Genomic DNA, 110,211 nt, shown 5'->3' with positions numbered 1-110,211 from the left:
GTATATGTGCCCGCACGCCCGCCGGCGGCGTTTTGGCGGCGGGGCGGGGCCGCGCGCCGGTGCCGTGCGCCCCCTCCGACCTCCCTCTTCTCCCTATTCTCGGCAGAAGGGGCGCACGGGGCGCACCCCCGCGAGAGGATTGTCAGTGGCTCCCGGTAGCGTTTTGGTGAAAACGAGGAGCGGGCGGGCATCGGCGGAAAAAGACCATGTGGGGTCAGCTGCTGCGGCACGCCCCGGAAAATGCCGTATCCGCTGGAGGCCGAGGCGAGGCGGCATGGAGCGTCGGAGACAAGGAAGGACGGCGAACTGCCGTGTATCGCTGGGAAATCACCCGGGCCGCACTGGCGCAGCGTGTTTTCGCCATCGTCCGTAGCCGGACCTATGACGAGGCCAGCGCCACTGCCGACACCCTGCTGTCCGCGGGCATCACCAGCCTGGAGATATCCCTCACCACCCCTTTCGCCCTGGAAGCGGTCACCACGCTCACCCGCGAGCTGGGGGACGACGCGGTCATCGGCGCCGGCACGGTCCTTGACGCGGTATCGGCCCGGATGGCGGTCGACGCGGGTGCCCGGTTCCTGGTCTCGCCGAGCCTGGACGCCGAGGTCATCCGTACCGGCCACCGCTATGGCGTCCCGGTCTTCCCCGGGGTCTCGACGCCGACCGAGATGGTCCGCGGGCTGGAGCTCGGGGCGGACGCGCTCAAGCTGTTCCCCGCCTCGGGACACGACCCGGCCTGGCTGACGGAGGTCCGTGCCGCGCTGCCGCAGGTGCCGCTGCTGCCGACGGGCGGGGTGACGGTCGACAGTGCGCCGGAGTGGATCGCCGCGGGCGCCGTCGCCGTCGGCATGGGTGCCGCGCTCTCCGACGGCGATCGTGACACCGTTGCCAAGCGCGCCGCCGATCTCCTCACCCGCCTGGAGGAGGCCGCCCCGGACCGTCCGGCGTTCCACGGCGCCGCGGACTTCTGAGCGGACCGACGGCGGGCGCGGGGGCGGTAGGAGGGCGGACGGCTCGTCGGCGCGCGGCAGCCCTGGCCCCCTGAGCGGACCGAGGGCGCGCATGCCGTACGAGGACTGACGGCGCGTGGGTGCGCCGCCGCCCCGGCCCCTTGAGCGGACCGAGGGCGCGCATGCCGTACGAGGACTGACGGCGCGTCGGTGCGCCGCCGCCCCGGCCCCTCCGGCCGTCCCGCGGGCCGGTCGGGGGGTTCACCCGGGCCCCGGGCTCTGCCACTCTGAGCGCTTCGATCATGCGACCGAGTCGCCGCGTACCGGAGTCACAGGAGCCCCCATGAAGCGCGCCGCCACGCTCTCCGCCCTCGCCTGTCTGCTCGCCGTCACCGCCGCCGCCCCGGCGGCCTCGGACACCCCCGCCGCCGTACGAGGAGCCACCGCCGCCGCCGGGAAGGCGTCGGCCCTCGATGCCGTCCCCCGGCGCGGGGTGCTGCGCGTCTGCACCACGGGCGACTACCGCCCCTTCACGCACCGCGACCCCGCGACCGGCAAATACAGCGGGGTGGACATCAAGATGGCCGGGGATCTCGCCAAGAGCCTCGATGCCACCCCGCGTTACGTGGCCACGACCTGGGCCCGGCTCGTCGGCGATCTGGCGGCCGGCCGCTGTGACATCGCCATGGGCGGTGTCTCGGTCACCCTTCCGCGGGCCCGCGCGGTGTACTTCAGCGAACCCACCCGCACCGACGGCAAGACGCCGCTCGTGCGCTGCACGGACAAGGACAAGTACCGGACCCTGGCGCAGATCGACCGGCCCGGCACGCGCGTCATCGTCAACCCGGGCGGCACCAACGAGGAGTTCGCCCGTGCCCATATCCACCGCGCGACCCTCACGGTCCATCCGGACAACACCACGATCTTCGACGAGATCATCGCGGGCCGCGCCGATGTGATGATGACCGACGCCGCAGAGACCCGCTATCAGGCCAAGATCCACCCCGAACTCTGCTCGCTCCACCCGGACAAGCCCTTCACCTTCTCCGAGAAGGCATACGCCCTGCCCCGCGGCGACGACGAGTTCAAGGCGTATGTGGACCAGTGGGTTCACTTGGCCACGCACGACGGGACGTACCGGAAGTACGAGGACGCCTGGATGAAGTGAGGAAGTAGCGAGGCGGAGGCGGCCGCGTGCCGTTGTGGAGGGTCGGCTCTCCTGTCGGGTCGGGTCTACGGATGCCGGGCGAGAGGCACAGGCGAGAGGCCCCAGCACGGGTTCGTGCACGGCGGGGTGTTGTCGTACGCCGCCGACAACACCCTCACCTTCGCCGCGGCCACGGCCCTGGGCCCGGCCATCGTCACCGGCGGCTTCTCCATCCAGTACGTGCGCCCGGCGCGCGGCCGGACGCTGCGGGCCCGCGCCCAGGTCGTCCAGGCCGGGCGCCGGCAGGCCGTGTGCCGCTGCGAGCTGACCGTGCTCGACGGGGAGGGGGCGGAGACCGTGTGCGCGGTGGCGCAGGGGGCCGCCATGCCGCTCAACGGGCCCACGGGCGGCGGCGCCGAGGCGTAGGGAGGGCCGGCCGTTGGAGGCCGGCAGCTCAGTCGCTGCCGGTGCCGCCCGCCGACGGCCGGTGGCCGAGGACATTGACGACCCGGCCGTTCGGGTCCCGGACGAAGAACCGGCGGACGCCCCACTCCTCGTCCTGGAGCGGCCGTACGATCGGCGCGCCGGCGGCCAGAACGGCGGCGTAGGCCGCGTCCACGTCGTCGACCTCGATGCTCATGTCGGGGGTGACGGGGGCGGTCTCGTCGTGGGTCATGAAGATGAGCTGGGCGGTGGGGTTGGCGGGGGAGGCGAGGGTCATGACCCAGCCCAGGTTCATGACCTCCTCGAACCCCAGCAGGCCGTAGAACGTGCGGCTTCCGTCCAGGTCGTCGGAGTGGATGTCGGGGACGACGCGGCGAATGGGCATGAGGGCTCCTCCGGGACGTGCGGGTGGTCGGGGCGCGGGCGGGGCCGCCCGGCCCGGTGTGCGGTCACGGCTGTCCTCGGCCCAGTATTCCGGCGTACGGACGGCCTGTACGGGCGACCGCACGCGCCGCGCCCCGTTTCCCGGCCGGGCGGGCGGCGGAAGGCCCACGTGGTCCGTCTTGTCCGGACAATGTGACCTCCGGACTTCCCGTCATCTGCCGGGGCGGATACGCTCGCGAGCGTGGGGAAACGCGAGACAGAACAAGCCCTGGGCGCCGACGGCCCCGTCCAGTTCAGCGTGGACCGGAGCAGTCCGGTCCCGTTGTATTTCCAGCTGTCCCAGCAGCTGGAGGCCGCGATCGAGCACGGGAAGCTGGCACCCGGCAGCCTGCTCGGCAATGAGATCGAACTGGCCGGCCGGCTCGGCCTGTCCCGGCCGACGGTGCGGCAGGCGATCCAGTCGCTGGTCGACAAGGGCCTGCTGGTGCGCCGCCGCGGTATCGGCACCCAGGTCGTCCACAGTCAGGTCAAACGCCCGCTGGAGCTGAGCAGCCTCTACGACGACCTGGAGGCGGCCGGGCAGAAGCCGGCCACCCGGGTGCTGCTCAACACCACCACCGAGGCCGACGCCGAGGTCGCCGCCGCGCTGGGGATCGCCGAGGGGGCGGAGGTCGCGCTGGTCGAGCGGCTGCGGCTGGCCCACGGCGAGCCCGTGGCGCATCTGCGGAACCACCTCCCCGCCGGGCTGATCGAGCTGAAGACCGCCGAGTTGGAGGAGACCGGCCTGTACCGCCTGATGCGGTCGGCCGGGATCACCCTGCACAGCGCCCGGCAGGCCGTCGGGGCCCGCGCCGCGACCGTGGAGGAGGGTGAGCGGCTCGACGAGCCCGAGGGCGCCCCGCTGCTCACGATGCAGCGGACGACCTTCGACGACACCGGGCGCGCGGTCGAATTCGGCTCGCACGTCTACCGCGCTTCTCGTTACGCCTTCGAGTTCCAGCTGCTGGTACGGCCCTGAGCGGAGCGGGCTCTGCCCCCGCCGGCCCCCGGACCGGTCACCCGGGTCCGCCTATCGTTCCCCTGTCCGTCCCCTCCCCCGAGCACGGTCAGGCACGCCGTATTGCCCGAAATGTCCCGCTCTATACGCCCCGCGCGACCCGCATTCGTCAGAATGTTCTGACAAACCATTGACGTGGCTCCGCGCGCGCCGTTACAAACTCCTCCAGCCGCATTCCGGCGGCCGGGAGAAAAGGCGGTCCCACGATGATCGGCGTGCGTACGACTGGCCCCCTCACTGTCCGCAGTGTCGCGCTGCGCAGCGCAGCCGCTTTACTGGCGACCGCTGCGCTCGCCACCGGGTGCGGCGCCGCCGGCGACCCCGATGCCGCCGGCAAGGACGCCGGTACCCCGCGCATGACCATCGGCATGGTCAGCCACTCCGGCGACGGCGACACCTTCTGGGACATCGTGCAGAACGGCGCCCAGCAGGCCGCCGCCAAGGACAAGGTGAAGTTCCTGTACGCGCACGACAAGGAAGGCGCCCAGCAGGCCGCGCTGATCCAGTCGTACATCGATCAGAAGGTGGACGGGCTGATCGTCACCCTCGCCAAGCCGCACGCCGTCAAGGCGGCCGTCCGCAAGGCCGTGGCGCGGGGCATCCCCGTCATCACCGTCAATTCCGGTGGCGAGTTCTCCGCGGCGTACGGGGCACTCACCCACATCGGGCAGGACGAGTCGGTGGCCGGCCGCGCGGTCGGCGCCGAGCTGAACGAGCGGAAGGCGAAGAAGGTGCTCTGCGTCATCCACGAGCAGGGCAATGTGTCGCTGGAGGACCGCTGCGCCGGCGTCCGCAAGGGCTTCCGCGGAACGGTCGAGAACCTCGATGTGGACGGCACCAACGCGCCGAACTCACAGTCCTCGATCGAGGCCAAGCTCCAGTCCGACCCGTCCATCGACGCCATCGTCACGCTCGGTGCGCCGATGGCGGCGATCTCGCTCAAGGCCAAGGAGGAGGCCGGCAGCCGGGCGCAGATCGCGACCTTCGACCTGAACTCCGCCGTCGTCAAGCTGCTCAAGGCCAAGGACCTCACCTTCGCCGTCGACCAGCAGCCCTACCTCCAGGGCTACGAGGCGGTGGATCTGCTCTGGCTCCACAAGGCCAACGCCGATGTGCTCGGCGGCGGCAAGCCGGTGCTCACCGGGCCCGCCCTGGTCACCGAGAAGGACGTACCCCAGCTCACCGAATACACCGGGCGAGGCACCCGGTGACGCCCCACGGAAGACGGGACCCCATGAACCGGGACAGATCACCGGTCACGGATACTTGGCCGGTCGGTCCCGGCCGGCAGGTACCGGTGGACCACACCACACAGCGGCCGGCCGGACCGGCCGGACAGCGAATACGACCAACGCAGCCGACACGGCAAGATCAGCGGGAAGGGCGAGTCCTCGTGGCACGGGTTCGGAGAAGGGGACGCGTCATCGGCGCCGTGCTGGCGGCGGCGCTGGGCGCCTCCCTGGCGGGATGCAGCAGCACCGGAGGTCTGCGCGCCGAGCAGGAGCGGGCCGCCAAGGCCGCCGGCGGCAAGGCCGCGGTGAACACCCCCAGGTGGACGTTCGCGATGGTCACCCACTCGGGAGACGGCGACACCTTCTGGGACATCGTGCAGAACGGCGCCCAGCAGGCCGCCGTCAAGGACAACATCAAGTTCGTCTACGGGCACGACAAGGAGGCCCAGCGGCAGAGCCAGCTGGTGCAGTCCTACATCGACCAGAAGGTCGACGGGCTGATCGTCTCGCTGGCCAAGCCCAACGCCATGAAGGACGTCGTCGCCAAGGCCGAGAAGGCCGGCATCCCGGTGATCACGGTGAACTCCGGCGCCGAGGAGTCCAAGGCGTTCGGGGCGCTCAGCCACATCGGGCAGGACGAGACGGTGGCCGGCGAGGCGGTCGGCGAGGAGCTGAACAAGCGCGGCCGCAAGAAGGCCCTGTGCATCCTGCACGAGCAGGGCAATGTCGGCCATGAGCAGCGCTGTGACGGTGCCAAGAAGACCTTCAAGGGCGATCTCCAGAAGCTGTACGTCGAGGGCACCAACATGCCCGATGTGCAGTCCTCGATCGAGTCCAAGCTCCAGTCGGACAGCGCCCTCGACGCCGTCGTCACGCTCGGCGCGCCCTTCGCCGCCACGGCCGTCAAGGCCAAGGAGCAGGCCGGCAGCAAGGCCGAGATCGACACCTTCGACCTCAACGCCCAGGTCGCGACCGGTCTGAAGGACGGCACCCTCGGCTTCGCCGTCGACCAGCAGCCCTACCTCCAGGGCTACGAGGCCGTCGACCTGCTGTGGCTCTACAAGTACAACTCCGACGTCCTCGGCGGCGGCAAGCCGGTGCTCACCGGGCCCCAGGTGATCACCAAGAAGGACGCCGCCGCACTGGAGGACTACACGAAGCGGGGGACCCGATGAGCCACGCGGACGCACCACCACTTCAGCCGGCCGGTCCGGCCAAGAGCGGCGACGAACGGCTGCTGCACCGCTCCCTCGCCCGGCGGCTGATGGGCCGCCCCGAACTGGGCTCCGTCGTCGGTGCCGCCGCGGTCTTCGTCTTCTTCTCGATCGTGGCCGAGCCGTTCCTGCGGGCCGCCAGCCTCTCCACCGTGCTCTACGCGTCATCGACGATCGGCATCATGGCCGTGCCGGTGGCGCTGCTGATGATCGGCGGGGAATTCGATCTGTCGGCCGGTGTCATGGTCGTCAGCTCGGCGCTGATCTCGTCGATGTTCAGCTACCAGATGACCGCCAACACCTGGGTGGGCGTGGGGGTGTCGCTGCTGGTCACCCTCGCCATCGGGGCCTTCAACGGCCTGCTGCTGACCCGTACGAAACTGCCCAGCTTCATCATCACGCTCGGCACCTTCTTCATGCTGACCGGCCTCAACCTCGGCTTCACCAAGCTGATCAGCGGCACCGTCTCGACGAAGACCATCGCCGACATGGAGGGCTTCGGCTCGGCCCGTACGCTCTTCGCCTCGCATCTGACCCTGGGCAGCGTGGACATCCAGGTCACCATCCTGTGGTGGCTGGCGCTGGTCGCGGTCGCCACCTGGATCCTGCTGCGCACCCGCGTCGGCAACTGGATCTTCGCGGTGGGCGGTAACGCCGACGCCGCACGGGCCGTGGGTGTCCCGGTCACCAAGACCAAGATCGGCCTCTACATGGGCGTCGCCTTCGCCGCCTGGGTCTCCGGCCAGCATCTGCTGTTCTCGTACGACGCGATCCAGTCCGGCGACGGCGTCGGCAACGAGTTCCTCTACATCATCGCCGCGGCGGTCGGCGGCTGTCTGATGACCGGCGGCTTCGGCTCGGCGATCGGCGCGGCCGTCGGCGCCTTCATCTTCGGCATGGCCAGCAAGGGCATCGTCTACGCGCAGTGGAATCCGGACTGGTACAAGTTCTTCCTCGGCGCGATGCTGCTGCTCGCCACGCTCCTGAACGCATGGGTCCGCAAGCGGGCGGAGGAAAAGGCATGACAGCGCTGGTCGAGCTGACCGACGTCAGCAAGTACTACGGGAACGTCCGGGCCCTGGAAGGCGTCTCGCTGGAGGTGCACGCGGGAGAGATCTCCTGTGTGCTCGGCGACAACGGCGCCGGAAAGTCCACCCTCATCAAGATCATCGCAGGGCTGCACCGGCACGACGCCGGCTCCTTCACCATCGACGGGGAGGAGGCCACCCTCGCCTCCCCGCGCGAGGCCCTGGACCGCGGCATCGCCACCGTCTACCAGGACCTCGCGGTGGTCCCCCTCATGCCGGTGTGGCGGAACTTCTTCCTCGGTTCGGAGCCGACCACCGGCGCCGGACCGTTCAAGCGGCTCGATGTCCGCACGATGCGCGAGACCACCCGCAGTGAGCTGCTGCGGATGGGCATCGACCTGCGCGATGTCGACCAGCCCATCGGCACCCTCTCGGGCGGCGAGCGGCAGTGCGTCGCCATCGCCCGCGCCGTCTACTTCGGCGCCAAGGTCCTCGTCCTGGACGAGCCGACCGCGGCGCTCGGCGTCAAGCAGTCCGGCGTCGTCCTCAAGTACGTCGCGGCCGCCCGGGACGCCGGGCTCGGCGTGGTGTTGATCACCCATAATCCGCATCACGCCTATCTCGTCGGCGACCGCTTCGTGCTGCTCAAGCGGGGCACGATGGCCGGCAGCCACGCCAAATCGGAGATCGCCCTGGAGGAGCTGACCCGCCAAATGGCGGGCGGCAGCGAGCTGGAACAGCTCAGTCATGAGCTGGCCCGCACCGCGACACCGGAATTCCCCGGCGGTCACCGGCCCGAGTGATCTTCACCGCGCCCCGCGCAGGCCCCCGGGCCGCGCGGGGCGCGTCACTCTCCGTCGCGGTGCGCGGAACGGTGCGGGTGATGCACAATCGCAGCGAACCAGCACATCGAGGCCCCGGCCTCCCGAGACCCGCAGGGACGACGACTCTTGCGAGCACGCAGCAGCCGCATGGGGGCACCACCCACGCCGTTCAGGCAGTGGGGGAGTACCGGCGAAGAGGTGGGTCGATGAGCATGTACCGGGACCGGGTGCACCGAGGATCCGCCAGAGCCACCGTGCTGCGCACGGTCGGCACCCGCGAGCGGCGCACGCTGCTGACCGCCCCCCGGGTGCCCACCGTCGGCATCGACATCGGCGGCACCAAGGTCATGGCGGGGGTGGTCGACGCCGACGGCGCCATTCTGGAGAAGGTCCGCACCGAGACGCCGGACAAGTCCAAGAGCCCGCAGGTCGTCGAGGACACCATCACCGAGCTGGTGCTCGACCTCTCCGACCGGCACGACGTCCACGCGGTCGGCATCGGCGCGGCCGGCTGGGTCGACGCGGACCGCAGCAAGGTGCTCTTCGCCCCGCATCTGAACTGGCGCAACGAGCCCCTGCGCGACCGCCTCGCCGGCCGCCTGGCCGTCCCCGTCATGGTCGACAACGACGCCAACACCGCCGCCTGGGCGGAGTGGCGCTTCGGCGCCGGCCGCGACCAGGACCACCTCGTCATGATCACGCTCGGTACGGGTATCGGCGGCGCGATCCTGGAGGACGGCGCGGTCAAGCGCGGCAAGTACGGCGTGGCCGGTGAATTCGGTCATATGCAGGTCGTTCCCGGCGGCCACCGCTGCCCGTGCGGCAACCGCGGCTGCTGGGAGCAGTACAGCTCCGGGAACGCCCTGGTGCGCGAGGCCCGTGAGCTGGCCGCCGCCGACTCCCCGGTCGCGTACAACATCATCGAGCGGGTCGGCGGCCGGGTCGGCGACATCACCGGGCCGCTGATCACCGAGCTGGCCCGGGAGGGCGACGCGATGTGCGTCGAGCTCCTCCAGGAGATCGGCCAGTGGCTCGGCGTCGGCATCGCCAACCTCGCCGCCGCCCTCGACCCGTCCTGCTTCGTCATCGGCGGAGGCGTCAGCGCCGCCGACGACCTGCTGATCGCCCCGGCCAGGGACGCCTTCCGGCGCCAGCTCACCGGACGCGGCTACCGTCCCGAAGCCACCATCGCCAAGGCCCAGTTGGGTCCCGAGGCCGGCATGGTCGGCGCCGCCGACCTGGCCCGCCTGGTGGCCCGCCGCTTCCGGCGTGCCAACCGGCGCCGCGTCGAGCGCCACGAACGCTATGAACGGGCCGGCCGCCGATGACCGACACCGACCTGCACTCCGTGCACGACGACCACCAGCCGCCCGCGCCGCCGCGCGCCAAGCGCCGCCGTCCGCTGCTGATGGCGCTGATCGTCTTCCTGCTGATCGCGATCCCGGCCGGCTATATCGTCATCTCCGCCGAGCAGAGCCGCGACAGCGGCGAGGGCAAGGAGCTGGAGGCCGCCGCCACCGGCCTGACCAACGCCTTCCCCTCCAAGGTCCAGCAGCGGATCTACAACGTCCCGGTCCCGGTCGGCTCCACCCCGGTCTACTACTACGAGACCAACTCCTGGCAGACCAGCGCGCTGTTCGTGCAGTTCCGGACCAACGAGTGGGGCCTGGAGCACTACCTCGCGGCCGTCGGCACCAGCACCGCCGCCCTCAAGAAGGACCGGATGACCATCCCGCCCGGCCAGGCGTCCAAGGTCGGCTGGGACCTGGGCACCGACGGCCCGTGGGCCGGCACGACGACCACGGACCGGGCCCCGCACCCCTCCCAGCGGATCATGGTCAGCTACGACGAACCGGGGCACCCGGTGGTCTACACGGTCTCCACCGTGAAGTTCTGACCCGCTCCGGAGGCGTCCCGCAGATCCGGGGCAGGCGCTTCATGCCAGGCCCTCAAGGTCGTCGAGGACTTCCGCGGTGATGCCGAGAGCGGTCATCACGGCCCGGGGGCCGCCGGCGACGACGAACGGTTCATCGCCGGCCAGCCGCGGGCGTGGAACATGGTGCCGTCCGGGAGCCATACGAGGTCCTCGGTGTGCTCGGCGCCGCAGTGGACTTCCGCCCGGCCCACGAGGCGAACGCGGCAGCCCGGGCGGGGTCGTTGGGCGGAGTTCCGCCGCCGTTCACGGTGAACGGCGGCTGGAGGACGGTCAGTTCGTAACGGATTCCGCTGCCGGTCGTCATGCGGTCCGCGGGGAGCGTCCAGAACGTGGGCTCGGGCATGGGGCACAAGGTATCGGTGTGACGGAGCGGCAGTGTGGCCTGATTGCCGGTGCGGACGGCCCGGTGGACTGCATAGGCTCGGACTTCGGCCCAAGGCGGGACCACGCCCCGGCTCCGCTCACGTCGCTGACAGGGCGGAAAGCTACCGGCGGAATCCCGTCTCCCCGGCTCCGTGACTGACCACCACGGGGCGCCGGACGGCGGCCACCCGCCGCGTGGGCTCACGTACGCAGCCTGACACAGGGGGAAGAACGATGGCGATGGAGACGATCTTCCGCAGTAGTGATGTGCCGACGCCTGACCGGTTCGATGTCTGGCGGCAACACCTGGCCAAGACGATCTGCCCCATGGAGACCAGCAGCGAGCACTCCGGTGACTTCGACGGTGAGCTGCGCAGTCTCCAGCTGGGGCCGGTATCGCTTGTGCCGACGAAGGTTCAGCCGGTCACGGGGCTGCGGACAGCCAAGTTGATCCGGCAGTCCGACCCGGAGTGCTACACCCTCGCGCTCCTCCTGCGCGGAACCGTGGGAATTCGCCACGGCGGCCACGAAGCGGCGCACGGTGCACAGCAGATGTATGTCGTCGACACCTCACGCCCCTGGGAGACCGTGGCCGGCGCAGTGACATCGGTCGGAATGGGCATCCCCAAAACGCTGCTGCCCTTTCCTCCCAACAGCGTTGACCGCCTTCTCGCCCGCTCCTTGCCCGGCCGGGAAGGAATCGGGGGCCTGCTCGCGCAGTTCCTCAGGCAGCTGGCCACGGACACCACGCCCTACCGGCCCGCGGACACCACCCGTCTGGGCACGGTGGCCCTGGACCTGCTCACCGCGACCCTCGCCCACCACCTGGAAGCCGACAACCAGGTACCCCCCGAATCCCACCGACGCGCGCTGACCCTGCGCATCCAAGCCTTCATTCAGCGAAATCTGGCCGACCCGGACCTGCGGCCCCCGACGATCGCGGCCGCCCACCACATCTCCACCAGCTACCTCCACCGCCTCTTCCAGCACGAAGAGACCACCGTCGCCGCCTGGATCCGCCGGCAACGCCTCGAACGCGCCCGCCGCGAACTCGCCGACCCCACCTGGCGGACCACCCCCATCCACACCATTGCCGCCCGCTGCGGTTTCTCCCACGCAGCCGACTTCACCCGTACCTTCCGAACCGCCTATGGCATGCCACCAAAGGACTACCGGATGGCGACCTGCCCCTCCACGCGGTAGCCAGGGGTTCGAGGCGCCGGCGTTCGGACGTGCGTGACCTGGGGTCTAGTGGTGGTGGTCCATGGTGGGGACCACCATGACGGGGCAGGCAGCCGTATGGAGAGCCTCGGCGCTCACGGAGCCGAGCATCAGCCTGCGCAGTCCTGTACGGCCATGGGAGCCCACCACGAGAAGCGAGGCGCCTCGTGAGGTCTCGGCCAGAATGGTCGACGGACGTACCCGCTCCACACGGGTGCGTACGTCGACTCCGGGGTAGCGTCCGGCGCGTTGGGCGGCCTCGGCGTCCAGGATCCGCAGAGCTGCCTCGTCGAGAGCCTTGAAGTCCGGCGCGACCATGCCTGGCCCGACCGGCATCTCGCTGAAGTGGAGGTTCGCGTGCACCATCTCCAGGCGTGCCCCGCGGAGTGCGGCCTCGGCGAAGGCCGCGTCCACGGCTTCCCCCGAGACGTCGTTGATGTCCACCCCGACGACGACCCTGGCCGTCGGGTTCTCGGCCGCTTCGCCCGGCCGGACGATGATGACCGGGCATTCGGCGTGGGTGGCCACCTGCCAACTGACCGAGCCCAGGGGAAGCCGGGCGAATCCGCCGGTCCCGCGGTGGCCCAGGACCAGAGCGGCCGCCTTGGCGGAGCGCGCAAGGAGTTCTTCGGCCGCCCGGCCCGGTGCCGTCCGCGCTGTCACCACCACATTCGGGAACTCCGAGTGCACCCACGCCGCGAGCGGTTCCACGACCGCTGCGCCCCGCGTCTTCTCACTCGCTGACCCGCTGTTCCCGTCCGAGGCTCCACCAGCCCCGCCGAGAACATGAAGGAGGTGCAGCGGGCTGCCGTGCAGCTCTGCTTGCCGTGCGGCGTGCCGCACCACGGCGCGCGCGGCGTCGCTCTCCTCCTCGACCCCCACCAAAACGGGGCGGCTTGCTGCTTCGACGTCATACATCACGGAGCTCCTCTCCTCCCGGTCGTGGGTCAGATCTCCCTCCGGGGCATCTGGCTCAGCCGAGTACCCGTGCCTCCCGTCTCTAAGCACGCCTGCGGTCCTTGCCCCCGCTTGGGTTCGGCGGCCTGCTGAAAGCCCCAGGCCCAGGCTCAGGCCGTTCTCGCGGCGCCGCCGTACACAGTGTCCGGCGCCGGGGCGCCTCCCTCGCATCCGAGGCGCCCCGACAGGCCGGACTGCTGAGGAGGGCCGCTAGCTCTGCGGGACGTCCTTGACGAACAGCAGGCCGTCGATGTCCGCCAGATGGGCCGGGGCGAGCGGGGCGTAGCCGAACCAGGGGGACACCCGGGGCGCGGGCCGGGTGTCGCCGAGGGCGGCGGTCAGCCGCGGGGCGTCGATGACGCAGCGGTCCTCCGGGAGCGCGTACAGGAGTCCTTCGACGGTGTCCGGCGGCGGGGTGTCCACTCCCTGGTGCCGGATGGTGCCGAGGGCCGTGGCCACGAAGGCGTACTCCTCGCCGAGCTGGGCACTCACCAGCGCACCGGCGCTCCACCACTCCACCGGCCCCTGCCACATCTGCATCGCGCTCTTCGGCCGCTGAAGATGGGAGTTGTGGGCGTGGACGAGTGCCGGGCACCGTGCGGCGATGGCGAGGAGATTGTGAGCCATCATCAGATCCCGCAGCGCGCACAGCCGGGTCATACGGGCCGGTGAGGTGTCGGCCATCCAGTAGTGGTAGCGCAGCAGGCCGGTCGCGGTGCGCCCGTACAGACGCGCCCGGTCCCCGTCCTCCCGCGAGGCCGTCGTGATCAGGTGCGGTATCCGGGTGTCGAGCAGCGCCACCAAGTCGTCGGCGAGCAGCCGCAGTTGGGCGGCCTCGGCCGACTGCCCCACGGACTGGGCCGGGTCCATCATCGCGTCGGGATTGGTCCACCGGTCGTCGGCGCCGAGCAGTCGGTCGAGCGTTTCCCCGGTGCAGGGGAGCAGGTCCGCGTCCACCCGGGCCGAGAGGTAGCCGTGGAGCGCGGTGAGGGCCTGCCGGGGGCTCGCGGCGCCGGTGATCTCCAGCGGGCCGTCGAACCCGGCGAAGCGGAGCTGCTCGGACGCGGGCCGGCCGTCGTTGTAGGCGCGCATCCAGCGCACGAGCTCACGGTTGGCGGCGGAGGCGCCGAACCCGTGGCTGAATCCGTGCTCCATCACTTCGTCGAGAGTGTCCGTGCCTGACGAGGTGACGTAGTCGTCCACGACCAGGCCCCGCAGGCAGTCGCTCTCGATCGCGATCGTCCGGTAGCCCTCGTGCTCGACGAGCTGCCGGAAGAGCTCGTTGCGCAGGTCGAGCAGAGTGTCCTCACCGTGGGTGGGCTCGCCCAGGGCGAGCAGTCGCGGCCGGGCCGGGAGCAGCCCCATGACGGCAGCGGCCTCGACGGCATGGACGGAGTCCTTGATGTCAGTAGCCATGCCTTCAACGGTATCGTTGAACCTTCGGTTGAAACTTTTCCACGATCGCGGCGGGACCATGGCACGAAACCTTCAAAACGGCGAACGCCTCAGGCCGGTTGACCTGGCACGTAAGCACGGTCTGTCCACGCAGGCGGTCAGGAACTACGAGGAGGCCGGCATCCTCCCGGCCGCCGGCCGCACACCCCACGGCTACCGCACCTACACCTCACTGCACGCGGCGGCGCTGCGCGCGTTCCTGGCCCTGGTGCCCGGCCACGGCCACCAGACGGCGACGTCGATCATGCGGGCGGTGAACGAGGGCGCGGCCGAGGAGGCGTTCCGCCTCATCGACGAGAGCCACGCCCAGCTCCTCGACGACCGCCGCACCCTCCAGGCCGTGGAGAGCGCCCTGCGCGACCTGGAGCCCGCGACGGCATCCGGGCCTGATGCGGGGCCCGAGCCGGCCGCGGCGCCCGGGGCCGGCGGCACGTTCATCGGGCCGCTGGCGGGGAAGCTCGGCATCCGGCCCGCGACGCTGCGCAAATGGGAGCGCGCCGGGCTGGTGCGTCCGCGCCGCGACCCGGTGACCGGGTACCGCGTCTACGACGAGGCCGACGTACGGGACGCCCGGCTGGCCCACCAGCTCAGGCGGGGCGGCTACCTGCTGGAGCAGATCGCCCCGCTGCTCGCCCAAGTACGGGCGGCCGGCGGGCTGGAGCCCCTGGAAGGCGCCCTGCGCGACTGGCACGGCCGGCTGTCCGCCCGCGGGCGCTCGATGCTGACCGGGGCCGCCGAGCTGGACGCATACCTCCGCGCACGCGGCTGAGGCTTCGGTCCTGAGGCTTCGGCCGCGGAGTGAAGACCACTGTCGTACGTCGCCATGGCGGGCCGCCTATCTGACTTACCATCAGCCACCCGCCAACGACGTCGCGATCAGCGATCAGCGATCAACGATTCAAGGATCAGGTAGCGGCAGTAACCGTGGCGATGAGCCCATAGTCCAGCTCCGAACCATCGACGAGCAGCGCCTCGACCGTGCGCGTGCTGGGGTCGATGTCGGCCACGATCCCGTGTCCGGCGTAGCGGGGGTAGCCCGAGGCACCCGTCTCGCCCGTCGCCTCGACGACCGCCGATCGCACGGCTGAGTCCTCCACTGAGGCACCGCCCCTGTCCTCAACATGTTCGGGAATCAACAAGATCGTGAAGCGCCGCGGCTTTGTAGTCACGCTCCGATATTTAAGTCTCTGCACCACCAGCCGTGGGACAGGCGCGCGGCATCGGAGCTGCGATATGAGAGTGTTCGTCGGACCCGGATACGGCCTTGAGGCCAGGAGGGCGACCGCGTCGGCGATGGTCACGGCGGTCTCCCCGCCGCTGCCTCGTTCTCGGGCTGTCGGCATAGCCGAGCACGGAGCGGATCACCTGGCGCGACAGACGGGTGAGTCCCGCGCCGAATGCGGCGATCTCGCGAGGGCTGGGCCAGCCCTTCCGAGCGCAGCCCCTCCCGGCGCAAGCAATCCCCCACCCCCTGCAACCAGAGACGTTCATGAGATGACGTCGCCGCCTGGCCGGGCGGCGGGAAGGGAAGTTCTGTGACTGTGTGGGAAGCCGAGGGGCGAAGCGGAGCCCGCTGGGCGCTGGTCTCGGTCGCGTTGGGTGTCTTCTGCATCCAGCTCGACTCCTTCGCCCTCAACCTGGCCCTGCCGCACATCAAGGAGGAACTGGGCGTATCCGCCGGGCAGCTCCAGTGGGCGGTCAGCGCTTACCTCCTGTCGTGCGGCACGCTCATGTTGGGCGCGGGCCGGATGAGCGACCTGTTCGGCCGGCGCCGACTACTGATCGCGGGCTTGGCGCTGTTCGGACTGGCGTCGCTGGGATGCGCGCTGGCGCCCTCGCTGCCGGTGCTGGTGGCGGCCCGCGTGGTACAGGGCGCGGGCGGCGCGTTGATCATGCCGGCCGGACTGGCGCTGCTGACGAACGTTTTCCCGCCCGCCGTGCGCGGCCGGGCCACGGGGTGGGCGCTGGGCATTGGCGGCCTGGCCACCGCCTGCGGCCCGTTCGTCGGCGGCGCCCTGACCCAAATGGTTTCGTGGCGGGCGGTGTTCTGGCTCAACGTGCCGCTGGGCGTGGTGGCTGCCACCTGCGCCCGCCGGGCCCAGGAGTCGCGGGACACCACGGTCTCCGGGCGCGTCGACCGGCTGGGGCTGGCCACCGGGACCGCTGCCATCGCGGCTCTGGCCCTCTTCATCGACCGCGGCCCGGTGTGGGGCTGGGCGTCCCCCGCCGGGGCCGGTGTGCTGTGCCTGGTGGTGCTGGCGCTGGCGGCCTTCGTACGGATCGAACTCCGCACGGCCGATCCGCTGATCGAACCCGCGCTCTTCCGCAATGGCGCCTTCGTGGTGCTGACCGCGGCGGGCGCGGTGGCCAACGCCGCGACCGTGGTGTTCCTCTTCGTCGTACCGCTCTCCCTCCAAGAGGGCCGACAGATGACGCCGTTGGTGGCCGGGGTGGCGTTCCTCGCCCCCGCGGCGGCGATGGCCGCCGCGGGGCCCTTCGCGGGCCGGGTGACCAGCGTGCGCGCCGTACCGGTGATGGCGACGAGCCTGGGAGCGGGCGCGGTGGTCCTGCTGGGCGCGGCGTTCGTCTCCGGGCTGCCGCCGTACCTCGCTGCGGTCACCGCCAGTGGGGCGGCGCTGGGCGTCGGCAACGCCCTGACGCTGACCGCCACCCAGGGCGTGATCCGGCCCGAACGCGCCGGTGAGGCATCCGGGTTGACCAAGACGGTCATCACCGTCACGGCCGGGCTGGGCGTGGTCGCCGCAGGCCCCGCGGCCGACCCCGACGGCACCGCGGTGACCGGAGGCAACGGGCCCCTGGCCGTGGCGGGAGTCGGCTGCCTTGCGGCGTGCCTCCTGCTGGCCCTGTGGATGTGGGCCCGGCGCCGCCCGAGCGCTCGGAGGAGGCCGCAAGAGTCGGTGCCTTCGGCGACAGACAGCGTGGTGCGCTGAACCGCCGGCGTGCCCTTGTGCTCCTGCCGCATGACTCCTCAGCGGTCCGGTATCGCGCCGGTAGCCGCCATGCAAACAATAGTTGACGCTGCGTCAGATAGTCCGGATAGGAACGACACCGGCACTACCGCCCGGCGCGATTGACCGTACGATGGCGTATGGAGAGGGTGTGCGGGACCGGACGACACGCATGCACATGCATCGCCGTGTCGGCGTTTCGCCAGGTCATGCGCACGTGACGGTGACTTATGGAGGGGGCCATGACAGTCGACGATGTGCGCATCGGTAATCCCGCGCAGCTGCGCAAGGCAGGCACCGGAGCGACCGAGGTCGCGGGGGAGACCAATACGGCGGGCAAGCATCCGGTTGATGAGACCAGGGATGCGTCCAACGCCTTCAGCTCCCACAACTGGGATGGCGGGCTGGGCGGGGCGCTGGCCGATCTGGTGGAGATCTGGTCGAGTCAGACGGCCGCCCTGGTCGGGAAGTGCCGTTCTCTGGGCGCTCAGTGCACGGACACCGCCGACAACTACACCTCCGTGGAGACGCAGAACAAGGCGGCCATCGCCAACGCGGGTGCCAAGGGATCGAATTCCCCGTCGCCCTTCGGATGACCCCCTGCTGTCTTCTCTGAGCCGCGCTTGTCAGTCCGCAACTTCACACGGGGGCAACGGAAATGCCGACGTACGAACAGCTCTACCACCTTGACCTCGGCGCTCTCAAGACCGCTGTCGACCGCTGGGCCGAGGTACCAGGGAAATTCAAGAGACTGCACACCTCCTTCAAGGACCGTGTGAAGCAGCCCTTCGATGCGGCCGCTTGGGTAGGGCCCATGCAGGTCGCCGATCAGGCGCGCAACAAGGTGGACGTGTGCGCCGGGGAGTACGAGGACGCCGGCCTGGAGGCCAAGGGCATTCATGGGATCCTCGCCGACGCGCACAGCGAGCTGAAGCAGGCCAAGGCCGATCTGCGCCATCTCGCCGATGTCGAGGCCAAGGAACTGGGGCTGCACGTCACCAGCAACGGCGAGGTCCTCTCCCGAAAGCTCCTGGACCAGGATGCGTCCGGAGCCGACGCCCCGGACCAGGCGGATTCGCTGAAGGAGCAGCAGAAGGCCGATGCCTTCGCCGAGCGCCTCAGGGCCGTACTGGAGCGCGCCGCCGGCATCGACGAGACCACCTGCTGGGCGCTGCGCAACGACCTCGGGCGTCACAAGAACGACTTCAATGACAAGGGAATCGCCAAGACCCTCGAGGACGCCGCCGCCAAACGTGCGGCGGAACGAGCGGCGGAGCGTGCGGCGGATCGGCGGGCCAGGGCCGACGCCAAGCGGGCCGCGGAGCTGTCCGAGAAGGGCGACCTTTCCGATGAGGAGCTCAAGGAGTTGCAGCGGCTTGTGCACCGCAATCGCGACTCGCCGGAATTCAGTACCCACTTCTACAAGGCCCGGGGTGCGGAAGGGGCCATGGACGATTTCCAGGGCCTCTCCTGGCGCCTGAAGCAGGACTTTCCTGCCATCTCCTGGGAGCAGAAGAAGCTCTACGAGGACCTGCAGAAGGACCTCGGCCACTCCCTGGCGACGGCCACCAACCCGGTCAATGAGCCGCACCTGTCGGAGGAATGGAACAGCGAGCTGCGCAAGGAAGGCGCCGAGGATCCCGCAAGGTACAACGCCCTCGGTGCCGTGATGCGGCACGGCGAATACGACCCGAGCTTCCTTCTTCCGGTGGCCGAGCATGTCGCGCAGCTCCAGGCCGCGAATCCCAAGTCCTTCGACAGCACCGGCTTCATGGACGCACTGTCGAACAGCCCGGCGGCCGCCGAGGCGTTCTTCACCGAGCCGCCCCATGCGTACAACGAAGACGGTACGCCGAAGGACGGAGCTCCCGATCTCGGCACCGATGAAGACGGGAAGCCGATCACCAACTACTTCGATATGTACACGTCCGACGACTTCGAGTGGGTGACGTGGGAGGACTCGTCGTACAGCGATGAGGTGTTCGACACCGGGAAGGGGGGTGAGGGGCGCGACGCCTTCGGCAAGGCCCTCGAAGCGGCGCTCACGGGGCGTACTCCTGGCGATGACACCGAGAGTGCCGGCCCGCCGCACTCCGCTGGTCAGGCCGCGCTGATGCACGACGTGGTCGAGAAATTCGGGAACGACCCCGACGTCCTGAGCAAGGAGGAGCGAGGACGCTTTGCCTGCATCAACGACAGCCTCGGAAACATCACGGCCGAGTACATGCTGGATGTTCAGCGGGCCATGGCCGGCGGCGGTGACAGCGCATACTTCCCGACCCATGGCCAGGATGCCGATCTCTCCGATCTGAACAACGGCCCGTTGGCGGACTTCGTCGGAGCGGTGGGCAAGGACCCGGATGCGTATGGCGCGATCTCGCATGCGCAGCAGGCAGCCACCACACAGGTGATCACGAAGGCCGTTGAATCCTGTGACAACGAAGCGGACAGAGCTGCATTGGTCAAGGATGTGGTCCGGCCCGGAGTCACCGTCCAGGGCATTCTCGCCGAATCCCGTGGGGTCGCGACCTATGACGAGAAGATCGCCGAGGACGAGGCGTACAACAAGGGGCTGGATGAGGGGAGCATGTGGGCGGGCCGCATCGTCGACGCGAGCGTCGGGTGGGTTCCCATCGCCGGCCCAATGATCGGCTGGGGAGTCGAGGAATCGCAGGACGCCGTCAAGGAGAACTACCAACGGGACTCCAGTGACGATGCCGAGCAGGACGCCGATTCGTATGTCGAATCGAATCGGGAGGGCACCGCACAGGCGGCCCGTAGGGCGGCGGAGACTGCCGCGAAGCAGGCTGGATTGTCCTCCAGCGAGGTGCAGCGACTCGGCCTCGCCGCCTACAACGAGGCCAACGACGGGTACGACGACGGGCGCGGGCGCGAGCAGGGAATCGGCCGGCACCAGCAGTAGAGCGGCCAGGTTTCCCGCGTTCCGCAGGAGGCCGGGATCACCTTCGGGCCGCGGTGTCGGAGGGGAGTTCGGCGAAGCGGTCGCGATATGCGCTCGCGAAGCGGCCGAGGTGGAAGACGCCCCACCGGTAGGCGATCGTGCCGATGGGGTCGGTGGAGGCGAGGATGTCCGCACGGATCCGGTCGAGCCGCAGGTTGCGTACGTAGGACAGGGGCGAGAGGCCGAGCCGGTTGCGGAACGCCGAGCTGATGGTGCGCGGGCTGCACTGGGCGGCCCGAGCGATGTCACCGAGGCTGATGTGCTCGGTGAGGTTCGCCTCGATGAACGCGAGGGCTGCCCGCACAGCACGCGGGTGGCCCGGTGGCGGACCGTCGCGCAGCTCGGCCGTGTGCGAGTGCGGCTGGGCCAGGAGCAGGGCGGTGACGAGGGACCGCAGCTGGCTGCGCTGCACGTCCGGGCGCTGGAAGACGGGGTCTCCCGAGTCCAGCTGTTCGAGGAGGGAGCGGACCAGTAGCCGCACCGCCCGGCCCTTGGGCGTGGCCAGGTCCAGGGCGAAGTCAAAGCGTATGGGGGAGAGCGGCGGGTGCCCGGTCAGCGCACTGAACTCCTGGTCGACCAGGGCGGCGTCGATGCGCAGCCCCAGGAACCGCGTCCCGTGGGTACGCACGGGACGCAGTTCCTGGGAGTCCCCGGGGTTGACGACTCCCGCCGTCGACGTGTCCAGCGTCGCCCGCAGGCTGCCGCGCGCTGCCGAGATCGCGCCGGAGACGCCGAGGTTGACGAAGTAGGACCTGCGGCCCTCGGCCGAGGCGACGCGTACATCGAGCGGTGAGGCGAAGTAGCCCACCGCGAAATCGTGGGCGGCCACGCCGCGCAGTTCGTGATCGCCGCCGCACAGGCCGTCCAGCGGCGATGTGGTGACAGAGCCGCCGAAGAGCAGGGTGGCGGCGTTCAACAGGTCGACGGGGTTCCGGGACTTGCTGATGAGGTAGGTGCGCAGCGGCTCGGGCACGGCGTTCGCCTCCCTTGGCTGTTCGGCGGGCGTGCTCACATCGGTGGGGCGACGAACAGCCCCGGGTCCACGTCGTTGTGGGACTTGGCGGCGATGAACTCGTCCATCTCGTTGGCCGTGCCCCACTGATCCGCGTTGGCGGGGTCGCGCAGGTCGTAGAGGTGGGGGTGCCAGGTGTCCTCGTCCAGGATTTCCAGCTCGGTGGTGTACTCGACGGTGTTGCCGGCCCGGTCGAGGAAGTAGCTGAAGGAGTTGTCACCGGCACGGTGCCGCCCCGGCCCCCACAGCCGCTCGATGCCCATCCGCCGCATCCGGCCGGTGCCGCGCAGGAACTCGTCGATTCCGCGCATCTCGAAGGAGGCGTGGTGGAAGGCCGCGTGCGGCCCGCGCGCGATGCCGAAGCTGTGGTGATAGGTGTTGCACCGCAGAAACCAGATGATCTCGCCGCGGCCGCCGAGGCACATGGTGTCCGAGAGGCGGAACCCCAGGTGCCTGATGTACCAGGCAACCGTGGCCTCGGGGGTGGGGGAGTTCATCAGGACGTGGGAGAGGCGCACGGGGATCGGCTCGCGGGCCTCGATCCTGCGGTGCCGGCGCGGGGTGACGCCGGCGGAGACCTCCACCACGCGGCCCTCGTTGTCGAAGAAGCGGACCGCGTAGCCGCCGCCGGGGGTGTCCAACGGCTTCGGTTCGTGGACCAGCCGCACGCCCTGCGCGAGCAGCCGCGCGGCCAGGGCGTCGACATCGCCGGGGCCGGCGGCGCCGAAGGCGATCAGGTCGGTGCGCTTGTGGGCGTCCTCGCGCAGCCGTACCACGTACTGCTCCGGGGAGCCCTCGGCTGCCAGGAACGAGACACCGGTGTCAGCGGCGGTCTCCGTCAGCCCCCACAGCTCGGTGTAGAACTGACGCTGCTCGGCGAAGTTCGGCATGGCGACATCGATGTGCCGTAAGTGGGTGATCGGACTGCTGCCGTTGCTCATGGTCAACTCCCTGGTCCCGTGGGTCACTTCGCGCCGGACGGTCACGCCGGCTCGGCCATGAGCCGGTGGCCGGCATCCATCAGCGGATACGCTTCGCGATGGCGCTGCACCCGTTCCAGGCCGGCGATCGTCACCGAGGTCTCCACGAGCGTTCGGCACCGCTGCCTGCGCCGTCTCACGAACGCCTCGATCCCTGCCCCGACCGACCGGTGCCGCCCGAGCTCTTCGGCCAGCACCAGCCCGTCCTCGATGGCGAGAGCCGCGCCGCTGGCCATGTGCGGTGCGGGCGCGTGCGCGGCGTCGCCGATGACGACGGCGTTGCCCCGGTTCCAGGCGCCTTCCAGGAACGCGGTCAGCACCGGGCGGCGCACCACCGACTCCGACCCGGACACCAGAGGGCGGATCTCCGCCACCCGGCCCGGGAAGGCTTCCAGTAACTGCTTCAGGCGCGGGGCGAGTTCGGCCTCGGGCAGAACGCTCTGCTCCACCCCGTTCTCCGTCAGGAACACATACGCCTGGCTGACCGAGATGGGCACCAGGCCGGCCGTGTCGGTCCTCCCGGCGAACTGGTGGATCCCGGTGGCCCACTGCGGGCGGGGCACCAGAGCCCGCCAGACCATCTGCCCGTGATAGTCGGGCGAGGTCTCAAGGCCCAGCAGGCTCCGCGTCGTTGAGCGGATCCCGTCCGCGCCCACCAGCAGCGCGACCTGCCGGACCGTCCCGTCCGACAGCTGCACGTGGACCAGCCCCCCGTCCTGGTCCACCGCAGTGACGGTCATTCCCTGATGGACGACCACGCCGCGCTGCTCGGCTTCCGCGTGCAGGATGCGGTGCAGCACGGGGCGCGCTATCCCGGCCATCGCCGGTCGCCGCGCACCGAGCAGGCGCGGTGGCCGGGCCTGGCCAACGGGTTCGCCGTCCACGTCCAGGTGCGTGATCACGCCCATGCCGTAGCCCTCGGTCAGACAGGCGTCCGCGAGACCCAGCCCGGCCAGCGCGCGCAGCGCGGGACCGGTCAGGCATAACCCCCAGCCGGAAGTCGCCCTCGACGGGTTGAGCTCAGCGATCTCCACCTGCCATCCCGCGCCTGCCAGGGCAGCGGCCGCTGTCAGACCGGCGACGCCCGCGCCCACGATCATGGCCGTACGCGCACCGCGATAGCTGTCCATGTACGCCTCCAGAGCGGCTGCTTTTTCGAAACCGTACGCTCCGTCGGCGCTCCGCCTTGTCCGAATCAGGCGCCGAGCATCCGCTGTCCGCAATCGGCTGCCTGATGGGCGACTGCGTCTGGTGTGGAGGAGTTGATGTCCGGCCTGTCCCGGGATGTGTACGCATGCGGCGCGGCGCGACCAGCGTGGAGGAGGCACTGCGGAAGATCCTTGTGTGCCACAGATGTGCAGGAATGGTAGCCAAGAGTTTTGAAGATGTTACGGACCAGACATGCACAGCGTGCCTACCATGGCCAACTTGTTCAGACGAGTTATTCGCACGCGTCGCACCCCCCACGCGAATTCCCGTGTGACCCTTGTGCCCCGTTGTGTACCCCTCTGGAGAGACCGTGATCGAGACCCTGCCGAGATCCGCCGTCCTTGCCGGTGGCCTCGTCGCCGCCACATTCGTCCTCAGCGCCTGTGGCGCGGGCCCCGACGCGTCGACCAACGCCGACGGCGAGAGCGCGGCCACCGCGATCACGGCCAAGGACTTCGGGGGCATGGACGCGCTCGTCAAGGCAGCCAAAGCGGAAGGCACGCTGAACGCCATCGCGCTTCCCCGCGACTGGGCCAATTACGGCGCGCTGCTCGACGGCTTCGAGAAGAAGTACGGCATCAAGGTCAAGGTGGAGAACCCGGACGGCGCCAGCCAGGACGAGATCGACGCCGTCACCTCCCGCAAGGGCCAGGACGGGGCGCCCGACGTCCTCGACCTCGGCAGCTCCTTCGCGTACAGCGCCGCCCAGAAGGATCTGCTCGCGCAGTACATGGTCGCCGATTTCATTGACATCCCCGACGGCCAGAAGGACACGATGAGCCGCTGGTACAACGGCTACGGCGGCTATATCTCCATCGGCTGCGATGCCGATCGCGTGAAGACCTGCCCGACCACCTTCAAGGATCTGCTCAAGCCGGAGTACAAGGGGAAGGTCGCGCTCAACGGCAACCCCAACAAGTCGGGTTCGGCCTTCGGCAGTGTGTACGCGGCCGCCCTCGCCAACGGCGGCTCCTTCGACTACATCCAGCCCGGCCTGGACTTCTTCGCCAAGCTCAAGAGGAACGGCAACTACACGCCCGTCCAGTCCACCGCGGCCACCATCATCAACGGCCGGACGCCGATCGTCCTCGACTGGGACTACCTCAACGCCAGGTACACCGACGAGTTCAAGAGCAAGGGGCTCGACTGGGAGGTCACGGTCCCGGAGGACGGCAAGTTCTCGCAGTACTACTCCCAGGCCATCAACAAGGAAGCCCCGCACCCGGCGGCCGCCCGGCTGTGGCAGGAGTACCTCTACAGCGCCGAGGGCCAGAACCTCTGGCTCAAGGGCTACGCCCGCCCGGCCCTGATGGCCGCCATGGAGAAGAACGGCACGCTCGACAAGACCGCGGCCGCCAAGCTGCCGAAGGTCTCCGGCACGCCGAGTATCCCGAGCGAGTCGCAGCTGGACTACGCCAAGGCTGACATCGCCCAGGGCTGGGGCAAGGCCGTCTCCAGATAGCCGCGACCCTCACCAGGCCCGACGCGGTGCCCGCCGTTTCTCCGGAGCGGCGGCACCGCGCGGCCGGCTGCGCCGTGTGAGGCGGCGTGGGCGATCACCCGGGCTCGCTCCCGGATGCGGCAATCGGCGATGTCAGTGCCGGTCCACGACGCGCAGCGTCCTCACGGCCGGGTCCGCGGCGCCGCGTACGTGACCGTTGGGCGCTGCCGCGGTGCGGTGGAAGAACTCGACGAGCTCGGCGGTGATGACCTCTCCGGGCAGGACGTTGGGAATGCCGGGCGGGTACGCGGCGAGCGTGTCAGCGGACACCCGCCCGACGGCCTCGTTGGCCGGCACCGTGCGGCTGGGCGCGAGGAACGCCGCACGGGTGGTCATCTCGACGGCGCCGGGCGAGGGCAGCCGCAGCCGGCTCGCCGGAGCCTGTGGGCCGAGCGGGCTCGGGAGGGCATGCAGGGCCTCCATGAAGCGGTCGACGTCGGGCGCCGCGCCTGCGCCGACCACGGCGACGATGGCCGAGTCGGTGGCGACCTCGACCATGATCCGGTGATCACGCATCAGGCGCCGGCGGGCCTCGTGCCCGGAGATGCCGCCGGCCCGGGTGTCGAGGGGTACCCGCAGCGGGTCGGCGGAGACGATGTCGGGGAAACGCCCGAAGTCGTCGCTGACCACGCGGAACCGGCCGGCGGAGCGGACCTGGGAGCGCATCTTGTCCGCTGCGTCCAGGGAGGCGCTGATCCGGTCCTGGCCGGTCACGAGAGTCTGGCGGGCCACGTCGAGGGAAGCCAGGAGCAGTGCGCTGGCGCTGGTCGACTGGGTCAGGTGGAAGGTCCGCTGGATCAGGGGCTCCAGGGTGTCGGCGAAGGGTCCCTCGGCGAGGTGCAGCATCGCGGACTGGGTGAGGCTGCCGGCCAGTTTGTGGGTGCTGGAGATGACGATGTCGGCACCCTGTGCCAGGGCGTTCGCCGGGAGTTCGGGGTGGAAGCCGAAGTGCGATCCCCAGGCTTCGTCGACGATGAGCGGGATGCCCGCGGCGTGGGCCACCTCGGCGCAGGCGCGTACGTCGGCGACGGCGCCGAAGTAGCTGGGCGTCACCAGGTAGGCGGCGGCCGCTTCCGGGTGGGCGGCGATGGCCCGGGCCAGGTCTGCCGGGGTCACCCCGTGTGCGATGCCCAGGCCGGCGTCGACCGACGGATGGACGAAGGCGGCCTTCTGGCCGGAGAGGACCAAGCCGTCGATGACGCTGGAGTGGACGCTGCGCTGCAATCAGTGTCTCGCCGAGTGCCCGGGTGATCAGGGTCGCTATCCGATTCCCTTGGGAGGCGCCGTTGGTGAGGAACCAGGTCCTGCGTGCGCCCCAGGCGTCTGCCGCCAGAGCGAGCGCCTTGTCCATGGGGTTGCCGGTGCCCAGGTCGATGCCCTCCAGCAGCGGCGGCAGGTCCAGCCGTAGGGGGGCGTCGCCGACGAGCTGTGCGAGCGGGCCGAAGTGCGGTGCATCGGCGGAGTGTCCGGGGACGTTCAGCCGCAGCCAGTCCTCGCGGGCGTAGGCGTGAACGGCCTGGGCGTAGGGGGCCGTGTGCTGGGCGGTGCGCGTGGTTCGGTGAGTCACACGTCGCAGCATCACAGGGAGCAATACTGAGAGGAATACTCTGCTTTTATGGAGGGCTCCAGAGAAAATCTATAGCTCACCCTCCTCTCAGGACTGGTCCGCCATGCTCGAACTGCGCCATTTCCAGGTTCTGCGCGCCATCGCCCACGAGGGTTCCCTCGCCGGCGCCGCCCGAGCACTCCGCTACACCCAGCCGACGGTGACGTACCACCTCGCGACCCTCGAATCGCACTTCGGTGCACCGCTGTTCCACCGAGGACCCCGCGGGGCAGTCCTCACCGAGGTCGGAGAGGCGCTCCTGCCGCACGCGGAGGCGGTCCTGGAGCGCACCAGGCTCGCCGAGCAGGAGATCCGTGGCCTGGTCGAACGCGGCACCATGACCCTGCGCGTGGGGACCTTCCCCACGGCCGGTGCCTTGCTGCTGCCCCCGGCCGTCCGCACCCTCCACCAGCGGGGAGTCCATGTCACGTTGCGCGAGGGGGAGCTGCCGGCCCTGCTTGCCGCGCTGCGCTCCCGGGAACTGGACCTGGCCCTGGTCTTCTCCCAGCCGGGGGACCCGCTCGACCTGGGGGCGGAGTTCGTCGTCCATCCGCTTGTCGAGGACCCCCTGCTGCTGGTGCTGCCTGCCGACCATCCACAGGCGGAGCTGGCCCGCGTCCCGCTGACGGCACTGCGCGAGGACGGCTGGATCATGGGCACCACCGACTGGGACCCGTGCGACCGCCTGCTGTCCTGGGCCTGCGCCCGGGAGGGCTTCGAACCCGTGCGGGTCATGCGGACCGACGACTACGGGGTGCTGCAAGGATTCGTCGCCGCGGGTATCGGCGTCGCACTCGTCCCGCGTCTGGGACTGGGCAGCCCCCGAAAGGACCTCGCGATCCGGCCGGTCGACGGACCGGTGCTGGCCCGGCAGATCGGAGTCGCGGCGCTGCGCACCACCACGGCCGGCAGCGCCGGCCGGCTGCTGGCCGAACTGCGGACCGTGGCCGAGCGGATCCAGGCCGGGCACGGTGGCACGGACCCCTTCCCGGCGACCACCTCGGCCGGTGACTCCGCTGACTCCGCCGGGCAGCCCACCGTCGACCGCGAACCGCCGGGAGCGCCGTCCAGCAGGTGAAGAGCCGTGCCGGCGGCCTCGTCCGGCACGGGCAAGTCGCTTACACCCGCGGCCGGTTGAGCAGGCGGGAGAGGACGATCACGCTCTCGGTGCGGTCGATGACGGGGGCCTCACGGACCCGCTGAATGGCCTGCTCCAGGTGCGCGATGTCGGCGGCGAGCATGTGCAGCATCGCATCCGCCGCGCCGGAGACGGTGCACGCCTCGACCACTTCCGGGATCTCGTCCAGATTCCGTCGCAGTTCGGCGGGAGAGGGATTTCCCTTGCAGTACACCTCGACGAACGCCTCGGTCCGCCACCCCAGTGCCTGGGGGTCGATGAGCGCGGTGAACCCGCGAATCGCACCCGTGGCGACGAGCCGGTCGAGCCGGCGCTTGGCGGCGGGCGCGGACAGCCCGGCCGCTTCACCGATCTCGGCATAGGTACTCCGGGCGTTCCGCAGAACGCAACGGATGATCTCTTCGTCGACAGCGTCCACGCTGCCACCTCCCCAAGAGAGACGACTTCTGCGGTGGGAAAGAAATCGCCATAGCAGCCGTAAATAAGCAAGAAATCGAAGCTGTAAGGCAAGGTATGGCGATTGTTTGCACCGATGGCGCGAACATAGCATCCGTGGTCATTCGCTGAGTGCAAGGACAGGAGTGACCACATGACAGCAGTGCTCAGTGCCGAGGAGCGCGCTGCGCTGGAGGCGATCGACGAGACCGCCATCGCCGGGTTGCTGAGGGAGCTGATCGCGATCCCGAGCGTGACCGGGAGCGCTGCCGAGAGCGAGATGCAGCACCGGCTGGCCGGGCAACTGGACCGGCTCGGCCTCGACGTCGACCTGTGGCCCGTGGACCTGCCCGCCCTGCGCGCACACTCCGGCTTCCCCGGGACCGAGGCACCGCGCGAGGAGGCTTGGGGGCTCGCGGCGAGCACACCGGGCGGCGATGACGGGCCGACCATGATCCTTCAGGGGCACGTCGATGTCGTCCCGCCCGGCGACCTCCAAAAATGGGACGGCGACCCCTTCGTCCCGAGAGTGGTCGGCGACGTCGTCCATGGCCGCGGTGCCTGCGACATGAAGGCCGGACTCGTCGCCAACCTCGCCGCCCTGACGGCGATCCGCGCCAGCGGCGCCAGGCTGCGCGGCCGGGTGGCGGCCCACTTCGTCGTCGGTGAGGAGGACGGCGGGCTCGGAGCCTTCGCCACCCTCCAGCGCGGACACACCGGCGATGCGTGCATCATCACCGAGCCCACCGGCGGCACGCTGGTGACCGCGAACGCCGGCGCGCTGACCTTCCGCATCGAGGTCCCCGGCCAGGCCACACACGCGAGCACCCGCGACGCGGGAGTCAGCGCCATCGACGCCTACCTGCCCCTCCACCAGGCGCTCGACCGCCTGGAAGCCCGGCGCAACACGGCGACCGACCCGCTGATGACGGAGTACACCACCCCGTACGCACTCTCCATCGGCACGCTCCGCGCAGGTGACTGGGCAAGCAGTGTGCCGGACCGCCTCGTCGCCGAGGGCCGGCTGGGCGTTGCCCTGGGCGAGGACCCGGCCGAAGCCGTCGCCGACTTCGAGACCTGTGTGACCGAGGCATGCGCACAAGATCCCTGGCTGCGCGATCACCCGGCGATCGTGACCTGGCCCGGCGGCCGGTTCGCGAGCGGCCGACTGCCCGCGGGCCATCCGCTCGGGGCTCTGGTCCGGGACGCGCACGCCGACGCGGTCGGCGGGCCGCGGGTGCGCGAACGCGGCGCGCCGTACGGAAGCGACCTGCGGCTCTACGCCGCGGCCGACATCCCGACCCTCCAGTTCGGGCCCGGTGACGTGCGGCTGGCCCACAGCGCACAGGAGCAGGTCTCCGTCCCCGAGGTCGCCGCGGTGGCCCGCACCCTCGCACTCGCGGTGCTGCGCACCGTCGGCACCGAATAGCCACCACACGACAGCAGGCCACACACGGGCACGGTCCTCGATCTCGGGCCGGAGATCGGCCACTTGGCCGGGCGAGCCGCTCCTCCACACCAAGCCCCAGAACCCGTGCCCGATGCACCGACCACGGGGACCAGCCACCCGATCCGCGCCCAAGGCCCGGACAGACACACAGCGAAAGGGACGTCGCCATGACCTCAACGGAGGTTGAGCAAGGCCGGTTCAGTGACGAGGCCGCCGAATCCGCGCCGGAAGAAGGCTATCGGCGCGGGCTGAGTGCTCGTCAGATTCAGATGATGGCCATCGGAGGCGCGATCGGCACCGGGCTCTTCTACGGCTCCAGCACGGGCATCGCCATGGTCGGGCCGAGCCTGATCGCGTGTTACGCCGCCGCAGGCATCGTCATCTTCTTCATCATGCGGGCGTTGGGTGAGCTCCTCACCTACCGCCCCACCTCGGGAAGCTTCGCCGACTACGCGCGGGAGTTCTGCGGCCCGTTCGCCGGCTTCGTCACCGGCTGGTCGTACTGGGCCGCCTGGGTCGCCTCCTGCATGGCCGAGGTGACCGCCGCCGGCCACTACATCGCCTACTGGTGGCCCGCCATCCCCGTCTGGGTCACGGCCGCGGTGGCCCTGGCCGTGCTGCTCGCCGCGAACCTGGTGTCCGTCAAGGTCTTCGGCGAGCTGGAGTTCTGGTTCGCCACCATCAAAGTCGTCGCCATCACCGCGATGATCGTCATCGGCATCGGCGTACTGACCTTCGGCCTCTCCTCCCTCGGGCACACCGCCTCGGTCCAGCACCTATGGGCCGACGGGGGATTCGCACCGCACGGCGCCTGGCAGTCCATGCTCGCCATGCAGGGGGTCGTCTTCGCCTATCTGGGCGTCGAACTCGTCGGCCTCACCGCCGGCGAGGCCAAGAATCCCCAGCAGACCCTCCGCAAGGCGATCAACACGCTGCCCATCCGGATCGCCGTCTTCTACATCGGCGCACTGATCATCCTGCTGTCCGTGCTCAGCTGGACCAAGTACACCCCCGGCGTCAGTCCCTTCGTCCAGGTCTTCGCCGGGGTAGGCATCCCGGGAGCCGCCGGCATCATGAACTTCGTCGTGCTCACCGCCGCCCTGTCCGCCTGCAATTCCGGAATCTACTCCGCGGGCCGGATGATCCGCGGCCTGGCAGTCAACGGCGAGGCCCCGAAAGCCATGACGAAACTCAGCGACCGCCAACTCCCCGTACCCGCGGTGATGTTGTCCATCCTGGTCATGGCCGCCGGCATCGTCATCAACGTCATCTCCCCGGACAAGGCATTCGTCTACATCACCTCGGTCAGCGCCTGCGCCGGACTGTGGACCTGGGGCATGATCCTCACCGCGCACCTGCGCTACCGGTCCAAGGTGCGTGCCGGGCTCCTGCCCACCGTCGACTTCCGGCTGCCCGGCGCCCCGGTCACCAACTGGATCGCCCTCGCCTCACTCGCCCTCGTCGTCGTACTGATGGCCACCTCCAGCGACACCCGGCTCGGCCTGTACGTATGGGCCGCGTGGTTCGCCGCACTCACGATCGGCTACCAGGCCGTCAAACGGCGCACCTCACGGTCGGCTTCCGCCCTCCGATAGGACAGGCCCCAGCACAACGGCGGAGTTCCGTGGGCTTCGTCGGCGTGCTTCCCGCTCATGGGCGAGGTCCGCAGACGGAACTCGACAAGCCGGCCGAGGCCGCCGACCGCTACGTTCAAGTGCTTCTCGGACCGCCGCGCTGAGCCGGTGACCGCAACAGGAAGGGCTCGTGCAGCAGCCAAGCCGGTCAGCGAGGTCCCGAGAAAAGCGCGCCGTCATCCGCACATCAGGATGACCTTGCCGAACTTGCCTGGACCAGCGAGCCGGGCATAACCATCGGCGTACTGGTCGAGGGAGAAGGCCGTGTCTACCGGGACCCGCAAGCGGCCGTGTGCGAGCAGGGGAACGGCCGAGGTACGAACGAGGTTGGCGAGCAGTGCCTTTTCCGCGTGCGTGCGGCCGCGAATGGTCGTTCCGATCAGCTGGCCGCGTGCCAGCATGAGGTCGAACATCCGCAGCGGGACCGTGGCACCGGCCTGAACGCCGACGATGAGGACCTTTCCGCGGCTGCGCAGCAGGGTGACCCGTCGCAGGCAGTCCGGTCCGCCGACGAGTTCCACGATCACGTCGTACGGCCCATGCTGCGCCTCATCGTCGGGAGTGACGACATCGACGCATGCGCCGTCCGGGGCGAGCGACTTCACCTGGTCGTGAAGCTCGGGACGGCGCACGCTTGCCACGGTGTGCGCGCCGGAAACCGCGGCAACCTGCACCATGGCCGTTCCCACGCCGCCTGCCGCGCCGGTGATCAGCACACGGTCGCCCGCGCGGACCTGGGCCTGGGTGATCAGGGCGTCCCAGGCGGTGCTGAAGGCTTCCGGGAAGCCGCCGGCCTCCTGCCAGGACAGCGCATCGGGCACCGGAAGCAGGAGCTCGGCAGGGACGGTGATCCGCTCGGCGTGACCGCCGCCACCGACCAGTGCCATGACGCGTTCGCCGGTGGAGATCCCGGTAACAGCGCTCCCGACGCACTCGACCTCACCGGCGATTTCCAGGCCGGGCACGTCGGTTGGCCATCCCGGCGGCGCCGGATAGTCCCCCCGTGCCTGTTGCAGGTCGGCGGCGTTGAGACCCGCGGCGCGCACGCGGACCACCACCTCTCCTGGCCCCGCCACCGCGTCCGGCCGTTGCTCCAGATGGAATTGCCCGTCGGAGTCGATCACTACAGCCCGCATGATCGGCACTCTACGCGCACGTGAACGCCGCGGGCGGGCGCCAGGGCGCGGGGAAGCTCAGGAGGCGTTGTCGCTGAGGTAGCGCATGGCCAGACCGGGCAGGTCCTGGCTGAGCGTGTCCCAGTCGTTGTCCGGCGCCACCGCCAGGGGGGTGGTCACTCGCCACTCCAGGGTTGCCTGTACCGCGCGCATGGCCAGGGCGACCCGGCGCCGGTCGATCTCGTCCGGCCGGCCGGGGTGGGCCAGGATGACGTCGCACAGCTGGGTGAACACTTCCTGGAGCTTGTGGAGGGCCGTGTCCTGGACGGGCTGTCCGGCGTTGCGCAGGGCGAATTCGCGGATGAGGTCCGCATGGTCGTGGAACGTGCTGATCATGCCGGAGACGCATCGGGCGACCGTGTCCGGGAAGTCCGCTGACGTTTCGGTGACCGCGGTGCGGTTGGCCTGCTGGCGGGCGATGAGCTGGTCCAGCCACCGGTCCTGCACTGCGGCCAGAAGCGCGTCCTTGCCGGCGAAGCGGCTGTAGATGGTGCCGACGGCCACCTTGGCGCGGACGGCGACGCCGGCGATGGTCAGCGCGGCGGCGCCGCGTTCGGCCACGAGTTCCTGGGCGGCGCCGAGGATGCGTTCCATGGCGGCGCGACTGCGCTTCTGCTGCGGGGGCCGAGGGGTGCTGTCGGTGGTCACATCGCCGATTGTCGCATCTCGGCCGCGCTTACATGAACCTGAACTTTCATTCACGTATAAGTGCGCCGCTCCACGTCGGCGCCGCTCCCCGGAGCCCGGTGCGGGCCATGGCATCGGTCTGCCGAGCCCGCCCGGCCTCAAGACCGGGCGGACTCGGCGCGCTTGCCGCCGGCGGCCGCCACCTCGGGCGGTTGTGCTAGCCCCAGAAACCGAGGTGCACCGCAGCGGCGTCTTCGTAGAGGTACGGCCCCGACACCTCGACCGTGTTCCCGCCGGCCTCGAAGACCTGACGGCACGGGAGATCGAGCAGCGGCTCATCGGGCTTCGCTCCGGCGAGGACGTTCAGCTCCGTCGCCGCGAGCGCATAGACGACCCGGCGGATGCCGCTCCAGAAGATCGCGCCCGAGCACATCGCGCACGGCTCGGTGCTGGTGTACAGCGTGGCCTCGGTGAGCTGCTCCGGCGTCAGCGTGCGCGACGCCTGCCGGACCAGGTTCGTCTCCGCGTGACCGGTGACATCGTGCTCCGTGATCACGGTGTTCTCGGCCATGAGCAGGACCTCCCCGGCCGCGTCGGTCAGCAGCGCACCGAACGGATGGTTTCCGTGCCGGCGCGCGCCGGCCGCGAGGTCGATGGCTGCGAGGAGGTGAGCCCGGTCCCTGTCGGCCGGCGGGTTCGAAGCTGAGTGCATGGCGTGCTCCTCATAAGGGGGTGTGAGGCTGGGCGGCGAGCTGCCGCGGGCTGGGCCGTGGGTGTCGCTCGCGGTCAGCCCGGCGGTGGTGCTGGTGGTCAGGTTGTGGGTTCATCCGGTGCGGTCCTGGATCGGCGCGCCGCTCGGCCCGGCGGTGCCGAATCAGTCCGGCGGTGTCGAATCACCGTGGGCCGACGGACCGTTCGAGGCATGGTGGGTGCCGTCGTCCGGGCGACCGCGCCCCCGGGCCGCCCGCTGACGGTGACCCGGTCCCTCCGGTCGTGGTGGGCAGCTCCGCGGTCACATTTCCGTGAGCAGTCGGGTCAGGAGTTCGCCCATGCGGGAGGCCGAGTCGCGGCCGGCCTCCAGGACCTCTGAGTGGTCCAGGGGTTCGGCGCCCATGCCGGCTGCCGGATTGGTGACCAGGGACAGTCCGAGTACCTCGGCGCCGGCCGCGTGGGCGGCGATCGCCTCCAGGACGGTGGACATGCCGACCAGGTCCGCGCCGAGGGTACGCAGCATCCGGATCTCCGCCGGGGTCTCGTACTGCGGGCCGCGCCACTGTGCGTACACGCCCTCGGTCAGTGTCGGGTCGATGCTGCGGCACAGCTCGCGCAGCCGGCGCGAGTACAGGTTGGTCAGGTCGACGAAGTCGGCGCCGTGCAGCGGGGAGGCGGCGGTCATGTTGAGGTGGTCGCTGATCAGCACCGGCTGGCCGGGGCGCATGTCCGCGCGCAGTCCCCCGCAGCTGTTGGTCAGGATCACGGTGCGGCAGCCGGTGGCCACCGCGGTGCGCACGCCGTGTGCGACCGCTTCGGTGCCCCGTCCCTCGTACAGGTGGGTGCGGCCGAGGAAGACCAGGGCGCGGCGGTCGCCGACCGGGACGGAGAGGATGCGGCCGGAATGTCCGGCGACTGCGGACGGCGCGAAGCCGGGGACGTCGGTGAAGGCGAGGTCGTGCGTCGGGGTGCCGAGCGCGGCCGCGGCCAGGCCCCACCCGGAGCCCATGACCAGAGCGACATCGTGCTGGGCGACGCCGGTCAGCTCGGCGATGCGCCCGGCTGCCTGCTCGGCCGTGGCGGAGGGGTTGCCGGCGGAGGCAGCGGTCTCGGTGGCCGCTTCGGTGGTGGTGGTCATCGGGGTCGGGCTCCTATCGGTGCTGGGCGGTGCGTGGCCGTGTGCCTCGCAGGCCCGCCCGGGTTGTGTGCTTTTGTCGGGTAGCGATGCGTGGTGTGGTTCAGTGCCCGGCGGTGGGTACCGCCACAGCGGCCGGACGGGCGGACTCGCGCTCCAGCCGCTCGGGCGGCCTGGCCAGCGCGAGGGCGGCGATCAGCGCCAGGGCCAGCAGGCCGCAGCCGGCCCACATGGCCTCGGCGTACGCGGCGTGCCCGGTCTGCCCGTGGTGAGTTCCCGCGGTGATCAGTGCGGATGACAGCGCGATGCCGAACGAGGCACCGAGGCCGATACAGGCGCCGTTCAGCCCGGCCAGCGCGCCCTCGGCCTCCGGCATGGCCACCACGGAGTAGCCGTTCAGCGCCGTCATGCTCAGCCCGTTGTAGGTGATGCCGAGCAGAGCGAGCATGGCAACGACGGTCCACCGCGAGTCCAGGAAGGCGCAGGCGACGGCGAAGGCCACCAGGGTGCCGGTGGCGCCGATCCGCGCCGCGCGGTTCCAGCCGAGCCGCGGGCCGATCCAGCCGGCGATCGGGGCGCCGATCACACCGATGATCTGGGCCGGGGTGGAGAACAGCAGCGCCGAGGTGAAGGAGGACATCCCGAATCCGGCGTGCTTGTCCTGGGTGAACAGCGGAATGGTCAGCGCGAGCGCGGCGAACGCGCCGCCCAGCGTCAGCGCCGAGGTGACCAGCAGCGGCCAGGCGCGGCGCGAGCCGAGCAGGCTGATGTCGATGAGCGGCTTGGTGGTGCCGGTGCGCCGTGCGCCGCGCTGGGTGAAGCCGAAGGCCGCCAGGGCCGCAAGCCCGCCGAGCAGGCAGGCCATCGTGGGTGTGGAGGTCCAGCCCCAACTCTGGCCCTGGGCCAGGCCGATGAGCATGCCGGACAGGCCGATGCAGAGCAGCGTGGCGCCGCCCCAGTCCATCCGCCCGGCGGACGGGGCCGGGAGCTTCGGCACCGCGAAGATCACCGCGAGGATGCCGATGACGCTGACCACCAGGCCGGCGCCGAAGACGCCGCGGAAGCCGATGGTGTCCGCGATCTGCCCGCCGGCGATGGCGTCCACTCCGGCGAAGCCCCCGTTGACGGCGGTGATGACTCCGGCGGCCCAGCCGAACCGCTCGCGGGTCATCACCTGGTTCAGCGTGAGGAAGGCCAAGGGGAAGTTGGCGGCAGCGACACCTTGCAGAACTCGGCCGACGAGGAAGACCCCGACGTTGGGCGCGAGCATGCAGGCAAGGTTGCCGACCAGCAGAATCGCGCAGGCGAGCAGCATCGTCTGCTTGCGGCCGCGGTAGTCGCTGAGTCGGCTGAGGGTGACCTGGCTGAGTGATCCGAGCAGGAAGAACAGCGTCTGCGAGAGACCGGCGATGCCCGGGGTGGTGTGCAATTCCGTGATCACATGCGGCAGGGCCGGACTGATCATGGTGGCGTTGATCTGGTATCCGAGGACGGCCAGCACAAGGGCGGTCAAAAGCCCGAACTGGCGCCCAGCGGAACGGTCAACGACGGGGCTCGTCAGCGACATGACGACGCCTCCACCTTCGATAAGGGAACTGGGGATGGCGAGCGGCGCCTTCGCTCTCTTGCTTCACTTGTCAGACAAGGCGGCTCGCGAGACACTTCTAACCTGAGCGCGAGGGATGCGTCAAGGTGTGGAGGAGGTGCCGGTGGCTGCCAAACAGCCCCGACGACGGCCGGTGGTCGTGCTGTACGAGCGGATCGTGGAAGCCATTCACGAGGGCGTCTATCCGCCGGGTTCACCGATGCCCAGCGAGCCCAAACTCGCCGCTGACCTGGGAGTGAGCCGGCCGGCACTGCGCGAGGCGCTGATCCTGCTCCAGGAGGACGGCGTGCTCGACGCGCGGCGCGGCGTCGGCCGCACGGTCAACCAGCCGCCGCAGCGCGGGTTCGAGCAGCTGCGTCCTATGGAGCAGCTGCTCGGCGGCGGACGGCCGGTGCAGGCCACCGTGCTGCGGCACGACCTCGCGGAGCCGACGGACTTCTCCACCCAGCACCTGCTGCTCTCCGTCAGGGACCGGGTCCCCTTCTGGGAGGTCGTCCTGGAGCTCGACGGCCTGGCCTGCTGCCTGGCCCAGGAGTGGGCAGCCCCCCAAGAGAGGCTGCGCGAGCTGCTGCCCGAGCTCGCCGATGCGCTGAGCGGGCCCCCGGCGCCGCCGAGCTCCATGCTCAAAGTGCTCCTGGAGGTGGGGCGGGAGCTGCCGCTGCGCGGCTCGGCCACGATCGTGGCCTCCATGCTCGGGCAGCGCCGCGGTCAGCAGCTCGCACGCCCCGCGGACACCCCCGCCATGCTGGCCACGCAGGTCGTACAGGTAGGGCGGGTCCCGGTGCTGGCGGCCAAGTACATGCTGCCCTCCGGAGCACCTGCCCTGCCGGTACTGCAAGCCCGGTGAAACGGGGTGGCAACTCGCCGGTCGTCACCATCCCGCGCGAACTTGTCTGACAAGAGCGACCGCATTTTCCCCGAGCGCGCCCCGGCCGTCGGCGCCGCATGACGCTCTCCCGCACCCTGACCGGGCCGTGCGCCACCAGGACCGCCGACACCCGCACCTTGTCGTCGCCCATCACCGGAAGGCATCCCCCGGCGATGACGCCGGGGAAGCCCTTGAGGAAGGAATACCCGCCAACTCCCGCGGATTCCTGGGAACTTGACGCACCCGCCAGTAGCATCCGGCCGGCCAGTAGCACGCCGCCCAAGCAGCCATCCTCGAAAGGGGCTCCTGCATGCGCTTGACCTCGCGCGTCGCGCCCGTCGCCCTCGCCGTGGCCGCCCTCCTGCTCGGCGTCCTCCCCGCGCAGGCCCAGGCACACCCCGACCGCGCCCCCGGCCGTGCCCCGGACCGGGTCACGGTCGGTGACCGCACCTTCATCGCCGACGGCCGAGGCCGCGCGCTCCAGTGGCGCGGCTTCAACCTCGCCGACAAGAACAGCCGAGGCAGCAACGCGTTCGCCGACATCCACGAGAGCGACCTCAAGGACATGGCCGCCCGGGGCTTCAACCTCGCGCGCCTCGCCTTCTTCTGGGACGACCTCGAACCCACCCCCGGGCACTACGAGCGCGGCTACCTCACCAAGATGCGCCGCATCCTCGACTGGGCCAACCGCTACCACATCAAGGTCATCCTCGACGCCCACCAGGACGTATACGGCCCCCGCTTCGGCTCCCGCGGCATCCCCGACTGGGCCACCCGCGACGAGGGGCTGCCGTTCGAGCCGATACCCGACGACTGGTTCTCCGAGTACTTCGAGCCGTCCGTACAGACCGCCTTCGACCACCTGTACAAGGACGCCGACTTCCGGGCCGCGCACGCCCGCATGTGGATGACGGTCGCCGCCGCCCTGGGCAGGCACCCGGCGCTGCTCGGCTACGACCTGATGAATGAGCCGTTCGCGAAGTTCCTCGAAGGCGAAGACCTCCCCACCGCCGCGGCCCGCTTCGAGGCCACCGAACTCACCGAGCTGTGGAACCGCCTCGCCCGGGCGATCCGCCTGGTCGACCGCAGGTCGTGGGTGTTTGTCGAACCCACCGTCATCGTCGGCGTCGGCGTCCCGACCCGGATGGGTCACATCGACGACCCGCACGCCGGCTACGCGCCGCACTTCTACGAGACCGCGATGGAAACCGGCGCCGACTACGACCCCAACGGCACCTTCATCCCCGCCTACGAGGCCGCGATCAGCGACTATCCGACCCGTCACCGCATGCCGGTGATCGTGGGGGAGTGGGGCGGCAACCCCTACGTTCCGCACGCGAGCCAGTTCGTCACCGACATGACGGCCTCCATGGACCGCTTCGCCAGTGGCTGGACGTGGTGGCAGTGGTGCCGGGGCGGCGGCTACTGCTTCCTCGACCAGACGGGCGCCGCGAAGCCCAACGCCCGGCTGCTCGTCCAGCCGTACGCGCGGGCCGTCGCGGGCGACCCCGTCAAGTTCGCGTACGACCCGGCTACCCGCACCTACACCCTCACCTTCCGCACCCGCGACAACGCAGAGGGACCCACCCGGATCACCGTGCCCAGGGACACGTACCCCGGCGGCTACCGCGTCGAAATCCAAGGCGGCAAGGCCAGTTGGGACGGCCACGGCCATACCGTCACCGTGAACACCCGCGGCAGGGCCGGAGCCACCTACAGGGTCACGATCAGCCCGAGGTAGCCCACCCCGACCCGCTCGTTGGCAGTGCGACAACCCTCATACCTTCGGCTCGAACAAGGCTGAAGCTTGTCCGAAAATGGATCGTGTCGGTGATTGATCCTTTGTACGGTCGGAGAAATTTCGAACGGGGGGATCTTCATGATTCGTCGTGTTTCACTGGCCGCCGCCGCGTGTGCGGCCGTTGGTTTCTCGCTTGTCACCGTTCCGGCTCATGCGGCCGGAGCGGAGGCGACGCCCACCCAGGCGTCGCAGAAGGTGATGTCGGGGTCGGACCATGTCAAGTGCACCACCTTGAGCAAGGGTCAACTCTGCATCGTCATGGACAGCCGGCCCCAGTCCATCGATGTCATCTACACCAAAAAGGGTGGCGCGAACATCAAGGCGCAACTCGGGTACCGCATGAACGGTTCGTCGTCGTACGCCGGGCTGGAGACCATCAGCGACGGCGACCGGGCCACCAACACCTGGAAGATGAGCTGGCCCTGCAAGAGCGCCGTCGGCCTGCTCAAGGTCCAGGGGCAAGGGACCTTCGAAACCCCGTCGGCGACGTTCCCGGGCTGCTGATGAGGTAGCACAGGACAACAAGCGGAAGTGAGCTGAGGGGCAAGGCGGAGACCGTCCTCGTACTGGGCGTACTAGGGTGGCTCCGCCGCGCCTGCTCGTGTCCGAGAGCCGCCATGGGGCTTTCCCGTTCGGCAACGCCTGGTCGTACGTACTCCACAACACATGACGCAGATCAGCCGGAGAGGCGGGCGACAAGGCGCCTCAGCCCCTCCTGGCAGTTGACCCCCGTCTGAAGCGCCTTCCATGCCTGGGCGACCTGCGACTCGGACAGGTCGGGCAGGGTCTCGTCGATCCGTGTGCGCAGGTCCGGCATGGGCCTGGTGCCGATCAGGTCCTCGGGACGCATCGTGGCCATCAGCCCTTCGATCGCCGGCCGGTCGGCCTCGGCCGGAAGGTCGGGCAGGACCAGCGCGACCACGTCCACGGACGCGAACTCCCGGGCCGCCGTCTCGTCCTTGAGCAGCTCGTCGACGACCCCGCCGATGTGCACGAAGGGGGCGAGCACGTGCACGAGCCCGTTCAGGTCGAGCCCTGCGCGCAGGCGTTCGCGTTGGCGGTTCAGCCATGCGCACAGCACCTCACGGCCCAGGGGCGTACGGCAGATGCCCGGGGTGCTGCGCCAGCTGTTGAGTTCCGCTTCTCGGTGCGGGCGATAGTGACGGTGGTATGACACCCCCGCCTCCGGCAACCCTTCCAGCTCCAGTTCGGCGGTGAGCGCGAGGCGTAGTTCGCGGGCGCAGCGGGGGTCGGCGAGCAGCCGGGTCAGCTGCGGGCGCCGGTGGACGAGCAGGTGGGCGGCGCCCGGGCCGCCCAGTTTCGGCGGCGGGTCGGCCAACGGCACTCCTAGTTCGAGGAGTTCGTCCGCCAGGTCGAGCGGGATGAGGGCCCGCCTGCGGCCGGGCACGGGACAGGGCAGGCGCACCGGAACGGCGTCGGCCGCCAGACGTGGGGCGAGCCGCACCGCCAGGTCGTACAGCTCGTCACTACGCACCCGCCAGCCAGTCGTGCAGCAGGCGGGCCGCCTCACCGACGGGGAGCCCCGGGCGCTCGCCCGTCAACAGGGCCAGGGCGCCGCTTCGTCGGAGCAGCGACAGCCAGTCCTCCGTGCTGCTCGCGTCGTCGGGGATCAGCCGCAGTACGTCGTACACCGTTTCCGGGCGACGCTCGACCAGCAGATCCAGGGCCTTCCCCTTCAGGGCGTCGCCCCAGAACTTGTCCGCGTCGCCCGCGCACAGCCCGACCCTCGGCACGATGTCCGCGAGCATTGCGGCCACTTCGGACTCGGGATTCGCTCCCGCCGCCCGGGCCACCTTGCGCAGATCCGCGGCCATGCCCGGATACAGGTCGCGGGGCGTGTGGACGCGTCGCACCAGTACGTCGCGGAAGCGCCGGAGTTGGTCCGGCGAGACCACCGTGCCCCGGGGAGCCAGTTCCTTGGCACGCGCGCGTACTGCCCCGATGGCCAGCGCTCCATGGTCCGCGAAGGTGGCGTACCGGGCGTCAAGCCATCGCTCGTCGGGCTTGGTGTGGTGCTCGCGTTCGGCGTTCCTTGCGCGCGTGAAGTATCCGGTGGCGTGCTCCTTGTGCTTTCCGCCCGCCTTCAGGCACATGCCGGCGAGTTCGTCGAGGAAGGCGGGGAGGAACCCGGGTGCCGTCGCGGCCAGGTGCTCCAAGTCGTTGTCCAAGATGGACTTGTAGAGAAGCGGGCTGCCCCAAAGGCTCCAGCCGAAGGCGTAGGCCGCCTCCAGGGCCTCCTGCTCCCGGCCGGGGTGCGCCGCCATCAGCCGCTCGGGAAACGTGAGTTCGGTGTCCTCGGGAACCCGGATGCCGGTCGCGAACGTGTCCGTGAGCGCCCAGTCCTCCTGCGACGCCACAAGCGCGTCCCAGTGGCGTGCGAAGGAGGCCCTCAGGAGGAGCGTCATGGTGTGGTCATCGGGGTGGGCGTATGTCCGCGCGATCAGCGCCGCCTCGTCGACATCCGGTGCGGGAGGGCCTGCCACCGGCTCGACGCCGGCGTCGTCGAGTGCCTCGCGCCACACGGGGTCGGACTCGGCGAGGGCCAGGGGCACGCGCGTGCCTGCGGCGGCCCAGGCTTCGGCCTGTAGACGAGCGAGCCTGCGGTGCCCGGTCAGCGCCCGCCGCAGCCGGTACAGCCGGCGTACGCCTTCACTGTCCGCGAGCCAGTCGGGTACCTGCTGAAGCTTCTTGCCGCGTGGATTGCGGTGGACGACCTGGAAGCCGTCGTCCAACTCGACGGTGTAGCCGCCCACTTCGTAGCGCCGACCCATGTTCCGGTACTTCCTCCCCGTCTTTGCTGACGCGGCCGTCGCCGCGCGCGTGCCGACGCCTCGAAGACGTTAACGGAGACGCGGCAGGCCGGGCCGGACGGGGTCTTCTTCGCGTACGTGCTCTCAGGCCGGGGCAGCCGCGACGCGGTGCAGCACCACGAGCCAGTCGTCCTCGCTCGGCCAACCCGTCAAGTCGGCGAGCTGCCATGTCTCGTCGCCCACGCGGAAGGTCTCGCCAATGCGGAGGGTGTGGCTCCGCTCCTCGGCGGCGACGGTCACGAGCCGAACCCTGACCGAGGCGTCGGACTCCCGGTAGATATCGTTCACGGAGAAGCGGGCATGCTCGTGATGTCGCTGAATCCCGTGCCAGAGACCCATCGTGTCGGCACTCCTCACTCCTCATCCTCCAAAGACGCGCACTCGTATGCCGGCGGCGTGCCCCTCGGTGAAGAGATCGAGGCCGGGAAGCTCCGGTGCGGACGCAGCTCCCGCGACCTCCCCACAGGGCACCCAGAGGACAGCAGCGCCGTCCCCTTTCACAGGGGGAAAGGGGGCCGGTCCAGATGCGCCACGAAGACCCCGTCTTCCCCACGCACTTGACCCCGCACCGGCCGGGTGTTCCACAACATCGGAACCTACGGCGTGTCCAAGCTCCCGCTCGCCCACGCGGTGCGCAGCGCCTTCTTGTCCACCTTGCCGACCTTGGTCGTCGGCAGCTGGTCCAGCAGGACCGTCCTTCGGGGCGTGTACAACTCGCCCAACTCGCCGGTCACAGCCGCGCCGACCGCCTCCGGGTCGACGGCAGGGCCGCCCTCGGCCGTGGCCAGGAAGATCTGTACGGCTTCCCCGTACTCCTCGTCCGGCACACCCAGGGCCGCCGCGTTGCGTACACCGGGCAGCGTGAGCAGGAAGTCCTCCAGGACCCGGGAGTAGACGTTGTCGCTGGTACGGCCGGTGACGATGATGTCCTTGGCCCGGTCGACGAGGTAGAGGTACCCCTCGGCGTCGAGATAGCCCATGTCCCCGGTGCGCAGCCAGCCGTCCTGTAGCGCCGCCGCGGTGCGCTCCGGGTCCTCGTAGTAGCCGAGCATCACCGTCTCGCCACGGACGCAGACCTCGCCGACCTGCCTGACGGGCAGCGCCGCCGTGCTGTCTTCACCGCGGATCTCGATCTCGACATCGGATATCGCACGGCCGCAGCTGCGCCAGAGCTCGGGGCGCCCGGCTCCCTCCGAGGCGAGATCCTCCGCACCGAACGCGGTGATACCGAGCGCCTCCGACTGCCCGTAGCCCTGGCTGACCACGGGCCCGAACACCTCGACCGCCTGCTGTAGCCGACTGGGCGACGTGGCCGCACCGCCGACGACGATCCGCCGCAGCTCGGGCAGCGCGCCCGGCTCGCACTCCGGGTGGTCGAGAACCGCGTACAGCATGGGCGGTACGAACATGGTGGCGGTGATCCGCTCCTCCCGGAGTACCGTCAGCGCCGCGCCCGCTTCGAACTCGGGCAGCACGACGAGGGTGGACCCCGTCACCAGAGCCTGGAGCGAGGTGAGGTGGCCGCTGCCGTGCGTGAGCAGTGTGGCGGCGAGCACCCTGTCCGTGCCTTGGTCCATGTTCGGGAAGAACGTGGAGCCGGAGCCCTGCTGGGTGTCATCCACCAGGTCCACCAGCATGTTGTAGAGCCGGTGGCTGTGCGAGGCGAGTTTGGGGCGGCCCAGGGTTCCGCCGGTGTAGAGGACGGTGACGGCTTCGTCCGCTCCCGGGGCGGGCACGCCCTCGGGGCGCGTGTCCGGGCACTCGGCTGCCAGGGCCAGCAGGTCCGTGCACTGCTGCTCACACGGCCCGAGGCTGAGCAGTGCGGGGGTGTGGATGCTGCGGCCGGCCGCGTCGGCGGCCCGTTGCGCGAAGAGCGGGTCGGTGACCACGGCGCGCGCCCGGGACTGCTCGACCAGCGCGGCGAGTTCGCCGGGTCCTGGCTCGGGCGGCAGGAACACGACACGGCAGCCGATGAGATGGACGGCGAGCTGCACCAGGACGGAGTCCACGCGGTTGGCCAGGAAAAGGCCCACTCCGTCGCCGGGCGCGAGACCCTGCCCGCGCAGCGCATGCCCCAATGCGAACAGCCGCCGACGAGCCTCTCCCCTGGTCAGCCGCTGCGCCCCTTGGACGAGCGCCTCGGCGTCCTCGTCCTTGTACCAGTGCTCCAGAATGCGGTCTAAGTACGTCCGCGGCTCGGATGTTTCCTGTGCGTTAACAATCACCAACACATCCAAACATGCTGCTCAGAAGCCGTGGCCTCACGGGGGCCACCTTCGGCCATCAGCTGGCGAAGTACCATGCCCATGCCTTGATGGAAATTCGGTATTCGCAGCTCAGTTGAGCGCTTGAGAGCGCGCACAGTACGCCCGTCATCGTGGCCGGGGAACCGCTCCCCGTGGTGCACGGGTTGTGGCGGTGGCAGGTCGTCCAGGTCGTCGCCCTCGTACGGGTTGGCGGAGTGGGGCATTAGACCCTCTTCCCGACCCGGGTGTCAGGATCTTGTCAGAGGGTCGGTAGCTTGGCCCGGTGAGTGAGATGACCCTGCAACACCGGATCGACGGCCCCGACGACGCCCCCGTACTCATCCTGGGCGCCGCGCTGGGGACCACCTGGCACAGGTGATAGATCGCGGGCGCTCTGCACGGTCTTGGCCGGAACTGTAACTGGGTCGCCCTCGATGCCTGGAGAGGAGTCGTCTCTCTCGGCCTGGTGGCGAGCCCCGTCCGGTTGGTCTCCGCAACGGAAGAGCGCCGCGGCCGCTTCAGGGAGATGCACTCCGGATGCGGTTCTTCTCTGGGGGATGAGGTTGTGGCTGTGCCGCTCGCTTCTTGATCGTGCAGCTCAGCGGCTTGAGGCTCGACCTCAGCGATTGCGACAGGTGTGGTGCCATCGATGAGTCGGCTGACGTGTCGCGGCCTCGCGACTGGCATCGGATGCCACTCGCGTGCCCGCGCGGCGGTGTCCGGCGGGGTGTGGGTGGTCAGGGTCGCTGGGTGTCGCCGAGGGTGGTGAGGGTCTGCTCGACCTGGCGGGGGGGCAGGGGCGGTTCGGGCAGCGGGTGGGCGCGTTCGGCGCGGAAGGCGTCGAGCATGAGGTGGAGGTGGCGGCACCAGGCGTTGGGGGCGACGTCGCGGGTGGCCTGGATGATGCCTGCCTGGGACCAGATGAGGAAGGCCAGGTCCTCGGGGGTGATGTCGGCGCGGACGGAGCCGTGGCGCTGGGCGCGGCGGAAGATCTCCCGGGCGAGGCGGAGGCGCGTAGGCGTTCTTGGCCGGTGAGAGCTTCGGTGGGCAGGCGGGTGGCGAAGGCGCGGTCGCCGGCCTGGAGCTCGCAGAAGCGTTCCAGGTAGAAGCAGAAGCCCTCCCAGGGGTCGTCCATCGCTGCGGCCTGCTCGCCGGCCTGAACCCACTGGCGGAACTTCTCGGCGAACAACTCCTCGACCAGGTCCAGGCGGGTGGGGAAGTGCCGGTAAATGGTGCCGATGGCCAGGTGAGCCTGGCGGGCGACACCTTCGAGGGAGGTGTTGATCCCCTCCCGCTCGAAGGCGGCGCGAGCGGCTGCCACGATGGCGTCGCGGTTGCGCGCTCCCGCCCGCATTGCAGGAGCGGATGTCCACCCGCGCCACACAGGTCGAGCGTCTGAACACCGGCCACTCCCCATTCCTGTCCGCGCCCACCGAACTGGCTGCCCTCCTGGGCCGGATCGGCTCCAAAGCAGTCACGTCCGTGTCGTCCCGCAGGAGCTGACCGGCTGTTCTCTCTCCGTGTGCGTGGTCGGCCGGGCCTCGAACAGGGTGCTGGATCAGGTGAGTTGTCGGGTGCACGGGCATGGAGGAAGGGCCTCTTGGCAGCTCGCGGATGTCGAGTCCAGCGAGGAGCAAGAGGCCCTGTTGCCGAAGTGTCGCGTGGTCACGGTCGCCGGGTCCAGTCCGTCCACTCCTGGGTGTGGCTGTCTCGCCCACAGGTTCGGGAACGCGGCCGACCGGCCGGTGCGCCGGCCCCGGTACGGCTCGGACATGAGCGATGCCGAGTGGGCAGCAGTGCGGGACCTGACGCCGGTTCCGAGATGGCTGGCGACGCCAGCGGCTTCCAGGTCCTGTCCCGTCGCTGGGTGGTCGAGAGAACTTTTGCCTGGTGCATGCGCGGCCGGCGTCTGGTCCGTGACTACGAGCGGTGCACCGACACCAGCGAAGCCGTCGTCTTGTGGTCGATGACCATGCTTATGAGCCGGCGCCTGGCCGTACGGCACCGGCAGCGTCTTGATCCGGCAGAGGCAGCGTGAACCCGCCCGGCTTCTCTTCGACCAGCCAGCCCCGTTCCACCAGCCGCTTCAGTCGTCCGACCGGCCTCTTCTGCAACACCTCGCCGGCCACCACGGCGGGCGCACCCGTCTGCATGATCTCGGTCCTGACCGTCGTCAACAACCGCCGTCTTGGCGAGATCGATGCAGCCCGGCGGGGCGCCCTGGCCTGGTGACGCCGCCTCCGCGTGCGGATGGGGAATCTGGCGCTGCCATTGGCGAGTTCATGGACCGGATACTCCTGCTCTGCCACCCTTTCTGGCGACACCGGGATGGAGGCTGGATGTCGGATCAGGAGGGGCAGCGGCGGCAAAGGGTCTTGATGGCGCAGCGGCGGCCAAGGCCGCGCCGAGTGCGGGACCGCCAGCAGGCTCGGCGTTGGTGGAATCGGATCGACTGGGGTAGGGCGGGAACCATCTTCACGATCATCGCGGGGATTGGGAGCCTGCTGTTCACCGGAATCGCAACGTACTACGGAGCGGCGGTATCGAAAGAACAACTTGACCAGTCGCGAGAGGACGCCGACCGCAAGGAGCGCGAACAGGCCATGCGCGTCGCGACTTGGATGGATCAGGATGGCGACGGCGCGCAGCGCCTCCACCTCATGAACAGGTCACCAGACCCGATTGCTGGGGCGGTCTGGGACATCAAGGTGGACCTAGGGACGTCCAGTTTCGGGAACAGGGTGTTTATCCGAGAGGCGCTGTCTGGGCTTGGGCCCTGCTCGGAAATGGTGATCAACTGGACCGCGTTGGAGTATCAGGAGAAGTGGGGTGGCAAGTACCGAAAGGTGCCCGGCACCTACGCCATGCAGATGGCCGTTGCGTTCACCGACCGCAACGGCACGGTGTGGGAGCGATACGGAGGACGCCTGACCGAGATAACGGATTTCCCTCACGTTGGCCCACTGGACCGCCAACCTCACGAGAAGGTCCGGATTGGAAGGATCGTAGGTAAGCCGTCGCTGAAGCAGGCGGCATCCTGCGGTTACGAGGACGCTCCGGGCGCAGGTGGTACTCAATGAGGAACCATCTGATCCGTAGCGGCAATCTGGATCGGTCGGCAGCAGTCACACCGGCTGGGTGATGTCCCCATCGTCAGGCCGATGTGCCAACCGTCGCAAGTAACCTGTGCGTCGACGCCGGATGAGCAGGAGACCTGCCACCGGCCCTACCGCGGCGGTGACGAAGCACATGCTCAACAGCGGCCCGCCGTCGTAGTCGACCCCAGCGGCGATCAGGCATACGGCGAGGAAGCCGAGGCCGAAGCCGTACATCCCCGGTCCGTGCACGGCCGGCTGCCACAGTGCGTACGGTCCGACCGCGCGCAACGGACGGGAATTCGGGAGGGGTGGGTCCACCGTCTCGCCCTGAGGACGGCCCGAGCTTCCTTGGGGCGTCAGTCCGTAGACGTATCGGTCGTCATCAAGGACCAGCAGAGCCCCGACGCACCTGTCCGCTGGGTGCTCCGCCTTTGGCGCCCAGTAGAGCCACCCGCCCCGGCCTTCAAGGGCCCTTGCGAGGGCCTGAGGGTCCAGGCACCGGTCGATGAACAGGTCGCGGCAGCCTTCGGGTGACGAAAGGCGCAACACGGGGGAGAGCTGGGTCTCGCGGTCGCTGGAGTCCTTCTTGGGATCAGGCGATCTGAGGCGTTGCCCGGCGGTCGCTCCCGCGATGTGCACGCGCAGCCTGTGCCCCGGTCTGTCGCCGAGCACTGACTCGGGTGTCATCGGTTTTGCCCTGGGCTTGGCGCACATAAGGAACAGGGCGACCGGGATGGCGCTGTAGATGGCCAGGAGAGTCATCTCGCCCGGCGAGGCCGGGCCTTCCAGGAGCGAGGCGAGGTGCCGGCGGGGGGTCAGGATGATTCCCAGGGACGGGGCATCCGGGACGTAGAGCCCGCCCAGGCGGTCGCCGGTTGTCAACCGTTCGGATGTGGTTGCCTTTCCTTTCAAGCGCAGTGCCTTGCTGTGCCTGCCGTTTCCCGGTGCCTCGACGGTGACCACGGAGGTGTACGTCGTGCCGGTCTTGGACGAATTCTGATGTGTGTGATGGATTTTCTTGATCGTGACGGGTGTGTAGCGGTGGTCGCGCTGGGTGATGCGGGCCAGTTGGGGGGAGTTTTCCTCCGTCGAAAAACTCAGCAGAAAGAAGGGGACGAGCAAGGCGCAGGCCGCGATGGTCGTATGGACGAGGCGCAGCGGTGGCCACCACTGTCGGCCCATCGCCAGGCCGAGCGCCGGGGGTACGACCCTTCCCAGCCGGGAACGCCACCGTCCGGTTGCTCGCAGCCACCACGCCAGGAACGCCACTGCGGAGAACGCCAGACAGGCCAGCAGATCCCAGCGCGGATACGGCGCGATCTTCCGCACCAGCAGACAGATCAGGAACGCCGCGGCACCGGCCCATGCCAGCACCGACGCCGCAGCGGTTCCAAGGTCCCGCTCTCTCACCCGAAAACGTCCTTCACTGACCCCTGCTTCCGGCCCCGTGGCGTGTCGGCGGCTTCGCTCTTCGCCTCGTCCGGCTTCTCATCAGGCGGCCAGATGGCGTCGTGCACCGGCTTGGCGATGGCTCCACCGACGCCGTAGCTGATTCCTTGGGCAACACCCTCAATCGGAAAGTGCGGGCCCCGACCGGATGGCACCTGCGTGTTCACGCCGTGGACGGCAGCCCCGCCCGCGCCGCCTGTAATGCCGTTGACGGCGGCATCCCAGCCCATCTCGACGTCCTCGCCGTTCGCTTTTTTGACGCCGTCCACGGCCAGACCGCCGACGACGCTGCCGGCACTGCCTCCCACCACATCTTGGGTCCACCCAGACCCAGCGAATCGACTGAACGCTTTGGCGGCTGTGCCCTCCGCTTCCCCGGCCATTCTGCCCAGAGCAGCCATACCGCGGGCCGCACCCAGCCCCGGCCCCGTCCCCGCGAGCGAGGCCAGGCCGCCTTGCCAGACCGCGTCGCCCACGTTGGTCTCCTGCCCGGTAAGGGCGTTGGTGATGACGGTACCGCCGGTGTTGCTGGTCCAGTTGACCAACACGTTTTTCAGGAAACGGTGTTCCTTCGCCATCCGGGAGATCCACTGGAAGGCTCTGCCGACCTTCTGGAGGATGGTGCCGAGAGTTTTCGCGAGTTTAGCGGCCTTGGTCGCGAGCTGGGCGGCTCGGGCGGCCCCCGCGGCCGCCGAGAAACCCATCGTCAGGAACGACATACCGACCGAGATGCCAATGGAGATACCGATCTCCAGGTAAATCTTGTGGATCTCGTCGTTAATCTCCTCGATGGCGTCCGCTGCCTCGTCGAGACCTTTTGCCGCCTGCGGCAATTGCGGCAGGCTCTTCTTCATTCCCGCGTTGAGGTTTTTCCAGTGTTCCGCGAAGGAATCGGCTGCCGCGCCTCGCCACCGGGAATCCAGGGTCCGTTGCACCTCACGGTCCAGCGTCTGGAACATGGACTGGAGGTTGTCATGGAGGTCCCGCCAGCCCTTGGCGGCCGAGCGGAGGGTGTCCGGATCGCCGCCGGGGTTGATGATCTCCAGGCCGGCCTCGAAGACCTGCTCCGCTATGGACTCGTCCCCGCTCATGCGTGACGTCCTTGGTCAAAACCGGTCGACAGGGTCTCGTCCGTCGTGGTGGCGTTCTGCTGGACCTGGCGCAGCCCCTGGCTGATCTGGTCGATGTGCTTTCGCAGTTGGTGCAGCGTCTCCACCATGTCGGTGGACATCTCGATGTACGCGGAGGTGACCTCCTCGGATTCGGTGAGGACGCCGAATCCGTCATGAATGACCTCGGAGTCCGTTTTTCCCTGGAATTCCTTGATGTAGCTCTCCAGGTCCGACCCGTGGCTCTCGAAGCTCTTCGACAGCCTGGCGAGAGCCGCCGCATCCACTAACGACTCGCTTTTGGACATGAGTCCCCCTTACTGCTCCCGAAACGGCCGACGGCATGGCGCCGCCCTGACGCCCTCACACTGGTGAGGAACCGTCGTGCTGATCGAGCGTAAGGAAAGATGATCACCGGGACAGTGGCCGAGAGTTTTCTTGTCGCCTCCTTGTTGGATTCTTTATACCTGCGGGGGAGTTGAGGGGCGCGGAAAGGTGCGTGCCATCGCCGTCCCGTTCGTCGCGTCTTGCGCGCTCAGGCGTCCACCGGTCGGACTCCCCTGCGTCCACGGACGGCCTCTGGCGGTGCTCAGCCGAGGCCGGGGATCTGGGAGATGAGCAGGTCGATGAGTTTGATGCCGATGAACGGGGCGATCAGGCCGCCGAGTCCGTAGCGGGTGAGGTTGCGGCGGAGCAGGTCGTGGGCGGAGGCGGGGGTGTAGCGGACGCCGCGCAGGGCGAGGGGGATCAGGGCGATGATGATGAGCGCGTTGAAGATGATGGCGGAGGTGATGGCGGAGGTCGGGCTGTGCAGGCCCATGATGTTGAGGTCGGCGAGGCCCGGGTAGGCGCCGGCGAACATGGCCGGGATGATCGCGAAGTACTTGGCGACGTCATTGGTGATCGAGAAGGTGGTCAAGGCGCCCCGGGTGATGAGGAGTTGTTTGCCGATCTCGACGATCTCGATGAGCTTGGTGGGGTTGGAGTCCAGGTCGACCATGTTCCCGGCTTCCTTGGCGGCCGAGGTGCCGGTGTTCATGACGACGCCGACGTCCGCCTGAGCGAGGGCCGGGGCGTCGTTGGTGCCGTCGCCGGTCATCGCGGCCAGCTTCCCGCCCTGTTGTTCCCGGGTGATCAGGGCGAGTTTGTGTTCCGGCGTGGCTTCGGCGAGGTAGTCGTCGACGCCTGCTTCCCGGGCGATGGCCTTGGCGGTGAGCGGGTTGTCGCCGGTGACCATCACCGTACGGATGCCCATCCGGCGCAGCTCGGCGAAGCGTTCGCGGATGCCGTCCTTGACGACGTCCTTGAGGTGGATCACGCCGAGCACCCGCGCCCCGTACGGGTCGTGCATCGCGACCAGCAGTGGGGTGCCGCCGGACGCGGCTATCGCGTCGGTGAACATGCGGGCCTCGGCGGGCACCTGGCCGCCGCGCCCCGCCACCCACTCGATGACCTGGGCTGCCGCGCCTTTGCGGATCGCGCACCCGGCTCCGTCCGCCCAGCGCAGATCGACGCCGCTCATCCTGGTCTGCGCGCTGAAGTCGACGTACTCGGCGTGCTGGAGCTCTCCTTCGGCGGGGGCGCGCAGTCCGTACGTGTTCTTGGCGAGGACGACGACGGAGCGGCCTTCGGGTGTCTCGTCGGCGAGTGAGGAGAGCTGGGCTGCGTCCGCGAGCTGGAGTTCGTCGGCGTCCGGGAGGGGGACGAAGGCGACGGCCTCGCGATTGCCGAGGGTGATGGTGCCGGTCTTGTCGAGCAGCAGGGTGTTGATATCGCCGGCCGCCTCCACCGCGCGGCCCGACATGGCCAGGACGTTGCGCTGGACGAGGCGATCCATACCCGCGATGCCGATCGCGGAGAGCAGCGCGCCGATCGTCGTCGGGATCAGCGTGACGAGGAGGGCGACGAGCACCGCCGTCGACTGCGCCGCGCCCGCGTAGGAGGCCATCGGCTGCAAGGTGACCACGACGAGGACGAAGACGATGGTGAGCGCGGCGAGCAGGATGTGCAGTGCGATCTCGTTGGGGGTCCGCTGCCGGGTCGCGCCCTCGACCAGCGCGATCATCCGGTCCAGGAAGGACTGTCCCGGGCGGGAGGTGACGCGTACGACGAGGCGGTCGGACAGCACGGTGGTGCCGCCGGTGACCCCGGAGCGGTCGCCGCCGGACTCCCGGATGACGGGTGCGGATTCACCGGTGACCGCCGATTCATCGACCGCGGCGACACCGTCGACCACATCGCCGTCCGCCGGGATCACCTCGCCCGCCTCGACCAGTACGAAGTCGAAGGGCTGTAGATCGGCAGCGGCTACGGTCTCGGTCTCGGCGGTCCGGAGGTCGATGCCGACCCGCCAGTTGTTGCGCAGCCGTCGGGCGGTGATGTCCGTACGGGCCTTGCGCAGCGATGCGGCCTGGGCTCTGCCGCGGCCCTCTGCGACCGCCTCGGCGAGATTGGCGAAGATGACCGTCAGCCAGAGCCAGCCGCTGATCACCCAGGTGAAGACGGACGGGTTGAGCAGCGCGGAGAGCGTGGTGAGGACCGAGCCGCAGGCCACGACGAACAGTACGGGGTTGGTGGCCAGCGCCCGGGGGTGCAGTTTGCGCAGCGCCTCGGGGAGGGACGTCAGCAGCGCTCTCGGGTCGAAGAGCCCGCCCGGATTCCGTCGGCGTCGGCGCCGTCCTCCGGGCGGCGGTGTGCCGTGGGGAGGGAAGGGGACGCTCCCGGTCGCGGACGTGGTCGGCGCCGTCGGGGCGTGGGGGGCGGGATCCATACGGAGACTTTCTGGGAGTGCAGCCTTCTGCGTGGGCGGTCGGCCCGGCAGGACAGCGGACGGGGCGCAGCCGGTTGGCGCGGACGCTGTCGTCCCGGGCATCCGTCGTCCGCGAGGGAATCTACGGCGTTGCGGAGCGGTACAAGCCCCGTTACGTACCGTATTTGCGGCTCCCTTACGTGCCGACATATGCCGGGTACTCCAGCGGGGGATCCGGGGCGCTCCGAACCCGTCGCCCATACGCAGCCTTGACGCCGAACTGTTGTGCGCGCCGGAACCGCGCGCCCCACCCCGGCAATCTTGATGACGTGACGTCAACTCCACCTCTGTGTATGCCTTTCGTGCAGCGCTCCCAGCACATGGTCATCTGCGGCGACGACGGGCTCGCACGTCGCCTGGCGGTGACGCTCGATGCGGTGTGCGGCGAGGCGGTCACGGTCGTCCTGCCCTCGCGGCGCGAAGAGCACGCGCCGGAGATCGCCGCCCTGCACCACGACCCGCAGTCGCCGGTCGAGCTGCGGGTGGCCGCCCGTCCGGACATGTCCACCACCGTGCTCTCCGACACCGACACCGCGGTGCCCGAGCTGGTGGCCACCGCCGCGGTCGGCCACGGGCACACGCTCCAGGTCGAGGGCCAGGTCTTCCGCGGCGTGGTCCGCCCCGCCCGCACTCCGCCGCACCCCGCCGACCTGGCCACACTCGCCGTGCTGTCCGGCGCCCACCAGGACGACCCGGCCAGCGAGGACAGCCCCGAGACCCCCGGCGAAGAGGGCACCCAACTCCTGCCCGACACGGTCACCTCCTACCACCGCCAGTTCACCCACGGCCGGCTGATGCTGGAAGAGGTCACACACCACCACCCGCCCGAGTCTCCGCCGCGCGCCCGGCGCAGCTACGGCGCCTGGCTCCGGGACCGGCTGGCGCATCTGCCGTGGACGGTGTTTCTCTCCCGTGAGGTCATCGCCGTCTTCGGTGCGCTGGCCGCGATCGTGCTGGTGCTGGCCGGCGCTACCGCACTGGCCGAGCCCGGCCCGCTGTGGAAGTCGCTTTACCTGCCGCTGCTGGACATCTTCACCATGGGCGACCCGGCGACCGACGAGTCCCCGGCCCGCCGGGTGCTCCAACTCATCGCCGGCTTCGTGGGCCTGGCCGTACTGCCGCTCGTGGTCGCCGCGACGATGAATGCGACCGACGCCTTCCGCAGGGCCTCCGTCGGGCACCCGCCGGCCGAGGGCCTGACCGACCACATCGTGCTGGTCGACCTCGGCAAAAAATCGGCACCCGCGTACTGGCTCAACTGCGCACCACCGAACATCACGTGGTGGTGATAGAACGCGATCCCCGCGCCCGTGGCGTCACCCTCGCCCGGGAACTCGGTGTGCCGCTGCTGTTGGAGGACGCCGGCGCGCCCGGGGTGCTCGACCGGGCGCGCATCCGCCAGAGCACCTCACTGCTGGTGCTGACCCGTGACGACGGCGAGAACCTCGACATCGCCATGGCCGCCCGCGAGAGCAATCCCCGGGTGAGAGTGGTGATGCGGCTCTATGACGACGATTTCGCGGCCACCGTCTCCCATACGATGCGCGCCTCCTATCCCGACGCCACCACCCGCAGCCGTTCCGTCTCGGCACTCGCCGCGCCTTCCTTCGCCGCCGCCATGATGGGCCGCCATGCTGTGGGCGTCATGCCGGTCGAGCGCGGCTCCCTGCTCTTCACCACCGTCGATGTCGGGGGCCACCCGGAGCTGGAGGGCCGCTCCATCCACCAGGCATTCCGGGAGAACGAATGGCGTGTCCTGGCCGTCGGCACCGCCGTCGAGCCCTCGTCGCCACGCGCGACGGACACCCTCGGCAGCCTCCGTCTCGACCGCCCCGGCTTCAACTGGCGCCCGCCGCACGGCCGGATCCTGCGCGCGGGTGACCGCGCGGTGGTGGCATCGACCCGGCGCGGCCTGGACTTCCTGATGACGGGAGTGCAGCGGCATCCTGCGGACCCGCGCAGGTGATTCGCTTCTGCGATTCAGGCTCCTGGCCCCTTCAGGAGCCCTGTGCCCACGGCGGCAGAGTCAGTCCGCCAACTTCCTTGTGTCGAGCGGGAGTTTCCAGGCATTGCGGCGGTGTACGGCATCGAGTGCGTGGTGCAGGGGAGAGGGCGGCACGGCCAGCACCGGGCAGCAGGCGCGTGCGACGCAGTACCGGGCGACGCAGGGCCACACCGCCCGGCGCAGCCTGCCGCGGGCTCCGGCCCCGACTACCAGGAGATCGTCGGGCTGGTCGGCGGCCGCCAGCAGGGCATCGCCCGGTTTACCGCGTATGACCAGGTACTTCAGCGGCACCTCGGGTCCGGCGCTGCCGAAGGCGTCTTCGAGCGCGGTCAGCAGGCGCTCATTCGCCATCCGGCGCCATGTGGCCAGCGGCGCCGGGCACGTCCCGCCGCGGTGGGCAATGTCGCCGCCGGGAGGCTCCCAAGCCAGTACGGCCCACAACTCGGCTCCGGTGACGCGGGCCTCGGCGGTGGCCCGGTGCAGAGCCGTCAGGCTCCCCAGCGAGCCGCTCACACCGGCCACGATGCGCCGGCCACCGGGTCCGCCCATGGGACCACGCTCCTCGTCCTTCATCACGTCCATGTCGTCTTTCATCGAAATCCCACTGGCAAAGCGATGGCGACGTGTTGGCACTTCCCTGACGAGCGGCGCCGAGTCCCTGACGGCTCCATGACGACAACGCGCGCCAGAGGACAGCGAGCAGCAGGGATGGTGACCAGCCCCCGCATCGGCGGGGCACATCGAAGAGCTGCTGGCCGCCGGAATCGACGTGGTGGCCACGCTCAACATCCAGCACCTGGACTCGCTCAGTGATGTCGTCGCACTTCCGGGTCGGCAACCTCAACGCGCTGCGGGAACTGGCACTGCTGTGGCGGGCCGGATGGATGAAGCGCTGCAACTGGTCATCGGTGCCAGCCGTCGGGGGAGCCTGCGGCGGGTGCTGGCGCCCCGAGGTGTGGGCGAGACGGTCGACCGGCTCTCCGGCGACATCGATGTCCACACCGTCACTCATGAACATGCCGGTCAGGGGAGAAGATGGCCCGTCCCTGGTGGTGGCCTGCCGCGCTCGCGTCGGCCGGCCGGACCGGTTGCGGGCCTCGTACCGCCCCTTCTGCTCACCCTGGCGCTGCGGGTGACGTCCGGCCCGCCCGCACTCAACCTCACGAGCGAGGCTCTGCTCTTCCTGCTCACGGTGCCGGGCGTGGCCTGCATCGGCGGTGTGGTCTCCGCGCTGTTCGCCTCGGTGACGACCTCGCTGCTGCTGAACTACTACTTCATCCCGCCCCGCAGCCACTTCACCTTCGCCGAGGCCAATCTCGTCGTCGCCCAGGCTGCCTTCACCCTCGTGGCCGTCACCGTCGCCGCCATCGTCGACCGGTCGCTGCGCCTGAGCCGGCGTGCCGCGCGGAAGCCACCCGCCTCCTCGCCGGGCCGGGCGTGCACCAGCGGCCGGGACTGACGGCTCCTACGGTGCCTGCGCGGCGACGACCCTGCGGAACAGCGACTGGACTGCCGGGGTGACATCGTCGGAGGAGTCGTGGTGGCAGGGCCCGGCGTAGGCATGGGTGAGGAAGTCCGCGGTCAACTCCACTTCGCTCACGTCGAATTCACCGGCCTTGGTGCCCTCGGTGAGGAGGGTCACCAGGACGTCGCGCGCGGCACCCATGGGCTCCTCGCCGCCCGTGCCCAGCTCATGGAAGAGCAGGTGATACAGCTCGTGATGGTCGCGCTCGGCGGCGACCCAGGCGGCGACCAGGCCGTCCAGACGCTCGGCCCAGCTCAGGCCCGGCTGCTCCAGCAGCCGGGCGGGCCGCTCGGCCATCCGCTCCCACATCTCCGCCTGCAACGCGGTCAGCAACTCCTGCTTGGCGGCGAAGTACAGGTAGACGGTGCCCTTGGCGACCCCGGCCCGCGCGGCGACCTTGCTGATCGTCAGCGCCTCGTAGCCGTCCTCCAGCAGCAGCGCGGCCACCGCATCGAGGATCTGGCGGCGGCGGACGTCGGGCGGCTGGAAACGGCCGGTGGGCGCGGTCTTGGCGGGCACGGGGTTCTCCTGGCAGGGCGGTGACCGGCGTCCGGTCAGCTGTCCTCACCGAGGATGCCATGCGGCCTGCGGGCCCATATGAGCACCGCGGCGTCCGTGCTGTGTGCTTCGTCGCGGGAGCCCTCCGCGTGCTCGTATCCAGGATGCTGATGCAGCGGAACCCGCAGTCGCTCGGCGCGCAGCAGTTCCAGATCCGCCAGGTGGCCGCGGAGCTCGTCCAGGGTGACCAGCTCGCCGGGGGCACCCCACGTGCAGCCTTCCTCGTCCCATTCGCCGATGACCAGGATGCCGCCGGGCGCCACAGCGGCGACTGCGGTGGCCAGGGTGGCGGTGCGAGCCGGGCCGCGTGACGGCAGGGCGTAGGAGCTGAGCACCAGGTCGTAGGTGCCGTCGGGCTGCCAGGTGGCGCTGTCGCCTACGAGGAGTTCGAGATCCAGGCCGCGCCGGCAGGCGCTGGCGCGGGCACCGGCGATCGCGCGGGGTGCGATGTCGACGCCGGTCACCCGCCAGCCGCGCTCGGCGAGCGCCAGGGCGTTGCCGCCCGCCCCGCAGCCCAGATCCAGGGCTCTGCCGGGGGCCAGGTCCTCAGCCGGCGCCAGCAGCAGTGGGTCGGGCGCCATGGTGTCGCTGCCGTCGCCCTTGTAGACGGCGTCCCAGTCGGTGTGGCCGTCGTGGGCGAGAGTGCTGAGGGGTGTGTCGCTGTTCACAGGGGGCCTCCGTGGGAAGAGAACTGCGCGAATGACCGTTGGTCAGTAGTATGACCGACGGTCATTCATTCCGTAAAGCGCTCCAGGAGACAGTGATGAGCACGAGCACCCCCGAGTACGACACCGTGATCATCGGCGGCGGCCCCGCCGGACTCACCGCGGCCCAGGCCCTCACCCGCTACCGCCACCGGTCCCTGGTCGTGGAATCCCCGCACCCGCCCCGGAACCAGGCGTCCCGCGGCGTCCACGGCATGATCGGCCTGGACGGCGCGACCCCCGCCGAGGTGCGGGACCGGGCGTGGCGGGAGCTGAACCACTACGGCCTCGCCGAGCTGCGCCGCACCACCGCCGACGACGTCGTTCCGCTCCCCGAGGGCGGCTTCCGGGTGCACCTGGCGGACGGCACCGCCGCCTGGGCGCGCACCGTGCTGCTGGCCGCCGGAGTCCGCGACCTGCACCCCGAGGGCGTCGAGGGCTTCGAGGAGTGCTGGGGCCGAACCGTCATCCACTGCCCGTTCTGCATCGGCTGGGAGAACGCCGACCGCAGCTGGGCCGTGATCGCCGATGACCCCGACTACGCCGTCATGGCGGGCACCGCGTTCCGCGCCTGGTCCGGCGACGTGATCGCCATCGCGCCGCTCGGCATGGACCGCGCCGACCAGGTGCGCCGCACCCTCCAGGAGGCGGGCAGCGATCTGGTCCAGGGGGACATCGCCCGGCTGCACCACCACAACGGCGACCTGCACACCGTGGAACTCGCCGACGGCACCCGCATCGCACGGGGGACCCTGCTGTGGCCCCCGTCCCAGGAACAGGTCCCGCTCGTCCGCCGCCTGGCCAGGACACTCGGACTCGTACGGGACGACGACGGCTTCGTCACCGTCGACGCGACGCGCCGGACCAGCGTTCCCGGGCTTTACGCCGCCGGAGACCTGACCACCCAGTGGGAACAGGGCGCCGTCGAGGCCGCGGCGGACGGCGCCGCGGCCGCCGGCGCCATCCACTTCGCCGGACTGCACTGACCAACCGAGAGCCGGAGCCCCCCATGCCCCGCCCCACCCTCCCCATCACCGCGGCCTTCACCGACTACATCGACCACATCGGCGACCGCACCACGATGTACGAGGCCGTCGCCGCCCACACCGGCGCCCAACGCGTCCTCTACCCCGGCAGCTACCTGGACCTCGCTCCCTCCTTCGTCTGGCCCGACGTCACCTACCTCGACTCCGACCCGCACGCCCGCCGAGCCTTCGCCGACCCGGACCACGCCCGCCAACTGGCCGTGCACCGCAAGCGATTCCCCCAGGACCCACGTATCACCTTCCTCCCCGGCGACTACACCCACACCCTCGCCCCCCTGCCCGCCGACGGCTGGGACCTGGTCATCTCCCTCTACGCGGGCCCTGTCTCCGAACACGCCACCCGGTGCCTGCGCCCCGGGGGGTGGCTCCTGGCCAACAACAGCCACGCCGACGCCGGTCTGGCCGCACTCGACCCCGCCTACCGCCTCGCCGCCGCCCTCCACAGCGACCACGGGCGCCACCGCCTGGTCGCCCACCACCTCGACCGTTACCTCCAGCCCCGGCGGCCACCCCACCCCACGCGCGAGGAACTGCACAAACGTGGCCGCGGCATCGCCTACACCCGACCCGCCGGCGCCTACCTCTTCCAATACCGACCCACCACGTAACCCTGGGCCGGGGGAGCGGACCGAGCGCCCCACGGATCTCGACGGTGCGCGTCTCGGCACGACTTCTCAGCATCGCCCCCGAGGATCGGCTGCCTCGGGGGCGGTGTCCGGGACTGGAGAGGTGCAGTCCATCAGGGCGCGGGCAATCGTCACGCTTGCTCAGCAGCGACGAGTTCGACTTCGAAGCCGTCCTCGTTCTCCAAATAGGCTGCGTAACTCCGTTCGCCTGCGGCGTGCTGATGGAGATCAGGGAACAGTAGCTTCCCCCCTCGGCTCGTAGCCTGCTCGACCAGGGAGTCGACCATGTCCCGGGTCTCGACGCGGAAGGCGATGTGGTGGAGTCCCGGGCGGCACCGGCCGTGCTGATCAGATGTGAGAGCACGTGAGAGCGTGCGGGGCGTGAGCGAGATACCGACGCACACTCTCCGGCACCGCCTTGATGGGCCAGAAGGCGCCCCAGCCCTGATCGCGAGCAAGGCACCCCATCCGTACAGCGCATCATGGCGAGCCACGACGAGCCGGGCCACCCGGTCGTCCACACCGTCTCGACCGTGCGGCTCTGACCTGCGCGTATCCCGCTTCGGGAGCGGCCGGCAGCCTCTCTCCGGCGGCTCTTCCTGACCCGGGTGTAAGGATCGCGTCAAAGAGTCGGTAGCGTGGCCGGGTGAGTGAGAAGACCCTGCAACACCGGATCGACGGCCCGGACGACGCCCCCGTACTCGTACTGGGTGCCGCTCTGGGTACCACATGGCACATGTGGGACCGGCAGATCCCCGAGCTGACCCGTCACTGGCGGGTCATCCGCTTCGACCTGCCCGGCCATGGCGGTTCGCCCGCGCATGCGGCGCCGTCCGTCGCGGAGCTGGCCGACCGGCTGATGGCCACTCTGGACGCGCTGGGGGTGGACCGCTTCGGTTACGCCGGCTGCAACATCGGCGGAGCCATCGGTACCCAGCTGGCGCTCACCCGTCCGCACCAGGTCACCTCGCTGGCGCTGGTGTCCACCTCGCCGCGCTACGGCACCGCCGACGCCTGGCGCCAGCGAGGGGTGGTCATCCGTACGAACGGGCTCGACCCGATCGCGCGGACCGCGCCCGAGCACTGGTTCACCCAGGGCTTCGCCGGTGCCCAGCCCGCGATCGTCGAATGGGCCGTCCAGATGGTGCGGACCACCGACCCCGGCTGCTACATCGCCGCCTGCGAGGCGCTGGCCTCCTACGACGTACGGAGCTCGCTCGGCCGGGTCGGGGTGCCCACGCTCGTCGTCGTCGGCTCCGAGGACCAGGTCACGCCGACCACCGACGCCCGCAGCCTGGTCGCCGGGATTCCGGACGCGAGCCTGGCGCTGGTGCCCGGCACCTCTCACCTGGTGCCCGTGGAGCAGCCGGCGGCCGTCACCGAGCTCCTCATCCGGCACTTCAGCACCGCCTGGCACGACAAGCCGGGCCCCGGCGGCCAGTCCGCCCTCGGTGCCGCCGCCCCCAAGCCGCAGCTCGCGCCCCCGCCGCCCCCGCAGGCGCCGCCCGCCGCCATAGAGTCCGGCCTCGCACAGCCGGAGCAGGTCCGCGGGGCCACCTACGAGGCGGGCGTCAAGGTCCGCCGTGAGGTGCTCGGCGACGCCCATGTCGACCGGGTCGAGGCCGCCACCGACGACTTCACCGGCGACTTCCATGACTTCATCACCCGCTACGCCTGGGGCGAGACCTGGACCCGGCCGGGTCTGGACCGCCGCACCCGCAGCATCATCACGCTCACCGCGCTGGTCGCCCGCGGCCACCACGACGAACTGGTCCTGCACGTCCGGGCGGCGCTGCGGAACGGCCTGACTCCCACGGAGATCAAGGAAGTGCTGCTGCACACCGCCATCTACTGCGGTGTCCCGGCGGCCAACTCGGCGTTCGCCGTCGCCCAGCGGGTGATCCGCGAGGAGACCACGCCGGAGGCGTGAGGGGCGGGGCAAGATGGCCCCATGGAACTCACGAAGAAGACGCACGCCTGTGTCCGGCTGGAGAAGGACGGGCGGGCCCTCGTCATCGACCCCGGTGTCTTCACCGAGGCGGACGCGGCCGTCGGCGCGGACGCGATCCTGGTCACCCATGAGCACATGGACCACTTCAACGAGGAGCGGCTGCGGGCGGGCATGGAGGCCAACCCGGCGGCCGAGATCTGGACGCTGGCCAGCGTCGCCGAGCAGCTGTCGGCCGCGTTCCCCGGCCGGGTGCACACGGTCGGCGAGGGGGACACCTTCACCGCCGCCGGGTTCGAGGTGGAGGTGCACGGCCAGCTGCACGCCGTCATCCACCCCGACATCCCGCGCGTCACCAACGTCGGTTACCTCATCGACGGCGGCGCGGTCTTCCACCCGGGCGACGCCCTCACCGTCCCGGAGGACCGTACGGTCGACACCCTCCTGCTGCCCGTCCACGCCCCCTGGAACAAGATCGCCGAGGTCATCGACTACGTCCGTGCGGTCGCGCCCCGGCGGGCCATCGACATTCACGACAGCCTGCTCCAGGACCACGCCCGGCCGGTCTACGACTCCATGATCGACAAGCTGGGCGGCGCCGATCACGGCCGGCTCGCGCCCGGCACCGGCACCGCGCTCGGCTGACGCGCCGGGCTGTCAGACCCTCGCTGTAGGTTTACGGACATGCGCATCGCGACCTGGAACGTCAATTCGATCACCGCCCGCCTCCCGAGGCTGCTGGCCTGGCTGGAGAGCTCCGGCACGGACGTGCTGTGCCTCCAGGAGACCAAGTGCACCGCCGAGCAGTTCCCGCACGACGAGCTGCGCGAGCTCGGCTATGAAGCGGCGGTCAACGCCAACGGCCGGTGGAACGGTGTCGCTGTGGTGTCCAAGGTGGGCCTCGACGACGTCGTCATGGGCCTGCCCGGCGGCCCGGACTATGACGGGGTGCAGGAGCCGCGGGCCGTCTCGGCGACCTGTGGTCCGGCCCGGGTGTGGTCGGTGTACGTCCCCAATGGCCGCGAGGTCGGCCATGCGCATTACGCCTACAAGCTCGGCTGGTTCGAGGCGCTGAAGACCGCGGTCGCCGAGGACGCGGCGGGCCCCCGCCCGTTCGCCGTCCTCGGCGACTACAACGTCGCACCGACGGATGAGGACGTCTGGGACCCGGCCGTGTTCGTGGACTCCACCCATGTCACGCCCGCCGAGCGCGCCGCCCTGTCGGCCCTGCGTGAGGCGGGTCTGTCGGACGTCGTCCCGCGGCCCCTCAAGTACGACCGTCCGTACACCTACTGGGACTACCGCCAGCTCTGCTTCCCCAAGAACCGCGGGATGCGGATCGACCTGGTCTACGGCAACGCGCCGTTCGCCAAGGCCGTCTCGGACGCCTATGTGGACCGCGAGGAGCGCAAGGGCAAGGGCGCCTCGGACCATGCCCCGGTCGTGGTGGATCTCGACGTCCAGGGCTGAGTGAGGGGGAGGGCAGGCCCCCGGGGAGCGCCCCCGGGGGCCTGCCGCCCGCCGTCCGTGCGACGGGCACCGCCGCGTCAGCGCCGTCCCGGCAGCAGCTTCCGGAGGTCCACGGATTCCCCCAGCGCCTTCAGTCCCGCGTCGCCGGGGTGGAGGTGGTCGCCGCTGTCGTAGGCGGGCAGCATCCGCTGGGGGCGCTGCGGATCGCGGACCACGGCGTCGAAGTCCAGGGTCGCGTCGAAGACGGTGCCGGCGTCGGCGCGGAGGAAGGCGTTGACGGCCTGGCGGCGGGCCTCCACGGCCGGGGTGCAGTCGGGGTAGCCCTCACAGGGCGCGATGGTCGCCGCCACGACCCGCAGTCCCCGTTCGTGCGCCCGCCGGGCGAGGGCCCGCAGACCGGCGATGACCTCGTCGGACGAGGTCCCCCAGCGCACATCGTTGATGCCCTCGAAGATCACCACGGTCCGCGTCGAGGGCTGCGCCAGCACATCCCGCTCCAGCCGGTGCTGGGCGCTGACCCCGCCGGTGTCGGTGCTGACCCCGTCGCCCGGATAGCGGTCGGTCACGATGCGGTTCGCCGAGATGCCGTGGTTGAGCACGCCGTAGCGGGGCAGCGTGTGCTGGGTCCGGAAGCGGCGGGCGAGCACGTCGGGCCAGCGCCGGTTGGTGCCGCTCGTCGACTTCACCCCGTCGGTGATCGAATCGCCCAGCGCCACGATCGAGCCGGGGCCGCCCTCGACATCGACCCCGGTCAGGAACGGCCAGACGGTCATCGTCTCGGGGAAGGCCGTGCCCCCGGCGTCCGCGGTGCGGTCCCCGCTGCCCGCGGCGCTCAGATACGACAGCTGGGCCGCCTCCTGGTGCACCGGCGCCGCGGTCACCGTTCCCGGCAGATGGATGCTCACCAGCAGATCGGCGCCGGCCGGCACGGTGAAGTCCACGGCATCGCTGAACACCTCGGCCCCGGCCGCGATGCGGGTCCCGGCCTGCCCCCGCCCGAAGGTCAGCGGTGTCGGTCCGCGGTCCGCCGCCGACCCCGCGCCGCGCACCGCGATGCTGGCCGCACCGATGTCCACCGGGGTGCCCGCGAAGGTGTTGGCGAGGCGTATGCGGGCCCGTGGCCCGCCCGCGCCGCTGTGCACGACCAGCCGCAGCGTACGGTCCGTCCAGGGCCCGACCGCTCGGTAGCCCGCGGTGCTCGCCGCCCAACTCCCGGTTCTGCGGCCGGTGTCACGGACCGCCACCGCGAACACATGGAGCGCGCCCGCCGACTCGCCCGCCGTGGGCAGCACCACCGAGGCCACCTCCCGCCCGGCGCGCAGCGGTACGGTCACCGCGTACAGCCGGGCCGGGCCGGCCGACTGCCCGTCCGGAGCGTTGAGGTGCGGCAGCGCCACCGCCTTGGTGCTCAGCGGCCCCGACCGCCAGTCGGGCGCGGTGAGTTCATAGCCGCTGCGCGAGCCGTCCCGGTAGTGCACGGTCCCGGTTCCGGCGGCCGCGCCGCCCGTCCCGGCGACCAGGAAGGTGAGTGCCTCGCCCCGGCCGCTGACCGCCACCGCCTGGCCGTCGGCCACCACGTTGTCCCGGGTGCCCGGTGCGGTCCGCGGCAGGCGGAGCCGCGTCCCGTCGAGGGTCAGTGCGCTCCCCGGTGACCAGCCCGCCGCCGCCAGGTCCTGGGCGGACAGGGAACGGCCCGCACCGTCGAAGTCGGCCGCGCCTGGGGCGGAGTTGTCACTGACCGCCCGGTTGTCGAAGTGCCTGGCCAAGGGCAGCGGGCGGGGCGCGGGCCGGGCCGGGCCGGCCGGTGCGGCGGTGGCCGTGCCGAGGCCGGTGGCCGGCAGTGCGGTGGCGGTGAGCAGCAGTGTCAGGGCGGTGCCCCATCGTCGTACACGCATCGGTCCGTATCCCTCCGGGTGGCGTCAACGGGCGGGTGGTGCGCTGCGATCCAGGCCGGTCCTGCTACGGGCTCCTGCGGATCCAGCAGATCCGATCCGAGCGCCATGAAGTTAGGGAGACGGAGGGGGAGCGTCAAGGTGACGAACGGGGCACGATGGCGCCGCGCGCCTGTGGCCCCGGCCGCGGGTCGGGTGGGACCCTGCACACCATGAACATGTCTTTTCTGGACAAGTGGCGCAAGCGTCAGCAGACGCACCGGTCCGTGCCGCTGGCGGAGTCGGTGCGGGCCGATCCCGAGAGCGTCGTCGAGCTGCTGTCCGAGTGCGAGCTGCTGCGGGCCCAGGCCGCCACGGCGGGCGTGGAACTGGACGACTCCGTACGCTCGTTGGAGCTGCTGGACCAGCTCCAGCCCGTATGGCGGGACGATCCCGAGGTGCTGCCCTGGCTCGGCAACGACGCCGGCCTCTACCTCGGCACGGTGCTGGTCCGCACGGTGCGCGGCGCGGTGTGGCACGTCTGGCCGGACGGGCAGCCGGTGGTCCGGCTGGCGTCCGGTCGGGAGATCGACGTGGTGACGGCGGGCCATGACTGGGCCGACACCGGCGCACCCGAACTGTCCCAGGTCTACGCCGAGGTCGCCGAGAGCTGAGGGCGGCGTCAGGAGGCCGGCGGGCGCCCGTTCCGCGTCCGCGGGACGTTCATCGGTAACCCTGATTTATCCGTCCATCTCCGCGCATACGTGCGTGTCAGTGGAGAAGTGCCCCATTCGCCCCGGTAGGTTGCGGGCTCTCCGCTGTACGGATGAGAGTGGGCAGGTCTGCATATGGCCGGTGAGGCGCTGATTGAACTGCGCGGGGTCAACAAGCACTACGGAAAACTCCATGTCCTGCGGGACATCGACCTCACCGTCGGCCGCGGGGAGGTGGTCGTGGTCATCGGGCCCTCCGGGTCCGGGAAGTCCACTCTGTGCCGGGCCATCAACCGCCTGGAGACCGTCGAGTCGGGCAGCATCGAGCTGGACGGCAGACCACTGCCCGAAGAAGGCCGGGCGCTCGCCCAGTTGCGTGCCGAAGTCGGCATGGTCTTCCAGTCCTTCAACCTCTTCGCCCACAAGACCGTGCTGGCCAATGTGATGCTGGCGCCGGTCAAGGTCCGGAAGAAAAAGAAGGACGAGGCCGCCCGGCACGCCCGCGAACTCCTGGACCGGGTCGGGCTCGCCTCCCAGGCCGACAAATATCCCGCTCAGCTCTCCGGCGGCCAGCAGCAGCGCGTCGCCATCGCCCGCGCCCTCGCCATGGACCCCAAGGCACTGCTCTTCGACGAGCCGACCTCCGCCCTGGACCCGGAGATGATCAACGAGGTGCTGGAAGTCATGCGCCGGCTCGCCCGGGACGGAATGACGATGGTCGTGGTCACCCATGAGATGGGCTTCGCCCGCTCCGCCGCCAACCGTGTGGTGTTCATGGACGACGGCCGCATCGTCGAGGACCGCACCCCCGAGGAATTCTTCACCGCGCCGCGCAGCGAACGGGCGAAGGACTTCCTCTCCAAGATCCTCAAGCACTGAACGGGGGCGTCGCGATGCCGCACAGTCACTCCTCGCCCCTGCGCCGCGCCCTCGTGGCGCTCGTGCTCGCCGTGCTCACGCTGGCCCTCGCGGGCTGCGGCCGGGCCGGCAGCCCGCCGGTCAAGGGCCCCACGGGCAGCGAACTGCCCCAGTACCCGGTCGCCAGGAACTTCTCCCTGCCCGAGTCCCCGACCTGGATGAAGGCCAAGCGCCGCGGCCATCTCGTCATCGGCGTCAAGGAAGACCAGCCCTACCTCGGTGAGCGGGACCCGGCCTCCGGCGTCTACGCCGGCTTCGACATCGAGATCGCCAGGATGATGTCCGCGGCCCTCGGCTTCCCGCCCGACACCATCGAGTTCAAGACGATCGCCTCCGCCAACCGCGAGACCGCCCTCCAGAACGGCCAGATCGACCTCTACGTCGGCACGTACACCATCAACGACAAGCGCAAGAAGCTGGTGGGCTTCGCCGGCCCCTACTACATGGCCGGCCAGTCGCTGCTGGTGCGCGCCGACGAGAAGGACATCAGGGGACCGCAGGACCTGGCCGGCAAACGGGTCTGCTCGGCGGCCGGCTCGACCCCGTACCAGCGCATCCAGGCCGAGTACCCCAAGGCGATCCTGGTCGCCTACGACACCTACTCGGTGTGCGTCGACAACCTGCTCACCTACCAGGTCGACGCGGTCACCACCGACGACGCGATCCTGCTGGGCTACGCCGCCAAGGTGCCCGACGAGCTGAAGGTGGTCGGCAAGCCGTTCTCCGAGGAGCCGTACGGCATCGGCGTCCCCCGTGGCGACAACGCGCTGCGGTTCGCGCTGGACGACGCCCTCGCCGCGGCCGAGAAGAACGGCCTCTGGCGCAAGGCGTACGACGCGACCCTCGGCCTGTCCGGAGTGCCCGCGCCCAAGCCGCCCCCGATCGACCGCTACCCGGCGACCTGAGCCGGCAAGGAACGGACCGATGAACGTTCTCCTGGACAACCTCTCCCTCTATGGGGAGGGCCTGCTGGGCACCGTCGAACTCACCGTCTACGCCTCCCTGCTCGCCCTCGCCCTCGGCTTCCTGATGGCCGCGTTCCGGGTCGCACCGGTCGGTTCGCTGCGGGCCTTCGGCACGGCATGGGTGACCGTGCTGCGCAATACGCCGCTGACGCTGCTGTTCTTCGCTGTGGTGCTGGGGCTGCCGCGGTTCGGCCTGGTGCTGCCCTTCAAGCTGTTCGCCATTCTCGCGCTGGGCTGTTACACCTCCGCCTTCATCTGCGAGGCGGTGCGCTCCGGCATCAACACCGTGCCGGTCGGGCAGGGCGAGGCGGCCCGCAGCCTGGGCATGACCTTCCCGCAGACCCTCGGTGGCATCGTCCTGCCGCAGGCATTCCGGTCCGTCATCCCGCCCATCGGCTCGACGCTGATCGCGCTCGCCAAGAACTCCGCGATCGCCGGCGCCTTCAGCGTCGTCGAACTGCTCGGGGTCTACAAGCCGCTCAACGAGATGGGCTACAGCATCATCTGGACCTTCGTCTGGATCGCCGTCGGCTATCTGCTCGTGACCCTGACCATCAGCGCGATCTTCAACGTGCTGGAGAAGCGCTTCGGAGTCGCCCGATGACCACCGCTCTCTACGACGTCCCCGGCCCGCGGACCCGGCAGCGGCACCGGCTCTACGGCCTCGGCGGGACGCTGGTGATCCTCGCGCTGATCGCCTGGATCATCTACCTTCTCTTCGCCACCGGCCAGTTCATCGCGGCGAAGTGGACTCCCTTCACCTACACGGGAATTCAGGATCTGCTGCTCCGGGGCCTGGGCAACACCCTCAAGGCATTCGGTTTCGCGGCGGTGCTGTCGCTGGCGCTCGGCGCGGTGCTCGCGACCGGCCGGCTCTCCGAGCACCGGCTCGCCCGCTGGGTGTGCACCCTGCTGGTGGAGTTCTTCCGCGCGATGCCGGTGCTGGTCATGATCTTCTTCATCTATGTGGCCCTGAAGGTGGAGCCGCTGCCCGCCCTGGTCGCCGGGCTGACCCTCTACAACGGCTCGGTGCTCGCCGAGGTCTTCCGTAGCGGCGTGCACTCCGTCGACCGCGGCCAGCGGGAGGCCGCCTACGCGCTGGGCATGCGCAAGACCCAGGTCATGACGCACGTCCTGGTGCCGCAGGCGGTCCGGGCGATGCTCCCGGCGATCATCAGCCAGCTGGTGGTCGCCCTGAAGGACACCTCCCTCGGCTTCCTCATCACCTACGAGGAGTTCCTGCACGCCGGCAAGCTCATCGCGTCCAACCTCGACTACGACCTGCCGTTCATCCCCGTCGTCATGATCATCTCGCCGATCTACATCGGGATGTGCATGCTGCTCTCCTGGCTGGCCAACTGGGTCTCCAAGCGGCAAAAGCGCAATCCCAAGGTCGAGGCGGCCGAGGTGGCCCCGCCGGAGCCGGGCACCTTGCTGCCGGGAGGCCATCGGCCGCCGGCCTGAGGGTCCAGGGGCGGCTCCGGTCCGGCCGCCCCTGCGCCGGCCCGGCCGTCCTTCCCGCCCGGCCGCACACCGCCGGGCCCTCACACCCGCCGGATCCCGTCCCGCATCAACTCCCGCCCCGCCAGCTCGTTCTCCTCGCGTCAGACCAGCATCCGGCGCGGCCGGAACGCGAGAAACACCCAGGCATCGCGTCGTTCGTCATGCCAGACGAAGGACAGCGGCACGAGGCGGGGCGGAGCGCCGCTGTCGGCGCCCCGCCGGCGCCGGGTTCCTAGTCGCGTACCGGCACCGACACATAGGACGGGTCGTCCGCCGGGGAGGAGAACGTCAGGCGGGCGCCGGACGGGTTGTGCTCGGTATAGAGCGGGTCGACGGTGTCGACGACCACGGCGAGACGGTGGCCGGCCGGTACGTCGTAGGCCGTGGAGAACAGCTCCAGGTCCACGCCGAAGGGCTGGTTGGGGGTCTTGCCGTGGAAGGTGTACGGCGCGTGGGTGACCAGCTTGCCGAGGCCGAGCGGGCCCACGTCGTAGAGGTAGGCGATCGCGGTGCCGCTCTCGGCGGTGCTGGTCAGGGTGGTGTGCAGCCGGGTGGTGCCCCGGACCCGCTGTCCGGACTCGTAGCGCTCGGACTGCCAGACGGCGGCGAGCGGGCGGGGCAGCAGCGGGATCGAGGCCATCGGCGGCAGCCGGAAGAACTGGTCCATCATGCTGGAGAGGAAGACCAGGCCGCCGTCGGCGCCGGAGTTCCAGTTGGTGTTGATCTGCTTGCTGTCGCCGAGCTCGATCCGGCGCTGTGCGGACGGGACGTCCTTCCAGCTCTTGTAGCCTTCGTACGCGCCGGTGGAACGGGACTTGAGCAGCACCGGCGACTCCCGGTCGATGCCGTTGTCCGCGCCCTTGAGGTAGTGGTCGAACCACCGTTGGGTGTCGGTCCAGGTGTCGTTGGGCAGTCCGAACAGCCCGAGTCCTTCGGCCGTGGCGTGATCACCGGGGCGGAATTCCAGTCGCTTGGGGCCGGTCAGCTTCTCGTAGAAGTCGGCGGTCTGGTTGGGCGGGAAGATGGAATCGCCCCAGGCGTTGCCCAGCATGATGGCGGCACCATTGGCGTTGATCCGGTCGAGATAGGTGGCGGGGGAGCGCTTGCGCCCCCACGCGATCAAATCCTTTTCCTTGTCCAGGTTCGAGGCCAGGAAGTCCTTCATGATGGTGCGGAATTCGGGGCTGGGGCGTCCGGTCAGCGCGCCCGTGCCGCCCAGGAACGCCGCGGCCTGCCGGTGCTGGGTGCGGCCGCTGTAGATCGAACCGACGAGGTCGCCCCAGCCGCTGAGCGCCGCGACTGCCTTGATCCGCTTGTCGAACGCGGAGGCCAGCAGGCTGATCCCGGCACCGTAGGAGACCCCGCCCATCCCGACCTTCCGCGGATCGGCCGGGGTGTGGGCCAGCGCCCAGTCGATGACCTTCGACGCATCGGCGACGTCCTTCGGGCCGGCCGTGTCGATCTCCCCGCCGGACTGCCAGAATCCGCGGGAGTTGTAGCCGACGACCACATAGCCCGCTTCGGCCAGCTTCCTGGCCTGTGCCAGATACTCGACCTGCGGCATCGACCAGCTCGTCGGCAGCACGATGAGGGGGTGGCGCCGGGTGCCGTCGCCGCCGGCCGGGGTGAAGACGTTCGCCTTGAGGGTGATACCGCCGTCGCCCTCGATGTCGACGAACCGGAGGGAGGCCGAGCCGCCCGAAGCCGCCGTCGTGGGGGCGGATTCCGGGGTCGCCGCCTCGGCGGTGGCCGGGGCGCCGGTAAGGACCGTGGCGGCGAGGACGGCCGCGGAGACGGTGCCGATCGCGACGCGCGGCGTCATACGGGAGGGCGTCATCTTCTGCTCCAGATCTCGATGCGGGCGGCCGCACGCTGTCCGGGGACAGGTGGGGCGTACGGCGCGCCCGAATGTGACTGGAGAGTAAGGTCCGCTCCTTACCTCTGGTAACCCGTCGGTAGGTTACGGGTGAGTAACGCCCGTGTGGACAGGGGGAGTCGGGGTGCGCGGTAGGGGGTGCGCCCTGGGGGCGCCGCCCGGCGGATCGCGGCCCGGTGGCAAGAACTCCGTTACGCGGCAGCCGGTTTCGGCAGGGAGTCGAGGAATTCCGCCAGTACGGCGTTGAACGCGTCCGGCCGCTCCAGATTCGGCAGATGGGCCGTCTGCTCGATGACGGCCAGGGTGGCGTCCGGGATCCGTGCGTGGAGGTCGCGGGCGTCGCTCACGGGCGTATAGGTGTCCTCGGTGCCGACCACCACCAGGGCCGGTACCGATACCCGTGTCAGGAGTTCCCGGTAGTCGGGGCGTTCGGCGCGGCCGAGCAGGGCGGCGGCCGCGCCCTCCGGTGCCGTGGCCGTCATCATCGACAGGACATGGGCGGCGGCGTCCGGCCGGTGGGTGAGGGTGTGCGGGGACACCATCTTGGCCAGCACCTCGTGTGCGTAGCCGGCCATGCCCTCGCGGAGCAGCCGTGCCGCCATGGCGTGGCGGGCGGCCCGGCCCTCCTCGGTCTCCGCCGCGGCGAAGGTGTCGGCGAGCACCAGGCCCCGTATCCGCTCCGGGAAGAGCCGGTAGCACTCCATGACGATCTGGCCGCCCATGGACAGGCCGCCGAGGACGAAGCGCTCGATCCCCAGCCGGTCGAGCAGGGCCAGGAGATCGCGGGCGAAGGTCTCCAGTGGGGTCTTGCCGGGGACGATCGTGCTCTCCCCGTAGCCGCGGAGATCCGGCGCGATCACCCGCCGGCCGGACCGGCTGAAGTGCTCGGTCTGCGGGCGCCACATCGAGCGGTCGAAGGGGTGACCGTGCACGAGCACCAGCGGTGCACCGCTGCCCTCGTCCTCGTATCCCACGGTGATCTCTTCGCACATGACCGAACCCATTGGACCGTCCATCCCTCTGCTGCGGCTTGACGTCTCGATGCTAGAGAGGGCAATCTCTCGGTGCAATACAAAAAATGTACTCGGTGCAATGTTTTCCAAGCGCCTCGTGGGAGTGACCGATGGACGACTATCGCGCGATCGCCGATGACCTCGCCGCCGAGATCGCCGCCGGCCGGCTCCGCCCGGGAGACCGGCTGCCGCCGCTGCGCCGGTTCGCCCGGGACCGGCGTATCGCGAGCTCGACCGCGGCCCGGGTCTACGGGGAATTGAGCCGACGCGGGCTGACGGTCGGCGAGGTCGGCCGCGGGACCTTCGTCCGCAGCGCCGCGCCCGCGGCCGAGCCCGCACTGGCCGAGCCGGCGGAGGCCCGGGTGGACCTGGAGCTGAACTTTCCGGTGCTGCCCGGCCATCCCGCGCTGCTCGCCAAGAGCCTGGGCCCGCTGCTGCGTCCCGAGGCGATGGCCGCCGCGCTCCGTCCGGTGGGAGCCGTCGGCACGGCCGCGGCCCGGCAGGCCGCGGCCGCCCACCTCGCCCGTGGTGACTGGGCCCCCGGTCCCCGGCAGCTGCTCTTCGCGGGCAACGGCCGGCAGGCGATCGCCGCGGCGATCGCCGCGCTGGTCCCGGCCGGTGAGCGGCTCGGCGTCGAATCGCTCACCTACCCCGTGGTGAAGGGCATCGCGGCCCGCCTCGGCGTCACCCTCGTCCCCCTCGCCATGGACGAGCACGGCCTGACCCCAGAGGCGCTGCGCGGTGCCCCTCCGCTGCGCGCCGTCTACCTCCAGCCCGCCCTCCACAACCCGCTGGGCCACACCATGCCCGCCCACCGGCGCGCGGAACTCGCCGCGGTCCTACGGGAGTTGGACCTGCCCGCCATCGAGGACGCGATCTACGGGTTCCTCCGCAACGATCTGTCCCCGCTCGCCGCGCTCGCGCCGGAGCGCACCGTGGTCATCGACAGCCTGTCCAAACGCCTCGCGCCCGGACTCTCGCTGGGCTTCCTCACCGTGCCCGAAGGCACCGCACCGGACTTCGCGACCGCCCTCCGCACGGGTACCTGGACCGCCTCCCGCTTCGCGCTCGACGCGGCCACCCGCTGGATGGCCGACGGCACCGCGGCGGCCGCCGAGGAGGAGAAGCGCGGCGATGCCGCGGCGCGTCAGCGGATCGCCGCCGAACGGCTCGCCGGCTTCCGGGTCCGGGCCGATCCCCAGGCGTATCACTGCTGGTGGGAACTGCCGGACCCGTGGCGGGCCGATACCTTCGTCGCCGCCGCCGCGCGCCGCGGGATCGCCGTCACCCCGTCCGGAGCCTTCGCCATCGGCTCGGGCCACGCACCCAACGCCGTACGTCTGGCGCTCGCCTCGCCGCCCGTCGACGTCCTGGCCGAGGCGCTCGGCGTCCTGGCCGGGCTGGCGCAGGGGGCACCGGAGGACACCGGGGCGGAGTGAGCGGCGCCGGGCGGGCGGCCAGGGCCTGATCCCACACGACAGGCCCTAGGCGCGGTTCATCAGGTGCCGCTCATCAGGTGTCCGAGACCGGTGCGCAGTTCCGCCGTGTTCATCACCGGCTGGAGCGAGACCTTCGCGTGCAGGTCCATGAAGAAGGATTCCAGGAGCGTCGGCATCTGCGACGACTCCTTCATGTCGAAGTAGAAGTAGGCGGTGCGCTCACCGTCGTCGAGGGTGAAGTAGGCCGCCTCCGGCTGGAGGGCGGCGATGGCGGTCTCCATGATCTTCGGCAGACTGCCGTTCTGGATGACTTCGTTGCCGGTCTCGGTCGGTATCCGGGCCGTCAGGACCATCCTCATCGGGCTCACTCCTCGCATGGAGGGTGTGGGGCGGGTGGCGCGCGGCGGCGAACCGGGAGCCCGGGTGCTCGGTGCGTCCGCGGGAGCTCCGGTGCACCGCTGGTGTGCCGTCCCTGTGTTCTCAGGATCTCACGGCAGGGGCGCCGGGGCCGGTCTCCGGCGGCCGGGGTGCGGGTGCGGGTCCGGAGCCGGTCAGCAGATGCTCCGGGCGTCCGCTGGGCGGCACCTCCTCGGCCGGCGGCACCGGACCCGGCGGGGTGCCGTCGCCGAACGGCCGGCCGCCCAACTCCTCGCGGTGGTGCGGGGTCAGCCAGCCGGAGAGGTCCGGACCGGCCGGGACGATGCCGGTCGGATTGATGCCGGTGTGTACCCGGTAGTAGTGGTGCTTGATGTGATGGAAGTCGACGGTGTCGCCAAAGCCGGGCGTCTGGAAGAGGTCCTTGGCGTAGGCCCACAGCACCGGGTCCTCGGCCAGCTTGAAGCGGTTGCACTTGAAGTGTCCGTGGTAGACGGCGTCGAAGCGGACCAGCGTGGTGAACAGCCGGATGTCGGCCTCGGTGAGGGTGTCGCCGACGAGGTAGCGGCGGTCGCGGAGGCGCTCGGACAGCAGGTCCAGGCGCCGGAACAGATCGCGGAACGCGGCGTCGTACTCGCTCTGCCCGGTGGCGAAACCCGCCCGGTACACACCGTTGTTGACATCCCGGTAGACGCCCGCCATGACGATGTCGATCTCCTCGCGCAGCGGCTCCGGATACAGATCGGGGGCGCCGGGCCGGTGCAGCGCCGTCCACTCCGTCGCGAAATCCAGGGTGAGCTGCTGGAAGTCGTTGGTGACGAGCTGCCCGCTGGGCACGTCGACGACGGCGGGGACGCTGACCCCGCCGGGGTAGTCCTTCTCGCGGGCGTCATACGCCTCGCTGAGGAAGCGGATGCCGAGGACGGGGTCACGGCCGCCGGGGTCCAGGGTGAAGCGCCAGCTGCGGTCGTCCTGGATCGGATCGGTGATGGCGAGGGACAGGGCGTCCTCCAGGCCGAGCAGCCGCCGGGAGATAACGGCGCGGCTCGCCCAGGGACAGGCGCGGCTGACCACCAGCCGGTAGCGGCCGGCCTCGACCGGCCAGCCGTCGCGGCCGTCCGCCGTGATGCGGTCCGCGAAGTGGCTCTTGGAGCGCTTGAAGGGCTTCCTGCCGTACGCGACGTTGCCTTCGGTGGGGTCCGAGGTGCCGTCCGTGGTGCCGCCGTTGTTGCCGGTGCCGGGGTGGGGCATCACCGACTCCTTCCGTCTGCGGTTTGCTCCGGGTGCTCAGGGCGAGCCTTCCCGGACGGCGGCGGGTATTCCCCCGCGTCAGCCGCCCGGCGCACCCCGCTTCGTGCCGCGGCCGGGCGGCCTGTCTCAGCCGAGGTGGGTGAGGTCGGGCCGCAGCCGGTGCCAGATCGGATGCCGCAGCCGGCCGGCCGAGGTCCAGCCGGTGTGCGTGATCTCGGCGACGAGCCGGGGCTCGGCCCAGTGCGCCCCCGCCACGTCCACCGCGTTGAGGAACGGGGACCGGTCCAGCGGGATCACCCCCAGATACCGCGCCAGCTCATGGCGCTCCCGGTCGGACAGCCCCGAGCCCACCGAGCCGACGTAGCGCAGCCCCGCGGGTTCCGCCACGCCCGCCAGCACGGAACCGGGCAGTCCGGACAGCCCGCCATGGCCTTCCGTCCAGCCCCCGATGATCACGTCGAGGGTCAGCAGATGTTTCGTCTTGCGCCACTCGGGTGACCGCACCCCCGGCAGATACGCCGAGCTCAGCCGCTTGGCCACCACCCCTTCCAGACCGGCCTGCAACGAGGCATCCCACGCCTGCCTCCCATGGCCCTCCACATAGCCGGGCGCCGACCAGTTCGGGCCCCGGAGCCGCAGCCCGTCCAGCAGGGACCGGCGCTCGTAATACGGCGAGCCGAGCAGTGAGCCGCCCAGATACATCAGATCGAAGAGGACGAGGTGTACGGGGTGCTCCATGGCCAGCCGGGCAGTGCGGCGCGGGTTCACCACGCCCATCCGGCGCTGAAGCAGCCCGAAGTCCGGCCGGCCGCGCGCGTCCAGCACCACCACCTCACCGTCGAGCACCGCGGGCCGCCCCCGCAGCTGCTCACCCAGCGGCGCCAGCTCCGGGTAGGTGTCGGTGGCCTCGTTGCCGGCCCGGGTGACCAGCCGGACGGTGCCGTCGCCGGAGGTGTTGACGATGCAGCGCGCACCGTCCCATTTGGCCTCGAACGCCCAGGCCGCCTCCTCGTGCTCGGCAGGCAGCGGGCCGACCGTGGCCAGCATCGGCCGGATCACGGGGTACGGGGCCGAGCCACGCTCGGCGGACGGGGCCATGGTTCGATCATCGGGCGAGACGGGGACGCCCGCAGATCGGCGGGCCGCCGGGCCGGGCGGTCACGCCCCGGGTGCTCAGGTGCCGCCGCCCGGCCGGGTCCCGCTCCGCGGGGCGCCCCCGCGCGGCGGCCGCTGCGCGGGAAGCTCCTCCTCGCCCTCCGTACGGACATGCGGCAGGATCCGGTCCAGCCACCGGGGCGTCCACCAGGCCGCCGGGCCCAGCAGCGTCAGCACCGCGGGGACCAGCAGCAGCCGGACCACGGTGGCGTCGATCAGCACGCTCACGGCCAGCCCGAGACCCAGCATCTTCACCACGATGTTGTCGCTGATGATGAACGCGGCGAACACGCTCACCATGATCAGCGCGGCGCAGGTGATCACCCGGGCGGTGATCTCCAGCGCGTGCGCCACGCTCGCCTTCGCGTCTCCGGTGCGCAGCCATGCCTCGTGCACCCGCGACAGCAGGAAGATCTCGTAGTCCATGCTCAGCCCGAAGACGATCGCGAACATCATCATCGGGACGTAGCTCTCGATCGGCACCGTGCCCGAGACCCCGAGCGCCGGCCCGCCCCAGCCCCACTGGAAGACCGCCACCACCACCCCGTACGAGGCGGCGATCGACAGCACGTTGAGCACCGCCGCCTTCACCGCGACCAGCACGCCGCGGAAGACGGCCAGGATGATGAGGAAGGCGAGCGCGACGACCACGGCGATGATCAGCGGCAGCCGGCCGGCGACGATGTCCAGGAAGTCCACCTGGCCGGCGGTCGTGCCCGTCACATAGCCGTGCGCGTCGGTCCCCTTCACGGCCGCCGGCAGCAGGTCGTGCTCGAGGCGGTTGACCAGATCCGTGGTGTCCGCGTTCTGCGGGGCCTGGTCGGAGTACGCGGTCCCGGTCAGCACCGCGCCGTCCGGGGTGGCCTTCAGCGGCGTGATGAAGGCCGCGCCCGGGACATCCGTGAGCACCTTCTGGGCCTGCTTCGCCAGCATCGGGCGGTCCGCCTGCGGGACCCCGGACTCGTCGATGACGAGGGTCAGCGGACCGTTGGAGCCGGGGCCGAACGCCGAGGACATCAGATCGAAGGCGCGCCGGTCGGTGAACGACTTCGGGTCCGCGCCGTCGCCGATGTGCCCGAGCCGCATCGAGAAGACCGGAAGGGCCAGCACGACCACGATGAGCACCCCGCCCGCCAGATACCACCACGGGCGGCGCTCCACCCGCCGCGCGTACCGGTGCCAGCTGCCCTGGGCCGGCTCGCCCGGTCCGGCGTCCGTCTCGGCGATCGGGCGGCGCACCCGCAGCCGGTCGATCCGGCGGCCGATCAGCCCGAGCAGCGCCGGGAGGAGGGTGAGCGCGCCGAGCACCGCCGAGACCACGGTGCTGGCGGCCGCCACGCCCAGTTTGCCGATGAAGGAGAGGCCCGAGACCCACAGCCCCACCAGCGCGATGATGACCGTGCAGCCGGACACCAGCACCGCCCGGCCGCTGGTCGCCACGGCCCGGCCCGCGCCGGTGACCGGGTCCGCACCGTCCATCAGGTTCTGCCGGTGCCGGGTGATCAGAAAGAGCGCGTAGTCGATGCCGACGCCGAGGCCGATCATCGTGGCCAGGGTGGGGGAGACGGTGGCGAAGACGAAGGCGGCGGCGATCAGCCCCAGACAGGCGAGCCCGCAGACGGCGCCGATCAGCGCGGTCAGCAGCGGCACCCCGGCCGCCAGGACGCTCCCGAAGCCGACCAGCAGAACCAGGATCGCCACCCCGAAGCCGATCACCTCGCTGGTCCGGTCGTCGGGCTCCGGCCGGGCCAGCTCACCCAGCGGCCCGCCGTACTCCACCTCCACGCCCGCGGACCGCAGCGGCCGCACCGCCGCGTCGACCCCGTCCAGATAGTCCGGCTCCAGGGTGGACGGCTGCACGCTGAACCGCATCGTGATGTACGCGGTCCGGCCGTCGGTGGAGAGCGGGCCGACGTTCGGCGTTCCGGGCGGGGGCTTGGCGGGCGGTGGGCCGGGCGGCGGCAGCGGATTCTGCGCGGACAGCACGTCCGGCAGCCTGCCGAGCGCGGTGACGGCGCCGTCGATGTCGCCGCGGAAGGCCGTCAGCGGCTTGGCCGCGTCGTGCAGCACCACCTGGCTGCTGTAGCCCCCGGCCTTCGGCTCGTGCTTCTGGAGCACCTCGCGGCCCTGCGTCGACTGGACGCCGGGCAGCGCGAAGTCGTCGGAGTACTCCCCGCCGTACGCACGCTGGAGAAATTGCAGCCCGACCAGGGCGACCAGCCACAGCACGAGGACGACGACGCAGTGCCGGGCACACCACTCGCCGACCCTGCGCAGCGCCCCGTTGTCGCCGGACGCGCCGGGCGCGGCCGCCCCGCTCGGTTTCCTCGGCAACGACATGGCTGCTCCCGATGCGGGCCGGCGCTCCTGGCACATACGGACATGCAGCAGTCAACGCCGGTTCCGCCGCCGCGGCATACCCACCGGGGAATACGGGTGTCGGCCGAACGGGTGCGCCCCGCCGTCAAGCGCCCGCGGGCGAGGCGTCGTTGCGGAACACCAGCAGATAGCGCCAGAAGAGCAGCCGTCGGATCCGGCACCCGGGAAGCAGCACGGCGGCCTCCCGGCGGATGCGGGGCAGCGGCATGTCCGGCGGTGCGACGGGCGGCTTCAGCGGAGCGGTGGCGGCCGGCCGGAGCCGTTCCGAGGCGGCGACGGCGAGCCGGACCACCGCGTTCACCGGCGACGCGGCCAGGCCCCAGCACCAGTCGGCCGGCGACCTCTCGGCATAGCAGCCCAGGATGACCAGCACGCCGCCCGGCGCGAGGGCCCGGCGCAGTGCGGTGACCGTGTCGAACGGCAGGTGATGCAGGCTCGCCAGGCAGGAGATGAACCCGTAGTGCCCGTCGGGCAGTTCCAGCTGGGTGATGTCCGCATGGTCATAACGGGGCGGCGCGCCACCGTCCGCGGCGTTCCCGGCTGCGGCCCGGGCCTGTGCGAGGACGTCGGCCGAGGGATCGACCGCATGGACATCGAGCCCCAGCCCGGCCAGCCGCCGCGCGAACCGGCCGGTCCCGCACCCGACGTCGAGCCCGGTGCGGCAGTCCCGCGGCAGCTGCCGTAACAGCAGACGGTGGTAGTGGTCGTTGTGGTCGAAAGGCATCCACCGACCCTAGGACCGCGCCGGCCGCCCCCGCCGGGATCAGCCGCCCCGCCGGGACCATCCGCTCACGTGGTGCCGTGCTCGCCGCCGTCACCTGGTCAGCGTCACGACTTTCGAGCTACCGAGCACCCGCCCGTGTGCGTCAAGCGCCCTGACCTGGAAGTACGGGCCCCGGTTCGCTGTCGCGAGGGCGGTCTCGAAGCCGGTGCGGGGGACGCGGCCGCGGACGACCCGCAGGGACTGGGGGCGGGGGCCGGCGAGCAGTTGCCACGCTCTGGTCTCCGTGGAACCGTTCCACGAGGCGTAGACGACGCGGTGTCCGTCCACGACGCGTGCCGCCGCGCTCGGCGGGTAGTACGGGCGGCCGACCCATCGGTTGCGGAAGGCGCGGTACGAGATGTCGGATCCCGGCATCTTCGCGTCGTAGAGCAGGTTCTGGAAGCCGTTGTTCTGGGAGTTTCCCGGATATGCGTACTCCGAGTAGTAGGAATTCTGGCCCCACCCGATGAACTGGTTCCCGTTGGGAAGGGCCTGGGTGTTCCCCTGGGAGGCGGAGTACAAGGACGGTGCGTGGTAGTAGGTCTTGTGGACGGTCGCCCGGCGGCGCGCGAAGTTGAGGTTGAGGATCAGGCCGTGTGACTGCTGCTCGGGTGTGCCGTCCGGCTGGTTGCAGCACCCGTCGTCGAACATGCTGATCCGGCCTTCCGGACGGAATCTGACGTCGTGTTGCCAGAAGAAGTCCGCGTTCGGGCCGAAGGTGAAGTCGCTCTTCTTTCCGCCGAGTTGCCAGCGGATCCGGCCGGTCCTTCTGGAGATGTCGTAGGCCGCCCACATGTTGCGTGCCGAGATCAGCAGTTCACCATTGGGGCCCTCGTCGATCGAGTTCATGTGGTAGGCGTCCCACACTCCTCCGGATGACGACGCATCGGAGGCGGGCACCTCGGATTCGGTCGGATCGACGTGATCGAGAATGTCCCACGAGAAGACGAGTTCCCCCGTGGCGAGGTCGACCTCCTGAACTTCGCTGTCCAGGATGGCGCCGTCCTCCGGACCGCCGTAACGGCTGAGGTCCATGGGGATCGGCTTGGTCGCGATGAACAGCGCGGTTCCTCTGCGGGTCAGGATGAATTCGTGCTCGTCCGGATGGAAGCCGTGACGGGCGAAAACCGTGCCGACCAGGCGGTAGTGGCTGTCGTAGACGTAGTAGCACCCGCCCGGTTCTGGGGCGCCGCCCGGCAGGTTGGTGTATGCGGGCGGGATCGCGATGGACCCCTGCCACCAGGTCAGCACGGGCTCTGCCGTGCCCTTCCGGGGGTTGTGATAGGTCTGAACCTTGAAGTCGGCGTTCTGAAGGCTCGTCGAGGGCAGCGGCCGGAACCAGACCGGCGCACCGGAGTTGTCGGAAATCAGCGCTCCGGTCTGGCCGATCATCGGGCTGCTGATGGTGTACGGGCCGGTGAAGATTTTCCCGGGTGCCGTTCCCGGGCGCTGTGCGGTCACGCTGACCCGCATGGGATGAAGCCTTGGCGCGGAGACGAAGCTCCACACGCCGCTGCCCGAAGTGATCAGCTCCGGCGCAGGGGGACTCCCCGACGGAGGCGCCGGCTCGGTCGCACACAAGCGGGGCCCCGTCGGCGAACTCGCCTCGGCGGGAACCACACAGCTCGCGAAGGCGAGCCCCGCGGCCAGTGCGCAGGTCCCCGCGGTGCGGCTCATCCGCCTGGCCCTGCGAGCCCACGGCTTTCCCTCTGCCATCATCTCTCCATCGCGATATGTCACATTCCTGAGCCGCCCGGGAACGTCCGTCATCAAGATCAAATCCGGGAGACCCGCGTGTGCCGGCGACGCTAAGCGCTACGGTCGGCGGCCGCCTGCTGGAGACGCCGTCCGGTGGACCGTTCACCCGGCCCCCCGTAGCACCGGGCCGTGGGCGGAGCAGCGACTGACGCGATGTCATCACCCGCCCCGGCCGACGGTTTTCGGACATCGCCTTGATGGCGGCGGCATACGTGGTCATGCCGCCCCAACGGACCGTCAGACCGGCGCTGAGCAGGCGCGAACGAGCCGCAGCGCCTAACGTCACAGAGCACGGCTCCCGGCATTGGGCATTCCTGGATATCTGACCGGGGAAGGGCGACAGAAAGAAGGCACAGGTGCGGTCATCAGCGATGAGGGAAGCCGCCGTGGGACGCATCAAGCGGTCGGGCAAACCGGCGGCTGCTCTGCTGCTGGCGATGGTCCTCACCGGGTGCGGGTTCGGCGCGCCCCCGGGAGACACCGACGATTCCGGGGAAAGAAGCACGGGCAACGGCGACGTGGTGGGCACTCCCACACCGCTGCGCAACGTGCCCCGCGAACTGTCCACCCTGGCCGACGGGAAACTGGTCGTCTACCGCATGCCGGGAATTCAAGGAAAACGGATCAATGCCACCGCCATGCTGTTCACTCCCAGGAAAACTCCGCCACCCGGCGGCTGGCCACTTTTCGTATGGGGCCATGGCACCGTCGGATGGGCCCCGGAGTGCGCACCGAGCGTCCAGCTCCAGGAACACAAGAAATGGGCCGACGGGCCCAACGCCGCGTTGCTGGCGGCCGTCCTGAAGATGGGCATCGCGGTCGTGGCCCCGGACTACGAGGGGCTGGGCCCGGCGGCGGCCGGCGTCCCGACCGGGCACGGCTATTACGATCTTTCGAGCGAGGGCAAGTCCATGATCTTCGCCGCCGTTGCGGCGAAACGGTATCTCGGCGGAAAGGCGTCCGGGAAATGGGTGCCGGCCGGCTGGTCCGAAGGGGGATTCGCTGCGCTCGCCGCCGCGTACTACTCCCGGTTGTCCAAGAAGGCCGAGCCCGCTCTGGACTATCGGGGCACGATTTCCCTCGCTCCCGTCCCGGACGTCCCCGCCATGAACAAGCTCCTGTGGCGGGACATCGCCAACGGCTCCAAACCCGGGACCACACCAACCGAGCGTCAGATCGACCAGCTGGTCTTCGCCAACGCGGAAACCATCTATTTCACGAAAACCCAGCGCTATGCGGGCTATCACGTCGACCCCGAAAGGATCTACGGCCAGAACATGCTGAAGTTCTATCGGCAGAACTGGCGGGCGTGCCTGGACGATCTGAATGCCATGGTCAAGGGTGACATCAAACGCTACCTGAATTCCTCGCCCTCCCACCACTTGTCCTCATACCCGGGGATCCGCGGAAACGGCCCGAACTTGCTGCCGGAGAACCGGCGGTTCTTCGAACGGAACCAAGGAAGGCTGGAGAACTCGACCCTGCCGGGGTCGGTCCTCTGGCTCTATGGGACCGATGACATCACCAGCCCGGCCGCTGTCACTTACCACGTCGTCAACAAGATGCTGGCCAACGCCAACGACATCAACCTCGCCGTTTTCGAGGGCGCCGGCCACTATGACGTGCCCACGGTCGGCCTGCCGCTGATTCAGGCACGCCTGAGGCAGCTCTTCCCGGCCGTAGTTCCCGGCCGCAGCGGGTGACGGTGGTGGTGCAGCGGATGCGGTAGGTGCCTTCGCCGCCGTCGCCCGGCCGTTCCTGCTTCCCGTACGGCTCCTTACGATTCCTCTCGACCGTTTGTGGCACGGCACGAGGTGAGGACCGATCCGTTGATGAACCATTCCTGGGCGCTTGTGGAGCCCGGTATGTCCCTTGCGTGTTCCGGCTGTTGCCGGCGTACGGGTGGCCGGGCGGGGGGTGGCCGATGAGCCGGGCGGTGCTGGTGACCGGGGCGTCGCGGGGGATCGGGCGGGCGGTGGCCGAGCTCTTCGCCGCGCACGGGGACCGGGTCGCGCTGCATTACGCGTCGCGGCGGGCGGCCGCCGAGGAGGCGTACGCGGGGCTGGCCGGCGGCGGACATGTGCTGGTGCAGGGGGATGTGAGTACGCCCGAGGGGGCCGCGGCGCTGGTGGACGCGGCGGTGGACGGGCTGGGCGGTGTCGACGTGCTGGTCAACAACGCCGCCGCGAATGTGGCCCACCCCCTGGACCGCACCTCGTTCGAGGACTGGCAGAACGCCTGGCGGCAGGTCGTGGACGTGAATCTGCTGGGTGCGGCGCATGTCAGCTACTGCGCGGCGCGGAACATGATCGAGCGGGAGGTGGCGGGGCGGATCATCAACATCGGGTCGCGCGGGGCGTTCCGCGGCGAACCGGATCACCCGGCGTACGGCGCGGCCAAGGCGGCGCTGCACGCGATGGGGCAGTCGCTGGCGGTCCACCTGGCGCCGTACGGCATCGGCGTGGCCTCGGTGGCCCCGGGATTCGTGGAGACCGAGCGGGTCGCGGACCGCCTCACGGCGGACGTGCGGCAGCAGAGCCCGTTCGGCCGGGTCGCCGTGCCCGGGGATGTGGCGTCCGCCGTCCACTATCTCGCCTCGCCCGGGGCGCTCTGGTCCTCCGGCGCGGTACTGGACGTCAACGGGGCGTCGCATCTGCGCTGAGCAGCCTGCGCCGGGAAGCCGGTGCTGAGGAGCCTGCGCTGAGTACGTTCCGGGAAAGGGGAAGCCCCGGCCGAACGGGGGAATTCGGCCGGGGCGGTCTCGGGGGGCGCGGGCGGCGACGGCGATGGTCTCCGGGCCTGCCGCCGTGCGGCGTGGCCGGTTTTCCCGGCCGTGGGCCCTGCGGCGCCGTCGGGACGGCACGCGCTTCCAATTGAACGATAAACCATTGAGCCGGCTTCCGGCGCATCGGGTGACCGCTCTCACCCGTGGCCGGACCCGCCGCCCCGCGCGAGCCCCGTCAGGGCTCGATACGGACCGGACGATAGCCCTCGTCCAGCAGCCGCGGCAGATACCACGCCAGCGCCTCGACGGTCTGGCCGCGCTCGCCGCCCCCGTCGTGCGACAGCACGATCGCCCCGGGACGCAGCTGGTCCAGCACGGTGTAGGCGATGTTCCCGGCCCCGGGCATGGTCCAGTCCTGCGAGTCGACCGCCCAGCCGACGGGGGACATGCCCAGCGCGTTGCAGATGCTCAGCGAGGGCTCGTCCCAGTCGCCGTACGGCGCGCGCGCCAGGTCGGGAGCGGTGCCCAGGACATCCTCGATCAGATCGCTGGTGTGGCCGAGCTCGCTGCGGACGGCGCCCGGCGGCAGCGTGGTCAGCTGCGGATGGGACCAGGTGTGGTTGGCGACGGCATGGCCGTCGTCGGCGATGGCACGCAGCAGGCCAGGGAACTCGACGGCGTTCTCGCCGATCACGAAGAACGTGGCACGGGCGCCGTGGCGGCGCAGGATCCGCAGGACGTCGGGGGTGTACGCGGGGTGCGGCCCGTCGTCGAAGGTGAGGAAGACCTCCCGGCTGTCGGTGGACAGCTGGAAGGCGACGTCGGGGTGCGGGGGAGAGGTGCCCGGCCCGGAGCGGGAGGTCTCACCGGCCATCGGGCGCAGCCGGTACGGCCCCGGGCCGCTCGCCGGGCCGGCCTGCTCGGCGGACGGCGGCGGCCCGGCCGCGGCCGCGGAGGACTCCGGCGCGGGCGACGGCTGCCGCGGGCCGGCGTCCGGAGCGCCGTCGCCGGAGGGGAACAGGCCCCGGACGGCGGCGAGCGCACCGACCACGACCGCGGCCCGGAGAACCGTCCGCCGGGTGTTCGTACGCTGCTCGCCATCCACCCTTCACGTGCTCTCACGCGGCCCGCGGCGGGCGCGGCAGCAACACCGCGGCGGGCGGGTTCCGCACCCGATCGGCTCGCACCCGCCGGCCGGCAGCCGCCGCCGGGGGCACCGGCCGCGGTGCGGCGCGGACCCGCGAGCCTCCCTCTCCCGCCGCCGGGCGGCCCCTGGTTTGTCCGGCTGTGAGCACATTCCTCTGGCCGAAGCGGATGATGGTGGGCCGTCCGCTGGACAGTGCGCGGCTCGGTGAGACGCTGCTGCCGAAACGGCTGGCGCTCCCGATCTTCTGTAGCGACCCGCTGTACGGCAGCATCCTGCTCGCGCTGGCCGCCATCGGGCTGAGGACCGTCGCCCCCCGGGGCTCAGGCCGCCGCCCGGTGCCCCTTCGGCTCCGCGGCCGTGAGCGCGGCCTTGGTGACATCCGCGACCAGCTCGACGACATCGGGTCCGTACGCCTGCGAGTTGACCACCTTCAGCAGCAGACAGAACTGGCCGTCGGTGCCGTGCTTACGGGTCAGCTTGGCCCGGTTGCGGACGAGGTGGCGGACCGCCGCCCGGTGGGTGACCGGGCGCTGGCCGGCCGCCAGGAACACCGGGCGGTCGCCCTCACCGGCGGTCAGCCGGGCCAGCAGGACGTACTCCACGGCGCCGGGCTCCACCCGGTAGGTCGAGCCGCCGATCGTGAAGGTGCCGCGGCCCGCGCCGGACTCGTCACCGGGGTGCACCGCCACCCCCGGCAGCAGATTCGCCAGGTGGGCCGCCAGACGGCGGTGCGCGGTGGGGTCGCCGACACAGAACTCGGTACGCGCCCCGAAGCCCTGGAGGCCGGTGTCGTGCGGCGCGACCTCGGGGTGCGCACCGCAGCTCTCGATCACCCCGGCCAGCCCCAGCAGGGCCAGCGCGTCATGGCGCGGGATGCTCCAGTGGGCCGCGGAGCTGTCCCGGTGGGTGACCAGCACACACTCCGAACCCTCCGGCAGCCCGAAGAAGCCTTGCTCGCGGGCGAGCTTGCGGCGGGTCACCGCGGATTGCACGGCCCAGCCGGCCGCCAGGCCCACGATCAGGGCCGCGGCCGTCACGGTCAGGAGCAGCAGGGTGTCGTCCATGGCCGGGGAGCGTAGCGGCATTCCGGTTGTCCGTTCGAGGGCGGGGCGGACAGCTGGGACGGCTTGTCCCGGTCCGTGCGGGCATACCTGATCCGTACGGAAAGGCGTAGCTGGTCCCTGCCCCCGCGGAGGCCGCCATGCCCGAAATGCCCTCTGTCGGCGGGCTGTTGCCGCGAGTAGGCTCCGGGCCCCTGCCGCCCCCCGCGCAGCCACTGGGAGGAAACCCCGGTATGACCAGAGTCCGACGCCTCACCGTTCTGGGAGCGGCCGCCGCGCTGGCCGGTTCCCTGCTGGCGGCCCCGGCCGCCGCCGGAACCGCCGCGCCCGCGCCGCCCGCCGCCGACCGGGACGGTGCCACCACCGCCCCGGAGAAGACCCCGGTCGCCGTCGGCCACGGCGGGGCCGTCTCCAGCGTCGACCCGGATGCCTCGGCCGCCGGTATCGCGGTCCTCAGGAAGGGCGGCAACGCCGTCGACGCGGCAGTAGCCACCGCCGCCGCCCTCGGCGTCACCGAGCCCTACTCCGCGGGCATCGGAGGCGGCGGCTACTTCGTCTCCTACGACGCCCGGACCCGGACCGTACGCACCCTCGACGGCCGGGAGACCGCCCCGCGCTCCGCCGGCAAGGACCTCTTCCTGGAGAACGGCAGGCCCCTCCCGTTCGACGACGTCGTCACCAGCGGGCTGAGCGTCGGCACCCCGGGCACCGCCGCCACCTGGGACACCGCCCTGCGCAAGTGGGGCAGCCGGTCCCTGCGCCAGGTACTGCGGCCCGCCCAGCGGCTGGCCGCGGGCGGCTTCACGGTCGACGAGACCTTCCGCCGACAGACCGCGGACAACGAGGCCCGCTTCCGCGACTTCCCGGCGACCGCCCGCCTCTACCTGCCCGGCGGCAGGCTCCCGGTGGTCGGCTCGACGCTGAAGAACCCCGATCTGGCCCGTACGTACCGGGAGTTGGCGCACCAGGGCGCCGGTGCGCTCTACGACGGTGCGCTGGCCCGGGACATCGTCCGCACGGTCCGTAAGCCGCCGGTGCGCGCCGGCTCCCCGCGCACGGTACGGCCCGGCGATCTGACCGCGGGCGATCTGCGCGGCTACCGGGTGCTGAGCCAGGCGCCGACCCGCACCGGCTACCGCGGCCTGGACGTCTACGGCATGGCGCCGTCCTCCTCCGGCGGCACCAGCGTCGCCGAGGCGCTCAACATCCTGGAGAAGAGCGATCTCTCCCGGCTGAGCGAGAAGCAGTTCCTGCACCGCTACATCGAGGCGGCCCGGATCGCCTTCGCCGACCGCGGCCGCTGGGTCGGCGACCCGGCCCAGGAGGATGTCCCGACCAAGGGCCTGACCTCCCAGCGGTTCGCCGACGCCCGCGCCTGCCTCATTCACGACGACAAGGCGCTGACCAGCCCGCTCGCGCCCGGCGACCCGCGCCGTCCGGCGCCCTGCGCCGGTGCCGGCCGGGCCGCGCCGACGACGTACGAGGGGGAGAACACCACCCATCTGACCGTCGCCGACAAGTGGGGCAACGTCGTCGCCTACACCCTGACCATCGAGCAGACCGGCGGCAGCGGCATCGTCGTCCCGCACCGCGGCTTCCTGCTCAACAACGAGCTGACCGACTTCTCCTTCGCGCCGGCCAGTCCGTCCGTCCATGACCCGAATCTGCCCGGCCCCGGCAAGCGGCCGCGCTCGTCGATGTCGCCGACGATCGTGCTGCGGCACGGCCGGCCGGTGGTCGCCCTCGGCTCGCCCGGCGGCGCGACCATCATCACCACCGTGCTCCAGACCCTGGTCAACCACCTCGACCGCGGAATGCCGCTGGTGGACGCCATCGCGGCGCCGCGGGCCAGCCAGCGCAACGCGGCCCGGACCGAGCTTGAACCCGGCCTGTGGAACAGCCCGGTCCGCCGGCAACTCGAAGCGCTCGGCCATGCCTTCAAGGAGAACCCGGAGATCGGCGCGGCGACCGGCGTCCAGCGGCTGCCCGACGGCCGCTGGCTGGCCGCGGCCGAAAAGGTACGGCGCGGCGGCGGCTCGGCGCGGGTCGTGCACCGCTAGGGGGTCCGCAAAGCCCCGTCGTTCGCCCGCGGTACGGGAGCCGGATGTCACACCGCCGACACGGACGGACCGCTGTGTGCCGTCCGTGTGTCGTCGATGTACCGCTCCGCGCGGCGTCGTTGATGGTCACGGCGGTGGCGATTAGCCTCCTGGGACCGTTCGTTCGAATGAGCGGTCCCAGGGAGGGCACGCAGCGTGAGCGTTGACGAGAGCCAGGACAGCGAGACCGGGCAGGTCCCGGTCCGGCACATCGGTGCCACGGCGGGTGAGTTGGAGGGCCTCGCCGAGCAGGCGCGGGCGCTCGCCGAGGGCCGGGTGACCTCGACCGCGCTGGTACGGCGGTCGCTGGAGCGCATCGAGGCCACCCAGGGCACCGTCAACGCCTTCCGGCGGGTACGGGCCGAGGCGGCGTTGGCGGAGGCCGCGGAGGCCGACCGCAGGCTCGCGGCCGGGGAGCGGCTGCCGCTGCTCGGGGTGCCGGTCGCGGTCAAGGACGACACCGATGTGGCGGGCGAGCCGACCGCGTTCGGCTGCGCCGGGGAATTCCCGCCCAAGGAGCGCGACGCCGAGGTCGTCCGGCGGCTGCGGGCGGCCGGCGCCATCATCGTCGGCAAGACCAACGCCTGCGAACTGGGCCAGTGGCCGTTCACCGAGGGCCCGGCCTTCGGCAACACCTGCAACCCGTGGAACCTCGCCCACACCCCGGGCGGCTCGTCCGGCGGTTCGGCGGCCGCGGTCGCGGCCGGGCTGGTCCCCGCCGCCCTCGGCACCGACGGCGCCGGCTCGGTCCGTATCCCCGCCGCCTGGTCCCACCTCGTCGGCATCAAACCCCAGCGCGGCCGCATCTCCACCTGGCCGGACCCCGAGTCCTTCCAGGGGATCACCGGCATCGGACCGCTGGCCCGTACGGTCGAGGACGCGGCCCTGCTGCTGGACGTGGCCAGCGGCAACCACGACGGCGATCTGCACCGGCCGCCCGCCATCGCGGCCCGCGAGGCCGCCGGCCGCGACCCGGGACGGCTGCGGATCGCGCTGTCCTGGAAGGCGGCCTTCACCTTCACGCCCAAGCCGCTGCACCCCGACGTACGGGCCGCGGTGACCGGTGTGGCCCGCACGCTGGCCCGCCTCGGGCACTTCGTCGAGGAGGCGGAGCCGGACTACGGGCTGGTCGGGCTGGCCTTCGTCCCGCGCGCCACGGCCGGGGTGGGGGAGTGGGCGGACCGGGTCCCCGACCGCTCGCTCCTGGACCGCCGTACGCGGGAGGCGGCGCGGATGGGCCGGCTGCTCGGCGGGCCCGTACTGCGTCGGGCGCGCGCCGTCGAGCGGCGCCAACAGCGGCGGATCGGCGCACTGTTCGGCCCCTACGACGTCCTGCTGACGCCGACCACGGCCACCCCGCCGCCCCGCATCGGCACCCTCGCCAAACTCAGCGGCTGGCGTACGGATCAGGCCATGATCGCCGCCTGCCCGTACGCCTGGCCGTGGAACGTCCTCGGCTGGCCGGGGGTGAGCGTGCCCGCCGGGTTCAGCGCCGACGGCCTGCCGCTGGGCGCCCAGCTGCTCGGCCCGGCGCACGGCGAGCCGCAGCTGATCTCGCTGGCCGCCCAGCTCCAGGACGATCTGCGCTGGCACGAGCGGCGGCCGGCCGGCCACCCGGTGCCGTACGGCGGCGTCCGCCCCTGAGCCGCGGGGCGGACGGCGCCCGGCCGGAGGGGTGGCGCCGATCCCCGGGCGGCCGGCGTCGGGCCTCAGCCGAGGAGCGTGCGGATCGCGTCGGTCGTGCCGGTCTCGCCCAGCCGCGGAAAGAAGTCGCGGCGAGCAGCCCGCCGAGGGCGGGACCGAGGGCCGCACTGCCCAGCGCGGCGAGCGAGAGCCGGCCGAGGACGTACCGGGGGGCGGGCCGGCCCACCCGCTGCGACTCCGCGCGCAGCAGCGCCATCGCCGCGGGGTAGGCGGCCGCGGTGCCGATCCCGAGCACGACCCGGGAGACGATCAGCAGCGTGAAGGTGGGGGCGAGCGCCCCGATGAGGCCCGCCGCGCAGACGGTCAGCGCACCGGCGGCGAACACCCGGCGCGGTCCGATGCGGTCGGCGAGCCGCCCCAGCGACGGCCGGCCCACCGCGCTGGACAGATACATCGTGGAGACGAGCCAGGCGGTGCCGGCCGCGCCGACGTGGAAGTCCCGGCCGATGGCCACCAGGGCGGTGGCGATCATCGTCGAGTTGAGGGGGTTCAGCAGCGAGCCGAGCAGCAGCGGCGTCATCAGCCGGGCGCCGAAGGCGCGGCCGGAGCCGGCGGCGGACGCACCGGAACCGCCCGGCCCGCCCGTCGTGGCGGCCGTGGCACCCGCGCCGGCGACGCTCTCGCTCATTCCGGCATCAGCCGCCGTATCAGCCCGGCCGCCGTCTCCAGGGTCTGCCGCTCCTCCGCGGTCAGCCGGTCGGCGAGGGCCTCCGCGAGCCAGTTCTGCTTGGCCCGGCGTACGGCGCCGAGCACCCGGCCGCCCTCTTCGGTGAGGGAGAAGACCACCTGCCGCCCGTCCGTCGGATGCGGACTGCGGGCGAGGATGCCGCGCTCCTCCAGCGCCCCGACGGTCAGCCGCATGGACTGCGGACGCACCAGCTCGGCGCGGGCCAGCGCCGCGATGGTGGCCGGGCCGCCGGTGTCGATCCGGGAGACCACCGCACGCTGGGTCGGGGTGAGCTCGCCCTGCGGCGAGGCGGCGCGCAGATGCCGCATGAGCTGCGCGACGGTCGCACTCAGGTCAGTCGCCAGGCGTTCCACGTTCTTTTCCGGCATCTGTCCAGCGTAGGAGATCGACAGGCAAACTTACCAGTTTCCCTGTTGATTCTGCGCTGCGCCGCCGGACGCGCCAGGGTGGAGATGGTCTTGCCACGGTCCGTGACGGGGCTTACGGTCACCTCCACACGCGTAGATCGCGGCGTAGATCATGCGCGGGCGCAGGCTGACGCATCGACAAAGGAGCAGCTCATGGCCGATGTTGTGCGTGCCGCACTGGTTCAGGCGACCTGGACCGGCGACACCGAATCGATGATCGCGAAGCATGAGGAGCACGCCCGAGCGGCCGCCGCGCAGGGCGCGAAGGTGATCGGCTTCCAGGAAGTCTTCAACGCCCCGTATTTCTGCCAGGTCCAGGATCCCGAGCACTACCGCTGGGCCGAGCCGGTGCCCGACGGGCCGACCGTCCGGCGGATGCAGGACCTGGCCCGCGAGACCGGCATGGTCATCGTCGTCCCCGTCTTCGAGGTCGAACAGTCCGGCTTCTACTACAACACCGCCGCCGTCATCGACGCCGACGGCACGGTCCTGGGCACCTACCGCAAGCACCACATCCCGCAGGTCAAGGGCTTCTGGGAGAAGTACTACTTCAAGCCGGGCAACATCGGCTGGCCGGTCTTCGACACCGCCGTCGGCAAGGTCGGCGTCTACATCTGCTACGACCGCCACTTCCCCGAGGGCTGGCGGCAGTTGGGCCTCAACGGCGCCCAGCTGGTCTACAACCCCTCCGCCACCTCCCGCGGCCTGTCCGCCTACCTCTGGCAGCTGGAGCAGCCCGCGGCCGCGGTCGCCAACGAGTACTTCATCGCGGCGATCAACCGGGTCGGCGTCGAGGAGTACGGCGACAACGACTTCTACGGCACCAGCTACTTCGTCGACCCCCGGGGCCAGTTCGTCGGCGAGGTCGCCAGTGACTCCAAGGAGGAACTGGTCATCCGCGACCTCGACTTCGGCATGATCGACGAGGTCCGGCAGCAGTGGGCCTTCTACCGCGACCGACGGCCCGACGCGTACGACGGGCTGGTGCAGCCATGACCCACGACCCCGCGAGCCTGCACGCCCGCCACCGCTCCGTCCTCCCCGCCTGGCTGAGCCTCTACTACGAGCGGCCCCTCGAACTCACCCACGGCGAGGGCCGGCACGTCTGGGACGCCGAGGGCAACCGCTATCTCGACTTCTTCGGCGGCATCCTCACCACCATGACGGCGCACGCGCTGCCCGAGGTGACCAAGGCCGTCGCCGAACAGGCCGGCCGGATCATCCACACCTCGACGCTCTACCTCTCGCGCCCCATGGTCGAGCTGGCGGAGCGGATCGCGGCGCTCTCCGGCATCCCCGACGCCCGGGTCTTCTTCACCACCTCCGGTACGGAAGCCAACGACGCCGCGCTCCTCCTGGCCACCACGTACCGCCGCTCCAACCAGATCCTGGCGATGCGCAACAGCTACCACGGCCGGTCCTTCTCCACCGTCGGCATCACCGGCAACCAGAGCTGGTCGCCCACCAGCCTCTCGCCCCTCCAGACGCTCTACGTCCACGGCGGGGTGCGCAGCCGCGGCCCGTACGCCGGGCTGAGCGACGCTGCGTACACCGATGCCTGCGTCGCCGACCTGGAGGACATGCTCCAGCAGACCGCGGGCGGCGTCGCCGCGCTGATCGCCGAACCGGTCCAGGGCGTCGGCGGATTCACCATGCCGCCGGACGGCCTGTACGCCGCGTTCCGCGAGGTGCTCGCCCGGCACGGCATCCTCTGGATCAGCGACGAGGTGCAGACCGGCTGGGGCCGTACCGGCGACCACTTCTGGGGCTGGCAGGCGCACGCCGACAACGGCCCGCCCGACATGCTGACCTTCGCCAAGGGCATCGGCAACGGGATGTCCATCGGCGGGGTGGTGGCCCGCGCCGAGGTGATGGACTCGCTCTCCGCGAACTCCATCTCCACCTTCGGCGGCAGCCCGGTCACCATGGCCGCGGGCCTGGCCAACCTCGGCTACCTCCTGGAACACGATCTCCAGGGCAACGCCCGGCGGGTCGGCGGCCTGCTCATCGAGCGGCTGCGGGCGGTCTCGGCCGGCCTCGATCTGGTCCGGGAAGTGCGCGGACGCGGCCTGATGATCGGCATCGAACTGGTCCGCCCCGGCACCGACGAGCGCTCGCCGGAGGCCGCCTCCCTGGTCCTGGAAGCCGCCCGCGAGCGAGGGCTGCTGATCGGCAAGGGCGGCCAGGGCGGCGCCTCCCTGCGCATCGCACCCCCGATGACGCTGACCATCGCCGAAGCGGAAGAAGGCGCGGATCTGCTGGCGGACGCGCTGCGGGCGGCGCAGGGGCAGCTGACTCCGGCGTAGGGCCACGGCCGTGGCGGGGGCGGGGGCTGCGTCGGGTGCGCGGCCCTCGCCCCGGCCGGCGTCCACAGGGGAGCTGAGGGGGAGTGCCGCACCGAACGACGCGGGCCCGGACCGCGGCGCCCGACGCGCCCGGCCCCGGAACGCCTCAGGCGGTCCCGGCGGTCTCCCGCACCGTGTCGGCCACCAGGGTGAAGAAGCGGGTGTGGGCGCGCCGGCTGCACGGAGCCTCCGGATTCCACGGCAGCAGCCGGGACCGGGCCTCGATCGCGCGCCAGTGGGCGTCGGACCGGAGCCGTTCGGGCCGGGCGGCATTGGCCCGTACGTCCATCAGCACGATGTCCGGCGCCATCGCCGCGGCGTCCGCCCAGCCGACGGTGGACCAGTTCACCCCGGCGCCCGCGGCCGGCTCCAGCAGGCCCACGCCGTGTTCGGTCAGCGCCCGCAGATCCGGCCAGGAGCTGGGCCGGGCCAGATGCACCCGCTCCGGGCCCGCCGGCGACAGCGCCAGCACCCGCGGCCGTACGGCCCCGCCGGTCGCCTGCCGCAGCGCGTCCTCCGCGGCGTCCAACTCCCGTGCCCGGCCGAGGGGTTCGCCGCGGCCGAGCGACCCGGCGAGCGCCGCGAACCGCTCGCGCACCCCGGCCAGGCTCCGGCCGGGGCCCACCGCGACGGTGGCGACCGGGACATGCGCCTCCAGCTCCAGGGCGGTCTTCTGCTCCAGCCCGTAGACCTGCTCGCCGTCATAGGTCACGGCCACCACGAGGTCCGGCTCCGCCTCCAGCAGGGTGTCGGGGTGCAGCGCGCCGCCCGAACCGAGGTAGGGAATCTCGGCGAGCGGCAGCTCACCGGCCTTGGCGGGATCGGGGGCGGCGCCGTCGTGCTGGGACCCGAAGAGCCCCACGGGGCGTATGCCGTGGTCCCACAGCGTCGCCCCCGCCTGTATATACGCCACGATCCGGAACGGCCGGTCGCCGGCCACCGCCAGGCGCCCCCGGTCGTCGGAGAACTCCCACGGTGTGCTCTGCTCCATGACCCCGCCGCCTTTCCGATCGTCCGTCAGAATGCCGGGCCGCCGACCAGGTTCGCCCGCCGGTTCGGCGCATACCTGCCCATCGCGTCACTCCCGCACCCCTCCCGCGGGTACTACAGCCCCTCCTCCCTGCCCCGCGTTGAACCGTCCAGCTGATCGTCGGCGCAACACGAACGTCTCCGCTGATTAACGGTCACGGTATTGCCACCGTGGGTGACATGCTTCTACGGTCTCCTTCTCGACCGTGATCTACGGGTGTAGACCGGTTGTGGCGTGGCGTCAGCGGAGCAGACCTGCCAGGGGATGGTGCGCGTCGAGCTCCGCCTTCCCGTGCCGCCGATGTCGCTGGTGTGGAAGGGAGCAGGATTGTGAGCCGAACGGTCGTGCAGGGCGGACTGGTGATCACCGCCGCCGATGAGGTCCACGCCGATGTCCTGGTGGAGGACGGCCGGATCGCCGCCCTCGCGGCACACGGCAGCCACACCGCGGACGGCTGGGCCGGGGCGGCGGACCGCGTTCTCGACGCCACCGGGAAATACGTCATCCCAGGGGGCGTCGACGCGCACACCCACCTGGACTTCCCCTTCGGCGGGACCTTCTCCTCCGACAACTTCGAGACCGGCACCCGCGCCGCGGCCTGGGGCGGCACCACCACCCTCATCGACTTCGCGGTCCAGTCCCGCGGCAAGTCGCTCCGCGCCGGCCTGGACGCCTGGCACGCCAAGTCCGACGCCCAGTGCGCCATCGACTACGCGTTCCACATGATCCTCTCGGACGTCAACGAGCACACCCTCAAGGAGATGGACCTCCTGGTGGCGGAGGGCGTCACCTCGTTCAAGCTCTTCACCGCCTACCCCGGCGTCTTCTACAGCGACGACGGGCAGATCCTGCGCGCCATGCAGCAGTCCGCCGACAACGGCGGGCTGATCATGATGCACGCCGAGAACGGCATCGCCATCGATGTCCTCGTCGAACAGGCGCTGGCCGAGGGCCGGACCGACCCGCGCTACCACGGCGAGGTCCGCCGGGTCCTCCTGGAGGCCGAGGCCACCCACCGCACCATCCAGCTGGCGCGGGTGGCCGGCGCCCCGCTCTATGTCGTCCATGTCTCCGCCGAGGAAGCCCTCGCCGAGATCGCCCAGGCCCGCGACAAGGGGCTGAACGTCTTCGGTGAGACCTGCCCGCAGTACCTGTTCCTGTCCACCGACAATCTCGCCGAGCCGGACTTCGAGGGCGCCAAGTACGTGTGCTCCACGCCCCTGCGGCCGCGGGAGCACCAGGCGGCGCTGTGGCGCGGGCTGCGCACCAACGACCTCCAGGTGGTCTCGACCGACCACTGCCCGTTCTGCTTCCAGGGGCAGAAGGAGCTCGGCCGCGGCGACTTCTCGAAGATCCCCAATGGGATGCCGGGCGTGGAGTACCGGATGGACCTCCTCCACCAAGGCGTCGTGGAGGGCCGGATCAGCCGCCGCCGCTGGATCGAGATCGCCTGCGCCACCCCGGCCCGGATGTTCGGCCTCTACCCGAAGAAGGGCACCCTCGCCCCCGGCTCCGACGCCGACCTCGTCATCTACGACCCCACCGCCCAGCAGACCGTCTCCGCCGAGACCCACCACATGAACGTCGACTACTCGCCGTACGAGGGCAAACACCTCACCGGGCAGGTCGAAACCGTGCTCTCGCGGGGTGAACTCGTCCTCGACCGGCGGGAGTTCACCGGGCGCGCGGGACACGGCCAGTACATCCCGCGCGGCACCTGCCAGTACCTCATCTAAGGAGTGCCGCTGTGGACTTCGGAGTTGTCCTTCAGGCCGACCCGCCCGCTTCCGCCGTTGTGTCCCTGATGCGCCGCGCCGAGCGCAACGGCTTCCGCTACGGCTGGACCTTCGACTCGACCGTCCTGTGGCAGGAACCGTTCGTCATCTACAGCCGGGTGCTGGAACACACCGAGCGGCTGATCGTCGGCCCGATGGTCACCAACCCCTCCACCCGCACCCCCGAGGTCACCGCCTCCACCTTCGCCACCCTCAACGAGATGTACGGCAACCGCACCGTCTGCGGCATCGGGCGCGGCGACTCCGCGATGCGGGTGGCCGGGCGCCCGCCCAACACCCTGGCCCGGCTGGGCGAGTCGATCGGCGTCATCCGCGATCTGGCCGAGGGCCGGGAGGCGTACGTCGGTGACCACCGGATCAAGATCCCCTGGATCAAGGGCGGCAAGCTCCCGGTGTGGATGGCCGCCTACGGGCCCAAGGCCCTCGCCATGGCCGGCGAACTGGCCGACGGCTTCATCCTCCAGCTGGCCGACCCCTTCCTCACCGAATGGATGATCAAGGCGGTGCGGAAGGCCGCGGTGGACGCCGGCCGCGACCCGGCGGAGGTGACGATCTGTGTCGCCGCACCGGCCTATGTGGGCGACGACCTGGACCACGCCCGCGAGCAGTGCCGCTGGTTCGGCGGCATGGTCGGCAACCACGTCGCCGACCTCGTCGCACGCTACGGCGAGCGCTCCGGCATGGTGCCGGACGAGCTGACCGCGTACATCGCGTCCCGGGAGAGCTACGACTACGCCCACCACGGCCGGTCGGGCAACCCCGACGCGGGCTTCGTGTCGGACGCGGTCGTCGACCGCTTCTGCCTGCTCGGCCCGGTCGCCGCACACCTCGACAAGCTGCGGCAGCTCCAGGCCCTGGGCGTGGACCAGTTCGCGCTCTACGCCATGCACGACGCCAAGGAATCCACCATCGACGCCTACGGAGCAGAGATCCTTCCCGCGTTCGCCGACTGAACGGGCCCCGGGAGCAGGCGCGTCGCGGCCCCGCGCGCGCCGCCCCGGCCCGTCGGCCGGGCGCGGCGACCGTGCCACCGCCACGCCGCCCGGCGACCGGCGGCCCGCACCCGGACGAAAGGTCCCCGCATGCCCGCGACCTCACCCGTGCCGCCGGAGCTCCCCATAACGCCCACGGACCAGATCACCGCCCCGGACGGCCGCGTCGAACCGTCGCCGGGCGCCATCGCCCCGCACGGCCGGTACGTCAACGCCGATCTGTACCCCGTGCCGCTGGCCGAACGCCGCTGGACCACCTACAACTTCGCCGCCCTGTGGGTCGGCATGGCCCACAACATCCCCTCCTGGACCCTCGCCTCCGGCCTGGTCGCACTCGGTATGGACTGGAAGCAGGCGGTCTTCACCATCGCGCTGGCGAACCTCGTCGTGCTGGTCCCGATGCTGCTGACCGGGCATGCGGGCCCCAAGTACGGCATCCCCTTCCCGGTCCTCGCGCGGGCGTCGTTCGGGCTGCGCGGCGCCAACCTGCCGGCGCTGGTGCGGGCCGCCGTCGCCTGCTGCTGGTTCGGCATCCAGACCTGGATCGGCGGACAGGGCATCTACATCCTGCTGGGCAAGATCTTCGGCGGCGACTGGGCCGGGGCGACGGAGATCGCCGGCTACCCCTGGACGCTGTGGCTCTGCTTCCTGGTCTTCTGGGCCATCGAACTCGCCATCATCCTCCGGGGCATGGAGACCCTGCGCCGCTTCGAGAACTGGGCCGCGCCCTTCGTCCTCGTCGGCGCGCTGGCGCTGCTCGGCTGGATGGCCGCCAAGGCGGGCGGCTTCGGCCCGCTGCTGGACCAGCCGAGCGCCCTGGGCTGGGGCGAGGACTTCTGGCCGGTCTTCTTCCCGTCCCTCATGGGGATGATCGGTTTCTGGGCGACCCTGTCGCTGAACATCCCCGACTTCACCCGCTTCGGCGCCGGTCAGCGGGCCCAGGTATGGGGGCAGTCCCTGGGGCTGCCGACCACCATGACGGCGTTCGCCCTGCTCTCCGTACTGGTCACCTCGGGTTCGCAGGCGGTGTACGGGGCGCCGGTCTGGGACCCGGTCGCGCTGGCCGGCAAGGCCGACAGTGTCTTCGGCCTGCTCTTCGCGCTGGTCACCGTCCTGATCGCGACCATCTCCGTCAATATCGCGGCCAATGTCGTCTCGCCCGCCTACGATCTGGCCCATCTGGCGCCGAAATTCATCAACTTCCGTACGGGCGCGCTGATCACCGGCGTGGTCGGCGTGATCATCCTGCCGTGGAAACTCACCGCCACCCCCGAGCTGTACATCTTCACCTGGCTCGGGGTGGTCGGCGGACTGCTCGGCACCGTCGCCGGCATCCTCATCGCCGACTACTGGATCATCCGCCGTACCGTCCTCGACCTCGCCGAGCTCTACCGCCCCGGCGGCCGCTACTGGTACACGGCCGGCTGGAACTGGCGGGCCGTCCTCGCCTTCGTCGTCGGCGGACTGCTGGCGGTGGGCGGCTCCTACTCGCAGCCCGGCAAGGGCCCGTTCCCCGCCGACGGTCTTCTCCCGTTCCTGAAACCGCTGGCCGACTACGGCTGGGCGGTGGGCCTCGGCGTCGCGCTGACCCTCTACACGGTGCTGATGCGCGTCATGAGCGGTCCCGAGAGCGAACTCCGGCGGCCGGAGGGCCGGTTGGGGTGAGGCGGCCCGGGGCGTGGCGCCCTGCGCCGCTCAGGAACCGCGCGACGACGCCCGCCCCACTGGAGCCGCCTCCGCCATCGCGGGCGATGTCAGTGCCCCGCACTACGGTGACGCGCATGACCGAGATCAGTTTCTGGACCTCGCCGCCCGACCGGATGACGCAGGGCGGCGGTTGCCGCTACAACATCACCGTCGTGCGGCCCCCGTTCACGGTCCGGGCGGAGGATCTGCCGCCCCATGACCCGGCCGCGGCGCGCGCCTTCGCCGAGACGTTCCCGACCGTCGACGCGGTGCTGGAAGAGCTGCCGCCGGTGGCCGCCTGCGCGAATCCCTATCTCGCGACCCGCGCCGACCTGGACGTGATCCAGGTGGGGTGCTGGGGCAACGTGACGGGCATATCGGATCCGGCGATGGTCGACAACGGCAATGACACCCCGCTGCGGTACGAGGTGGACAGGCTGCACCAGCGGTTTCCCGACGCCCGGATCGTCGGCCGGGTGGAGGTGGACTGCGGCGAGTCCCACACCGAGGACATCATCCGCCTGCCGGGCGGACCGATGTTCCACGCCTCGGGGTGGCCGACGATGGATCCGTGGGAGCTGACCGGCGACCCCCGCGCCGTCGCCGCCGCGCTGGGCATCGGCGCCGATGTACTGGACGAGCACGACATCGACTTCGACGCCGACCCCGGCGAGGTCGAATGGGCGGACTTCGCCACCCTCGCGCTGGGGGAGGCCGACCCGTGGCCCCTGGCCGGCCTCACGACATCCGTCTTCCGCGTACGGCACACCGAGTCCTACACCCGCACGATGGAGGAGCTGTACTTCCTCCGCGGCTGAGCAACGCGCGGTCAGGGAACGTCAGTTGGACGGCTGTGCCGCCAGCCCCGCCAGCAGCCGGGGCAGCGCACTGCCGATCGGCTCGCGGATGACCTCGGCGGCGAGCTCGTCGTACGGGGTCGGCTCGGCGTTGACGATGATCAGCCGTGCGCCGTGCTCCGCGGCCACCCCCGCGAGCGAGGCCGCCGGCTGCACCTGAAGCGTCGAACCGACCGCGAGGAAGACCTCCGCCGCCTTCGCCACGCCCAGTGCCGTACCGAGCACCTGCGGATCGAGCCGCTCGCCGAACATCACCGTCGCCGACTTCAGAATCCCGCCGCACACCAGACACGCCGGATCCGGTTCGCCCGCGGCCACCCGCGCCAGCGCCTCCTCCATCGAGGACCGGGCATGACAGCGGGTACAGGTCACCGCGCGTACCGTGCCGTGCAGTTCGAGCACCTTGCGGTCGGGCATCCCGGCGCGCTGATGCAGCCCGTCGACGTTCTGCGTGATCACCCGCACCGGGGTCCCGGAGCGCTCCAGCCTGGCCACCGCCTCGTGCGCGGCATTCGGCTGTGCCCGGAACGCCGGGCTGTCCTGCCGCATCCGCCACGACCGCCGCCGGATCTCCGGATCCGCCATGTACGCGTCGTAGGTGACCAGCTTCTCCGCCTCCGGGTCCCGCCGCCACAGCCCGTTCGGCCCGCGGTAATCGGGAATCCCGGAGTCGGTGGAGATGCCCGCTCCGGTGAGGATCGCGACGAGGGGGCGGTGGGGCGGCTGGTCGGGGGACGGGTCGGTAGCGGTCATGGGGCGAGCGTATGCAGTCCGTGGGCCGGCCGTCTTGTCAGTTATCGGTGCCGGGGTGCCGGGGTGCCGGGGTGCCGGTGCCGGGCGGTGCCCGGCCCCTCGCCGGCGCCTGCGGCCATGAGCCGGGGCCGCCCGCCGGCCGGTCCGCGGTGGGCCGCACCGGTGGTCCCCGTATGGCGTGCGCCGGCTCCGTGGCCCCTACGTACCATCGCGAAGGGCCGGCCGCCGACCGCGCCCGGGCGGCCCGCCCCGCACCGCTCTCACCGCAGCACAGAGGAGTCACCGTGTTCACCACCCGCCCGACCCTCCAAGGCACCTTCGGTATGGCCTCCACCACGCACTGGCTGGCGTCCCAGTCCGCGATGGCCGTCCTGGAGGACGGCGGAAACGCCTATGACGCAGCGGTGGCCGCCGGGTTCGTGCTGCATGTCGTGGAGCCGCATCTGAACGGTCCGGCGGGTGAGGTGCCGATCATCCTGGCGCCCGCGGACGGGCCGGTGCGGGTGCTGTGCGGCCAGGGCCCGGCACCGGCCGGTGCGAGCGTGGCGCACTACACCTCGCTGGGTCTCGACCTGGTGCCCGGCACCGGACCGCTCGCCGCCGCGGTCCCCGGCGCCTTCGATGCCTGGATGCTGCTGCTGCGCGACCACGGCAGCAAGTCCCTGGCGGAGGTCCTGCGGTATGCCATCGGCTACGCCGAGCACGGCCATCCCGCCGTCGAGCGGATCGGTGCGACCGTCGCGACGGTCCGTGAACTCTTCGAGACGGAGTGGATCTCCTCCGCCGAGATCTACCTCCCCGACGGCCGGCCCGTCGCCTCCGGAGGGCTGCTCAGGAACCGGCCGCTGGCCGCCACGTGGCGCCGGCTGATCGCCGAGGCGGAGACCGCCGGGGCCGGCCGTGAAGCGCAGATCGAGGCCGCCCGCCGCATCTGGCGTGAAGGCTTCATCGGCGAGGCGCTCGCCGGCTTCGCGGCCCGCCCCGCCATGGACACCTCCGGCGAACGCCACGCGGGCACCCTCACCGGCGACGACCTGGCCGCCTTCGCCGCCACCTACGAGGCGCCCGTCACCTACGACTGGAACGGCTGGACCGTCGCCAAGGCCGGCGGCTGGTCCCAGGGCCCCGCATTCCTTCAGCAACTCGCACTGCTGCCGCCGGAGTTGCCCCCGTACGGCAGCCCCGAGTACGTCCATCTGCTCATCGAGGGCGGCAAGCTGGCGATGGCCGACCGCGAGGCTTGGTACGGCGACGCCGCCGAGGTCCCGCTCGACGCCCTGCTGAGCGACGGCTACAACGCCGGCCGCCGGGCCCTCATCGGCGAGCGCGCCTCCTACGCGCTGCGCCCCGGCAGCCCGGACGGCCGCGCCCCGCGGCTGAGCGAACACGCGGTGGCGGCCGCGGCGGGCATGGACGGCTTCGACACACGCGGTGCCTCCGGGCGCGGGGCGGGCGAGCCGACCGTCGCGCACGGGGTGGCGGGAGCGGCCGGTCCCGGAGGCGTACCGGCGGATGTCGCCCCCGAGATCGACCGGAACGGCGCCACCCGCGGCGACACCTGCCACCTCGATGTCGTCGACCGCTGGGGCAACCTGGTCTCCGCCACCCCGTCCGGCGGGTGGCTCCAGTCCAACCCCGTCGTCCCCGCGCTCGGCTTCCCGCTCGGCACCCGGCTCCAGATGGCCTGGCTGGAGGAGGGCCTGCCCAACTCGCTCACCCCGGGACGCCGCCCCCGCACCACCCTCACACCGTCCCTCGCGCTGCGCGACGGGGTCCCGGTCATGGCCTTCGGGACACCGGGCGGCGATCAGCAGGACCAGTGGCAGGTGCACTTCTTCCTGGCCGTGGCGCTGCGCGGGGCGGTCCGCGGCGGCCTCGACCTCCAGGGCGCCATCGACGCCCCGAACTGGCACCAGGACTCCTTCCCCGGGTCCTTCTTCCCCCGCGGGATGCGGCCGGGGAGCGTGACCGTGGAGTCCCGGATCGGTCAGCGGGTCATCGACGGGCTGCGCCGGCGTGGTCACCGGGTCACGGTGGGTGATGCCTGGTCCGAGGGGCGACTGTGCGCGGTGGCGCGGGACCCGGAGTCCGGTGTGCTGTCCGCGGCGGCGAATCCGCGGGGGATGCAGGGGTACGCGGTCGGGCGGTGAGGCGGTGAGGCGGTGAGGAGTCACTGGGGCCCTGAGGCGCTGTACCGGGCCGGGGGGCGGGTGCGCGTCCGGCGTCCACCGGACGGCCCGGCTCCCGGTCCCGGGCCCCGCCCCGGCCCCCCGGCCCGTGCCCGCCGCGGCATCCGGAATTCACCTGGAGTCCAGACCTCGTGTCAGTGGCTCGTGTTTCGATGGACACATGATCGAAGCACTTCGTACCCAAGATGCAGGAGAGACCGCGATTACCCCGATTGCCGCCACCCCGCCCGCCGCGACCCCGGCCACCGCCCCGGACGGCCCGTCGCTCGACCTCTCGGCCCTGGACCTGGCCGCCGTCGAGGCCGCCGTCCGCCGCGCCGCGGCCGACGAGATCATGCCGCGCTTCCGGCAGCTCGCCGCCGAGGACATCGTCGAGAAGAACGGGCCGCACGACCTCGTCACGGTCGCCGACCGGCTCGCCGAGGAGCACCTCACCGCCTCCCTCACGGCCCTGCTGCCCGGCTCCCTGGTGGTCGGCGAGGAAGCGGTGCACGCCGACCCGGGTGTGCTCGACGCGCTGCACGGTGACGCCCCCGTCTGGATCGTCGACCCGGTCGACGGCACCCGCCAGTTCGTGCACGGCGACCCCGGCTTCTGCACGCTCGTCGCGCTCGCCCACCGCGGCGAGGTGCTGGCCTCCTGGACGTACGCCCCCGCACTGGGCCTGATGGCCATCGCCCGCCGCGGCGCCGGCGCCCGGCTGAACGGCGTACCGCTCCAGGCCGGCAGCCCGTCCGCCGGTGCGGTCCTCGATGTCGCCACCTCCCACTACGACTTCACCGACGACGACCAGAAGCGGGTGCTCGCCACCCTGGACACCGGCGGTATCGCCCCGCGCCCCTGCGGCTCGGCGGGCCTGGAGTATCTGCACATAGCCCGCGGCGAGATCGACGCCACGGCCTTCAGCTGGGAGAACGCCTGGGACCACGCGGCCGGGCTGCTGCTGGTCCATGAGGCGGGCGGCGCCAGCGGCACGGTCGCCGGGCAGCCGTTCCGTATCGAAGGCGGCAATGCGCTGCCCTTCACCGCGGCGCGGGACGCCGAAACGGCGCGGCGTATCCTCGGACTGCTGGCAGCCGCCAACTGACCCTCAACGCCGAGGGCCGGACGTGAGGGGAGTGGCGCAGGTGCCGAGGATGCTCGATGCCGTGGTGATCGGAGCGGGGCCCAACGGCCTGACGGCGGCCGCCGAACTGGCCCGCCGAGGTATGTCCGTGGAGGTCTTCGAGGCCCGCGACACCGTCGGCGGCGGCGCCCGCACCGAGGAGCTGACCCTCCCCGGCTTCCGCCACGACCCCTGCTCGGCGGTGCACCCCACCGGCATCGGCTCGCCCGCCTTCTCCGCCATGCCGCTGGACCGCTACGGCCTCGAATGGCTGCACCCCGACCTCCCGATGGCGCACCCCTTCCCGGACGGCACGGCCGCCGTGCTCGCCCACTCCGTCGGCGAGACCGCCATGTCCTTCGGACCGCGGGACGCCGGCGCCTACCGCAGGCTGATGGCCCCCTTCGTCGGCAAGTGGGAGACCATGGCCCACGACTTCCTGCGCACCCAATGGCTCGGCCTGCCGCAGGACCCGCTGACCTACGCCCGCTTCGGCCTGGTCGGGATCCAGCCGGTCAGCCTCCTCAACCGCCGCTTCCAGGGCGAGAAGGCCCGCGGACTGCTCGCCGGACTCGGGGCGCACGCCAACGCCCCGCTCAGCGGCATCGGCACCTCCGGCATGGCCCTGATGTTCGCGCTCGCCGCGCACCACAAGGGCTGGCCGGTACCGCGCGGCGGCTCCCAGGCCATCTCCGACGCGCTCGCCGGTCTGCTGCGCGCCCATGGCGGGGTGGTGCACACCGACTTCGAGGTCAAGCGGCTGGACGACCTGCCGCCGGCCCGCGCGTACGTCTTCGACACCTCACCGACCGCGCTCGCCCGGATCGCCGGGCTGGGCAACGCCTACCGCGAGGTGAAATACGGTCCCAGCGTCTTCAAAATCGACTACGCGCTCTCGGCCCCGGTGCCGTGGACGGCCAAGGAGGCGCACCGCGCCGGCACCGTCCACATCGGCCCCACCAGCGGCGAGATCGGCGCCTCGCTCAACGCCGCCACCCATGGCCAGGACCCCTCCGTCCCCTTCCTGATCACCGCTCAGCCCAGCCTGATCGACCCCACCCGCGCCCCCGAGGGCAAGCACACCTTCTGGGCGTACGGGCATGTCCCGCACGGCTGGGAGGGCGACGCCACCGAGGTCGTCGAGCGGCAGATCGAGCGCTTCGCCCCCGGCTTCCGTGACCTCGTGCTGGCCCGCGCGGTCGCCGGCCCGCCCCAAATCGCCGCCCGCAACGCCAATTACGTCGGCGGCGACACCAACACCGGCTCCGCGGCCGGCCTGCGCCTGCTCATCCGCCCCAAGCTCGCCCGGGTCCCCTACGAGACCGCCCACCCCGCCATCTATCTCTGCTCCCAGGCCACCCCGCCCGGCCCCGGCGTCCACGGCATGTCCGGCCACTACGCCGCCAAGACGGTCTGGCGCCGCCTGCGCGCCAACCACCGCTGACCGACGGGCTGTTCGGCGCGCGCGGGCGGGCGACCCGCACCCCGCCCCGCTCGTCGTTCCCCGCAGATGCGCGGGCCACCGCCTAGGCTCAGCCCCCATGAGCACCTCCCTCACCCTCATCCAGGGCGACATCACCGAACAGGCCGTGGACGCCGTGGTCAACGCCGCCAACTCGTCGCTCCTCGGCGGCGGGGGAGTGGACGGCGCGATCCACCGGCGCGGCGGCCCGGAGATCCTCGACGAGTGCCGTGACCTGCGCGCCGCGCAGTACGGCCGCGGTCTGCCCACCGGCCAGGCCGTGGCCACCACCGCCGGCCGGCTGCCGGCCCGCTGGGTCATCCACACCGTCGGCCCGGTGTGGGCGAAGAGCGAGGACCGCTCCGAGCTCCTCGCCTCCTGCTACCGCGAGTCCCTGCGGGTCGCCGACGAGCTGGGTGCGCGGACGGTCGCGTTCCCGGCCATCTCCACCGGCGTCTACCGGTGGCCGATGGAGGAGGCCGCGCGCATCGCGGTGGAGACCGTGCGGGATATGGAGACGGCGGTGGAAGAGGTGCGGTTCGTCCTCTTCGACGCGCAGGCGTACGCGGCTTTCGCTGCGCTCGTCGACTGACCCGCGGAAACGCAGGCTCAGCCGTTGCCGGGTCCGGCGGCTCTGGTCCGGTACGTGAGCCGGAGCGCCATGCGGGCGGAGACCGACCGCAGCCACCGGGCGAGGTCCTGCCTTGCCGGTGGAGTACGACGGCGGCGCCCACCGCCCCGTCCCCGAAGAGCGCGGGTGCGGCGCCCTCCCTGGTCACCCGACGTTGATGTCGGATTCTCGCCAGCCGAAGGGGCCCCGGCTGAGGAATCCTGAGGGCATGCACACCGACACCGAGCGCTGTCTGCGCGCCGTGCAGTCCAAGGACGCCCGCTTCGACGGCTGGTTCTTCACGGCCGTGCTCACGACCCGTATCTACTGCCGTCCCAGCTGCCCCGTGGTGCCGCCCAAGCCGGAGAACATGCGCTTCTACCCGAGCGCGGCCGCCGCCCAGCAGGCCGGTTTCCGGGCCTGCAAGCGGTGCCGCCCGGACGCCAGCCCGGGGTCCCCGGAGTGGAACGAGCGGGCCGATCTCGTCGCCCGCGCCATGCGGCTGATCGCCGACGGCATCGTCGACCGCGAGGGCGTCCCCGGACTCGCGGCCCGGCTCGGTTACAGCACCCGGCAGACCGAGCGGCAGCTGCTGGCCGAGCTGGGGGCGGGGCCGCTCGCCCTGGCCCGGGCCCAGCGGGCGCAGACCGCCCGGCTCCTGGTGGAGACCACCGCACTGCCGATGGCCGACGTCGCCTTCGCCGCCGGGTTCGCCAGCATCCGCACCTTCAACGAGACGGTACGGGAGGTCTTCGCGCTGTCCCCGACGGAGCTGCGGCAGCGCGCCAGGCCGGGCCCGAGGGCGACGGTGCCCGGTGCGCTCGCGCTGCGGCTGCCCTTCCGGCAGCCGCTGAACCCCGACAACCTCTTCGGGCATCTCGCCGCCACCGCGGTCCCCGGCGTCGAGGAGTGGCGGGACGGCGCCTACCGCCGGACCCTCAGCCTCCCCTACGGGCACGGCATCGTGGCCCTCGCACCCCGCCCCGACCACATCGACTGCCGCCTCTCCCTCACCGATCTGCGCGATCTGGCCGGTGCCATCGCCCGCTGCCGCCGGATGCTCGACCTCGACGCGGACCCGGAAGCCGTCGACGGGCTGCTCCGCGAGGACCCGCGGCTGGCCCCGCTCGTCGACAAGGCGCCCGGCCGCCGGGTCCCGCGGACCGTCGACGCGGATGAGTTCGCGGTCCGCGCCGTCCTCGGCCAGCAGGTCTCGACGGCGGCGGCCCGGACCCACGCCGGGCGGCTGGTCCGTGCGCACGGCGAACCGGTCGACGACCCGGACGGCGGCCTCAGTCATCTCTTCCCGTCCGCCGCCGCGCTCGCCGGGCTGGACCCGGAGCAGCTGGCGATGCCCCGTACCCGCCGGGCCACCCTCACCGGCGTCATCGCCGCCCTCGGCTCCGGTGCGCTGCAACTGGGCGTCGGCAGCGACCGGGACGCCGCCCGGGCGCAGCTCGCGGCGTTGCCCGGCATCGGCCCCTGGACCGTCGAGTGCATCGCCATGCGCGCGCTCGGCGACCCGGACGCCTTCACCCCGACCGACCTCGGTCTGCGCCGCGCGGCCGCCGGCCTCGGCCTGCCGCACACTCCGGCGGCCCTCATCCGGCACTCCGCGGTCTGGCGCCCCTGGCGCGCCTACGCCGTCCAGTACCTCTGGGCGACCGACGACCACCCCATCAACCACCTCCCGACGAACTGAGCCCACCGCCATGACCGTGCACGCACCCGAACCCACCGCCCCCGTCACCCACACCGTCCTGGACGACACCCCGGTGGGGCCGCTCACCCTCGTCGCCACTGGCGAGTCCCTCAGCGGCCTCTACATGACCGACCAGCGCCACCGCCCGCCCCAGGAGACCTTCGGCGTCCCGGCGGACCCCGGCGAGCCCCCGTTCGCCGCGACCATCGCCCAGCTCCGGGCCTATTTCCGCGGCGAGTTGACCACCTTCGACCTGCCGCTCGCGCTGCGCGGCACGCTCTTCCAGCGCCGCGTGTGGGCGGCGCTGTGCACCATCCCGTACGGCGAGACCGTCTCCTACGGACAGCTCGCCGAGCGCCTCGGCACCCCCTCGGCGTCCCGCGCGGTCGGCCTGGCCAACGGCCGCAACCCGGTCGGCATCATCGTCCCCTGCCATCGCGTCGTGGGCGCCAACGGCAGCCTCACCGGCTACGGCGGCGGCCTCGACCGCAAGCGCCGGCTGCTCGCCTTCGAGCGGACGGAGGACGCCCTCTTCCCGGCGGAGTCCTGCGGCTGACGGCGCTCCGCACGGCCCTGCCCGACGCGGCCTCCGCCGGGACGGGGCCTCGCTCCGAAGGCCCCGTCCTAGGGCCTAGTCACCCTCCGCACCTCCGCCACCAGCTCCTCCGCCGCGGCCAACGACCGGCCCAACTGGTCGTCCGTGTGGCCGAGTTCGCCGAGCAGGGCAGCGGCGCGGGCAGCGAAGCCGGGCGGTGTGTCCGGCATCGCCGCGGCCGCCGCGAGTGCGCCCTTCTCGTTGAGGCACCAGACGCGGTGGTGGGCGTGCAGGGCCTGGACGAGGTCGCCGACGGCGCGGGACAGGCACAGGGCCGCATGCAGTACGTCCCGGGCCGCGTACGACTTGCCGGCCATCGCCACCGAGAACCCGGCGTCCCAGACCGCGTCGCGGGTCAGCGCCGTGCGGAGGGCCTCCGGGTAGTCCTGGGTCTCGTGGCGGAGGCGGGCCAGTTCGCCGTCGGTGTCGGCGAGCACCCGGCCCAGTGCCGCCTCGCCCGGGTAGGCGGGGGACCAGAAGCCGAGCGGGTGACCGGCCTGGAAGCCGATCTCGAAGCGGCCCGCGCGGCACTCCTCCCAGACCCGCCACACCCGGTCGACGTCCCGCAGGATCCAGTCCACCTGACGGCCGTCGGGCAGCACCAGCCAGGCCCCGCCGTTGACCCATGCGCCCCAGGACCCCGGCCCGTACACCTCGACGGGACCGCCGGTCACCTCCGCGGCCAGCGCCTCCAGCGCCGCCAGGTCCGGCTCACCCCGGTAATGGACCCCCAGATCCCAGTCGGAGTCCGGCCGGTGGGTGCCCCGGGCCCGGCTTCCGCCGAGCATCACCCCGACGATCCCCGGAACCTGTGCGATCTCGGCTGCGATGGTGTCCATGGCGTCCATGGACGTCAGCCTAGGGAGCACGGCCGCCCCGGTGTCCACCTCATTTCGACGGGCCGTCAGACCCGCTCGGTGCAACGCCGTCCTCCAGTTCTGCCGGGCCGCGGCCGGCCGCGAGAGCCTTCAGCGCGGCGTCGAGCCGCAGCGCCATCTCGTGGCTCACCAGGGTCCGGGCCTCGTCCCAGTGGACCAGCCGCCAGGAGAGCAGCTCCTCCTCCTGGAGCCGGATCGCGGCCAGCCGGGCCGCGTCCAGCACCCCGCCGTCGTACAGGTAGAACACCAGCGGCGGCCGGTGCCTGCTGCGCACCCAGTCGACGGCGAGCAGCGCGCCCGGCTCGATGTCCAGGCCGATCTCCTCGGCGGTCTCGCGGCGGGCGGCCTGGCGGGGCGATTCGCCGGCGTCCGACTCGACGGTGCCGCCGGGCAGGATCCAGGTGTCGCGGTAGTTGGGCTCCACGAGCAGCAGGCGGCCCTCCGCGTCGCGGAAGAGGGTGCCCGCGCCCGCGAGCACACGGGGCAGACCGGCGATATAGGTGGCGTAGTCCATGGTCGTCACGGCGCGAGCCTAGACGGCGCGGGTCCGGGGCCGCGCCGGCCCGGCGGATCTTCGCGGGGCGCACACCGGGGGCGCTCGGCGGCACCGCTGACCGGTGTGCCCTGTCCGCCGTGGCGCCCGCCGGATAAGGTCACAGCGGCGCGACTGCCAGTTCGAAAGCAAGGGGAAACACGGTGGCGGACGCATCAAGGACATCCACAGCACATGTGCTGATCGCCGCGGACAAATTCAAGGGCTCGCTCACGGCCGTCGAGGTCGCCGAGCATGTCACGGCCGGTCTGCGGCGCGCGGTCCCCGGGCTGGCGGTCTCGGCCGTCCCGGTCGCGGACGGCGGCGACGGCACGGTCGCGGCCGCCCTCGCGGCCGGCTTCACCCGCCACGAGGCACGGGTCACCGGCCCGACCGGTGTGCCGGTGACGGCCACCTTCGCGCTGCGCGCGGGGGCAGCGGGCGCCGGGGGCGGCACCGCGGTGGTGGAGATGGCGGAGGCGTCCGGACTCCAGCACCTCCCCGGGGGCGTCTTCGCACCCCTGACGGCCACCACGTACGGCACCGGCGAGCTGCTGCTCGCCGCCCTCGACGCGGGCGCGACCTCGATCGTCTTCGGCGTCGGCGGCAGCGCCACGACCGACGGCGGGGCGGGGATGCTCGCGGCACTCGGCGCGCGCTTCCTGGACGCGGACGGCGAACCGGTCGCCTCCGGCGGCGGCCCGCTGCGCGACCTGGCCACCGTCGATCTGTCGGGGCTGGACCCCCGGCTGGCCAAGACGGAGATCGTGCTCGCCAGCGACGTCGACAACCCGCTCACGGGCCCGAAGGGCGCCCCGGCGGTCTACGGCCCGCAGAAGGGCGCGAGCGAGGAGGACGTGGCCACCCTGGACGCGGCCCTGGCGCACTATGCCGAGGTGCTGGCGGGTGCGGTGGGCCCGAAGGCCGCGGAAGCCGCCCTGGCGCCCGGCGCGGGCGCCGCGGGCGGTATCGGCTACGGCGCGCTGGCCGTCCTGGACGCCGCCTTCCGGCCGGGCATCGACGTGATGCTGGACGTCCTGGGCTTCGCCCCGGCGCTGGCGAAGGCCACCTTCGTCATCACCGGCGAGGGCTCGCTCGACGCGCAGACCCTGCACGGCAAGGCGCCGGCCGGGGTCGCCGCCGCGGCCCGGGCGGCCGGTCTGGACGTGGTCGCGGTCTGCGGCCGGCTCCAGCTGCCGCAGGAGGCGCTCGCCGCGGCCGGCATCCGGCGGGCCTACGCCCTGACGGACCTGGAGTCCGACCCGGCCCGCTGTATGGCCGAGGCGGGCCCGCTGCTGGAGCGGGCGGCCGAGCGGCTGGCGCGGGACTTCCTGGTCTGAGGCTGCGGCCCGGTGCGGCCCCGGCGGGCCGTACCCACCACAAACGCCGCGGGCCCCGAGCGAAGGATTTCGCT

The 110,211-nt window shown here is 71.0% G+C and carries 96 protein-coding genes and 9 pseudogenes; 58 read left to right on the top strand and 47 right to left on the bottom strand.

The annotated features are described in order from the left end of the window. The first annotated feature begins 311 nt into the window (after positions 1 to 311). The 3 genes and pseudogenes from ACFWJW_RS21445 to ACFWJW_RS21435 all read left to right on the top strand — a co-directional run. Positions 312 to 971 (top strand): bifunctional 4-hydroxy-2-oxoglutarate aldolase/2-dehydro-3-deoxy-phosphogluconate aldolase, encoded by a 660-nt coding sequence (locus ACFWJW_RS21445; RefSeq protein ID WP_387243541.1) that lies wholly within the window; start codon positions 312 to 314, stop codon positions 969 to 971. Positions 972 to 1,293: 322 nt separating this feature from the next. Further along, a complete protein-coding gene (locus tag ACFWJW_RS21440) occupies positions 1,294 to 2,118 on the top strand; it encodes a transporter substrate-binding domain-containing protein (RefSeq protein WP_387243538.1) in 825 nt (274 codons plus the stop codon). A 102-nt stretch (positions 2,119 to 2,220) separates the two neighbouring features. Further along, a pseudogene (locus ACFWJW_RS21435) lies at positions 2,221 to 2,523 on the top strand (PaaI family thioesterase); the annotation flags it as partial. Between the two features lie 28 nt (positions 2,524 to 2,551). Here ACFWJW_RS21435 and ACFWJW_RS21430 read toward each other — a convergent pair. Continuing rightward, entirely contained in the window at positions 2,552 to 2,926 is a 375-nt protein-coding gene (locus ACFWJW_RS21430; RefSeq protein WP_387243535.1) for a VOC family protein, read from the bottom strand. 240 nt (positions 2,927 to 3,166) lie between these two features. On the opposite strand from ACFWJW_RS21430, the gene ACFWJW_RS21425 reads away from it, so the two are divergent. The 7 genes from ACFWJW_RS21425 to ACFWJW_RS21395 all read left to right on the top strand — a co-directional run bounded on the left by ACFWJW_RS21425 (position 3,167) and on the right by ACFWJW_RS21395 (position 10,177). Next, a complete protein-coding gene (locus tag ACFWJW_RS21425) occupies positions 3,167 to 3,943 on the top strand; it encodes a GntR family transcriptional regulator (protein WP_387243532.1) in 777 nt (258 codons plus the stop codon). 245 nt (positions 3,944 to 4,188) lie between these two features. Continuing rightward, positions 4,189 to 5,193: a sugar ABC transporter substrate-binding protein gene (locus ACFWJW_RS21420; protein WP_387243529.1), complete on the top strand. Its 1,005-nt coding sequence runs from the start codon at positions 4,189 to 4,191 to the stop codon at positions 5,191 to 5,193. A gap of 212 nt (positions 5,194 to 5,405) precedes the next feature. After that, positions 5,406 to 6,389, top strand: a complete 984-nt coding sequence (locus ACFWJW_RS21415) for a sugar ABC transporter substrate-binding protein (RefSeq protein WP_387243559.1) — start codon at positions 5,406 to 5,408, stop codon at positions 6,387 to 6,389. Beyond that, on the top strand, positions 6,386 to 7,453 hold the full coding sequence (locus tag ACFWJW_RS21410) for an ABC transporter permease (RefSeq protein WP_387243526.1): 1,068 nt from the start codon (positions 6,386 to 6,388) through the stop codon (positions 7,451 to 7,453). The genes ACFWJW_RS21415 and ACFWJW_RS21410 overlap by 4 nt, the downstream gene beginning before the upstream one ends. Beyond that, the gene (locus ACFWJW_RS21405; protein WP_042159105.1) at positions 7,450 to 8,259 is read left to right on the top strand and encodes an ATP-binding cassette domain-containing protein; all 810 of its coding nucleotides are present in this window, start codon (positions 7,450 to 7,452) and stop codon (positions 8,257 to 8,259) included. Before ACFWJW_RS21410 ends, ACFWJW_RS21405 begins: the two co-directional genes overlap by 4 nt. A gap of 227 nt (positions 8,260 to 8,486) precedes the next feature. Then, positions 8,487 to 9,608, top strand: a complete 1,122-nt coding sequence (locus ACFWJW_RS21400; protein WP_387243523.1) for an ROK family glucokinase — start codon at positions 8,487 to 8,489, stop codon at positions 9,606 to 9,608. Beyond that, entirely contained in the window at positions 9,605 to 10,177 is a 573-nt protein-coding gene (locus tag ACFWJW_RS21395; protein ID WP_387243520.1) for a hypothetical protein, read from the top strand. The genes ACFWJW_RS21400 and ACFWJW_RS21395 overlap by 4 nt, the downstream gene beginning before the upstream one ends. Positions 10,178 to 10,216: 39 nt before the next feature. Here the strand turns inward: ACFWJW_RS21395 and ACFWJW_RS21390 are convergent, their stop codons facing one another. The 3 genes and pseudogenes from ACFWJW_RS21390 to ACFWJW_RS21380 all read right to left on the bottom strand — a co-directional run. Continuing rightward, a complete protein-coding gene (locus ACFWJW_RS21390; RefSeq protein WP_387243562.1) occupies positions 10,217 to 10,357 on the bottom strand; it encodes a hypothetical protein in 141 nt (46 codons plus the stop codon). Then, a pseudogene (locus ACFWJW_RS21385) lies at positions 10,357 to 10,407 on the bottom strand (hypothetical protein); the annotation flags it as partial. The pseudogene ACFWJW_RS21385 and the gene ACFWJW_RS21390, both read right to left, overlap by 1 nt. Positions 10,408 to 10,428: 21 nt before the next feature. Next, positions 10,429 to 10,559, bottom strand: a pseudogene (locus ACFWJW_RS21380) (hypothetical protein); the annotation flags it as partial. A gap of 254 nt (positions 10,560 to 10,813) precedes the next feature. On the opposite strand from ACFWJW_RS21380, the gene ACFWJW_RS21375 reads away from it, so the two are divergent. Beyond that, positions 10,814 to 11,782, top strand: a complete 969-nt coding sequence (locus ACFWJW_RS21375) for an AraC family transcriptional regulator (RefSeq protein WP_387243517.1) — start codon at positions 10,814 to 10,816, stop codon at positions 11,780 to 11,782. 45 nt (positions 11,783 to 11,827) lie between these two features. Here the strand turns inward: ACFWJW_RS21375 and ACFWJW_RS21370 are convergent, their stop codons facing one another. Further along, positions 11,828 to 12,718, bottom strand: a complete 891-nt coding sequence (locus ACFWJW_RS21370) for a universal stress protein (protein ID WP_387243515.1) — start codon at positions 12,716 to 12,718, stop codon at positions 11,828 to 11,830. Between the two features lie 249 nt (positions 12,719 to 12,967). After that, the gene (locus tag ACFWJW_RS21365; RefSeq protein WP_387243512.1) at positions 12,968 to 14,173 is read right to left on the bottom strand and encodes an erythromycin esterase family protein; all 1,206 of its coding nucleotides are present in this window, start codon (positions 14,171 to 14,173) and stop codon (positions 12,968 to 12,970) included. A 58-nt stretch (positions 14,174 to 14,231) separates the two neighbouring features. Here ACFWJW_RS21365 and ACFWJW_RS21360 point away from each other — a divergent pair, with 58 nt between their 5' ends. Then, positions 14,232 to 14,981, top strand: a complete 750-nt coding sequence (locus ACFWJW_RS21360; protein WP_387243509.1) for a TioE family transcriptional regulator — start codon at positions 14,232 to 14,234, stop codon at positions 14,979 to 14,981. A 136-nt stretch (positions 14,982 to 15,117) separates the two neighbouring features. Here ACFWJW_RS21360 and ACFWJW_RS21355 read toward each other — a convergent pair whose 3' ends face one another. Further along, positions 15,118 to 15,381 (bottom strand): hypothetical protein, encoded by a 264-nt coding sequence (locus tag ACFWJW_RS21355; protein ID WP_387243556.1) that lies wholly within the window; start codon positions 15,379 to 15,381, stop codon positions 15,118 to 15,120. A 366-nt stretch (positions 15,382 to 15,747) separates the two neighbouring features. Here ACFWJW_RS21355 and ACFWJW_RS21350 point away from each other — a divergent pair, with 366 nt between their 5' ends. From ACFWJW_RS21350 to ACFWJW_RS21340, 3 genes are all read left to right on the top strand, one after another. Further along, positions 15,748 to 17,163, top strand: coding sequence for an MFS transporter (locus ACFWJW_RS21350; protein WP_387243506.1), 1,416 nt, complete (start codon positions 15,748 to 15,750; stop codon positions 17,161 to 17,163). Positions 17,164 to 17,423: 260 nt separating this feature from the next. Continuing rightward, positions 17,424 to 17,777 (top strand): hypothetical protein, encoded by a 354-nt coding sequence (locus ACFWJW_RS21345; RefSeq protein ID WP_387243503.1) that lies wholly within the window; start codon positions 17,424 to 17,426, stop codon positions 17,775 to 17,777. Between the two features lie 62 nt (positions 17,778 to 17,839). Beyond that, a complete protein-coding gene (locus ACFWJW_RS21340; RefSeq protein ID WP_387243500.1) occupies positions 17,840 to 20,104 on the top strand; it encodes a hypothetical protein in 2,265 nt (754 codons plus the stop codon). A 37-nt stretch (positions 20,105 to 20,141) separates the two neighbouring features. Here the strand turns inward: ACFWJW_RS21340 and ACFWJW_RS21335 are convergent, their stop codons facing one another. From ACFWJW_RS21335 to ACFWJW_RS21325, 3 genes are read right to left on the bottom strand one after another with little or no spacing between them, the layout of a single operon-like run. Next, positions 20,142 to 21,116: an AraC family transcriptional regulator gene (locus ACFWJW_RS21335; RefSeq protein WP_387243497.1), complete on the bottom strand. Its 975-nt coding sequence runs from the start codon at positions 21,114 to 21,116 to the stop codon at positions 20,142 to 20,144. A gap of 35 nt (positions 21,117 to 21,151) precedes the next feature. Next, on the bottom strand, positions 21,152 to 22,096 hold the full coding sequence (locus tag ACFWJW_RS21330; RefSeq protein WP_387243494.1) for a VOC family protein: 945 nt from the start codon (positions 22,094 to 22,096) through the stop codon (positions 21,152 to 21,154). 41 nt (positions 22,097 to 22,137) lie between these two features. Then, a complete protein-coding gene (locus tag ACFWJW_RS21325) occupies positions 22,138 to 23,265 on the bottom strand; it encodes an FAD-dependent monooxygenase (protein ID WP_387243491.1) in 1,128 nt (375 codons plus the stop codon). A gap of 389 nt (positions 23,266 to 23,654) precedes the next feature. Between ACFWJW_RS21325 and ACFWJW_RS21320 the strand changes: the two genes are divergently transcribed. Continuing rightward, positions 23,655 to 24,806 carry an ABC transporter substrate-binding protein gene (locus ACFWJW_RS21320; RefSeq protein WP_387243489.1) on the top strand — a complete coding sequence of 384 codons (1,152 nt, stop codon included), beginning with the start codon at positions 23,655 to 23,657 and terminating at the stop codon, positions 24,804 to 24,806. Positions 24,807 to 24,938: 132 nt separating this feature from the next. Here ACFWJW_RS21320 and ACFWJW_RS21315 read toward each other — a convergent pair whose 3' ends face one another. Then, positions 24,939 to 26,069, bottom strand: a complete 1,131-nt coding sequence (locus tag ACFWJW_RS21315) for an aminotransferase class I/II-fold pyridoxal phosphate-dependent enzyme (protein ID WP_387243486.1) — start codon at positions 26,067 to 26,069, stop codon at positions 24,939 to 24,941. A gap of 446 nt (positions 26,070 to 26,515) precedes the next feature. Between ACFWJW_RS21315 and ACFWJW_RS21310 the strand changes: the two genes are divergently transcribed. Then, positions 26,516 to 27,529, top strand: coding sequence for a LysR family transcriptional regulator (locus tag ACFWJW_RS21310; protein WP_387243483.1), 1,014 nt, complete (start codon positions 26,516 to 26,518; stop codon positions 27,527 to 27,529). 40 nt (positions 27,530 to 27,569) lie between these two features. On the opposite strand, the gene ACFWJW_RS21305 is transcribed toward ACFWJW_RS21310, so the two are convergent. Further along, positions 27,570 to 28,007: an Lrp/AsnC family transcriptional regulator gene (locus ACFWJW_RS21305; RefSeq protein ID WP_387243480.1), complete on the bottom strand. Its 438-nt coding sequence runs from the start codon at positions 28,005 to 28,007 to the stop codon at positions 27,570 to 27,572. A 171-nt stretch (positions 28,008 to 28,178) separates the two neighbouring features. Between ACFWJW_RS21305 and ACFWJW_RS21300 the strand changes: the two genes are divergently transcribed. Together ACFWJW_RS21300 and ACFWJW_RS21295 are read left to right on the top strand one after the other, a co-directional pair. Next, positions 28,179 to 29,453: an ArgE/DapE family deacylase gene (locus ACFWJW_RS21300; protein WP_387243477.1), complete on the top strand. Its 1,275-nt coding sequence runs from the start codon at positions 28,179 to 28,181 to the stop codon at positions 29,451 to 29,453. A gap of 188 nt (positions 29,454 to 29,641) precedes the next feature. Continuing rightward, a complete protein-coding gene (locus ACFWJW_RS21295) occupies positions 29,642 to 31,069 on the top strand; it encodes an amino acid permease (RefSeq protein WP_387243474.1) in 1,428 nt (475 codons plus the stop codon). A 215-nt stretch (positions 31,070 to 31,284) separates the two neighbouring features. Here the strand turns inward: ACFWJW_RS21295 and ACFWJW_RS21290 are convergent, their stop codons facing one another. From ACFWJW_RS21290 to ACFWJW_RS21270, 5 genes are all read right to left on the bottom strand, one after another. Next, entirely contained in the window at positions 31,285 to 32,232 is a 948-nt protein-coding gene (locus ACFWJW_RS21290; protein ID WP_387243471.1) for an alcohol dehydrogenase catalytic domain-containing protein, read from the bottom strand. Between the two features lie 69 nt (positions 32,233 to 32,301). Next, the gene (locus ACFWJW_RS21285; RefSeq protein WP_387243468.1) at positions 32,302 to 32,931 is read right to left on the bottom strand and encodes a TetR/AcrR family transcriptional regulator; all 630 of its coding nucleotides are present in this window, start codon (positions 32,929 to 32,931) and stop codon (positions 32,302 to 32,304) included. A gap of 196 nt (positions 32,932 to 33,127) precedes the next feature. Continuing rightward, positions 33,128 to 33,622 (bottom strand): nucleoside deaminase, encoded by a 495-nt coding sequence (locus ACFWJW_RS21280; protein WP_387243466.1) that lies wholly within the window; start codon positions 33,620 to 33,622, stop codon positions 33,128 to 33,130. A gap of 300 nt (positions 33,623 to 33,922) precedes the next feature. After that, positions 33,923 to 34,759, bottom strand: coding sequence for a purine-nucleoside phosphorylase (locus ACFWJW_RS21275; protein ID WP_387243463.1), 837 nt, complete (start codon positions 34,757 to 34,759; stop codon positions 33,923 to 33,925). A gap of 100 nt (positions 34,760 to 34,859) precedes the next feature. Beyond that, positions 34,860 to 36,323, bottom strand: a complete 1,464-nt coding sequence (locus ACFWJW_RS21270) for an MFS transporter (protein ID WP_387243461.1) — start codon at positions 36,321 to 36,323, stop codon at positions 34,860 to 34,862. Between the two features lie 142 nt (positions 36,324 to 36,465). On the opposite strand from ACFWJW_RS21270, the gene ACFWJW_RS21265 reads away from it, so the two are divergent. From ACFWJW_RS21265 to ACFWJW_RS21255, 3 genes are all read left to right on the top strand, one after another. Further along, positions 36,466 to 37,209 (top strand): GntR family transcriptional regulator, encoded by a 744-nt coding sequence (locus tag ACFWJW_RS21265; RefSeq protein ID WP_387243459.1) that lies wholly within the window; start codon positions 36,466 to 36,468, stop codon positions 37,207 to 37,209. Between the two features lie 331 nt (positions 37,210 to 37,540). Next, positions 37,541 to 38,971 carry a cellulase family glycosylhydrolase gene (locus ACFWJW_RS21260; protein ID WP_387243456.1) on the top strand — a complete coding sequence of 477 codons (1,431 nt, stop codon included), beginning with the start codon at positions 37,541 to 37,543 and terminating at the stop codon, positions 38,969 to 38,971. Positions 38,972 to 39,289: 318 nt separating this feature from the next. Next, entirely contained in the window at positions 39,290 to 39,535 is a 246-nt protein-coding gene (locus ACFWJW_RS21255; protein ID WP_387243453.1) for a hypothetical protein, read from the top strand. A 172-nt stretch (positions 39,536 to 39,707) separates the two neighbouring features. On the opposite strand, the gene ACFWJW_RS21250 is transcribed toward ACFWJW_RS21255, so the two are convergent. The 4 genes from ACFWJW_RS21250 to ACFWJW_RS21235 all read right to left on the bottom strand — a co-directional run bounded on the left by ACFWJW_RS21250 (position 39,708) and on the right by ACFWJW_RS21235 (position 44,087). Then, positions 39,708 to 40,526, bottom strand: a complete 819-nt coding sequence (locus ACFWJW_RS21250; protein ID WP_387243450.1) for a hypothetical protein — start codon at positions 40,524 to 40,526, stop codon at positions 39,708 to 39,710. Further along, the gene (locus ACFWJW_RS21245) at positions 40,519 to 41,823 is read right to left on the bottom strand and encodes a hypothetical protein (RefSeq protein ID WP_387243447.1); all 1,305 of its coding nucleotides are present in this window, start codon (positions 41,821 to 41,823) and stop codon (positions 40,519 to 40,521) included. Before ACFWJW_RS21245 ends, ACFWJW_RS21250 begins: the two co-directional genes overlap by 8 nt. Before the next feature lie 123 nt (positions 41,824 to 41,946). Next, entirely contained in the window at positions 41,947 to 42,201 is a 255-nt protein-coding gene (locus ACFWJW_RS21240) for a DUF6406 domain-containing protein (protein ID WP_387243444.1), read from the bottom strand. A gap of 257 nt (positions 42,202 to 42,458) precedes the next feature. Continuing rightward, a complete protein-coding gene (locus ACFWJW_RS21235) occupies positions 42,459 to 44,087 on the bottom strand; it encodes a class I adenylate-forming enzyme family protein (RefSeq protein ID WP_387243441.1) in 1,629 nt (542 codons plus the stop codon). A 313-nt stretch (positions 44,088 to 44,400) separates the two neighbouring features. Between ACFWJW_RS21235 and ACFWJW_RS21230 the strand changes: the two are divergent. Next, positions 44,401 to 44,481: pseudogene (locus ACFWJW_RS21230) on the top strand (3-oxoadipate enol-lactone hydrolase); the annotation flags it as partial. An 873-nt stretch (positions 44,482 to 45,354) separates the two neighbouring features. On the opposite strand, the pseudogene ACFWJW_RS21225 reads toward ACFWJW_RS21230, so the two are convergent. Continuing rightward, positions 45,355 to 45,462: pseudogene (locus ACFWJW_RS21225) on the bottom strand (TetR/AcrR family transcriptional regulator); the annotation flags it as partial. A 480-nt stretch (positions 45,463 to 45,942) separates the two neighbouring features. On the opposite strand from ACFWJW_RS21225, the pseudogene ACFWJW_RS21220 reads away from it, so the two are divergent. From ACFWJW_RS21220 to ACFWJW_RS21210, 3 genes and pseudogenes are all read left to right on the top strand, one after another. Then, positions 45,943 to 46,146: pseudogene (locus ACFWJW_RS21220) on the top strand (transposase); the annotation flags it as partial. Continuing rightward, positions 46,143 to 46,340, top strand: a complete 198-nt coding sequence (locus ACFWJW_RS21215) for a hypothetical protein (RefSeq protein WP_387243438.1) — start codon at positions 46,143 to 46,145, stop codon at positions 46,338 to 46,340. The pseudogene ACFWJW_RS21220 and the gene ACFWJW_RS21215, both read left to right, overlap by 4 nt. Before the next feature lie 107 nt (positions 46,341 to 46,447). Next, positions 46,448 to 47,188 carry a hypothetical protein gene (locus ACFWJW_RS21210; RefSeq protein WP_387243435.1) on the top strand — a complete coding sequence of 247 codons (741 nt, stop codon included), beginning with the start codon at positions 46,448 to 46,450 and terminating at the stop codon, positions 47,186 to 47,188. 45 nt (positions 47,189 to 47,233) lie between these two features. Here ACFWJW_RS21210 and ACFWJW_RS21205 read toward each other — a convergent pair whose 3' ends face one another. The 4 genes from ACFWJW_RS21205 to kdpB form a co-directional block, all read right to left on the bottom strand. Further along, complete coding sequence (locus tag ACFWJW_RS21205) at positions 47,234 to 48,616, bottom strand: hypothetical protein (RefSeq protein WP_387243433.1); 1,383 nt, start codon at positions 48,614 to 48,616, stop codon at positions 47,234 to 47,236. Beyond that, entirely contained in the window at positions 48,613 to 49,746 is a 1,134-nt protein-coding gene (locus tag ACFWJW_RS21200; RefSeq protein WP_387243430.1) for a WXG100 family type VII secretion target, read from the bottom strand. Before ACFWJW_RS21200 ends, ACFWJW_RS21205 begins: the two co-directional genes overlap by 4 nt. After that, on the bottom strand, positions 49,743 to 50,072 hold the full coding sequence (locus ACFWJW_RS21195; RefSeq protein WP_387243427.1) for a hypothetical protein: 330 nt from the start codon (positions 50,070 to 50,072) through the stop codon (positions 49,743 to 49,745). Before ACFWJW_RS21195 ends, ACFWJW_RS21200 begins: the two co-directional genes overlap by 4 nt. 281 nt (positions 50,073 to 50,353) lie before the next feature. Next, entirely contained in the window at positions 50,354 to 52,534 is a 2,181-nt protein-coding gene (kdpB, locus tag ACFWJW_RS21190; RefSeq protein WP_387243423.1) for a potassium-transporting ATPase subunit KdpB, read from the bottom strand. A gap of 332 nt (positions 52,535 to 52,866) precedes the next feature. Here kdpB and ACFWJW_RS21185 point away from each other — a divergent pair, with 332 nt between their 5' ends. Together ACFWJW_RS21185 and ACFWJW_RS21180 are read left to right on the top strand one after the other, a co-directional pair. Next, positions 52,867 to 53,862 carry a hypothetical protein gene (locus ACFWJW_RS21185; protein WP_387243417.1) on the top strand — a complete coding sequence of 332 codons (996 nt, stop codon included), beginning with the start codon at positions 52,867 to 52,869 and terminating at the stop codon, positions 53,860 to 53,862. Further along, positions 53,856 to 54,539: an NAD-binding protein gene (locus ACFWJW_RS21180; RefSeq protein WP_387243414.1), complete on the top strand. Its 684-nt coding sequence runs from the start codon at positions 53,856 to 53,858 to the stop codon at positions 54,537 to 54,539. Before ACFWJW_RS21185 ends, ACFWJW_RS21180 begins: the two co-directional genes overlap by 7 nt. Before the next feature lie 60 nt (positions 54,540 to 54,599). Here the strand turns inward: ACFWJW_RS21180 and ACFWJW_RS21175 are convergent, their stop codons facing one another. Then, positions 54,600 to 55,151, bottom strand: a complete 552-nt coding sequence (locus tag ACFWJW_RS21175) for a universal stress protein (RefSeq protein ID WP_387243553.1) — start codon at positions 55,149 to 55,151, stop codon at positions 54,600 to 54,602. A 166-nt stretch (positions 55,152 to 55,317) separates the two neighbouring features. Between ACFWJW_RS21175 and ACFWJW_RS21170 the strand changes: the two are divergent. After that, a pseudogene (locus tag ACFWJW_RS21170) lies at positions 55,318 to 55,389 on the top strand (hypothetical protein); the annotation flags it as partial. Positions 55,390 to 55,455: 66 nt separating this feature from the next. After that, positions 55,456 to 55,986: pseudogene (locus tag ACFWJW_RS21165) on the top strand (DUF4118 domain-containing protein); the annotation flags it as partial. A 57-nt stretch (positions 55,987 to 56,043) separates the two neighbouring features. Here the strand turns inward: ACFWJW_RS21165 and ACFWJW_RS21160 are convergent. Together ACFWJW_RS21160 and ACFWJW_RS21155 are read right to left on the bottom strand one after the other, a co-directional pair. Further along, a complete protein-coding gene (locus ACFWJW_RS21160) occupies positions 56,044 to 56,622 on the bottom strand; it encodes a TetR/AcrR family transcriptional regulator (protein WP_387243411.1) in 579 nt (192 codons plus the stop codon). A gap of 35 nt (positions 56,623 to 56,657) precedes the next feature. Then, positions 56,658 to 57,329: a class I SAM-dependent methyltransferase gene (locus tag ACFWJW_RS21155; protein ID WP_387243408.1), complete on the bottom strand. Its 672-nt coding sequence runs from the start codon at positions 57,327 to 57,329 to the stop codon at positions 56,658 to 56,660. Positions 57,330 to 57,424: 95 nt separating this feature from the next. Between ACFWJW_RS21155 and ACFWJW_RS21150 the strand changes: the two genes are divergently transcribed. Then, complete coding sequence (locus ACFWJW_RS21150; protein WP_387243405.1) at positions 57,425 to 58,351, top strand: NAD(P)/FAD-dependent oxidoreductase; 927 nt, start codon at positions 57,425 to 57,427, stop codon at positions 58,349 to 58,351. A 23-nt stretch (positions 58,352 to 58,374) separates the two neighbouring features. After that, complete coding sequence (locus ACFWJW_RS21145; RefSeq protein WP_387243402.1) at positions 58,375 to 59,019, top strand: hypothetical protein; 645 nt, start codon at positions 58,375 to 58,377, stop codon at positions 59,017 to 59,019. Between the two features lie 149 nt (positions 59,020 to 59,168). Here ACFWJW_RS21145 and ACFWJW_RS21140 read toward each other — a convergent pair whose 3' ends face one another. Beyond that, positions 59,169 to 59,768, bottom strand: a complete 600-nt coding sequence (locus tag ACFWJW_RS21140) for a VOC family protein (RefSeq protein WP_387243399.1) — start codon at positions 59,766 to 59,768, stop codon at positions 59,169 to 59,171. Between ACFWJW_RS21140 and pcaC the strand changes: the two genes are divergently transcribed. The 3 genes from pcaC to ACFWJW_RS21125 are packed head-to-tail and all read left to right on the top strand — an operon-like array spanning position 59,684 to position 62,455. Next, on the top strand, positions 59,684 to 60,967 hold the full coding sequence (gene pcaC / locus ACFWJW_RS21135) for a 4-carboxymuconolactone decarboxylase (protein ID WP_387243395.1): 1,284 nt from the start codon (positions 59,684 to 59,686) through the stop codon (positions 60,965 to 60,967). The genes ACFWJW_RS21140 and pcaC overlap by 85 nt on opposite strands. 21 nt (positions 60,968 to 60,988) lie before the next feature. Further along, entirely contained in the window at positions 60,989 to 61,630 is a 642-nt protein-coding gene (locus ACFWJW_RS21130) for an MBL fold metallo-hydrolase (protein WP_387243392.1), read from the top strand. 39 nt (positions 61,631 to 61,669) lie between these two features. Next, positions 61,670 to 62,455, top strand: coding sequence for an exodeoxyribonuclease III (locus ACFWJW_RS21125; protein ID WP_387243389.1), 786 nt, complete (start codon positions 61,670 to 61,672; stop codon positions 62,453 to 62,455). 77 nt (positions 62,456 to 62,532) lie between these two features. Here the strand turns inward: ACFWJW_RS21125 and ACFWJW_RS21120 are convergent, their stop codons facing one another. Next, entirely contained in the window at positions 62,533 to 64,350 is a 1,818-nt protein-coding gene (locus ACFWJW_RS21120) for an SGNH/GDSL hydrolase family protein (protein WP_387243386.1), read from the bottom strand. Positions 64,351 to 64,559: 209 nt separating this feature from the next. Between ACFWJW_RS21120 and ACFWJW_RS21115 the strand changes: the two genes are divergently transcribed. The 5 genes from ACFWJW_RS21115 to ACFWJW_RS21095 all read left to right on the top strand — a co-directional run bounded on the left by ACFWJW_RS21115 (position 64,560) and on the right by ACFWJW_RS21095 (position 68,386). Then, complete coding sequence (locus tag ACFWJW_RS21115) at positions 64,560 to 65,000, top strand: DUF6278 family protein (protein WP_387243383.1); 441 nt, start codon at positions 64,560 to 64,562, stop codon at positions 64,998 to 65,000. 174 nt (positions 65,001 to 65,174) lie between these two features. Beyond that, positions 65,175 to 65,918, top strand: a complete 744-nt coding sequence (locus ACFWJW_RS21110; RefSeq protein WP_387243380.1) for an amino acid ABC transporter ATP-binding protein — start codon at positions 65,175 to 65,177, stop codon at positions 65,916 to 65,918. A 14-nt stretch (positions 65,919 to 65,932) separates the two neighbouring features. Further along, the gene (locus ACFWJW_RS21105) at positions 65,933 to 66,862 is read left to right on the top strand and encodes a glutamate ABC transporter substrate-binding protein (RefSeq protein WP_387243377.1); all 930 of its coding nucleotides are present in this window, start codon (positions 65,933 to 65,935) and stop codon (positions 66,860 to 66,862) included. Positions 66,863 to 66,881: 19 nt separating this feature from the next. Next, complete coding sequence (locus ACFWJW_RS21100; protein ID WP_387243373.1) at positions 66,882 to 67,526, top strand: amino acid ABC transporter permease; 645 nt, start codon at positions 66,882 to 66,884, stop codon at positions 67,524 to 67,526. Then, the gene (locus ACFWJW_RS21095; protein ID WP_387243370.1) at positions 67,523 to 68,386 is read left to right on the top strand and encodes an amino acid ABC transporter permease; all 864 of its coding nucleotides are present in this window, start codon (positions 67,523 to 67,525) and stop codon (positions 68,384 to 68,386) included. Before ACFWJW_RS21100 ends, ACFWJW_RS21095 begins: the two co-directional genes overlap by 4 nt. A gap of 271 nt (positions 68,387 to 68,657) precedes the next feature. On the opposite strand, the gene ACFWJW_RS21090 is transcribed toward ACFWJW_RS21095, so the two are convergent. Together ACFWJW_RS21090 and ACFWJW_RS21085 are read right to left on the bottom strand one after the other, a co-directional pair. Next, positions 68,658 to 70,262, bottom strand: a complete 1,605-nt coding sequence (locus ACFWJW_RS21090) for an alpha/beta fold hydrolase (RefSeq protein WP_387243367.1) — start codon at positions 70,260 to 70,262, stop codon at positions 68,658 to 68,660. A 230-nt stretch (positions 70,263 to 70,492) separates the two neighbouring features. Continuing rightward, positions 70,493 to 71,305 carry an alpha/beta fold hydrolase gene (locus ACFWJW_RS21085; protein ID WP_387243364.1) on the bottom strand — a complete coding sequence of 271 codons (813 nt, stop codon included), beginning with the start codon at positions 71,303 to 71,305 and terminating at the stop codon, positions 70,493 to 70,495. A gap of 119 nt (positions 71,306 to 71,424) precedes the next feature. Here ACFWJW_RS21085 and ACFWJW_RS21080 point away from each other — a divergent pair, with 119 nt between their 5' ends. Next, positions 71,425 to 72,753, top strand: coding sequence for a PLP-dependent aminotransferase family protein (locus tag ACFWJW_RS21080; RefSeq protein ID WP_387243361.1), 1,329 nt, complete (start codon positions 71,425 to 71,427; stop codon positions 72,751 to 72,753). A 59-nt stretch (positions 72,754 to 72,812) separates the two neighbouring features. Here the strand turns inward: ACFWJW_RS21080 and ACFWJW_RS21075 are convergent, their stop codons facing one another. The 6 genes from ACFWJW_RS21075 to ACFWJW_RS21050 form a co-directional block, all read right to left on the bottom strand. Further along, the gene (locus ACFWJW_RS21075; protein WP_387243358.1) at positions 72,813 to 73,112 is read right to left on the bottom strand and encodes a hypothetical protein; all 300 of its coding nucleotides are present in this window, start codon (positions 73,110 to 73,112) and stop codon (positions 72,813 to 72,815) included. A 121-nt stretch (positions 73,113 to 73,233) separates the two neighbouring features. Next, on the bottom strand, positions 73,234 to 74,379 hold the full coding sequence (locus ACFWJW_RS21070; protein WP_387243355.1) for a glutathione S-transferase family protein: 1,146 nt from the start codon (positions 74,377 to 74,379) through the stop codon (positions 73,234 to 73,236). 126 nt (positions 74,380 to 74,505) lie between these two features. Beyond that, positions 74,506 to 75,477 carry a non-homologous end-joining DNA ligase gene (gene ligD, locus ACFWJW_RS21065; protein WP_387243352.1) on the bottom strand — a complete coding sequence of 324 codons (972 nt, stop codon included), beginning with the start codon at positions 75,475 to 75,477 and terminating at the stop codon, positions 74,506 to 74,508. Positions 75,478 to 75,552: 75 nt separating this feature from the next. Beyond that, entirely contained in the window at positions 75,553 to 77,874 is a 2,322-nt protein-coding gene (locus ACFWJW_RS21060) for an MMPL family transporter (protein ID WP_387243349.1), read from the bottom strand. Positions 77,875 to 77,998: 124 nt separating this feature from the next. Further along, entirely contained in the window at positions 77,999 to 78,637 is a 639-nt protein-coding gene (locus ACFWJW_RS21055) for a class I SAM-dependent methyltransferase (RefSeq protein ID WP_387243346.1), read from the bottom strand. Positions 78,638 to 78,727: 90 nt separating this feature from the next. Continuing rightward, positions 78,728 to 80,149: an arylsulfotransferase family protein gene (locus ACFWJW_RS21050; RefSeq protein ID WP_387243343.1), complete on the bottom strand. Its 1,422-nt coding sequence runs from the start codon at positions 80,147 to 80,149 to the stop codon at positions 78,728 to 78,730. Positions 80,150 to 80,820: 671 nt separating this feature from the next. Here ACFWJW_RS21050 and ACFWJW_RS21045 point away from each other — a divergent pair. Further along, positions 80,821 to 82,137 carry an alpha/beta hydrolase family protein gene (locus tag ACFWJW_RS21045; RefSeq protein WP_387243340.1) on the top strand — a complete coding sequence of 439 codons (1,317 nt, stop codon included), beginning with the start codon at positions 80,821 to 80,823 and terminating at the stop codon, positions 82,135 to 82,137. A 221-nt stretch (positions 82,138 to 82,358) separates the two neighbouring features. Beyond that, complete coding sequence (locus ACFWJW_RS21040; RefSeq protein ID WP_387243337.1) at positions 82,359 to 83,096, top strand: SDR family NAD(P)-dependent oxidoreductase; 738 nt, start codon at positions 82,359 to 82,361, stop codon at positions 83,094 to 83,096. 298 nt (positions 83,097 to 83,394) lie between these two features. Here ACFWJW_RS21040 and ACFWJW_RS21035 read toward each other — a convergent pair whose 3' ends face one another. Continuing rightward, complete coding sequence (locus tag ACFWJW_RS21035) at positions 83,395 to 84,264, bottom strand: polysaccharide deacetylase family protein (RefSeq protein WP_387243334.1); 870 nt, start codon at positions 84,262 to 84,264, stop codon at positions 83,395 to 83,397. A gap of 362 nt (positions 84,265 to 84,626) precedes the next feature. Beyond that, positions 84,627 to 85,370 carry a hypothetical protein gene (locus tag ACFWJW_RS21030; RefSeq protein ID WP_387243331.1) on the bottom strand — a complete coding sequence of 248 codons (744 nt, stop codon included), beginning with the start codon at positions 85,368 to 85,370 and terminating at the stop codon, positions 84,627 to 84,629. Between the two features lie 230 nt (positions 85,371 to 85,600). On the opposite strand from ACFWJW_RS21030, the gene ggt reads away from it, so the two are divergent. Both ggt and ACFWJW_RS21020 read left to right on the top strand, forming a co-directional pair. After that, positions 85,601 to 87,427, top strand: coding sequence for a gamma-glutamyltransferase (ggt, locus tag ACFWJW_RS21025; protein WP_387243328.1), 1,827 nt, complete (start codon positions 85,601 to 85,603; stop codon positions 87,425 to 87,427). Between the two features lie 195 nt (positions 87,428 to 87,622). Then, positions 87,623 to 89,110, top strand: a complete 1,488-nt coding sequence (locus tag ACFWJW_RS21020; RefSeq protein ID WP_387243325.1) for an amidase — start codon at positions 87,623 to 87,625, stop codon at positions 89,108 to 89,110. Positions 89,111 to 89,219: 109 nt separating this feature from the next. Here ACFWJW_RS21020 and ACFWJW_RS21015 read toward each other — a convergent pair. Together ACFWJW_RS21015 and ACFWJW_RS21010 are read right to left on the bottom strand one after the other, a co-directional pair. Next, positions 89,220 to 89,798: pseudogene (locus ACFWJW_RS21015) on the bottom strand (MFS transporter); the annotation flags it as partial. After that, on the bottom strand, positions 89,795 to 90,226 hold the full coding sequence (locus ACFWJW_RS21010) for a MarR family winged helix-turn-helix transcriptional regulator (RefSeq protein ID WP_387243322.1): 432 nt from the start codon (positions 90,224 to 90,226) through the stop codon (positions 89,795 to 89,797). The gene ACFWJW_RS21010 and the pseudogene ACFWJW_RS21015, both read right to left, overlap by 4 nt. Positions 90,227 to 90,418: 192 nt before the next feature. Here ACFWJW_RS21010 and ACFWJW_RS21005 point away from each other — a divergent pair, with 192 nt between their 5' ends. Together ACFWJW_RS21005 and ACFWJW_RS21000 are read left to right on the top strand one after the other, a co-directional pair. Further along, complete coding sequence (locus tag ACFWJW_RS21005; protein ID WP_387243319.1) at positions 90,419 to 91,261, top strand: nitrilase-related carbon-nitrogen hydrolase; 843 nt, start codon at positions 90,419 to 90,421, stop codon at positions 91,259 to 91,261. Continuing rightward, on the top strand, positions 91,258 to 92,571 hold the full coding sequence (locus ACFWJW_RS21000; RefSeq protein WP_387243317.1) for an aspartate aminotransferase family protein: 1,314 nt from the start codon (positions 91,258 to 91,260) through the stop codon (positions 92,569 to 92,571). The genes ACFWJW_RS21005 and ACFWJW_RS21000 overlap by 4 nt, the downstream gene beginning before the upstream one ends. Positions 92,572 to 92,716: 145 nt before the next feature. Here ACFWJW_RS21000 and ACFWJW_RS20995 read toward each other — a convergent pair whose 3' ends face one another. Further along, positions 92,717 to 93,601 (bottom strand): ABC transporter substrate-binding protein, encoded by an 885-nt coding sequence (locus tag ACFWJW_RS20995; protein ID WP_387243315.1) that lies wholly within the window; start codon positions 93,599 to 93,601, stop codon positions 92,717 to 92,719. 368 nt (positions 93,602 to 93,969) lie between these two features. On the opposite strand from ACFWJW_RS20995, the gene hydA reads away from it, so the two are divergent. The 4 genes from hydA to ACFWJW_RS20975 all read left to right on the top strand — a co-directional run bounded on the left by hydA (position 93,970) and on the right by ACFWJW_RS20975 (position 98,932). After that, on the top strand, positions 93,970 to 95,376 hold the full coding sequence (gene hydA, locus ACFWJW_RS20990; RefSeq protein ID WP_387243312.1) for a dihydropyrimidinase: 1,407 nt from the start codon (positions 93,970 to 93,972) through the stop codon (positions 95,374 to 95,376). 11 nt (positions 95,377 to 95,387) lie between these two features. Continuing rightward, positions 95,388 to 96,389 (top strand): TIGR03842 family LLM class F420-dependent oxidoreductase, encoded by a 1,002-nt coding sequence (locus tag ACFWJW_RS20985; protein WP_387243309.1) that lies wholly within the window; start codon positions 95,388 to 95,390, stop codon positions 96,387 to 96,389. A 129-nt stretch (positions 96,390 to 96,518) separates the two neighbouring features. Continuing rightward, positions 96,519 to 98,093, top strand: a complete 1,575-nt coding sequence (locus ACFWJW_RS20980; protein WP_387243307.1) for an NCS1 family nucleobase:cation symporter-1 — start codon at positions 96,519 to 96,521, stop codon at positions 98,091 to 98,093. A gap of 116 nt (positions 98,094 to 98,209) precedes the next feature. After that, positions 98,210 to 98,932: a DUF6333 family protein gene (locus ACFWJW_RS20975; protein WP_387243303.1), complete on the top strand. Its 723-nt coding sequence runs from the start codon at positions 98,210 to 98,212 to the stop codon at positions 98,930 to 98,932. Positions 98,933 to 98,953: 21 nt separating this feature from the next. On the opposite strand, the gene ACFWJW_RS20970 is transcribed toward ACFWJW_RS20975, so the two are convergent. Beyond that, positions 98,954 to 99,724: an NAD-dependent deacetylase gene (locus ACFWJW_RS20970; protein ID WP_387243300.1), complete on the bottom strand. Its 771-nt coding sequence runs from the start codon at positions 99,722 to 99,724 to the stop codon at positions 98,954 to 98,956. Between the two features lie 284 nt (positions 99,725 to 100,008). Here ACFWJW_RS20970 and ACFWJW_RS20965 point away from each other — a divergent pair, with 284 nt between their 5' ends. The 6 genes from ACFWJW_RS20965 (at position 100,009) to ACFWJW_RS20940 (ending at position 107,348) form a co-directional block, all read left to right on the top strand. Further along, a complete protein-coding gene (locus ACFWJW_RS20965) occupies positions 100,009 to 101,874 on the top strand; it encodes a gamma-glutamyltransferase family protein (RefSeq protein ID WP_387243297.1) in 1,866 nt (621 codons plus the stop codon). Positions 101,875 to 102,073: 199 nt separating this feature from the next. Further along, positions 102,074 to 103,000 carry an inositol monophosphatase family protein gene (locus ACFWJW_RS20960; RefSeq protein ID WP_387243294.1) on the top strand — a complete coding sequence of 309 codons (927 nt, stop codon included), beginning with the start codon at positions 102,074 to 102,076 and terminating at the stop codon, positions 102,998 to 103,000. A gap of 40 nt (positions 103,001 to 103,040) precedes the next feature. After that, positions 103,041 to 104,462 (top strand): phytoene desaturase family protein, encoded by a 1,422-nt coding sequence (locus tag ACFWJW_RS20955; RefSeq protein ID WP_387243291.1) that lies wholly within the window; start codon positions 103,041 to 103,043, stop codon positions 104,460 to 104,462. Positions 104,463 to 104,559: 97 nt separating this feature from the next. Then, on the top strand, positions 104,560 to 105,072 hold the full coding sequence (locus tag ACFWJW_RS20950; protein ID WP_387243288.1) for an O-acetyl-ADP-ribose deacetylase: 513 nt from the start codon (positions 104,560 to 104,562) through the stop codon (positions 105,070 to 105,072). A gap of 247 nt (positions 105,073 to 105,319) precedes the next feature. Further along, positions 105,320 to 106,792 (top strand): AlkA N-terminal domain-containing protein, encoded by a 1,473-nt coding sequence (locus tag ACFWJW_RS20945; RefSeq protein WP_387243285.1) that lies wholly within the window; start codon positions 105,320 to 105,322, stop codon positions 106,790 to 106,792. A gap of 10 nt (positions 106,793 to 106,802) precedes the next feature. Beyond that, on the top strand, positions 106,803 to 107,348 hold the full coding sequence (locus ACFWJW_RS20940; protein WP_387243282.1) for a methylated-DNA--[protein]-cysteine S-methyltransferase: 546 nt from the start codon (positions 106,803 to 106,805) through the stop codon (positions 107,346 to 107,348). 68 nt (positions 107,349 to 107,416) lie between these two features. Here ACFWJW_RS20940 and ACFWJW_RS20935 read toward each other — a convergent pair whose 3' ends face one another. Together ACFWJW_RS20935 and ACFWJW_RS20930 are read right to left on the bottom strand one after the other, a co-directional pair. Next, a complete protein-coding gene (locus ACFWJW_RS20935) occupies positions 107,417 to 108,226 on the bottom strand; it encodes a DUF4037 domain-containing protein (protein ID WP_387243550.1) in 810 nt (269 codons plus the stop codon). A gap of 49 nt (positions 108,227 to 108,275) precedes the next feature. Then, the gene (locus tag ACFWJW_RS20930; RefSeq protein ID WP_387243547.1) at positions 108,276 to 108,779 is read right to left on the bottom strand and encodes an NUDIX domain-containing protein; all 504 of its coding nucleotides are present in this window, start codon (positions 108,777 to 108,779) and stop codon (positions 108,276 to 108,278) included. Positions 108,780 to 108,994: 215 nt separating this feature from the next. On the opposite strand from ACFWJW_RS20930, the gene ACFWJW_RS20925 reads away from it, so the two are divergent. After that, the gene (locus ACFWJW_RS20925; RefSeq protein WP_387243544.1) at positions 108,995 to 110,137 is read left to right on the top strand and encodes a glycerate kinase; all 1,143 of its coding nucleotides are present in this window, start codon (positions 108,995 to 108,997) and stop codon (positions 110,135 to 110,137) included. Positions 110,138 to 110,211 lie beyond the last annotated feature (74 nt).

Source organism: Streptomyces sp. NPDC127097, assembly GCF_042724075.1.
GTDB lineage: Bacteria > Actinomycetota > Actinomycetes > Streptomycetales > Streptomycetaceae > Streptomyces.
Note: the sequence above shows the minus strand (reverse complement) of the source record. Positions and strands in the feature narration are given on the sequence as shown.

What these genes read in the sequence shown, in the direction of transcription:
- ACFWJW_RS21430 (WP_387243535.1), bottom strand. Translation starts at nt 2,926, where the DNA reads ATGCCCATTCGCCGCGTCGTCCCCGACATCCACTCCGACGACCTGGAC.
- ACFWJW_RS21010 (WP_387243322.1), bottom strand. Translation starts at nt 90,226, where the DNA reads ATGCCGGAAAAGAACGTGGAACGCCTGGCGACTGACCTGAGTGCGACC.
- ACFWJW_RS21125 (WP_387243389.1), top strand. Translation starts at nt 61,670, where the DNA reads ATGCGCATCGCGACCTGGAACGTCAATTCGATCACCGCCCGCCTCCCG.
- ACFWJW_RS21440 (WP_387243538.1), top strand. Translation starts at nt 1,294, where the DNA reads ATGAAGCGCGCCGCCACGCTCTCCGCCCTCGCCTGTCTGCTCGCCGTC.
- ACFWJW_RS21050 (WP_387243343.1), bottom strand. Translation starts at nt 80,149, where the DNA reads ATGCGGGTCAGCGTGACCGCACAGCGCCCGGGAACGGCACCCGGGAAA.
- ACFWJW_RS21030 (WP_387243331.1), bottom strand. Translation starts at nt 85,370, where the DNA reads ATGGACGACACCCTGCTGCTCCTGACCGTGACGGCCGCGGCCCTGATC.
- ACFWJW_RS21040 (WP_387243337.1), top strand. Translation starts at nt 82,359, where the DNA reads ATGAGCCGGGCGGTGCTGGTGACCGGGGCGTCGCGGGGGATCGGGCGG.
- ACFWJW_RS20975 (WP_387243303.1), top strand. Translation starts at nt 98,210, where the DNA reads ATGACCGAGATCAGTTTCTGGACCTCGCCGCCCGACCGGATGACGCAG.
- ACFWJW_RS21105 (WP_387243377.1), top strand. Translation starts at nt 65,933, where the DNA reads ATGCCGCACAGTCACTCCTCGCCCCTGCGCCGCGCCCTCGTGGCGCTC.
- ACFWJW_RS21145 (WP_387243402.1), top strand. Translation starts at nt 58,375, where the DNA reads ATGCCCCGCCCCACCCTCCCCATCACCGCGGCCTTCACCGACTACATC.
- ACFWJW_RS21295 (WP_387243474.1), top strand. Translation starts at nt 29,642, where the DNA reads ATGACCTCAACGGAGGTTGAGCAAGGCCGGTTCAGTGACGAGGCCGCC.
- ACFWJW_RS20950 (WP_387243288.1), top strand. Translation starts at nt 104,560, where the DNA reads ATGAGCACCTCCCTCACCCTCATCCAGGGCGACATCACCGAACAGGCC.
- ACFWJW_RS21110 (WP_387243380.1), top strand. Translation starts at nt 65,175, where the DNA reads ATGGCCGGTGAGGCGCTGATTGAACTGCGCGGGGTCAACAAGCACTAC.
- ACFWJW_RS21150 (WP_387243405.1), top strand. Translation starts at nt 57,425, where the DNA reads ATGAGCACGAGCACCCCCGAGTACGACACCGTGATCATCGGCGGCGGC.
- ACFWJW_RS21090 (WP_387243367.1), bottom strand. Translation starts at nt 70,262, where the DNA reads ATGACGCCCTCCCGTATGACGCCGCGCGTCGCGATCGGCACCGTCTCC.
- ACFWJW_RS20940 (WP_387243282.1), top strand. Translation starts at nt 106,803, where the DNA reads ATGACCGTGCACGCACCCGAACCCACCGCCCCCGTCACCCACACCGTC.
- ACFWJW_RS21070 (WP_387243355.1), bottom strand. Translation starts at nt 74,379, where the DNA reads ATGCCCCACCCCGGCACCGGCAACAACGGCGGCACCACGGACGGCACC.
- ACFWJW_RS21085 (WP_387243364.1), bottom strand. Translation starts at nt 71,305, where the DNA reads ATGGGTTCGGTCATGTGCGAAGAGATCACCGTGGGATACGAGGACGAG.
- ACFWJW_RS21375 (WP_387243517.1), top strand. Translation starts at nt 10,814, where the DNA reads ATGGCGATGGAGACGATCTTCCGCAGTAGTGATGTGCCGACGCCTGAC.
- ACFWJW_RS21130 (WP_387243392.1), top strand. Translation starts at nt 60,989, where the DNA reads ATGGAACTCACGAAGAAGACGCACGCCTGTGTCCGGCTGGAGAAGGAC.
- ACFWJW_RS20960 (WP_387243294.1), top strand. Translation starts at nt 102,074, where the DNA reads ATGATCGAAGCACTTCGTACCCAAGATGCAGGAGAGACCGCGATTACC.
- ACFWJW_RS21140 (WP_387243399.1), bottom strand. Translation starts at nt 59,768, where the DNA reads ATGTGGTACCCAGAGCGGCACCCAGTACGAGTACGGGGGCGTCGTCCG.
- ACFWJW_RS21005 (WP_387243319.1), top strand. Translation starts at nt 90,419, where the DNA reads ATGGCCGATGTTGTGCGTGCCGCACTGGTTCAGGCGACCTGGACCGGC.
- ACFWJW_RS21115 (WP_387243383.1), top strand. Translation starts at nt 64,560, where the DNA reads ATGAACATGTCTTTTCTGGACAAGTGGCGCAAGCGTCAGCAGACGCAC.
- ggt (WP_387243328.1), top strand. Translation starts at nt 85,601, where the DNA reads ATGACCAGAGTCCGACGCCTCACCGTTCTGGGAGCGGCCGCCGCGCTG.
- ACFWJW_RS21310 (WP_387243483.1), top strand. Translation starts at nt 26,516, where the DNA reads ATGCTCGAACTGCGCCATTTCCAGGTTCTGCGCGCCATCGCCCACGAG.
- ACFWJW_RS21275 (WP_387243463.1), bottom strand. Translation starts at nt 34,759, where the DNA reads ATGACCACCACCACCGAAGCGGCCACCGAGACCGCTGCCTCCGCCGGC.
- ACFWJW_RS21195 (WP_387243427.1), bottom strand. Translation starts at nt 50,072, where the DNA reads ATGTCCAAAAGCGAGTCGTTAGTGGATGCGGCGGCTCTCGCCAGGCTG.
- ACFWJW_RS21390 (WP_387243562.1), bottom strand. Translation starts at nt 10,357, where the DNA reads ATGGCTCCCGGACGGCACCATGTTCCACGCCCGCGGCTGGCCGGCGAT.
- ACFWJW_RS20930 (WP_387243547.1), bottom strand. Translation starts at nt 108,779, where the DNA reads ATGGACTACGCCACCTATATCGCCGGTCTGCCCCGTGTGCTCGCGGGC.
- ACFWJW_RS21245 (WP_387243447.1), bottom strand. Translation starts at nt 41,823, where the DNA reads ATGGGTCGGCGCTACGAAGTGGGCGGCTACACCGTCGAGTTGGACGAC.
- ACFWJW_RS21095 (WP_387243370.1), top strand. Translation starts at nt 67,523, where the DNA reads ATGACCACCGCTCTCTACGACGTCCCCGGCCCGCGGACCCGGCAGCGG.
- ACFWJW_RS21345 (WP_387243503.1), top strand. Translation starts at nt 17,424, where the DNA reads ATGACAGTCGACGATGTGCGCATCGGTAATCCCGCGCAGCTGCGCAAG.
- ACFWJW_RS20945 (WP_387243285.1), top strand. Translation starts at nt 105,320, where the DNA reads ATGCACACCGACACCGAGCGCTGTCTGCGCGCCGTGCAGTCCAAGGAC.
- ACFWJW_RS21055 (WP_387243346.1), bottom strand. Translation starts at nt 78,637, where the DNA reads ATGCCTTTCGACCACAACGACCACTACCACCGTCTGCTGTTACGGCAG.
- ACFWJW_RS21075 (WP_387243358.1), bottom strand. Translation starts at nt 73,112, where the DNA reads ATGAGGATGGTCCTGACGGCCCGGATACCGACCGAGACCGGCAACGAA.
- ACFWJW_RS21280 (WP_387243466.1), bottom strand. Translation starts at nt 33,622, where the DNA reads ATGCACTCAGCTTCGAACCCGCCGGCCGACAGGGACCGGGCTCACCTC.
- ACFWJW_RS21080 (WP_387243361.1), top strand. Translation starts at nt 71,425, where the DNA reads ATGGACGACTATCGCGCGATCGCCGATGACCTCGCCGCCGAGATCGCC.
- ACFWJW_RS21395 (WP_387243520.1), top strand. Translation starts at nt 9,605, where the DNA reads ATGACCGACACCGACCTGCACTCCGTGCACGACGACCACCAGCCGCCC.
- ACFWJW_RS20970 (WP_387243300.1), bottom strand. Translation starts at nt 99,724, where the DNA reads ATGACCGCTACCGACCCGTCCCCCGACCAGCCGCCCCACCGCCCCCTC.
- ACFWJW_RS21405 (WP_042159105.1), top strand. Translation starts at nt 7,450, where the DNA reads ATGACAGCGCTGGTCGAGCTGACCGACGTCAGCAAGTACTACGGGAAC.
- ACFWJW_RS20980 (WP_387243307.1), top strand. Translation starts at nt 96,519, where the DNA reads ATGCCCGCGACCTCACCCGTGCCGCCGGAGCTCCCCATAACGCCCACG.
- ACFWJW_RS21260 (WP_387243456.1), top strand. Translation starts at nt 37,541, where the DNA reads ATGCGCTTGACCTCGCGCGTCGCGCCCGTCGCCCTCGCCGTGGCCGCC.
- ACFWJW_RS21300 (WP_387243477.1), top strand. Translation starts at nt 28,179, where the DNA reads ATGACAGCAGTGCTCAGTGCCGAGGAGCGCGCTGCGCTGGAGGCGATC.
- ACFWJW_RS21240 (WP_387243444.1), bottom strand. Translation starts at nt 42,201, where the DNA reads ATGGGTCTCTGGCACGGGATTCAGCGACATCACGAGCATGCCCGCTTC.
- ACFWJW_RS21340 (WP_387243500.1), top strand. Translation starts at nt 17,840, where the DNA reads ATGCCGACGTACGAACAGCTCTACCACCTTGACCTCGGCGCTCTCAAG.
- ACFWJW_RS21360 (WP_387243509.1), top strand. Translation starts at nt 14,232, where the DNA reads ATGGCACGAAACCTTCAAAACGGCGAACGCCTCAGGCCGGTTGACCTG.
- ACFWJW_RS21270 (WP_387243461.1), bottom strand. Translation starts at nt 36,323, where the DNA reads ATGTCGCTGACGAGCCCCGTCGTTGACCGTTCCGCTGGGCGCCAGTTC.
- ligD (WP_387243352.1), bottom strand. Translation starts at nt 75,477, where the DNA reads ATGGCCCCGTCCGCCGAGCGTGGCTCGGCCCCGTACCCCGTGATCCGG.
- kdpB (WP_387243423.1), bottom strand. Translation starts at nt 52,534, where the DNA reads ATGGATCCCGCCCCCCACGCCCCGACGGCGCCGACCACGTCCGCGACC.
- ACFWJW_RS21185 (WP_387243417.1), top strand. Translation starts at nt 52,867, where the DNA reads ATGCCTTTCGTGCAGCGCTCCCAGCACATGGTCATCTGCGGCGACGAC.
- ACFWJW_RS21255 (WP_387243453.1), top strand. Translation starts at nt 39,290, where the DNA reads ATGGACAGCCGGCCCCAGTCCATCGATGTCATCTACACCAAAAAGGGT.
- ACFWJW_RS21410 (WP_387243526.1), top strand. Translation starts at nt 6,386, where the DNA reads ATGAGCCACGCGGACGCACCACCACTTCAGCCGGCCGGTCCGGCCAAG.
- ACFWJW_RS21200 (WP_387243430.1), bottom strand. Translation starts at nt 49,746, where the DNA reads ATGAGCGGGGACGAGTCCATAGCGGAGCAGGTCTTCGAGGCCGGCCTG.
- ACFWJW_RS21210 (WP_387243435.1), top strand. Translation starts at nt 46,448, where the DNA reads ATGTCGGATCAGGAGGGGCAGCGGCGGCAAAGGGTCTTGATGGCGCAG.
- ACFWJW_RS21060 (WP_387243349.1), bottom strand. Translation starts at nt 77,874, where the DNA reads ATGTCGTTGCCGAGGAAACCGAGCGGGGCGGCCGCGCCCGGCGCGTCC.
- ACFWJW_RS21325 (WP_387243491.1), bottom strand. Translation starts at nt 23,265, where the DNA reads ATGGACAGCTATCGCGGTGCGCGTACGGCCATGATCGTGGGCGCGGGC.
- ACFWJW_RS20935 (WP_387243550.1), bottom strand. Translation starts at nt 108,226, where the DNA reads ATGGACACCATCGCAGCCGAGATCGCACAGGTTCCGGGGATCGTCGGG.
- ACFWJW_RS21370 (WP_387243515.1), bottom strand. Translation starts at nt 12,718, where the DNA reads ATGTATGACGTCGAAGCAGCAAGCCGCCCCGTTTTGGTGGGGGTCGAG.
- ACFWJW_RS21420 (WP_387243529.1), top strand. Translation starts at nt 4,189, where the DNA reads ATGATCGGCGTGCGTACGACTGGCCCCCTCACTGTCCGCAGTGTCGCG.
- ACFWJW_RS21100 (WP_387243373.1), top strand. Translation starts at nt 66,882, where the DNA reads ATGAACGTTCTCCTGGACAACCTCTCCCTCTATGGGGAGGGCCTGCTG.
- ACFWJW_RS21000 (WP_387243317.1), top strand. Translation starts at nt 91,258, where the DNA reads ATGACCCACGACCCCGCGAGCCTGCACGCCCGCCACCGCTCCGTCCTC.
- ACFWJW_RS21120 (WP_387243386.1), bottom strand. Translation starts at nt 64,350, where the DNA reads ATGCGTGTACGACGATGGGGCACCGCCCTGACACTGCTGCTCACCGCC.
- ACFWJW_RS21330 (WP_387243494.1), bottom strand. Translation starts at nt 22,096, where the DNA reads ATGAGCAACGGCAGCAGTCCGATCACCCACTTACGGCACATCGATGTC.
- ACFWJW_RS21400 (WP_387243523.1), top strand. Translation starts at nt 8,487, where the DNA reads ATGAGCATGTACCGGGACCGGGTGCACCGAGGATCCGCCAGAGCCACC.
- ACFWJW_RS20995 (WP_387243315.1), bottom strand. Translation starts at nt 93,601, where the DNA reads ATGGAGCAGAGCACACCGTGGGAGTTCTCCGACGACCGGGGGCGCCTG.
- ACFWJW_RS21365 (WP_387243512.1), bottom strand. Translation starts at nt 14,173, where the DNA reads ATGGCTACTGACATCAAGGACTCCGTCCATGCCGTCGAGGCCGCTGCC.
- ACFWJW_RS21175 (WP_387243553.1), bottom strand. Translation starts at nt 55,151, where the DNA reads ATGAAGGACGAGGAGCGTGGTCCCATGGGCGGACCCGGTGGCCGGCGC.